Annotated in this window: 104 protein-coding genes, 4 tRNA genes, 1 pseudogene and 1 riboswitch (2 of these 110 cut by a window edge); of the genes and pseudogenes, 52 read left to right on the top strand and 57 right to left on the bottom strand. The window is 61.3% G+C overall.

The window, feature by feature from the left end:
- The 4 genes from FHT75_RS22830 to FHT75_RS22815 all read left to right on the top strand — a co-directional run.
- A protein-coding gene (locus tag FHT75_RS22830; RefSeq protein WP_246712958.1) for a hypothetical protein crosses the window boundary here: on the top strand, positions 1-171 show its 3' end. The gene continues 1,278 nt to the left of window position 1, outside the view; only the last 171 of its 1,449 coding nucleotides appear in the window; the start codon falls outside the window, past its left edge; the stop codon is at positions 169-171.
- A 114-nt stretch (positions 172-285) separates the two neighbouring features.
- Entirely contained in the window at positions 286-750 is a 465-nt protein-coding gene (locus tag FHT75_RS22825; protein ID WP_183845203.1) for a hypothetical protein, read from the top strand.
- Between the two features lies 1 nt (position 751).
- Positions 752-1,162, top strand: coding sequence for a hypothetical protein (locus FHT75_RS22820; RefSeq protein WP_183845204.1), 411 nt, complete (start codon positions 752-754; stop codon positions 1,160-1,162).
- A gap of 283 nt (positions 1,163-1,445) precedes the next feature.
- Positions 1,446-1,691: a hypothetical protein gene (locus tag FHT75_RS22815; protein ID WP_183845205.1), complete on the top strand. Its 246-nt coding sequence runs from the start codon at positions 1,446-1,448 to the stop codon at positions 1,689-1,691.
- Here the strand turns inward: FHT75_RS22815 and FHT75_RS22810 are convergent.
- Positions 1,688-1,954: a hypothetical protein gene (locus FHT75_RS22810; protein WP_183845206.1), complete on the bottom strand. Its 267-nt coding sequence runs from the start codon at positions 1,952-1,954 to the stop codon at positions 1,688-1,690. The genes FHT75_RS22815 and FHT75_RS22810 overlap by 4 nt on opposite strands.
- Positions 1,955-2,109: 155 nt before the next feature.
- On the opposite strand from FHT75_RS22810, the gene FHT75_RS22805 reads away from it, so the two are divergent.
- Complete coding sequence (locus FHT75_RS22805) at positions 2,110-3,792, top strand: hypothetical protein (protein WP_183845207.1); 1,683 nt, start codon at positions 2,110-2,112, stop codon at positions 3,790-3,792.
- A gap of 105 nt (positions 3,793-3,897) precedes the next feature.
- On the opposite strand, the gene FHT75_RS22800 is transcribed toward FHT75_RS22805, so the two are convergent.
- A tRNA-Thr gene (locus tag FHT75_RS22800) sits at positions 3,898-3,973 on the bottom strand.
- A gap of 157 nt (positions 3,974-4,130) precedes the next feature.
- Here FHT75_RS22800 and FHT75_RS22795 point away from each other — a divergent pair.
- The 3 genes from FHT75_RS22795 to FHT75_RS22785 are packed head-to-tail and all read left to right on the top strand — an operon-like array spanning position 4,131 to position 6,472.
- Positions 4,131-4,904 carry an NAD kinase gene (locus tag FHT75_RS22795; RefSeq protein ID WP_047616590.1) on the top strand — a complete coding sequence of 258 codons (774 nt, stop codon included), beginning with the start codon at positions 4,131-4,133 and terminating at the stop codon, positions 4,902-4,904.
- A gap of 4 nt (positions 4,905-4,908) precedes the next feature.
- Entirely contained in the window at positions 4,909-5,418 is a 510-nt protein-coding gene (locus FHT75_RS22790) for a hypothetical protein (RefSeq protein ID WP_063474327.1), read from the top strand.
- Between the two features lie 34 nt (positions 5,419-5,452).
- Positions 5,453-6,472: an alpha/beta hydrolase family protein gene (locus tag FHT75_RS22785; protein ID WP_063474326.1), complete on the top strand. Its 1,020-nt coding sequence runs from the start codon at positions 5,453-5,455 to the stop codon at positions 6,470-6,472.
- Positions 6,473-6,526: 54 nt separating this feature from the next.
- On the opposite strand, the gene prfB is transcribed toward FHT75_RS22785, so the two are convergent.
- The 3 genes from prfB to FHT75_RS22770 all read right to left on the bottom strand — a co-directional run bounded on the left by prfB (position 6,527) and on the right by FHT75_RS22770 (position 11,895).
- Positions 6,527-7,658, bottom strand: a protein-coding gene (prfB, locus tag FHT75_RS22780; RefSeq protein ID WP_164735935.1) for a peptide chain release factor 2 whose coding sequence is annotated in 2 segments (ribosomal slippage) — positions 6,527-7,588 and positions 7,590-7,658 — 1,131 coding nt in all. Because the reading frame shifts where the segments join, the coding sequence is not laid out codon by codon here.
- A gap of 158 nt (positions 7,659-7,816) precedes the next feature.
- On the bottom strand, positions 7,817-10,276 hold the full coding sequence (locus FHT75_RS22775; RefSeq protein WP_132574752.1) for a penicillin-binding protein 1A: 2,460 nt from the start codon (positions 10,274-10,276) through the stop codon (positions 7,817-7,819).
- 362 nt (positions 10,277-10,638) lie between these two features.
- Complete coding sequence (locus FHT75_RS22770) at positions 10,639-11,895, bottom strand: N-acetylmuramoyl-L-alanine amidase (protein ID WP_097595136.1); 1,257 nt, start codon at positions 11,893-11,895, stop codon at positions 10,639-10,641.
- A 622-nt stretch (positions 11,896-12,517) separates the two neighbouring features.
- On the opposite strand from FHT75_RS22770, the gene FHT75_RS22765 reads away from it, so the two are divergent.
- Positions 12,518-15,394 (top strand): ribonuclease E/G, encoded by a 2,877-nt coding sequence (locus FHT75_RS22765; protein ID WP_132574750.1) that lies wholly within the window; start codon positions 12,518-12,520, stop codon positions 15,392-15,394.
- 191 nt (positions 15,395-15,585) lie between these two features.
- Here the strand turns inward: FHT75_RS22765 and FHT75_RS22760 are convergent, their stop codons facing one another.
- Positions 15,586-17,244, bottom strand: coding sequence for an acyl-CoA dehydrogenase family protein (locus tag FHT75_RS22760; protein WP_048338643.1), 1,659 nt, complete (start codon positions 17,242-17,244; stop codon positions 15,586-15,588).
- A gap of 179 nt (positions 17,245-17,423) precedes the next feature.
- On the opposite strand from FHT75_RS22760, the gene FHT75_RS22755 reads away from it, so the two are divergent.
- The 9 genes from FHT75_RS22755 (at position 17,424) to rpmG (ending at position 29,070) form a co-directional block, all read left to right on the top strand.
- Complete coding sequence (locus tag FHT75_RS22755; RefSeq protein WP_007626148.1) at positions 17,424-18,380, top strand: aspartate carbamoyltransferase catalytic subunit; 957 nt, start codon at positions 17,424-17,426, stop codon at positions 18,378-18,380.
- Positions 18,377-19,666, top strand: a complete 1,290-nt coding sequence (locus FHT75_RS22750; RefSeq protein WP_132574748.1) for a dihydroorotase — start codon at positions 18,377-18,379, stop codon at positions 19,664-19,666. Before FHT75_RS22755 ends, FHT75_RS22750 begins: the two co-directional genes overlap by 4 nt.
- A 45-nt stretch (positions 19,667-19,711) precedes the next feature.
- Positions 19,712-20,332, top strand: a complete 621-nt coding sequence (gene plsY / locus FHT75_RS22745) for a glycerol-3-phosphate 1-O-acyltransferase PlsY (RefSeq protein ID WP_132574746.1) — start codon at positions 19,712-19,714, stop codon at positions 20,330-20,332.
- Positions 20,332-21,474, top strand: coding sequence for a DNA-processing protein DprA (gene dprA, locus FHT75_RS22740; protein ID WP_097543039.1), 1,143 nt, complete (start codon positions 20,332-20,334; stop codon positions 21,472-21,474). The genes plsY and dprA overlap by 1 nt, the downstream gene beginning before the upstream one ends.
- A gap of 236 nt (positions 21,475-21,710) precedes the next feature.
- A complete protein-coding gene (topA, locus tag FHT75_RS22735; RefSeq protein ID WP_047616568.1) occupies positions 21,711-24,365 on the top strand; it encodes a type I DNA topoisomerase in 2,655 nt (884 codons plus the stop codon).
- 1 nt (position 24,366) lies between these two features.
- Positions 24,367-26,739 (top strand): ribonuclease R, encoded by a 2,373-nt coding sequence (rnr, locus tag FHT75_RS22730; protein ID WP_063474319.1) that lies wholly within the window; start codon positions 24,367-24,369, stop codon positions 26,737-26,739.
- 123 nt (positions 26,740-26,862) lie between these two features.
- A complete protein-coding gene (locus FHT75_RS22725) occupies positions 26,863-27,315 on the top strand; it encodes a DUF983 domain-containing protein (protein WP_047616564.1) in 453 nt (150 codons plus the stop codon).
- 310 nt (positions 27,316-27,625) lie between these two features.
- Positions 27,626-28,810, top strand: a complete 1,185-nt coding sequence (locus FHT75_RS22720) for an MFS transporter (RefSeq protein ID WP_063474318.1) — start codon at positions 27,626-27,628, stop codon at positions 28,808-28,810.
- Between the two features lie 92 nt (positions 28,811-28,902).
- On the top strand, positions 28,903-29,070 hold the full coding sequence (rpmG, locus tag FHT75_RS22715; protein WP_003587245.1) for a 50S ribosomal protein L33: 168 nt from the start codon (positions 28,903-28,905) through the stop codon (positions 29,068-29,070).
- A gap of 749 nt (positions 29,071-29,819) precedes the next feature.
- On the opposite strand, the gene FHT75_RS22710 is transcribed toward rpmG, so the two are convergent.
- Both FHT75_RS22710 and FHT75_RS22705 read right to left on the bottom strand, forming a co-directional pair.
- The gene (locus tag FHT75_RS22710) at positions 29,820-31,193 is read right to left on the bottom strand and encodes a PleD family two-component system response regulator (RefSeq protein ID WP_063474317.1); all 1,374 of its coding nucleotides are present in this window, start codon (positions 31,191-31,193) and stop codon (positions 29,820-29,822) included.
- A gap of 18 nt (positions 31,194-31,211) precedes the next feature.
- Positions 31,212-31,583 carry a response regulator gene (locus FHT75_RS22705; RefSeq protein ID WP_003547430.1) on the bottom strand — a complete coding sequence of 124 codons (372 nt, stop codon included), beginning with the start codon at positions 31,581-31,583 and terminating at the stop codon, positions 31,212-31,214.
- 132 nt (positions 31,584-31,715) lie between these two features.
- On the opposite strand from FHT75_RS22705, the gene FHT75_RS22700 reads away from it, so the two are divergent.
- Both FHT75_RS22700 and FHT75_RS22695 read left to right on the top strand, forming a co-directional pair.
- Positions 31,716-32,024, top strand: coding sequence for a DUF3572 domain-containing protein (locus FHT75_RS22700; protein ID WP_047616556.1), 309 nt, complete (start codon positions 31,716-31,718; stop codon positions 32,022-32,024).
- Positions 32,025-32,026: 2 nt separating this feature from the next.
- On the top strand, positions 32,027-32,701 hold the full coding sequence (locus FHT75_RS22695; RefSeq protein ID WP_097543037.1) for a hypothetical protein: 675 nt from the start codon (positions 32,027-32,029) through the stop codon (positions 32,699-32,701).
- On the opposite strand, the gene FHT75_RS22690 is transcribed toward FHT75_RS22695, so the two are convergent.
- Positions 32,676-33,263 (bottom strand): GNAT family N-acetyltransferase, encoded by a 588-nt coding sequence (locus tag FHT75_RS22690; RefSeq protein ID WP_047616552.1) that lies wholly within the window; start codon positions 33,261-33,263, stop codon positions 32,676-32,678. The two genes, FHT75_RS22695 and FHT75_RS22690, sit on opposite strands and share 26 nt — an antisense overlap.
- A 75-nt stretch (positions 33,264-33,338) precedes the next feature.
- On the opposite strand from FHT75_RS22690, the gene FHT75_RS22685 reads away from it, so the two are divergent.
- Both FHT75_RS22685 and FHT75_RS22680 read left to right on the top strand, forming a co-directional pair.
- Positions 33,339-34,631 carry a DNA polymerase IV gene (locus tag FHT75_RS22685; RefSeq protein WP_047616550.1) on the top strand — a complete coding sequence of 431 codons (1,293 nt, stop codon included), beginning with the start codon at positions 33,339-33,341 and terminating at the stop codon, positions 34,629-34,631.
- 91 nt (positions 34,632-34,722) lie between these two features.
- Entirely contained in the window at positions 34,723-35,979 is a 1,257-nt protein-coding gene (locus FHT75_RS22680) for a L,D-transpeptidase family protein (RefSeq protein ID WP_047616549.1), read from the top strand.
- Between the two features lie 11 nt (positions 35,980-35,990).
- Here the strand turns inward: FHT75_RS22680 and dnaE are convergent, their stop codons facing one another.
- The gene (gene dnaE, locus FHT75_RS22675) at positions 35,991-39,488 is read right to left on the bottom strand and encodes a DNA polymerase III subunit alpha (RefSeq protein WP_183845208.1); all 3,498 of its coding nucleotides are present in this window, start codon (positions 39,486-39,488) and stop codon (positions 35,991-35,993) included.
- A 133-nt stretch (positions 39,489-39,621) separates the two neighbouring features.
- Between dnaE and FHT75_RS22670 the strand changes: the two genes are divergently transcribed.
- Both FHT75_RS22670 and FHT75_RS22665 read left to right on the top strand, forming a co-directional pair.
- Positions 39,622-39,906 carry a hypothetical protein gene (locus tag FHT75_RS22670; RefSeq protein WP_183845209.1) on the top strand — a complete coding sequence of 95 codons (285 nt, stop codon included), beginning with the start codon at positions 39,622-39,624 and terminating at the stop codon, positions 39,904-39,906.
- An 83-nt stretch (positions 39,907-39,989) separates the two neighbouring features.
- Entirely contained in the window at positions 39,990-40,454 is a 465-nt protein-coding gene (locus FHT75_RS22665; RefSeq protein ID WP_047616542.1) for a DUF5680 domain-containing protein, read from the top strand.
- Positions 40,455-40,462: 8 nt separating this feature from the next.
- Here FHT75_RS22665 and FHT75_RS22660 read toward each other — a convergent pair whose 3' ends face one another.
- The 3 genes from FHT75_RS22660 to proS are packed head-to-tail and all read right to left on the bottom strand — an operon-like array spanning position 40,463 to position 43,803.
- Positions 40,463-41,146, bottom strand: a complete 684-nt coding sequence (locus FHT75_RS22660; RefSeq protein ID WP_047616540.1) for an ABC transporter ATP-binding protein — start codon at positions 41,144-41,146, stop codon at positions 40,463-40,465.
- Between the two features lie 14 nt (positions 41,147-41,160).
- The gene (locus FHT75_RS22655) at positions 41,161-42,465 is read right to left on the bottom strand and encodes a lipoprotein-releasing ABC transporter permease subunit (RefSeq protein ID WP_047616538.1); all 1,305 of its coding nucleotides are present in this window, start codon (positions 42,463-42,465) and stop codon (positions 41,161-41,163) included.
- A 15-nt stretch (positions 42,466-42,480) separates the two neighbouring features.
- The gene (gene proS, locus FHT75_RS22650) at positions 42,481-43,803 is read right to left on the bottom strand and encodes a proline--tRNA ligase (RefSeq protein WP_047616535.1); all 1,323 of its coding nucleotides are present in this window, start codon (positions 43,801-43,803) and stop codon (positions 42,481-42,483) included.
- On the opposite strand from proS, the gene FHT75_RS22645 reads away from it, so the two are divergent.
- Positions 43,802-43,954, top strand: a complete 153-nt coding sequence (locus FHT75_RS22645; protein WP_164735936.1) for a hypothetical protein — start codon at positions 43,802-43,804, stop codon at positions 43,952-43,954. The genes proS and FHT75_RS22645 overlap by 2 nt on opposite strands.
- A 439-nt stretch (positions 43,955-44,393) precedes the next feature.
- On the opposite strand, the gene FHT75_RS22640 is transcribed toward FHT75_RS22645, so the two are convergent.
- The 22 genes from FHT75_RS22640 to FHT75_RS22535 all read right to left on the bottom strand — a co-directional run bounded on the left by FHT75_RS22640 (position 44,394) and on the right by FHT75_RS22535 (position 64,429).
- A complete protein-coding gene (locus tag FHT75_RS22640; protein ID WP_047616533.1) occupies positions 44,394-44,669 on the bottom strand; it encodes a DUF1467 family protein in 276 nt (91 codons plus the stop codon).
- Positions 44,670-44,782: 113 nt separating this feature from the next.
- Positions 44,783-45,187, bottom strand: coding sequence for a methylmalonyl-CoA epimerase (mce, locus tag FHT75_RS22635; protein WP_183845210.1), 405 nt, complete (start codon positions 45,185-45,187; stop codon positions 44,783-44,785).
- Between the two features lie 2 nt (positions 45,188-45,189).
- Positions 45,190-46,860 carry a ribonuclease J gene (locus FHT75_RS22630; protein ID WP_183845211.1) on the bottom strand — a complete coding sequence of 557 codons (1,671 nt, stop codon included), beginning with the start codon at positions 46,858-46,860 and terminating at the stop codon, positions 45,190-45,192.
- A gap of 17 nt (positions 46,861-46,877) precedes the next feature.
- Entirely contained in the window at positions 46,878-47,642 is a 765-nt protein-coding gene (locus FHT75_RS22625; protein ID WP_183845212.1) for a biotin--[acetyl-CoA-carboxylase] ligase, read from the bottom strand.
- Complete coding sequence (nuoN, locus tag FHT75_RS22620; RefSeq protein ID WP_048338649.1) at positions 47,642-49,087, bottom strand: NADH-quinone oxidoreductase subunit NuoN; 1,446 nt, start codon at positions 49,085-49,087, stop codon at positions 47,642-47,644. The genes FHT75_RS22625 and nuoN overlap by 1 nt, the downstream gene beginning before the upstream one ends.
- Positions 49,088-49,105: 18 nt before the next feature.
- Positions 49,106-50,617 carry an NADH-quinone oxidoreductase subunit M gene (locus FHT75_RS22615; RefSeq protein WP_047616524.1) on the bottom strand — a complete coding sequence of 504 codons (1,512 nt, stop codon included), beginning with the start codon at positions 50,615-50,617 and terminating at the stop codon, positions 49,106-49,108.
- The gene (gene nuoL, locus FHT75_RS22610; protein WP_183845213.1) at positions 50,617-52,617 is read right to left on the bottom strand and encodes an NADH-quinone oxidoreductase subunit L; all 2,001 of its coding nucleotides are present in this window, start codon (positions 52,615-52,617) and stop codon (positions 50,617-50,619) included. The genes FHT75_RS22615 and nuoL overlap by 1 nt, the downstream gene beginning before the upstream one ends.
- A gap of 7 nt (positions 52,618-52,624) precedes the next feature.
- A complete protein-coding gene (gene nuoK / locus FHT75_RS22605; protein ID WP_003547388.1) occupies positions 52,625-52,933 on the bottom strand; it encodes an NADH-quinone oxidoreductase subunit NuoK in 309 nt (102 codons plus the stop codon).
- A 23-nt stretch (positions 52,934-52,956) separates the two neighbouring features.
- Positions 52,957-53,571, bottom strand: coding sequence for an NADH-quinone oxidoreductase subunit J (locus FHT75_RS22600; protein ID WP_047616520.1), 615 nt, complete (start codon positions 53,569-53,571; stop codon positions 52,957-52,959).
- Positions 53,572-53,712: 141 nt separating this feature from the next.
- Positions 53,713-54,204 (bottom strand): NADH-quinone oxidoreductase subunit NuoI, encoded by a 492-nt coding sequence (gene nuoI, locus FHT75_RS22595; protein WP_003547385.1) that lies wholly within the window; start codon positions 54,202-54,204, stop codon positions 53,713-53,715.
- A 40-nt stretch (positions 54,205-54,244) separates the two neighbouring features.
- Entirely contained in the window at positions 54,245-55,288 is a 1,044-nt protein-coding gene (gene nuoH, locus FHT75_RS22590) for an NADH-quinone oxidoreductase subunit NuoH (protein ID WP_063474306.1), read from the bottom strand.
- A 12-nt stretch (positions 55,289-55,300) separates the two neighbouring features.
- Positions 55,301-57,382, bottom strand: a complete 2,082-nt coding sequence (gene nuoG, locus FHT75_RS22585; RefSeq protein ID WP_063474305.1) for an NADH-quinone oxidoreductase subunit NuoG — start codon at positions 57,380-57,382, stop codon at positions 55,301-55,303.
- A gap of 218 nt (positions 57,383-57,600) precedes the next feature.
- Positions 57,601-58,356, bottom strand: coding sequence for a hypothetical protein (locus FHT75_RS22580; protein ID WP_063474304.1), 756 nt, complete (start codon positions 58,354-58,356; stop codon positions 57,601-57,603).
- 2 nt (positions 58,357-58,358) lie between these two features.
- Positions 58,359-59,663 carry an NADH-quinone oxidoreductase subunit NuoF gene (nuoF, locus tag FHT75_RS22575; protein WP_003547378.1) on the bottom strand — a complete coding sequence of 435 codons (1,305 nt, stop codon included), beginning with the start codon at positions 59,661-59,663 and terminating at the stop codon, positions 58,359-58,361.
- Positions 59,664-59,673: 10 nt separating this feature from the next.
- A complete protein-coding gene (locus FHT75_RS22570; protein WP_063474303.1) occupies positions 59,674-60,840 on the bottom strand; it encodes an NADH-quinone oxidoreductase subunit E in 1,167 nt (388 codons plus the stop codon).
- A gap of 16 nt (positions 60,841-60,856) precedes the next feature.
- Positions 60,857-61,129 carry a hypothetical protein gene (locus FHT75_RS22565; protein ID WP_047616508.1) on the bottom strand — a complete coding sequence of 91 codons (273 nt, stop codon included), beginning with the start codon at positions 61,127-61,129 and terminating at the stop codon, positions 60,857-60,859.
- Positions 61,129-62,319: an NADH-quinone oxidoreductase subunit D gene (locus FHT75_RS22560; protein ID WP_047616506.1), complete on the bottom strand. Its 1,191-nt coding sequence runs from the start codon at positions 62,317-62,319 to the stop codon at positions 61,129-61,131. Before FHT75_RS22560 ends, FHT75_RS22565 begins: the two co-directional genes overlap by 1 nt.
- A gap of 63 nt (positions 62,320-62,382) precedes the next feature.
- Complete coding sequence (locus FHT75_RS22555; RefSeq protein ID WP_047616504.1) at positions 62,383-62,985, bottom strand: NADH-quinone oxidoreductase subunit C; 603 nt, start codon at positions 62,983-62,985, stop codon at positions 62,383-62,385.
- Positions 62,986-63,004: 19 nt separating this feature from the next.
- Positions 63,005-63,589 carry a NuoB/complex I 20 kDa subunit family protein gene (locus FHT75_RS22550; protein ID WP_003578567.1) on the bottom strand — a complete coding sequence of 195 codons (585 nt, stop codon included), beginning with the start codon at positions 63,587-63,589 and terminating at the stop codon, positions 63,005-63,007.
- Positions 63,580-63,945 (bottom strand): NADH-quinone oxidoreductase subunit A, encoded by a 366-nt coding sequence (locus FHT75_RS22545; protein ID WP_010055493.1) that lies wholly within the window; start codon positions 63,943-63,945, stop codon positions 63,580-63,582. The genes FHT75_RS22550 and FHT75_RS22545 overlap by 10 nt, the downstream gene beginning before the upstream one ends.
- A gap of 245 nt (positions 63,946-64,190) precedes the next feature.
- Positions 64,191-64,267: transfer RNA gene (locus tag FHT75_RS22540), tRNA-Asp, on the bottom strand.
- Between the two features lie 85 nt (positions 64,268-64,352).
- Positions 64,353-64,429 (bottom strand) — tRNA-Asp (locus FHT75_RS22535).
- A 428-nt stretch (positions 64,430-64,857) separates the two neighbouring features.
- Between FHT75_RS22535 and FHT75_RS22530 the strand changes: the two genes are divergently transcribed.
- The 3 genes from FHT75_RS22530 to FHT75_RS36400 all read left to right on the top strand — a co-directional run bounded on the left by FHT75_RS22530 (position 64,858) and on the right by FHT75_RS36400 (position 66,087).
- Positions 64,858-64,933: transfer RNA gene (locus tag FHT75_RS22530), tRNA-Val, on the top strand.
- 101 nt (positions 64,934-65,034) lie between these two features.
- The gene (locus FHT75_RS22525) at positions 65,035-65,433 is read left to right on the top strand and encodes a hypothetical protein (protein ID WP_047616501.1); all 399 of its coding nucleotides are present in this window, start codon (positions 65,035-65,037) and stop codon (positions 65,431-65,433) included.
- 441 nt (positions 65,434-65,874) lie between these two features.
- Entirely contained in the window at positions 65,875-66,087 is a 213-nt protein-coding gene (locus tag FHT75_RS36400; protein WP_048338652.1) for a hypothetical protein, read from the top strand.
- Positions 66,088-66,142: 55 nt separating this feature from the next.
- On the opposite strand, the gene FHT75_RS22520 is transcribed toward FHT75_RS36400, so the two are convergent.
- Complete coding sequence (locus tag FHT75_RS22520; RefSeq protein ID WP_047616651.1) at positions 66,143-66,691, bottom strand: glutathione peroxidase; 549 nt, start codon at positions 66,689-66,691, stop codon at positions 66,143-66,145.
- Positions 66,692-66,820: 129 nt separating this feature from the next.
- Positions 66,821-67,174: a hypothetical protein gene (locus FHT75_RS22515; RefSeq protein WP_018241586.1), complete on the bottom strand. Its 354-nt coding sequence runs from the start codon at positions 67,172-67,174 to the stop codon at positions 66,821-66,823.
- A gap of 165 nt (positions 67,175-67,339) precedes the next feature.
- Between FHT75_RS22515 and FHT75_RS22510 the strand changes: the two genes are divergently transcribed.
- Complete coding sequence (locus tag FHT75_RS22510) at positions 67,340-67,945, top strand: class I SAM-dependent methyltransferase (RefSeq protein ID WP_063474302.1); 606 nt, start codon at positions 67,340-67,342, stop codon at positions 67,943-67,945.
- 5 nt (positions 67,946-67,950) lie between these two features.
- Here the strand turns inward: FHT75_RS22510 and FHT75_RS22505 are convergent, their stop codons facing one another.
- Positions 67,951-68,352, bottom strand: coding sequence for a cupin domain-containing protein (locus tag FHT75_RS22505; protein WP_245294555.1), 402 nt, complete (start codon positions 68,350-68,352; stop codon positions 67,951-67,953).
- Positions 68,353-68,594: 242 nt separating this feature from the next.
- Here FHT75_RS22505 and FHT75_RS22500 point away from each other — a divergent pair, with 242 nt between their 5' ends.
- The gene (locus FHT75_RS22500) at positions 68,595-69,581 is read left to right on the top strand and encodes an aldo/keto reductase (RefSeq protein ID WP_063474301.1); all 987 of its coding nucleotides are present in this window, start codon (positions 68,595-68,597) and stop codon (positions 69,579-69,581) included.
- 181 nt (positions 69,582-69,762) lie between these two features.
- On the opposite strand, the gene FHT75_RS22495 is transcribed toward FHT75_RS22500, so the two are convergent.
- The 6 genes from FHT75_RS22495 to clpP form a co-directional block, all read right to left on the bottom strand.
- Entirely contained in the window at positions 69,763-71,961 is a 2,199-nt protein-coding gene (locus FHT75_RS22495; RefSeq protein ID WP_246712959.1) for an esterase-like activity of phytase family protein, read from the bottom strand.
- A 95-nt stretch (positions 71,962-72,056) separates the two neighbouring features.
- Positions 72,057-72,956: a DMT family transporter gene (locus tag FHT75_RS22490; RefSeq protein WP_082849682.1), complete on the bottom strand. Its 900-nt coding sequence runs from the start codon at positions 72,954-72,956 to the stop codon at positions 72,057-72,059.
- 93 nt (positions 72,957-73,049) lie between these two features.
- Positions 73,050-73,203: riboswitch (FMN riboswitch) on the bottom strand.
- A gap of 149 nt (positions 73,204-73,352) precedes the next feature.
- Positions 73,353-73,628 (bottom strand): DNA-binding protein HupB, encoded by a 276-nt coding sequence (gene hupB, locus FHT75_RS22485; protein WP_003558438.1) that lies wholly within the window; start codon positions 73,626-73,628, stop codon positions 73,353-73,355.
- A 206-nt stretch (positions 73,629-73,834) separates the two neighbouring features.
- The gene (gene lon / locus FHT75_RS22480; protein WP_047616487.1) at positions 73,835-76,252 is read right to left on the bottom strand and encodes an endopeptidase La; all 2,418 of its coding nucleotides are present in this window, start codon (positions 76,250-76,252) and stop codon (positions 73,835-73,837) included.
- Between the two features lie 404 nt (positions 76,253-76,656).
- Positions 76,657-77,934: an ATP-dependent Clp protease ATP-binding subunit ClpX gene (gene clpX / locus FHT75_RS22475; protein ID WP_003573940.1), complete on the bottom strand. Its 1,278-nt coding sequence runs from the start codon at positions 77,932-77,934 to the stop codon at positions 76,657-76,659.
- A 303-nt stretch (positions 77,935-78,237) separates the two neighbouring features.
- Positions 78,238-78,867 carry an ATP-dependent Clp endopeptidase proteolytic subunit ClpP gene (gene clpP, locus FHT75_RS22470; RefSeq protein ID WP_003573944.1) on the bottom strand — a complete coding sequence of 210 codons (630 nt, stop codon included), beginning with the start codon at positions 78,865-78,867 and terminating at the stop codon, positions 78,238-78,240.
- A 391-nt stretch (positions 78,868-79,258) separates the two neighbouring features.
- Between clpP and FHT75_RS22465 the strand changes: the two genes are divergently transcribed.
- Positions 79,259-80,512 (top strand): GGDEF domain-containing protein, encoded by a 1,254-nt coding sequence (locus FHT75_RS22465; RefSeq protein WP_047616484.1) that lies wholly within the window; start codon positions 79,259-79,261, stop codon positions 80,510-80,512.
- Positions 80,513-80,568: 56 nt separating this feature from the next.
- A complete protein-coding gene (locus FHT75_RS22460) occupies positions 80,569-81,813 on the top strand; it encodes a cytochrome P450 (protein WP_063474299.1) in 1,245 nt (414 codons plus the stop codon).
- A 20-nt stretch (positions 81,814-81,833) separates the two neighbouring features.
- Here FHT75_RS22460 and FHT75_RS22455 read toward each other — a convergent pair whose 3' ends face one another.
- From FHT75_RS22455 to FHT75_RS22440, 4 genes are all read right to left on the bottom strand, one after another.
- Positions 81,834-83,963: a bifunctional diguanylate cyclase/phosphodiesterase gene (locus FHT75_RS22455; protein WP_063474298.1), complete on the bottom strand. Its 2,130-nt coding sequence runs from the start codon at positions 83,961-83,963 to the stop codon at positions 81,834-81,836.
- Positions 83,964-84,186: 223 nt separating this feature from the next.
- Complete coding sequence (locus FHT75_RS22450) at positions 84,187-84,537, bottom strand: cupin domain-containing protein (RefSeq protein ID WP_047616480.1); 351 nt, start codon at positions 84,535-84,537, stop codon at positions 84,187-84,189.
- Positions 84,538-84,554: 17 nt separating this feature from the next.
- Positions 84,555-85,838 (bottom strand): O-acetylhomoserine aminocarboxypropyltransferase, encoded by a 1,284-nt coding sequence (locus FHT75_RS22445; RefSeq protein WP_047616478.1) that lies wholly within the window; start codon positions 85,836-85,838, stop codon positions 84,555-84,557.
- A 117-nt stretch (positions 85,839-85,955) separates the two neighbouring features.
- Positions 85,956-86,384 (bottom strand): CoA-binding protein, encoded by a 429-nt coding sequence (locus tag FHT75_RS22440; protein WP_048338657.1) that lies wholly within the window; start codon positions 86,382-86,384, stop codon positions 85,956-85,958.
- A 121-nt stretch (positions 86,385-86,505) separates the two neighbouring features.
- Between FHT75_RS22440 and FHT75_RS22435 the strand changes: the two genes are divergently transcribed.
- A complete protein-coding gene (locus tag FHT75_RS22435; protein ID WP_063474297.1) occupies positions 86,506-86,829 on the top strand; it encodes a hypothetical protein in 324 nt (107 codons plus the stop codon).
- 478 nt (positions 86,830-87,307) lie between these two features.
- Positions 87,308-88,144 carry an EamA family transporter gene (locus FHT75_RS22430; RefSeq protein WP_047616474.1) on the top strand — a complete coding sequence of 279 codons (837 nt, stop codon included), beginning with the start codon at positions 87,308-87,310 and terminating at the stop codon, positions 88,142-88,144.
- A gap of 1 nt (position 88,145) precedes the next feature.
- Here the strand turns inward: FHT75_RS22430 and FHT75_RS22425 are convergent, their stop codons facing one another.
- Positions 88,146-88,976: an enoyl-CoA hydratase gene (locus tag FHT75_RS22425; RefSeq protein WP_063474296.1), complete on the bottom strand. Its 831-nt coding sequence runs from the start codon at positions 88,974-88,976 to the stop codon at positions 88,146-88,148.
- Between the two features lie 99 nt (positions 88,977-89,075).
- A complete protein-coding gene (locus FHT75_RS22420) occupies positions 89,076-89,306 on the bottom strand; it encodes a DUF1127 domain-containing protein (protein WP_063474295.1) in 231 nt (76 codons plus the stop codon).
- Positions 89,307-89,379: 73 nt separating this feature from the next.
- On the opposite strand from FHT75_RS22420, the gene FHT75_RS22415 reads away from it, so the two are divergent.
- The 7 genes from FHT75_RS22415 (at position 89,380) to FHT75_RS22385 (ending at position 96,189) form a co-directional block, all read left to right on the top strand.
- The gene (locus tag FHT75_RS22415) at positions 89,380-90,279 is read left to right on the top strand and encodes a LysR family transcriptional regulator (protein WP_174824456.1); all 900 of its coding nucleotides are present in this window, start codon (positions 89,380-89,382) and stop codon (positions 90,277-90,279) included.
- A 316-nt stretch (positions 90,280-90,595) separates the two neighbouring features.
- Positions 90,596-91,060, top strand: coding sequence for a 50S ribosomal protein L13 (gene rplM, locus FHT75_RS22410; RefSeq protein ID WP_012483399.1), 465 nt, complete (start codon positions 90,596-90,598; stop codon positions 91,058-91,060).
- Positions 91,061-91,062: 2 nt separating this feature from the next.
- Positions 91,063-91,530 (top strand): 30S ribosomal protein S9, encoded by a 468-nt coding sequence (rpsI, locus tag FHT75_RS22405; protein ID WP_047616469.1) that lies wholly within the window; start codon positions 91,063-91,065, stop codon positions 91,528-91,530.
- Positions 91,531-91,849: 319 nt separating this feature from the next.
- A complete protein-coding gene (gene cml / locus FHT75_RS22400) occupies positions 91,850-93,034 on the top strand; it encodes a CmlA/FloR family chloramphenicol efflux MFS transporter (protein ID WP_063474294.1) in 1,185 nt (394 codons plus the stop codon).
- Positions 93,035-93,257: 223 nt separating this feature from the next.
- Entirely contained in the window at positions 93,258-94,220 is a 963-nt protein-coding gene (gene speB, locus FHT75_RS22395; protein WP_063474293.1) for an agmatinase, read from the top strand.
- Positions 94,221-94,281: 61 nt separating this feature from the next.
- Complete coding sequence (argC, locus tag FHT75_RS22390) at positions 94,282-95,214, top strand: N-acetyl-gamma-glutamyl-phosphate reductase (protein WP_063474292.1); 933 nt, start codon at positions 94,282-94,284, stop codon at positions 95,212-95,214.
- A gap of 183 nt (positions 95,215-95,397) precedes the next feature.
- A complete protein-coding gene (locus FHT75_RS22385; RefSeq protein ID WP_063474335.1) occupies positions 95,398-96,189 on the top strand; it encodes a sulfite exporter TauE/SafE family protein in 792 nt (263 codons plus the stop codon).
- 18 nt (positions 96,190-96,207) lie between these two features.
- Here FHT75_RS22385 and FHT75_RS22380 read toward each other — a convergent pair whose 3' ends face one another.
- The gene (locus FHT75_RS22380; RefSeq protein ID WP_063474291.1) at positions 96,208-97,311 is read right to left on the bottom strand and encodes a COX15/CtaA family protein; all 1,104 of its coding nucleotides are present in this window, start codon (positions 97,309-97,311) and stop codon (positions 96,208-96,210) included.
- A 115-nt stretch (positions 97,312-97,426) separates the two neighbouring features.
- On the opposite strand from FHT75_RS22380, the gene FHT75_RS22375 reads away from it, so the two are divergent.
- A complete protein-coding gene (locus FHT75_RS22375; RefSeq protein ID WP_047616460.1) occupies positions 97,427-97,636 on the top strand; it encodes a DUF2842 domain-containing protein in 210 nt (69 codons plus the stop codon).
- A gap of 118 nt (positions 97,637-97,754) precedes the next feature.
- Positions 97,755-98,996, top strand: coding sequence for a GNAT family N-acetyltransferase (locus tag FHT75_RS22370; protein ID WP_047616458.1), 1,242 nt, complete (start codon positions 97,755-97,757; stop codon positions 98,994-98,996).
- 107 nt (positions 98,997-99,103) lie between these two features.
- Here the strand turns inward: FHT75_RS22370 and FHT75_RS22365 are convergent, their stop codons facing one another.
- Positions 99,104-101,269: a GumC family protein gene (locus FHT75_RS22365; protein ID WP_047616456.1), complete on the bottom strand. Its 2,166-nt coding sequence runs from the start codon at positions 101,267-101,269 to the stop codon at positions 99,104-99,106.
- Positions 101,270-101,461: 192 nt separating this feature from the next.
- On the opposite strand from FHT75_RS22365, the gene FHT75_RS22360 reads away from it, so the two are divergent.
- From FHT75_RS22360 to FHT75_RS22345, 4 genes and pseudogenes are all read left to right on the top strand, one after another.
- A complete protein-coding gene (locus tag FHT75_RS22360; protein ID WP_047616454.1) occupies positions 101,462-102,037 on the top strand; it encodes a polysaccharide biosynthesis/export family protein in 576 nt (191 codons plus the stop codon).
- A 3-nt stretch (positions 102,038-102,040) separates the two neighbouring features.
- Positions 102,041-103,211 (top strand): annotated as a pseudogene (locus FHT75_RS22355) (glycosyltransferase family 4 protein).
- A gap of 73 nt (positions 103,212-103,284) precedes the next feature.
- Positions 103,285-104,847: an undecaprenyl-phosphate glucose phosphotransferase gene (locus tag FHT75_RS22350; RefSeq protein WP_047616450.1), complete on the top strand. Its 1,563-nt coding sequence runs from the start codon at positions 103,285-103,287 to the stop codon at positions 104,845-104,847.
- The gene (locus FHT75_RS22345; protein ID WP_063474290.1) at positions 104,844-106,088 is read left to right on the top strand and encodes an O-antigen ligase family protein; all 1,245 of its coding nucleotides are present in this window, start codon (positions 104,844-104,846) and stop codon (positions 106,086-106,088) included. Before FHT75_RS22350 ends, FHT75_RS22345 begins: the two co-directional genes overlap by 4 nt.
- A gap of 52 nt (positions 106,089-106,140) precedes the next feature.
- Here the strand turns inward: FHT75_RS22345 and FHT75_RS22340 are convergent, their stop codons facing one another.
- The 3 genes from FHT75_RS22340 to FHT75_RS22330 form a co-directional block, all read right to left on the bottom strand.
- On the bottom strand, positions 106,141-106,974 hold the full coding sequence (locus FHT75_RS22340) for a carbohydrate ABC transporter permease (RefSeq protein ID WP_063474289.1): 834 nt from the start codon (positions 106,972-106,974) through the stop codon (positions 106,141-106,143).
- Positions 106,974-107,867: a carbohydrate ABC transporter permease gene (locus FHT75_RS22335; RefSeq protein ID WP_047616639.1), complete on the bottom strand. Its 894-nt coding sequence runs from the start codon at positions 107,865-107,867 to the stop codon at positions 106,974-106,976. Before FHT75_RS22335 ends, FHT75_RS22340 begins: the two co-directional genes overlap by 1 nt.
- Positions 107,868-108,000: 133 nt before the next feature.
- Positions 108,001-109,338, bottom strand: coding sequence for an extracellular solute-binding protein (locus FHT75_RS22330; protein ID WP_063474288.1), 1,338 nt, complete (start codon positions 109,336-109,338; stop codon positions 108,001-108,003).
- A 177-nt stretch (positions 109,339-109,515) separates the two neighbouring features.
- On the opposite strand from FHT75_RS22330, the gene FHT75_RS22325 reads away from it, so the two are divergent.
- Positions 109,516-110,130 (top strand): GNAT family N-acetyltransferase, encoded by a 615-nt coding sequence (locus FHT75_RS22325; protein ID WP_025554907.1) that lies wholly within the window; start codon positions 109,516-109,518, stop codon positions 110,128-110,130.
- A gap of 20 nt (positions 110,131-110,150) precedes the next feature.
- Here the strand turns inward: FHT75_RS22325 and FHT75_RS22320 are convergent, their stop codons facing one another.
- Positions 110,151-111,908 (bottom strand): hypothetical protein, encoded by a 1,758-nt coding sequence (locus tag FHT75_RS22320; RefSeq protein ID WP_063474287.1) that lies wholly within the window; start codon positions 111,906-111,908, stop codon positions 110,151-110,153.
- 361 nt (positions 111,909-112,269) lie between these two features.
- On the opposite strand from FHT75_RS22320, the gene FHT75_RS22315 reads away from it, so the two are divergent.
- The 3 genes from FHT75_RS22315 (at position 112,270) to FHT75_RS22305 (ending at position 114,037) form a co-directional block, all read left to right on the top strand.
- Positions 112,270-113,451, top strand: a complete 1,182-nt coding sequence (locus FHT75_RS22315; RefSeq protein ID WP_047616440.1) for an ROK family transcriptional regulator — start codon at positions 112,270-112,272, stop codon at positions 113,449-113,451.
- 82 nt (positions 113,452-113,533) lie between these two features.
- A complete protein-coding gene (locus FHT75_RS22310) occupies positions 113,534-113,827 on the top strand; it encodes a helix-turn-helix domain-containing protein (protein WP_047616439.1) in 294 nt (97 codons plus the stop codon).
- A gap of 60 nt (positions 113,828-113,887) precedes the next feature.
- Entirely contained in the window at positions 113,888-114,037 is a 150-nt protein-coding gene (locus FHT75_RS22305; protein WP_047616637.1) for a hypothetical protein, read from the top strand.
- Positions 114,038-114,040: 3 nt separating this feature from the next.
- Here FHT75_RS22305 and FHT75_RS22300 read toward each other — a convergent pair whose 3' ends face one another.
- The gene (locus tag FHT75_RS22300) at positions 114,041-114,253 is read right to left on the bottom strand and encodes a hypothetical protein (protein ID WP_029872887.1); all 213 of its coding nucleotides are present in this window, start codon (positions 114,251-114,253) and stop codon (positions 114,041-114,043) included.
- A 194-nt stretch (positions 114,254-114,447) separates the two neighbouring features.
- Here FHT75_RS22300 and FHT75_RS22295 point away from each other — a divergent pair, with 194 nt between their 5' ends.
- A protein-coding gene (locus FHT75_RS22295; RefSeq protein ID WP_047616438.1) for a DUF982 domain-containing protein crosses the window boundary here: on the top strand, positions 114,448-114,520 show its start. Its footprint extends 161 nt past the window's final position; the window shows 73 of its 234 coding nt (coding positions 1-73); the start codon lies at positions 114,448-114,450; its stop codon lies off the right edge, out of view.

Genomic DNA, 114,520 nt, shown 5'->3' with positions numbered 1-114,520 from the left:
GAACGCCGTTTGAGCCGTGGCGGACGGGAATTGATCAGCCACGCGCCGAATGCTCACGATGACGTGGCGAACAGCGTTGCGGGCGTCGTTGCGGCGATTTTAAAGCGTGATCATCATGCAAAGCCGATGCTCGCGGCACCGCAGCTAATCCCGCTGGTTGATTACTACTGAAGGCGTGTTGCCGGGTGTCAACTATAGACGGAGTAAATCCGCCGGGTCCACCCGTATGCAATGGGTCATCCGGCGGATATATTCATTGTCAGCGAAACAATGAAGGTAATTTACATGGCGAAAGCCGAAACGTCTACCGTCGACCCCCGCGTTAAGCTTGCAGAGCTTGAACGGTTCGTCGCTTCCGAAAAGGAAAGGCTTCTGCCTGCCGTAGCGGCTCTTGAAACTGCCGAGCGCGCCAAGGCCGAAAAAGCTGAAGCTGAAAAGCTTGAAGTGCTTCGCTCTGAAGCCGTCGAATCCGCCGAATATTTGGTCAAGCTCGCTGCACGAATTGATGCTGCCATGAAGGCGCTTGCCGATCTGCTTCAGGAACGTGACGAAGCCGGCGCAGAGTTTACCCGCCAGTACGATCGAAAGGTCGTTTTTGTGGGACACACCTTCGCGCATCCCGGTTTGGTCGACAGTGCCTTGCACCATGCCGGAATTGGCCGGTTCGCGCACATCCGGAGCCGGGGCGCGCAGTCACTGGAATATGTCGATCGTCAGCGCCTAAACGGTCTGGTGAAGCCCGGTGCCTGATATGAAATCGCCTGAACGCAAGATCATTCGCCATTTGCGTATCAACGAGGTGTCGGCGGTCGATCACCCGGCACAAACCGGTGCAGTTGTCACAATAATGAAATCCGCTGGACCGGGGGCGTCGCCACCGGTGACTTTCATGCCGACCGCTGAAACCGAAACGATCCTTCAGAAAATCCTCGCTGCTATTCACGGCGAGACAATCCAGAAATCCAATGAGGAATACGTACCGATGAGCAATCAAACACACTACGAGCGACTGACGAAGGCCTATGCCGATCGTCACGGTGTCAGCATCACCAAGGCCGCTGCAAAGCTGATGGAAGACGACCGCGAAGCTGTGGCCGAAGCTTATGAAAAGGACGAGGCCGAAGCGGTTGCACGTCGCTTCGCGGAAGCATCCCGTCAGTAACCGGTAGTACGCACTGGTCGAGGACCAAGGGCGTTTCCTTTGCCGTCCTTCGATGTCGACCAGCGTTTTAGCAAGCTGTGAAAGGTCCGCACGGCTTGCTCTTTCTCTTTGATGGCGCGTTCGTTCCTTGGCGCGCCATCAGGCGGCGGGTTTCCCGAACAGTTCCCGCCGCTACCAATCATCGCCGCGATCTGAGCGTTTCGACCGTCGCCGCGATTGATCCGCCCGAAGATGAACCTACAGCGTCTTCGGGCGGTGCCGTTTTCAGCTTATGAGAGTCAGAATGCCGAAAAGACAACGTGCAGAAGATCAGATTTCCCCGGCGCAACGGCGAAAGCTTTTTGAGCTTTGGGACACGGGTTATGAACTGGTCGACCTTTGCCAACGATTTGGTATCGGCGAGGACACCGGGCAATCGATTGTCGCGGAAGAGAATGCGCGACGGCGCGGTGCGGCGAGGGTGCGGCAGACAATTGCGGAATCTTATCGCGCTTGGCTTCGCGACGAAGTGATCAGGCAGATCGGCTAGATCAGCCCCTTGATACCCGTTGCACTCGTGCCCGTCAGATTGATCTGGAGAATCTTGCCCGTGTACTGGCTGCCGGGCATGCAACCCGAATAGATACCCGAAGAACCGTCCGCCATAAGAACCGAGACGTTCCCCGCCACCGTGACCATGAAAGCACGGATCGGTTTGGCAAGCTTGACCGTGTCGGAAGGGGTTACGGAAACGATCCCCTGCGGAACGTGCGCTTCCTTTTGACTCTTAAGCTGTTCGGCAAGAATGCCCATGCTGTTGTGATCCTCAAGTTTCACTGACTTGGGACGATTTTACTGATGATCACGGGTATTGAATATTGCCGTGAGAGGTTGTGGCACTGGCAATTTGCACATGTAGTCATTAGCTTCGTGCCACATCCACAAGTTTTGATCCTGAAAGTTGATCTATGTCCGTCGAGAGTGCGAAGGCAGCAATCAAGGATTTCCTCGCTTCTCCAAAACCCGAAGTTTTGTGCATTCGAGGCCATTGGGGCACGGGAAAAACGCACAATTGGAAAGCGATAGCGCGTGCGCAGCGCGACATCCCAAACGGTGTCGCGCTCAAGGAGTATGCTTACACCTCGTTATTTGGTTTAAATTCCATCGGCGAACTTAAGGCTCAAATTCTTCAGAACACGGTTGTCAGGGCGCGAATCGGCGACATTACGAGCTTTGCGACGATGAATGACGCCATTGGGTCTACCGAGCGAGGCGCTAAGAAAGCGATATTGACCGCGATGCAAGGGCTTTTTGGAAGCCGCACAGAAACAATTGTTTCCGCCCTTGGCCTGCTTACGAGCAGTCAGATCATCTGCATCGACGACCTTGAGCGAAAAGGTTCGAAGCTTAGCAGTGGCGACGTGCTCGGGTTTATCTCTTATTTGAGACAAGAACGAGAATGTAAGATCGCGCTGCTCCTAAATGACGAGGCGCTGGAAGGCCCCGACAAACAACAGTTCACCGCTTATCTGGAGAAGGTCGTGGACCGCAATGTCCTGTTCGCTCCAACGCCACAAGAAAGCGCCAGCATTGCGATCACCGGCGACGATGAGATAAGTCAGTTGGTCCGGGAACGATCCGCTGAGCTTGGCATCGACAATATCCGCGTGATCGAAAAGATTCATCACGCGGTAATGCAGATTGTGCCTCTCCTCGCCGCCTACAAAGCTGACGTATTGAGAAACGTAGTGGCATCGATTGTCCTGTTTGGTTGGATGAATCATCAACCTGAAATCGCTCCGACTCTCGATTTCCTCAAACGGCATTCGCGCCTCGCCGTGAGCGACGCTGAAAATGCATTGTCGCCGGCGGAGATGAAATGGGCTGTTCGTCTGGACGGGTATGGATTCACCCACGTTGATGACTTGGATCTCGCGCTGATGGGCGGAATCGCAGACGGGTACTTCACTCAGGAGCGGATAGACCTACACGCATCCGAACTCAACAACAGGGTTCTTCAACAAGAAGCAACCGCCCGCTTTCAAAGTGCCTGGGGGCGGTTGCATTATTCGTTCAGGTCGGGCGAAGAAGTTGTCGTTGAGATAGCCCGAACTCTTAAAGATGAGGCTGCCTTTTTATCTGCCGAACATCTCCACGGTGTGGTGTCGCTCCTTAGGAGCTTTCAAATGGACGATCTGGTGTCAGGTGTGATCGACGCCTACATATCAGCCAACGACGGAGCCAAGGGTGCCTTTGATACAACCCGTATCTTCCTCCGGGATGAAGCTTTGGATGAGGAAGTCGAAAAACGGCTCGATCAAGCTCGTCTGGCGACGAAGGAGCCTCGGCATATTGATCAGATATTCCTGCAACTTAATGATCAAGGCTTTAGCGACGAGACGTTATCAGCGCTTAGTTCGGCCCCGGTTGAGGAATATGTGCGGATCTTCAAAGCCTATGAAAGCGATGAACTCCGCACAATTTTGATCGGCGTCTTCCAATATTCGCGCGTTGCCAATGCCAGCGAGCCAATGAAGGCGATTCTTGGCAAGGCACGCGACGCGCTTACTATGCTGGCTCAAGAATCTAGGATTAACGAGCATCGAGCCAAGGCGTGGGGAGTCACAATCCCAAAAACCGCTGACTTTTAGGCTTGAAACCCACAAATCGCGCGGACACTGCGCGGACATGAAATCGGCGGCGCGCCATCGCCGCAAAGCGAACGCACAATAAGATATTGAATTTATGAAGAGATGTGGTGCCCCCGCCAGGGTTCGAACCCGGGACCCCCTGATTACAAATCAGGTGCTCTACCAACTGAGCTACAAGGGCAATAATTGCCCAACTAGCAGATTCTATGATTCTGTAAAGGGAAATCCGTGCCTGCGCGAACAGGTCGGCTGCGGCTCAAAACGCTTCGCGGCAGAAAACGTCCTTGTCGTACAAGGCCTTTATCCTTTAGCTAGGACAGCATCATAAAGGGCATTGCATGGGCCGTTCATTTCAGACGCTATCCTTTCTCGCCTCACCAACGACGGAGGCGCTTGCCGCTCGCGAGGAGCTGATTCGCCTCTATGGTGACGTGCCGGCTGACGAAGCCGACGTCATCGTCGCGCTTGGCGGCGACGGTTTCATGCTGCAGACGCTGCACCACACCATGAACTCCGGCAAACTGGTTTACGGCATGAATCGCGGTTCGGTCGGATTCCTGATGAACGATTATCGCACCGAACAGCTTCAGGAACGCATCTGCCTCGCCGTCGAAAACGTCTTCCGGCCATTGCAGATGACGACGGCCAATGCCGACGGCACCAACTCGACGGCGCTGGCCATCAACGAGGTCTATCTTTTTCGCCAGTCCTATCAGGCGGCGAATCTGCGGGTCATGATAGATGGGCGCGTCCGCCTGGAGGAACTCATCTGCGACGGGCTGATGGTGGCGACACCGGCCGGATCGACGGCCTATAATCTTTCCGCCCATGGCCCGATCCTGCCGCTCGAAGCGCCGCTGCTCGCGATGACGCCGGTCAGCGCGTTCAGGCCGCGGCGCTGGAGGGGCGCGCTGCTTCCGAACAAAGTGACCGTCGATATCGACATTCTCGAGCCGGAGAAGCGGCCGGTGAACGCCGTGGCCGACAATACCGAGGTCAAGTCGGTGCTGCATATCCGAATCGCCCAGTCGGAGCATATGACGGCGCGCATCCTCTCCGATCCCGACCGCTCCTGGTCCGACCGTATTCTCGCCGAGCAGTTCAAGGATTGAGACGATGGCCATGCGAGGGATATTGACGACCACCATTTTCCTATTGGGATGGTCGGTCGCAGCCGCCCCGGCGCAGGATGCCATCCTGCCGGCATCGGTGATTTTCGCGACCAGCACCGGCTATTGGGAGGATGACGGCAACGCACCTGATGTCGAGCGGGCGCCGATGGGTGCCGAGAGCGTCGCCAACCCCGAGGGAAAGGCCACCCAGCGCCACGGCTACTACAAGCTCTTTGCCGTCCGCCAGGCCGACAGGACCTCGAAGGTCTACCTGCAGCAGATTGCCCAGACAGAGACCGGCCCGGCGATCGCCTCGACCATCGAACTGCAGGAAATCAGCGACCTGAAGCCTTACGTTACCGATATACGCCCGGAGAATTCGAACGGCATCATCAAGGAGCCGGGGCTGTTTGCCACGATCTATCTGAAGACCGATCCCGCCGCCGAGCCGGATAGCTGGACCGTGCTGATCGACGAATTCGGCGACATCACCGTGGAGAAGTCGACGAATTGAACGGCTGGGAATTGTTCAAAGAAGCATTCAAGCGATGAAACTCGGCTTTCGCGACGGTGTCCTCTACGACGAGAAAAGGCCGAACTGGGACGCAGCCGGCCCCAGGCCCATCAGCTGGTCGCTCTGGTACCCGGCTGCCGATGACGCCGGGGACAGCGATATAACGGAAAGAGGCTGGTTTCAGAAGGCGACTGTTGCCCGCGATGCGCCCATCCGACCGGCGACCGGGCCCTGCCCCCTCGTCCTGCTATCGCATGGCACCGGCGGATCCGCGGCCGGGCTGGAGTGGCTGGCGCGACGCCTGGTCGATCGTGGGTTTGCAGCGCTCGGCGTCAGCCATCACGGCAATACCGGCATCGAGCCTTATCGCGCCGAAGGCTTTGCCTGCCTTTGGGAGCGGGCGCCCGACCTCAGCTACATGCTCGACCATAGCGATGACTGGCTCGGCGATCTCTCGGGCCATATCGAAACGGCCCGCGTGTTTGCGGCCGGATTTTCGGCTGGAGCCTATAGCGTGATGCTGCTGCTTGGTGCTGTCGCCCAGTTCTCGCAGTTTGACCCGTCCCGGACGAAATCCGGTGGTTCGCGCGGACCAAGGGAATTTCCCGACCTGGCCGACCATATCCCGACATTGCTGCGCACCAGCGATGTGTTTCGCGATTCATGGTCGCGCGTGTCGCAGTCCTACCGTGACGAGAGAATCAAGGCCGCGCTCGTCTGCGCGCCGGGCCGGTCCGTTCTCTGTTTCAGCGAGGAAAGCCTGAAGGCCGTCGATGCGCCCACCCTTATCCTGGTCGGCGATGCCGACACGGCGGCACCGGCGGAGGAATGTTCGTCATGGCTGCATGCACGGCTGCGACGCAGTCGTCTTAGAATCTTCGGCGGCGGCCTTGGACATTATGTCTTCGTGCCGGAGGGCACGGCGCTCGGCCTCGCCTTTGCCGCAGAACTCTTTACCGATCCCCCGGGCATCGAACGCGCCGCCATTCATGACCAGATTGCCGATCTGTCGGCCGCGCTGTTTCACGACAGCGACGTCAGCGCCATGGTCTGAACAAAGAAAAGCCCCGTCTCCGGGGCTTTCGTGTCTCGATTCTGGTGTACCCTATCAGTCGACATCCTCGACAACCGCGTCGGCGGCGCCGCTGATGCGGTGGGCAAGGGCCGCTTCCATGAACTCGTTCAGATCGCCGTCGAGCACATCATCCGGGGCGCTGCTGGCGACGCCGGTGCGCAGGTCCTTGACCAACTGGTAGGGCTGCAGCACGTAGGAGCGGATCTGGTGGCCCCAGCCGATATCCGTCTTGGAGGCGGCTTCGGCGTTGGCGGCGTCCTCACGCTTCTTCAGTTCCGCTTCGTACATGCGGGCGCGCAGCATGTCCCAGGCCTTGGCGCGGTTCTTGTGCTGCGAACGCTCCTGCTGGCACTGCACGACGATGCCGGTCGGGATATGCGTGATGCGCACGGCCGAGTCTGTCGTGTTGACGTGCTGGCCGCCGGCGCCCGACGAACGATAGGTATCGATGCGGCAGTCGCTTTCGTTGATCTCGATCTGGATCGAGTCGTCGACAACCGGATAGACCCAGATCGACGAGAATGAGGTGTGGCGGCGCGCATTGCTGTCGTAAGGCGAGATGCGCACCAGCCGGTGCACGCCCGATTCCGTCTTCAGCCAGCCATAGGCATTGTGGCCCTTGACGAGCAGGGTCGCGGATTTGATGCCCGCTTCTTCGCCGTCATGGACTTCGAGAAGCTCGACCTTGAAACGCTGGCGTTCGGCCCAGCGGGTGTACATGCGCAACAGCATGTTGGCCCAGTCCTGGCTTTCGGTACCGCCGGCGCCGGAATGGACTTCGAGATAGGTGTCGTTGCTATCGGCTTCGCCGGAGAGCATCGCCTCCACCTGGCGGCGGGCGGCCTCGGCCTTCAAGGCCTTCAGCGTGTCCTCGGCTTCCTTGACGACGCCCTGGTCGCCCTCTTCCTCGCCAAGCTCGATCAGCTCGATATTGTCGTTCAGCTGCTGTTCGAGCTGCTTGACGCCGTTGATGCCGTCATCGAGCTGCTGGCGCTCGCGCATCAGCTTCTGCGCTTCCTGTGCATCGTTCCAGAGGTTCGGATCCTCTGCCTTGTTGTTCAACCAGTCCAGTCGTCTTATCGCCTGGTCCCAGTCAAAGATGCCTCCTCAGCAGGGTGATAGCCTGCTTGGTTTCATCGACTACGTTTTCGATTTCCGCTCGCATTTTCCGCTTCTCTGCTCGGTCTCTTCAAGTGCTGGTTTACGTCTTTGTTTCACGCAATTCCGGACGCAAAACCGCTGCGCACTTTTGCTGGAAATGCTCTAGAGACGCCCGCCGCGGATGTAAAGGGCCGCGGCAAGCGTTCCAAAATTCGGCGACGGTCAGAACAGGCCGGGCGTTCCGGTCTGGACGGCTTGGTTGGCCTGCGGCGAGGTCTTCAGGATCTCCTCCGGCGCCATGGTGCTGTCCATGCCGATGACGGAGAAGCTGTCGGCCGGGCCGGTGCCGGGCTTGAAAGCCTCGACAATGGTGTTCGGATCGCCGTCCGCGGCCGCCATGCCGGTCTTGCGGTCGATCGGGATCAGGTTCATGCCGGGCGGGATGACGAATTTGGATTCCGGCGTATCCTTGACGGCGGCCTGCATGAATTCGTTGAAGATCGGGGCGGAGAGACCGCCGCCGGTGCCGCCGCGGCCGAGCGGGGCCGGCGTATCGAAGCCCATATAGAGGCCGGCAACCAGATCCGGCGTGAAGCCGACGAACCAGGCATCCTTCTCGTCGTTGGTGGTGCCGGTCTTGCCGGCGACGTCGCGGCCGCCGAGGTCGATCTTGCCGGCGGCGGTGCCGCGCTGGATGACGCCCTGCATCATCGAGGTGATCTGGTAGGCGGTCATCGGGTCGAGAACGGTTTCGCGATTGTCGACGACATTCGGCTCTTCCTGGTTTTGCCAGTCACCGGCATTGCAGCCCTCGCACAGACGCTCCTCATGCTTGAAGATCGTCTTGCCATAGCGGTCCTGAATACGGTCGATCAATGTCGGCTTGATCTGCTTGCCGCCATTGGCGATGACCGAATAGGCCGAGACCATGCGCAGCACCGTCGTGTCGCCGGCGCCGAGCGACATGGAGAGAACCGGCAGCATGTGATCGTAGATGCCGAAGCGCTCTGCATATTCGGCGACGATGTTCATGCCGAGATCGTTGGCGAGGCGCACCGTCATCAGGTTGCGCGAATGCTCGATGCCCGAGCGCAGCGTCGAGGGCCCGCCGACTTCGCCGCCGTAGTTTTCCGGCTTCCAGACCTGGCCGCCCGACACGATCTCGATCGGCGCATCCATGATGACGGAGGCCGGCGTATAACCATTGTCCATCGCCGCCGCATAGACGAAGGGCTTGAACGAGGAGCCCGGCTGGCGCATCGCCTGGGTGGCGCGGTTGAATTCGGACTGCGAGTAGGAGAAGCCGCCGACCATGGCCAGCACGCGGCCGGTCTTCGGGTCCATGGCGACCAGGCCGCCCTGCACCTTCGGCGGCTGCTGCAGGCGGTAGGAGGTCGAGGCGTCGTCGCCGAGCTTTGCGACATAAACGACGTCGCCGGGGGCCAGGACGCCGACCGGCGACTTCGCGGTCTTGCGGGCGCCGTCGGCCGAACGGAAGGCCCACTGCATGTTCTTGGCCTCGATCGTGCCGCGTTGACGCTCAGCCGCGACCTTGCCGCTTCCATCCTTGGCCGGCTGCAGGCCGATGTCGACATTGCTGTCGGACACGGCGAGCACGACGGCAAGCCGCCATTCCGGCACGTCGGACAGTGCGGGGATATCGGCAAGCGCCTTGCCCCAGTCACCGCTCGCATCGATCTGCTTGAGGGGGCCGTGGAAACCTCGGCGCTCGTCATAGGTGACCAGACCGTCCTGCAGCGCCTTGCGGGCAGCGAGCTGCATCTGCGGATCGAGCGACGTGCGCACTGAAAGGCCACCCTCATAGAGAACCTTTTCGCCATATTGGTCGATCAGCTGGCGACGCACGGCTTCGGCGAAATAATCCGATGCAAAGAGCGACGGGCCGGTCGTGCGGGCGGTGACGCCGAGCGGCTGCTTCTTGGCTTCCTCACCGTCGCTCTGGCTGACATAGCCGTTCTCGACCATGCGGTCGATCACCCAGTTGCGGCGCTCGAGCGCAGCTTCCGGGTGGCGGAAAGGATGATAATTGGCGGGCCCCTTCGGCAGCGAGGCCAGGTAGGCTGCCTCGGCGACGGTCAGTTCGGTGACGGATTTGTTGAAATAGGTGAGTGCTGCGCCGGCGATGCCGTAGGAATTCAGGCCGAAGAAAATCTCGTTCAGGTAGAGTTCGAGGATCTTGTCCTTGCTGTAGGCCTGCTCGATGCGGAAGGAGAGGATCGCTTCCTTGATCTTGCGGTCGATCGTCTGGTCCGAGCTCAAAAGGAAGTTCTTGGCGACCTGCTGGGTAATGGTGGAGGCCCCGACCGGACGGCGGCCGGAGCCGAAATTCTGCAGGTTGACGAGGATTGCGCGGCCGAGACCGGTAAGATCGACGCCCGGGTGATTGTAGAAATTCTTATCTTCGGCCGACAGGAAAGCGGCCTTCACGCGGTCGGGAATGGCCTGGATCGGCAGGAAAAGACGCTTTTCCTTGGCGTATTCGGCCATCAGGGCGCCGTTGCCGGCATGAACGCGGGTGGTCACCGGCGGCGCGTAGCTGTTCAGAACGGCATAGTCCGGCAGATCCCTGGCGACATTGGTGATATAGATGGCAACACCCGCCGCCGCGACCAGAAACAGGACGCAGGCCATTCCGAAGAAATATCCAAAAAGTCTAACCATATTTCAGCTACCGGTCTTTTCGATCTTCAATCGGCGCAGACGCAACGATTGCATGGATCAAGGCAATTTGCACGTTGCGCGGCTTACTCCATGAGCGTTACCGCCACAAGCCGATTCCGCGCCTCAGGCCTACGAAACATAAGCCGGAGTAACGGCGCGAATGTGAGCAAAATAGGGCTCTGCCCGCCGCATTCACCGCTGCGGCAGCGTTTCATTAGAACTGTCACATCCAAGCAACGCCGTCGCCGCCGCCAATCTGAGGCATCTTGCTCAGAACTTGATTCATGTGCCGCGCTTTAAGTCTTTGTTTTTTATGCATGTCAGCATGCCGCAACCCGCTACAGATCTTTGCGCGGCATGGATTAGCCGCCATTCGCCATGACGGCGGCGCGGTATCGCTTCACTGCGTCGGTCAAGAGACCGGCGATCTTGTCGCGCCAGGTCTCGTCGAGCAGCAGTTTCTCATCATCGGCATTCGAGAGGAAGCCGAGCTCGAGAAGGATCGACGGCACGTCAGGGGCCTGCAACACGCGAAAGCCGGCGTGACGGTGCGGATTGTTGATGGTGCCGACCTGATCCTTGAAGGAATTCAGCACGCTCTCGGCCAGCGAGATCGAAAAGGCCTGGGTCTCGCGCCGGGTCAGATCGAGCAGGATGTCTGCGACCTCGGGCGGCTCGGCGACCGTCTCCTTGCCGGCGATCTGGTCGGAAAGGTTTTCACGTTCGGCAAGGTCGGCGGCGAGCTTGTCGGATGCCTTGTCGGAGATCGTGTAGACGGTCGCGCCGCGGATATCCTTCTGCTTCAGCGTGTCGGCATGCAGCGAAATGAACAGGCCGGCATGGTTCTGGCGGGCGATCAGCACGCGCTGCGAAAGCGACAGGAACTCGTCATCCTCGCGCGTCAGGAAGGCCTTGATGCCCGGTTCCTTGTTCAGCCGGTCGGTCAGCGCCTTGGCGAAGGCGAGCGTTACCTGCTTTTCCTCGGTCTTGGTGTCCACGCCGATCGCACCGGTATCGATGCCGCCATGGCCGGCGTCGACGGCGATGACGAAATCGCCGGGAGCGGCTTTCTCAGGCGCCGGAATGGCGCTGGTCGTCTGGTCCGCCTCAGTTTGATCATTCCAGGATTGGGTCTTCACCAGCTCGGCAAAGGCCTGCTTGTCGATCATCTCGGCATCGAGCACGAGGCGATGCCCCTTGCCTGCCTCGTCGGCCTGCACTTTGGCGAGCGCCAGCTTCACCGGCCTTGCCGTCGTCAGCACGATGCGGGCGCTTTCCTCATCCATCTTGCCGTAACGGATGTCCTTGAACAGGCCGCGCGCGGCAAGATCCTTCGCCGGAAAGCCGAAGGCGGTGGCCGGCAGGTCGACGACGATGCGTTCCGGATTGGCGATATAGTGGACGGAGAAGCGCGGTTCGCGATCGAAGTCGATGACGATGCGGGTCCTGGCGTCGTCGCCGACGATGCGCGCACCATAAGCAAGCAGCGGATCTCCGGCTTCGACGGAGCCGGCAACGGCCAGGAGGCTGGCGGCCAGAAGCGTTGCCGTCAGAACCCGCCTTGCGAATGTCGATCGCCGCGCTGCGGATTTCGCCGCGATCCGAGCCCTCTTATACAATAAACCGCCACACCCTATTTGAATTGCCATGAACCCGACGCGGCTGCAGCGAACGTCCCTGTGACGAAACACCCGTTAGCCTGCCGAATCGCGATCACTTTATCCCCAGCTTCTATGCGTTACGAAATCCATCAATATTATGGCACATTTGGCTTTTCCCTTGCTATTGTGACACAGAAAACATACAACGAATTTCAGGGTAAAGTGTTGACGGGATAGAGTCGCCGCAAAGGCTGCCAGCCAGATCAGGACCTGGCGCCACATCGGTCATCGTCCGCCGTCTCATGCGCTTCATCCCTAGAACTGGATCCTGATTTTCCGGCTTATTGTCGGAATTCATTGGTGGATCAGCCACCACGCTCTCAGGGAGCAAACTCATCGGACCCGAACGGGTCTTCGTATTTGTCGATCACGCTTGGTTGTTGATGGTTTCGCAGCAGGTTTTATCTGAAGTGTACAGGCCCCGGACCGAAATGGTTCCGGCTGCTGTCTGGCTGCTGCCCTCCCCCTCGCATCAGGCGCGACTTTCATTATCCGGCGCGGCTACAGTGGACCGCATTCTTTCTGTTTCAACAGCAGTCGGGAATGCGCTCTCGCGGCCACGCCGAGGAGCACAGCTTACATGGCAGACAAAATGCTTATCGATGCGTCTCACGAGGAAGAGACGCGCGTCGTTGTCGTTCGCGGGAACCGCATAGAAGAATTTGACTTCGAGTCCCAGCACAAGAAGCAGATCCGCGGCAACATCTATCTTGCAAAGGTAACGAGGGTCGAGCCCTCGCTGCAAGCCGCCTTCGTCGATTACGGCGGCAACCGGCACGGCTTCCTGGCCTTCGCCGAAATCCATCCCGACTATTACCAGATACCGCTTGCCGATCGTCAGGCACTGCTTCGTGCCGAAGCCGAGGAGCATCGCCGCGACGAAGATGTCGAGCATGTCGAAACCGCGCCGATGGTCGATCTTTCCAAGCAGGATCAGCCGGATGTCGGCATCGTTCCGGCAAAGGCGCCGGAAGCGGCTGCCGTAACGGAAGAGACGACAGCGGCAGAGGCCGCGGCATCGCCCGAGGCCGCAGACGAAGCGCCGGCCAAGAAGGCAAGGCCGCGCCGCAGCCGCAAGAAGGTGACCGAACCGGTCGCCGAAACGACCGCGACCGAGGACGCCGTTCCCACAGACGTCGAAGCCGAAGGCGCTTCGACCGTCGACAACGAGGATGACGGCTCGACCGGCGGCGCGATGGCCGCCATGGTGGAAACCGACGAGATTTCCGAGGACGTCGATACCAGCAAGCGTCGCCACGATGATGATGACGACGATGACGATCACGGCGAAGAGGAAGTCATCGAATCCGTCGGCGCCGAAGACGCGATGGAAGAAGTGCCGGACCGCGTGCAGCGCAAGCCGCGCAAGCAGTACCGCATCCAGGAAGTCATCAAGCGCCGCCAGATCCTGCTCGTGCAGGTCGCCAAGGAAGAGCGCGGCAACAAGGGTGCAGCCCTTACCACCTATCTCTCGCTCGCCGGCCGCTATTCCGTCTTGATGCCGAACACGGCGCGCGGCGGCGGCATTTCCCGCAAGATCACCAACCCTGCCGACCGCAAGCGCCTGAAGGAAATCGCGCGCATGCTCGAGGTACCGCAGGGCATGGGCGTCATTCTTCGCACCGCCGGCGCCAACCGCACCAAGGTCGAGGTCAAGCGCGACTTCGAATATCTGATGCGCCTGTGGGAGAACGTACGCACGCTGACGCTGGCGTCCACCGCTCCCTGCCTCGTCTATGAGGAAGGCTCGCTGATCAAGCGCTCGATCCGCGACCTCTACAACAAGGACATCAGCGAGATCATCGTTGCCGGCGAAGAAGGCTATCGTGAAGCGAAAGACTTCATGAAGATGCTGATGCCGAGCCACGCCAAGGTGGTTCAGCCCTATCGCGACATCCACCCGATCTTCTCGCGCTCGGGCATCGAAGCCCAGCTCGACCGCATGCTGCAGCCGCAGGTGACCCTGCGTTCCGGCGGCTACCTGATCATGAACCAGACGGAAGCGCTGGTTTCGATCGACGTCAACTCCGGCCGCTCGACGCGCGAACACTCAATCGAGGATACCGCGCTGCAGACGAACCTCGAAGCCGCGGAAGAAATCGCCCGCCAGCTTCGCCTGCGCGACCTTGCCGGCCTGATCGTCATCGACTTCATCGACATGGAAGAAAAGCGCAACAACCGCGCCGTCGAGAAGAAGCTGAAGGAATGCCTGAAGAACGACCGCGCCCGCATCCAGGTCGGCCGGATCTCGCATTTCGGCCTGCTCGAAATGTCGCGCCAGCGCATCCGCGCTTCGGTTCTCGAATCGACCACGCAGGTGTGCTCGCATTGCGGCGGCACCGGCCATGTGCGTTCGCAGTCCTCCGTCGCGCTGCATGTGCTGCGCGGCATCGAGGAATATCTGCTGAAGAACACCACGCACAACATCACCGTGCGCACCACGCCTGACATCGCGCTCTATTTGCTCAACCACAAGCGCCAGACGATCATCGATTACGAAAGCCGTTTCGGCGTCGCGATCGTCATCGACGCGGACGGTTCGGTCGGTGCGCAGCATTTCGCGATCGATCGCGGCGAAGCCGTGGAAAACCCGGTCAAGATCGAAACACTCTTCAACTTCGCAGCCATTCCCGAGGATGACGACGACGATATCGTCATCGAAGTGGATGAAGAGGAAGACGAAGAACTCGAGGAAAAGCCGGCCGCTGCCGAACGCCCCGCAGCAGCGCGCTCGGAAGGCGAAGGTGACAGTAACCGCAAGCGCAAGCGCCGCAGGCGCCGCCGCGGCCGCAACGGCAATGCCGAGCAGCCGGTATCGGCAGCAGGCGAAGCCGGTGACGAGGATGAGGATGGCGACGACGAGGGCGGCGAAGGTGATGAAAACACCGAAGCCACACCCGAGACGCGCGCTGAAAGCGAGGAATCGCAGCGCCGCAAGCGCCGCCGTCGCGGCAAGCGTGGCGGTCGCCGCAATCGCGCCGAGGATGGCTCCGAGCTGACGGCCGGCGAAGCCGGTGAAGACAATGGCGGCGACGAGGACGAAGGTGACGACGTTTCGAACGACGGCGCTCCTGGTGAAGCCGTAGCTGTCGAGGCGATTGCCGAGCAGGCTGACGAAGCTCAGCCCGCGATGGCAGCCGTCGAGAGCGCAGTGGTCATCACCGAAGATGTGAAGCCCGCCCGCAGCCGCGGCCGCCGCAAACCGGCGGCAGCGCCGGTCGAGGAACCGGTGGCGGAGACCGCACCTGTGGTCGAGGCAGAACCGGAGTTGGTGGAAGCCTCCGCCGATCTCGAAACATCAGTCCAGGAAGAGGCAAAGCCGGTTCGCGCCAACCGCGAATCCAATATCTCCTCCTCCGAGCCGACGGTGAAATCCACCACCCGCGTCGAGAATGGCGACGGCGATGACGGCAAGCCGAAGAAAGCCGGCTGGTGGCAGCGCCGTGGCTTCTTCTGAACGCTGATTTTCGGACGTAAACACTGAAATCCGGCCGCGGCGACGCGGCCGGATTTTCGTTTATGGCGATAGCGTGGGGAGTAGAAATGGGCGGCACTTTGCCACTGTGTACCGCAAGCGAGACGGCATAGAGCGCTTCACTATCGCTCGGCTCGACGCCGGCGAAGAGCGACCATCATCCCCGGTAGCGATCAGGCCGCCGGCGGATAGAGCAAGTCGACGATGTAGCTGGCGTCGAAACGGGAATCGAGCATGCCGTAAGTGGAGCGCCAGCCGCCGGCAAGGCGCGTCTCGATGAAGGCATCGGCAATGCGCCCGGCGCCCAGCCGATAGAGTTCGGCGGCACCGGCAGCCAGCGCCAGTTGCTCGACCAGCAGGCGCGCGGCGCCCTCGTCCTGTTCACACAGCGCGATTGCGGCGCGCAACACGTCGATCGTCTTCTTGCCGGCAGGGCCGAGATCGCGGGCAAGGCCGGCGAAGACGGTTTCGAACAGATCCTTGCCACGGTTGAGCACACGCAGCACGTCGAGCGCCATGACGTTGCCGGAGCCTTCCCAGATGGCGTTGACGGGCGCCTCGCGGTAATGGCGGGCGATCGGGCGATCTTCGATGTAGCCGTTGCCGCCGATGCATTCCATCGCCTCGTAGATCAGCGCCGGCGCGATCTTGCAGCACCAGTATTTGGCGACCGGCGTCATGACGCGGGCATAGGCCGCCTCCTCGGCATTGCCGCGCGCCTTGTCGAAGGCGTCGGCAAGACGGAAGGACAGCGCCGTCGCGGCGGCGACATCGAGCGCCATGTCGGCGAGCACGCGCGTCATGATCGGCTGGTTGACCAGCATCTTACCGAAGACGCTGCGGCCGCGGGTGTGATGCACGGCTTCGGCAAGCGAGGCGCGCATGATGCCCGATGAGGCCAGCGCACAGTCGAGCCTGGTCAGCGTCACCATATCGAGGATGGTGCGGATGCCGGCATCCGGACCGCCGAGCAGGAAACCGAATGTGTCTGTAAACTCGACCTCGGAAGAGGCGTTGGAGCGGTTGCCGACCTTGTCCTTCAACCGCTGGAACTGCAACCCGTTGGCGGAACCATCTTCCAGAAGGCGCGGCACGAGAAAGCAACCCATGCCCTCCTTCGTCTGCGCCAGCATGATGAAGGCATCGCTCATCGGCGCGGACATGAACCATTTGTGGCCGGACAGCCGGTAGATACCCTCGCTGACCTTTTCGGCAGCGCTCCTGTTGGCGCGCACATCCGTGCCGCCCTGCTTTTCCGTCATGCCCATGCCGATGGTCACGGCGGATTTCTGCATGGCGGGCTTGTTCGACGAATCATATTTGCGCGAGAGGATCTTTGGCGCCCAGTCCTTTTGGACAGCGGGCGAAGCCGACAGCGCCGCAACCGAGGCGCTGGTCATTGTCAGCGGGCAGAGATGGCCGGATTCCAGCTGTGACGTCAGATAAAACCGCGCGGCGCGAACCTTATGCGCCTCATCCTTGGCCTCGGTATCGGCCTGCGGGTCCCAGACGGAGGAATGCAGCCCGACCGACATGGAACGGCGCATCAGCGCGTGCCAGGCGGGATGGAACTCGACGACGTCGAGGCGCTCACCGCGCGGACCATGGGTGCGCAGCTGCGGCGCGCCCTGGTTGGCCATGCGCGCCAGTTCCTGCGCCTCCGGCGAGGTGACGTAGCGGCCCATATTTTCCAGGTCTTCGCGGATGCCGCGCGGCAGGGCCGCCGTCAGGTCGACGATCAGCGGATCGGATCGATAGGCGTTGATGCCGGACCACAGGCTCGGCTGGTTGAGTTCTGCGAGTTTGTCGTCAGTCCGGTTGGCGGAGGTCATAATTCGCTTCTAGTGTAAGAACCCGGCAAAGGGAAACCGGAAGTTATGATTCGGTTCATTCTGCTCTATCGGAATTCGGGCGAAAATGCATGGGGACATAAGCCTTTGCCCACAGCGCATGCTTGCCCCGGCGGGCAGCACTCTTTATAGACCCGCCAGAGACAGCAAGAGGCAGGGTCATGGTCTTTTTCCCCCACCGCCACCTCATCGGCATCAAGGGCCTCACCGAGCAGGATATCACCTATCTTCTCGACAAGGCGGATGAGGCCGTCAAGATCAGCCGCCAGAGAGAAAAGAAGACGTCGACGCTGCGCGGGCTGACGCAGATCAATCTCTTCTTCGAGGCATCGACCCGCACGCAGGCCTCCTTCGAGCTTGCCGGTAAGAGGCTCGGGGCCGACGTCATGAACATGTCGGTCGGCAATTCCTCGGTGAAGAAAGGCGAAACGCTGATCGACACGGCGATGACGCTGAATGCCATGCGCCCCGACGTGCTGGTGATCCGCCATTCGAGCGCCGGTGCCGCCGCTCTTCTCGCCCAGAAGGTCTCCTGCTCGGTCGTCAATGCCGGCGACGGGCAGCACGAACATCCGACCCAGGCGCTGCTCGACGCGCTGACGATCCGTCGCGCCAAGGGCAAGCTGTCGCGCATCATCGTGGCAATCTGCGGCGACGTGCTGCATTCGCGGGTGGCGCGCTCCAACATCCTATTGCTCAACGCGATGGGCGCCCGCGTCCGTGTCGTCGCACCTGCAACCCTCCTGCCCGCCGGCATCGCCGAGATGGGCGTCGAGGTCTTCCATTCGATGAAGGAAGGGCTGAAGGACGCCGACGTCGTGATGATGCTGCGGCTGCAGCGCGAGCGCATGTCCGGCGCCTTCGTGCCTTCGGTGCGCGAATATTATCACTTCTACGGGCTCGACGCCGAAACGCTGAAAGCCGCCAAGGAGGATGCGCTGGTCATGCATCCCGGCCCGATGAACCGCGGCGTCGAGATCGCTTCCGAGGTGGCGGACGGGCCGCAGAGTGTGATCGCCGAACAGGTGGAGATGGGGGTGGCGGTGCGCATGGCGGTCATGGAGACGCTGCTCGTCTCGCAGAACCAGGGTCCCCGCAGCGATGGAATGATGGCATGAGCAACCCGATCGTCCTCAAGAACGTCCGCATCGTCGATCCCTCGCGCAACCTCGACGAAGTCGGAACGATCATCGCCGAAAACGGCGTGATCATCGCCGCCGGCCATGCGGCGCAGAATCAGGGCGCGCCTGATGGCGCCGTCATCCGCGACTGCACGGGCCTTGTGGCGACGCCCGGCCTCGTCGATGCGCGCGTCCATATCGGCGAACCCGGCGGCGAGCATCGTGAGACGATCGCTTCGGCGAGCCGGGCGGCGGCCGCCGGGGGCGTCACCTCGATCATCATGATGCCGGACACCGATCCCGTCATCGACGACATCGCGCTCGTCGAATTCGTCAAGAAGACGGCGCGGGATACGGCCGCCGTCAATGTCTATCCGGCAGCCGCCATCACCAAGGGCCTTGCCGGCGAGGAAATGACCGAGATCGGCCTGTTGATGCAGGCCGGCGCCGTCGCCTTCACCGATGCCCATTCCAGCGTCCACGACACGCAGGTGCTGCGCCGGATCATGACCTATGCGCGCGAATTCGGCGCCGTCATTTCCTGCGAGACGCGTGACAAATATCTCGGCGCCAACGGCGTCATGCATGAGGGGCTTTTCGCCAGCTGGCTCGGGCTCTCCGGCATTCCCAGGGAAGCCGAACTCATTCCGCTTGAACGCGATCTCAGGATCGCTGCGCTGACGCGTGGACGTTATCATGCCGCGATGATCTCGGTGCCGGAATCGGTCGAGGCGATTGAACGCGCCCGCAGCCGCGGCGCCAAGGTGACCTCAGGCATCTCGATCAACAATCTGGCGCTCAACGAAAACGACATCGGCGAATACCGCACCTTCTTCAAGCTCTATCCGCCGCTGCGACCGGAAGACGACCGGGTGGCGATGGTCGAGGCCCTTGCCAGCGGCGCGATCGACATCATCGTCTCCTCGCATGACCCGCAGGACGTCGATACGAAGCGCCTGCCCTTCGCCGAGGCGGAGGACGGCGCGATCGGGCTCGAAACCATGCTGGCGGCGGCGCTGAGGCTTTACCATGGCGGCCAGGTGAGCCTGATGCGCCTGATCGACGCCATGTCGACCCGCCCCGCCGAGATTTTCGGCCTCGCCGCCGGCACGCTGAAGCCGGGTGCGGCGGCCGATATCGCGCTGATCGATCTCGATGAGCCTTGGCTTGTCGCCAAAGACATGCTTCTCTCCCGTTCGAAGAATACGCCGTTCGAGGATGCGCGCTTCAGCGGACGGGCGGTCGCGACATACGTCTCGGGAAAGCTTGTCCACGCAATTTAGGAGACGGCTGGACCGAGGATAGGCCACGGAGGGCCGAGGGGGCATATGTTATCCAATCTCTTGTCATGGCAGATCACCCTGCCGATCGCGCTTGCCGCAGCCATCATCGGATATCTCTTCGGCTCCATTCCTTTCGGCCTGATCCTGACGCGTGCGGCCGGCCTCGGCGACGTGCGCAGCATCGGCTCCGGCAATATCGGCGCGACCAATGTGCTCAGAACAGGAAACCGCAAGCTCGCTGCGGCGACGCTGCTGCTCGATGCGCTGAAGGCATCGGCGGCGGCCTGGGTCGTCGGTTATTTCCTCGGTGAGGAGGCGGCGATCATCGCCGGCTTCTTCGCCTTCATTGGTCATCTCTTCCCGGTCTGGATCGGCTTCAAGGGCGGCAAGGGTGTCGCCACCTATATCGGCACCCTGCTCGGCGTCGCGCCGATCATGGTCGTGCTCTTCGCCGCCGTCTGGCTGGCCGTCGCCTTCACCACCCGCTACTCCTCGCTGTCGGCACTGGTCGCCATGCTTGTCATCCCGGTGGCGCTGTGGATCCTGGGCAACGAAAAGGTTGCGGCAGTGATGGCGATCATGACCCTGATTTCCTACTGGAAGCACAAGGCGAATATCTCGCGGCTGATGGGCGGGACGGAAAGCAAGATCGGGGCAAAGGGATAATGGATGCGCTGAGCGCGGGACCAAAAGGCGTCGTGCTGACCGAACGGCAGAGAATTGCCTGGCTGCGCCTCATCCGTTCCGACAATATCGGCCCCGCCACCTTTCGCGACCTCATCAATCATTTCGGTTCGGCCGAGGCAGCGCTTGCCGCATTGCCGGAGCTTTCGGCGCGCGGCGGCGCCACGCGGGCAATCCGCATCGCCAGCGAGGCCGAAGCACATCGGGAACTGGAGGCAGCGCATCGTTTCGGCGCCCGCTTCGTGGGCATCGGTGAGCCGGACTATCCGCAGGCACTGAAACAGATCGACGGCGCACCGCCGCTTCTCGCCGTCAAAGGCGCGCTTGCCGCCGCCAAACGACCGGCCGTCGGCATTGTCGGCTCACGCAACGCCTCGGTCGCAGGCGCGAAATTCGCGGCGATGGTGGCGCGCGACTGCGGCAGGGCGGGTTATACCGTGGTCTCGGGGCTGGCGCGCGGCATCGACACATCAGCCCACCGTGCGAGCCTCGAGACAGGCACCATCGCCGCCCTTGCGGGGGGTCTCGACCAGCCCTACCCGCCGGAGAATATCGGCTTGCTCGAAGAGATCACCGGCGGCAACGGCCTGGCGGTCAGCGAGATGCCCTTCGGCTGGGAGCCCCGCGCCCGCGACTTTCCGCGCCGGAACCGGCTGATCGCCGGCATTGCGCTCGGCCTCGTCGTCATCGAAGCAGCGACACGTTCGGGCTCGCTGATCACGGCGCGGCTTGCCGGCGAGTTCGGTCGCCTGGTGTTTGCCGTGCCCGGCTCCCCCCTCGATCCGCGCTGCCATGGCACCAACGGCCTGCTGAAGGACGGTGCATCGATCGTCACCGCCCCCGTCGATGTCGTCGAGGCTTTGGCGCCGCTTGCGCAATTCGACCTGTTCCCGTCATCGATGGCAGAGGAACCGGCGCGTGAGGGCAAGGCAATTTCGGTGCCACCCGGCGATCCCGACCGAACCCGCGTCATCGATGCGCTCGGGCCGACGCCGGTCGAGATCGACGACGTCATCCGCCATACCGGTCTGTCGGCATCCGCGGTCTATCTCATCCTTCTGGAACTCGATATATCGGGCAGGCTGCAGCGGCATCAGGGCGGGTTCGTCTCGCTTTCCGATTGAACTTTGCACGATATCGCAGAATTGCCGCCCCCTGTGTCGAAAACCTTCGACAACCTATCTAAGATTGCATTTCCCCGATAAACTCCCTTCGGCTGCACCGGATGCAAGAACTAAAATTGTAGCAAACCCCTTGACCGCGGCGATTTCCCTGTCCATGTCGGAGGGCCGGGATCCATCTTTCGGTGTGTGTCGCGCTGGCTTCAACGCTGGCGTCGTTTCCTTTTTAGAGAATCATCATGAATGTTGTAGTGGTGGAATCGCCTGCCAAGGCCAAGACGATCAACAAGTATCTGGGTCCGGGATACAAAGTGCTCGCCTCCTTCGGCCATGTGCGCGATCTGCCTGCCAAGGACGGCTCAGTTCTTCCTGATCAGGATTTCGAAATGCTTTGGGAGGTCGATAGCGCCTCCGCAAAGCGGATGAAGGATATTGCCGATGCGGTGAAATCCTCCGACGGCCTTTTTCTCGCGACCGACCCGGATCGCGAAGGCGAAGCGATTTCCTGGCACGTTCTCGATATGCTGAACAAGAAGCGCGTGCTGAACGGCAAGCCGGTCAAACGCGTCGTCTTCAACGCCATCACCAAGAAGGCGGTGCTCGACGCGATGGCCGATCCGCGCGACATCGACGTGCCGCTCGTCGACGCCTATCTGGCGCGGCGCGCGCTCGACTATCTGGTCGGCTTCAATCTTTCGCCGGTGCTCTGGCGCAAGCTGCCCGGCGCCCGGTCGGCCGGCCGCGTCCAGTCGGTGGCGCTTCGCCTGGTCTGCGACCGTGAATCCGAGATCGAACGCTTCATTTCGGAAGAATACTGGAACATCTCAGCCCTTCTGAAGACACCGCGCGGTGACGAGTTCGAGGCCAGGCTGGTTTCAGCGAACGGCAAACGGCTGCAACCGCGCGCGATCGGCAACGGCGAGGATGCCGGCAAGCTCAAGGCATTGCTCGAAGGCGCAAGCTATATCGTCGACTCGGTCGAAGCGAAACCGGTCAAGCGCAATCCCGGACCGCCGTTTACGACCTCGACCCTGCAGCAGGCCGCCTCCTCCAATCTCGGCTTTTCCGCCTCGCGCACCATGCAGATCGCCCAGAAGCTCTATGAAGGCGTCGATATCGGCGGCGAGACGGTCGGTCTCATCACCTATATGCGTACCGACGGCGTGCAGATGGCGCCCGAGGCGATCGATGCGGCGCGCCGTGCCATCGTCGACCAGTTCGGCGAGCGCTATATGCCCGAGAAGGCGCGCTTCTACTCCACCAAGGCCAAGAACGCCCAGGAGGCGCACGAGGCGATCCGTCCGACCGATTTCTACCGCTCGCCCGACCGCGTGCGCAAATTCCTCGATGCCGATCAGATCCGCCTCTACGACCTGATCTGGAAGCGCGGCATCGCCAGCCAGATGGCGTCGGCCGAAATCGAGCGCACGACGGCTGAAATCACCGCCGACAACAAGGGCGAGAAGGCCGGGCTGCGCGCCGTCGGTTCGGTCATCCGCTTCGACGGTTTCATCGCCGCCTATACCGACCAGAAGGAGGATGGCGAGCAGAGTGACGACGGCGACGAGGATGGCCGCCTGCCGGAGATCAATGCACGCGAGACGCTCGCCAAGCAGAAGATCAACTCGACGCAGCATTTCACCGAGCCGCCGCCGCGCTATTCGGAAGCCTCGCTGATCAAGAAGATGGAAGAACTCGGCATCGGCCGCCCCTCCACCTATGCCGCGACGCTGGCAACCTTGCGCGACCGCGACTATGTGACGATCGACAAGCGCAAGCTGATCCCGCAGGCCAAGGGCCGGCTGGTGACCGCTTTCCTCGAAAGCTTCTTCACCAAATATGTCGAATACGACTTCACCGCCGATCTCGAAGAGAAGCTCGACCGGATTTCCGCCGGCGAGCTGAACTGGAAGCAGGTGCTGCGCGACTTCTGGAAGGATTTCTTCGCCCAGATCGAGGACACCAAGGAACTGCGCGTCACCAACGTGCTCGATTCGCTGAACGAGGCGCTGGCGCCGCTCGTCTTCCCGAAGCGGGAGGATGGCAGCGATCCCCGGATCTGCCAGGTCTGCGGCACCGGCAACCTGTCGCTGAAGCTCGGCAAATACGGCGCCTTCGTCGGCTGCTCGAATTATCCGGATTGCAACTACACCCGCCAGCTCTCCTCCGAAAACGGCGGAGAGGCGGACGGTGCTGCCCTTAACGAGCCGAAGAACCTCGGCACCGATCCGACGACCGGCGAGGAGCTGACGCTGCGGTCCGGCCGCTTCGGCCCCTACATACAGCGCGGCGACGGCAAGGAAGCCAAACGCGCCTCGCTGCCGAAGGGATGGAAGCCCGAGGATATCGACTATGAAAAGGCGATGGCGTTGATCTCGCTGCCGCGCGATATCGGCAAACACCCCGAAACGGGCAAGATGATCTCATCCGGCATCGGTCGCTACGGGCCGTTCCTGCTGCATGACGGTTCCTATGCCAATCTGGAAACCGTCGAGGACGTGTTCTCGGTCGGCCTCAACCGCGCCGTGACTGTTATCGCCGAAAAGGCGAACCAGGCGCCGGGCCGGGGTTCGCGCGGGACACCGGCGGCGCTGAAGACGCTCGGCGATCATCCTGATGGCGGCCCCATCACCGTTCGCGACGGCAAGTACGGACCTTACGTCAATTGGGGCAAGGTCAATGCGACATTGCCGAAGGGCAAGGACCCGCAGGCGATCACCGTCGAGGAAGCGCTCGCGCTGATCACCGAAAAGGCCGGCAAGGCGCCTGCAGGCAAGACGGCAAAGGCGAAGGCCAAGCCGAAGGCGGCGGCCGCCGAAGCCAAGACCACCAAGACGGCGGCCAAGCCGAAGGCAACGAAGGCGAAAGCGCCGGCGAAATCGAAAAAGGGCTGACGTGAGCAGGATACCGCGCGAGAGAACGAACCCCGCGGGCAAGCGCCCGGGCAAGATCGGCCGCTCGGGCAAGGATGCTCCCGCCGTCGAGCCGCTGAACATCGTCCACGGCGCCCTGCCCTCACGCGAGGTGATCCTGCGCTTCATCGCCGATCATCCGCAGAAAGCCTCCAAACGCGAACTCGCCAAGGCTTTCGGCCTGAAGGGCGACAGCCGCGTCGAGCTCAAGCACATGCTGCAGGAACTCGAGCAGGAAGGCATGCTGCAGAAGAACCGCAAGTCGCTGATCCGTCCCGGCGCGCTGCCGCCCGTCACCGTTCTCGATATCACCACACGCGACAAGGATGGCGATCTGATCGGCCGGCCGGCGGAATGGCCGGAGGACCAGGGCGTCGCACCCGCCGTCGCCATCCGCCAGCAATCGCCCGCAGGCCGCCAGGGCAAGGGCAAGGCGCCCGTCGCCGGCCTCGGCGACCGCATCCTGGCAAAGATCTTCCCGGCCGTCGATCGCGGCGGGCCGGCCTATACGGCGCGGATCATCAAGGTGATCGACAGGCGCCGCGGCGCCTCGATGGGCGTCTTCCGCGCAGCACCCGGCGGCGGTGGCCGGCTGCTGCCGATCGAACGGCGCGGCGAGGAAATGGTGATCGATCCCGACTTCACCGGCGGCGCCGCGGACGGCGACCTGGTCGAAGTGGAAGTCGCCCGTCTCGGCCGCTTCGGCCTGCCGCGCGCCAAGGTGCTTTCCGTCGTCGGTTCCGTCGGTTCGGAAAAGGCAATCTCGATGATCGCCATCCATGCACACGGCATCCCGCATGTCTTCCCGCCTGCGGTCATCGCCGAGGCGGATGACGCCAAGCCTGCCAACATGTCGCATCGCGAGGATTGGCGCGACGTGCCGCTGATCACCATCGATCCGGCCGACGCCAAGGACCATGACGATGCGGTCTATGCCGAGCTCGACCCCTCGCCCGACAATCCCGGCGGCGTCCTCGTCACCGTCGCGATTGCCGACGTTTCCTGGTATGTCCGCCCCAATTCGCCGCTCGACCGCGAGGCGCTGAAGCGCGGCAACTCGGTCTATTTCCCGGATCGCGTCGTGCCGATGCTGCCGGAGCGCATCTCCAACGATCTCTGCTCGCTGAAGCAAGGCGTCGACCGCCCGGCGCTCGCCGTGCGCATGAGCTTTTCCGCGGAAGGCCGCAAGATCGGCCACACCTTCCATCGCATCATGATGAAGAGCGCCGCAAAGCTCTCCTACCAGCAGGCGCAGGCGGCGATCGACGGCAAGCCGGACGATCAGACCGGACCGATGCTCGAGCCGATCCTGAAGCCGCTCTGGCACGCCTATGAGGTGATGAAGCGCGGACGCGACCGGCGCCAGCCGCTGGAACTCGACATGCCGGAGCGCAAGATCCTGCTGAAGCCCGACGGCACGGTCGACCGGGTCTTCGTGCCGCCGCGGCTCGATGCGCATAAGCTGATCGAAGAAATGATGATCCAGGCGAATGTCTGTGCCGCCGAGACCCTGGAAAAGAAACGCCAGCCGCTGATCTATCGCATCCATGACGGCCCGACGCTCGCCAAGCAGGAAATCCTGCGCGAGTTCCTGGCGACACTCGGCATCTCGCTGGCCAAGGGCGGGAATATGCGCGCCAACAGCTTCAACGGCATTCTGGCGAAGGCGGACGGTACGCCGCACCAGACCATGGTCAACGAGATGGTGCTGCGTTCGCAGAGCCAGGCGATCTACGGTCCCGAGAATATCGGTCATTTCGGCCTCAACCTGATGAAATACGCCCACTTCACCTCGCCGATCCGCCGCTACGCCGATCTCATCGTGCATCGCGCCCTCGTCGGTTCGCTGGGCTTCGGCGAAGGCGGCATTACGCCCGACGAAGAGGCGGCACTCGACGATATCGCCGCCGAAATCTCGACCTTCGAGCGCCGCGCCATGGCCGCCGAGCGCGAGACGGTCGACCGGCTGATCGCCCATCATCTGAGCGGCCGCGTCGGCGAGGAATTTGCCGGGCGGGTCTCCGGCGTGACGAAATCGGGGCTTTTTGTCGCCTTGCCGGACTATGGCGCCGACGGCTTCGTCCCTATATCTACGCTCGGCACCGATTATTTCATCTATGACGAGGCGCATCAGGCGCTGTCGGGGGAGCGAACGGGGCTCGGCTATCGCCTGGGCGACAGCGTCACCGTGAAGCTTGCCGAAGCGATCCCGCTTGCCGGCGCGCTGCGTTTCGAGATGATCAGCGAGGGCCGCGAGATGCCGACGGCGGTGCGCTCCTTCCACAAAGCGGGCCGCCGCGACAGGGGCCAGGTCCGCAAGAAACCCGGAACGAGGCCGCCGCGCGGACGGCACTAGCCCACCGGCTCGAAAATCGGAATCGATTTTCGAAAAGCGTGATGCAAGGATTGAAAGAGTTAGAGCGTTCTTTGTGCGTCCGAAAGGACGCACGGGGCTCTATGTCCGAAAGAGGAACAGGCGATGATCACACCGACCGATCCGGCGGTCCGCTACGGAGATGCGCCCGAGGTCGAGCGTCCGGTTGGGCGCTCGGTCATGCGCGGGCTAATGAACCGCTGCCCGGCCTGCGGTAACGGCAAGCTCTTTCGCGCCTTCCTGAAACCGGTCGATCATTGCGCGGCCTGCGGCGAGGCGATGCATCACCAACGCGCCGACGACCTGCCGCCCTATATCGTCATTCTCGTCCTTGGCCACGTCGTGGTCGGCGGCTATATGCTGACCGACCTGACCTTCGTGCTGCCGGTCTGGGTGCACCTTGCCATCTGGGCGCCGATCACCGTCATCACAGCGCTCGCCTCGATCCAGCCTATCAAGGGCGGCGTCATCGGCCTGCAGTGGGCGCTGCGCATGCACGGTTTCGGCGGGGAGAGTGATGGTGCGGACGATTATGACATCCCCGGCCGGCCGGATTAGAGCATGTCGAGCAAAAGCGCGAGCCGCGAATCTGAAAGATCGCGACGCACTTTAGCGCCTTCACCTTCCAGACATATTTAACGTGTAGTGCCAGCGCTCCACCGACCACCACCCGAACGCGGCAGCCGACGATCCTCAACGACTTGACATGGTACGCTTTTCTTGTCTGAACAGGCTTTACATTCCGCAGGTGGTCACTCACATCGGAAATACTGCGAAACGCTGCCCGTCACCTGGGTTTGGCACGCCTGTGTCTTTCTATGCGAGGTGACAGGCCGGTTCGCTCGCGTAGCTTTCTAAGGATGGATAAATGTCTCAGCCGAGAAACGGCACACCGGGCGATGTCGAGGAAATCCATTGGCCTTCTCTGGTGGCAGCCATCTCGTCCATATCAGCCGTCGGCATAGCAATCGGCCTCGGACTCCCGCTTCTCAGCATCATCCTCGAAAAACGCGGCATCTCGTCCACCTTGATCGGGCTCAACACGGCGATGGCCGGGGTTGCGGCGATGGCCGCCGCACCAATCACCACCAAGCTTGCCCATAAATACGGCGTTGCGCCGACGATGCTCTGGGCGGTGCTGATTTCGGCGCTGAGCGCGCTCGGTTTTTATTACGCCGAGGATTTCTGGATGTGGTTTCCGCTGCGTTTCGCCTTCCATGGCGCGACGACGACGCTGTTCATCCTCTCCGAATTCTGGATCAATGCCGCTTCGCCGCCTTCCAAGCGCGGCTTCGTGCTCGGCATCTACGCGACGGTGCTTTCCCTTGGCTTTGCGGCCGGGCCGCTGCTCTTTTCGATCCTCGGCAGCGACGGCATCTTCCCCTTCCTGATCGGCGCCGCCGCCATCCTGCTTGCCGCCATCCCGATCTTCATCGCCCGCGACGAAAGCCCGGTGCTCGAGGAAAAACCGGAGCTGCATTTCATGCGCTACGTCTTCCTGGTGCCGACGGCGACGGCGGCGGTCTTCATCTTCGGCGCGGTCGAAGCGGGCGGGCTGTCGCTTTTCCCGATCTTTGCCGTGCGCGCCCATTTCACCGAATCGCAGGCAGCACTTCTGCTGACCATGATGGGTGTCGGCAACGTCATCTTTCAGATCCCGCTCGGCCTGCTCTCCGACCGCATCGGCGACAAGCGGCCGCTTCTGGCTGCCATGGCGCTGATGGGGTTCATCGGCTCGATGATGCTGCCGCTGCTGGTCGACAACTGGCTGCTGATGGCCGGGCTCCTGCTTTTCTGGGGCGGCTGCGTCTCCGGCCTCTATACGGTCGGACTCAGCCATCTCGGCTCGCGGCTGACGGGTTCCGACCTTGCGGCGGCCAATGCTGCCTTCGTCTTCTGTTATGCGATGGGAACCGTGGCCGGGCCGCAGGCGATCGGCGCGGCGATCGATGTCGCTGGAAATAATGGTTTTGCCTGGGCGATTGCCGCCTTCTTCGGCCTGTACGCCCTACTTTCCGGCATCAGACTGATGTTCATTCGAAAACGGACTTGACTTTTCGGGCTGGATTCGTAGTTTCGCGCCAGAATTTGCCGTGGAGCCCATCCGGCTTCCACGGCTTTCATTTTCTTAAAGGCAGGACGACCATGGCCAAGGCTACAACAATCAAGATCAAGCTGCTGTCGACAGCCGACACCGGTTTCTTCTACGTCACGACGAAGAACAGCCGTACGATGACGGACAAGATGACGAAGACGAAGTACGACCCGATTGCTAAGAAGCATGTCGAGTTCAAGGAAACCAAGATCAAGTAATCGCTTGAGCTGACGGATTTCAAAAAAGCGCGCGCTTTCGGGTTGCGCGTTTTTTATTGTCCGGATGATCGTCTTTGAGAGATGATAGCGCAAACAGACAAAACGCCGCCCTTCCATCTTCGGGAAGTGACGGCGTTTTTGTGAAAGGGGGTCGGCCAGCATGCAAAACGGCACGAGGAACCGCTATAACTTGCCTACTAGCCGACCGACCCCACGACCCAGGAGATGCGGCGGACCTGAGCATCATGGGGTATCGACAACTCCTCAACGGGAGCGCTTCTCTTATGAGCCGATAATTTGCGCAGAAATGAAAGAAAATCAACAAATTCTTAATGGTGAAATTTGTTAGCCTGATTCTATGGTTAAAAGTCCAGATTTGGGACATACAAAGATTTGTCGGCTCTGCTTGGGCTTGAAGCCTAGAGTTGGACCATCCCAAGAAATTCGACAATATAACTTAACAACTTACGCCTCCCCTCCCCTTACGTGAGGTGACGTCGCCGCAGTCTATTTGGCCCTTCCGGCGACAGGCATTTTTTATAGTCTCCATTTCATCTTGAGCCAGCGGCCAGACATCCTCAACACTGTCGCAGGTCGACATATCCTCAGCAACGCCGATGGTCCATTTTTGGGCTATTGAGTTGCAAAATTTTCGCCCCGCATTGCATAAGCGAAGATTAAAAATCGGTAACGATTGGCTTACAGCGGTGGAAAACCCGCAAATGGTGCCTATGGCGGCAACTGATTCGTCAGGCGGCTGCGGCGACCACGCGGTTGCGGCCGGTATTCTTGGCCTCGTAAAGGGCCAGATCCGCCTGTTTCATCAGCTGGTCCGGGGTCAGTACCGCCGCAATCCGCGAGGCGATGCCGAAGGAAGCGGTGACGTTCAGCGCTTGGCCGGCGTGTTTCAGCATGAAGGGAGCGCTTTCGATCGCCGCGCGCAGACGCTCGGCTACAGTGGCGGCAATTTCCGGCGAGGTGTCGGGCATCACGACGACGAATTCCTCGCCACCGTAGCGGCAGGCGAGATCGGCGCCACGGATGGTCGAACGGACGCGATTTGCGAATTCGCGCAGCACTTCGTCGCCGCCGTCATGGCCGTAGGTGTCGTTTACCTGCTTGAAGCGATCGATATCGGTGATCAACACCGAAAGAGGTCGGCCCCGGGCCATCGAACGGTTGAAGAGTACGTTCAGATGGTTGTCGAGATAGCGCCGGTTATAAAGGCCGGTCAGCGGATCGGTGACGGCAAGCTCGATCGTCTGCTTGACGCTGGCGCGCAGGCGGTCGTTGTAGCGCTTGCGGCGGATCTGCGTCAGGCTGCGGGCAACAAGCTCGTTGGGATCGACCGGGCGGATGATGTAATCGTTGACGCCGAGATCGAGCGCGCGCACCACCATGTCGTCCGCGCCCTGCTCGGTGATGATCAAAATCGGCAGGAAGCGCGTGCGCTCCAGCGAGCGCAGCTGCGAGCAGAGGCGAAGCGGATCGTAGTCATCGAAATTGGCATTGACGATGACGAGATCGAAGGCGCTTTCGGCCGCCTCGAAGAGGGCAGCCTGCGGATCGGAAAGGGCAAGCACGTCGGCGACCGGCTTCAGCGCCTTGACGAGGCGCTCCTGCGAATTGGCGCGGCCGTCAACGAGCAACACTTGAGCGGTCTCATCGGCGCGGCCCTCGCCTGCTCGCGCGAGGTCGTCGATGCCCATCGTATGGGCGGTATCGGAGCGGATGCGCAGCTCGTCGCTCAACGTCTTCAGCCGCAGCAGGCTCTTCACCCGAGAGATCAGCTGCAGATCGTTGACCGGCTTGGTGAGGAAATCATCGGCGCCAGCCTTCAGGCCGCGCACGCGATCGGCCGGCTGGTCGAGCGCGGTGACCATGACGACTGGAATATGGGCTGTCTTCTGGCTCGCCTTCAGCCGTTCGCAGACCTCGAAACCGTCTATGCCGGGCATCATGATGTCGAGCAGGATGAGATCGACCTGGTTGCGCTCGCAGATCGCCAGCGCCGTGTAGCCGTCGGCTGCGGTCATCACGTCGAAATACTCCGCGAGCAGCCGCGCCTCAAGCAGCTTCACGTTGGCCGGAATATCGTCAACCACCAGTATTCGCGCAGTCATAAGTGTCTTTCCGATGCGTCAAGCATCGCCCAGATAGGTCTTGATCGTCTCGATGAATTTTGGAACCGAGATCGGCTTGGAAACATAGGCCTCGCAGCCGCCCTGGCGGATCCGCTCCTCGTCGCCCTTCATCGCGAAAGCCGTGACGGCGATGACGGGAATCACATGCAGCTCGTCGTCTTCCTTCAGCCATTTGGTGACTTCGAGGCCTGAGACCTCGGGAAGCTGAATGTCCATGAGGATGAGATCGGGGCGATGCTTGCGCGCCAGATCCAGCGCCTCCATGCCGTTTCGGGTCTGGATCGTGGTATAACCGGACGCCTCGATGAGGTCGCGAAAGAGCTTCATGTTGAGCTCGTTATCTTCTACAATCATCACCTGTTTGGGCATGACAAGCTGTCCCTACGTCCGTTCGCGCAGCGGTTCGTCCCATGAGAAAGGCACATGCGGACAAAAGCTGCGTGAAACCGATAGCGCACGCTACCGGTATTTGGTTGAAGAAAAGGTAACTTACCCCGCGAAATGCAAAGCAACTTCAAGACATCGAAACAACTGGCAGCCGACCCGCACGAGACGGCGATTGCCGTGCTCGGCTGGCTTGCCGGCGATCCCGACATGTTCGGCCGCTTTCTCGCCCTGACGGGTGTGGCGCCCGGCCAGGTGCGCAACGCCGTCAACGATCCGGGATTTCTCGCCGGCATGATGGATTTCCTGATGAACCACGAACCGACGGCCTTGGCCTTCTGCGCGGCAAGCGGCATAAGCCCGGAGACGGTGACCGCCGCCTGGCGGCATTTCTCTTCGCCGGGCCTCGATTCCGGAGAATACTGACCGTGACCTCCGGGGAATTCGACATCTCGCATATTCGCCTCGGCGAACGGCCGCTGATCGTCTGCGACGTCGACGACGTCGTGCTGCAGTTCATCGGTCCCTTCCAGCTTTTCCTCGAGAGCCAGGGGCATGCGTTTCTGCCGCGATCGTTCCGGCTTCACGGCAACATCGTCTCGCAGGCGGATGGCACGGAGATCGAGGATCAGCAGGTCAGTCGGCTGATCGAGGAGTTCTTCGAAGCGCAGGAGCAGTGGCAGACGCCGCTCGATCGCGTCGTCGAAACGCTCGACCGGCTTTCCGAAGAGGCCGATGTGCTTTTCCTGACGGCCATGCAGCCGCGGTTCCAGGACCAGCGCCGTCGCCTGCTCGACAGGATGGGCCTGCTTTTTCCGCTGCTTGCCACCGAACAGCCCAAGGGGCCGATCGTTCACGCCTTGCATGCCAGCCGCTCCCTTCCCGTCGTCTTCATCGATGATATGGCGCGCAATCTGCATTCCGTCAGGGATCACGTCGCCGATTGCCTGCTCATTCATCTGATGCCGAACTCACCTGTCCATCGTTTCGCACCGGCGGCCGCCGATGACATTACCCGCGCTACCGACTGGACGCATGTGGCCGAACTCATCGAGGCGCATTTTCTGTCCGGCGCGGTCACTCGCGCAGTTCCAGCCGCATGAGCGGACGGCCGTCCTTGCGCCGCGCCACCGTTTCGAAACCGGCGGCATCAAAGATCGCCGTCGAACCGATGCAGAGCGTCACGGATTTCGACTGCTTCACATGATCGATCGGGCAGGCTTCGAGCAGCCGCGCTCCCTGGCGCCGGGCATGATCAATCGCGGCGGCGAGCAGGTGATGGCTCATTCCCTTGCCGCGCAGTTTGGGCAGCAGGAAAAAGCAACTGACGGCCCAGATGGACGGATCATGCGCATCGTCTTCCTCCAGCGGCCGCGAGACGGTGCGCGGCGAATTGAACTGTGGCACGTCATGACGCGGCCCGACCTGCACCCAGGCGACCGGCGCGCCGTCGGCATAACAGAGGATGCCCGGCGGCGGGCCTGCCTTGATCCGCTCCCGGATATGCGCCTTGCGCTCGTCGGGCGCCATCTCGGTCCTGATCGCATGCGGCAGGCGCAACGCAACGCACCAGCAGTTATAGAAGGCACCCTGCGGCCCGAACAGGATTTCGAAGTCGTCCCAGCGCTCTGAGGTGACCGGCTCGAAACGAAGGTCGTTATCCAAAGGCAAAGCTCCCGCGTCTCTTGTGACTCGGAAGCTTAAGGCGTAATGTCCCGGCGTTCAATCTTTGTTCTCATCATGACGCCTGCGCCTGACAAGACACCCGGCTTTTGTCGCGACTGCCTTGCCGAGCAGAAGGGCGAGGCGCGCCGTTGCGTTTCCTGCGGCAGCCCCCGTCTCGTACGCCATCGTGAACTCTACGCATTGACGCTTGCGCATATCGATTGCGACGCCTTCTACGCAGCAGTGGAGAAACGCGACAATCCGGAACTTGCCGACAAGCCCGTCATCATCGGCGGCGGCAAACGCGGCGTGGTGTCCACCGCTTGTTATATCGCCCGCATCCACGGCGTGCGGTCGGCCATGCCGATGTTCAAGGCGCTGGAGGCGTGCCCGCAGGCGATCGTCATCCGCCCCGACATGGAAAAATATGTCCGGGTCGGGCGGCAGGTGCGGACCATGATGCAGGATCTGACGCCGCTGGTGCAGCCGCTGTCGATCGACGAGGCCTTTCTGGAGCTTGGCGGCACCGAGAGGCTGCATCACGATCCGCCGGCGCGCACGCTCGCCAAATTCGCCCGCCGCGTCGAAAAGGAAATCGGCATCACCGTTTCGGTCGGGCTTTCCTACTGCAAATTTCTCGCCAAGGTCGCCTCCGACCTGCAGAAGCCGCGCGGCTTTTCCGTCATCGGCCGTGAGGAAGCGGTCGAATTCCTGGCGCCGCGTCCGGTCACCACGATCTGGGGCGTCGGCAAGGCTTTTGCGGCGACGCTGGAAGCGGACGGCATCCGCACCATCGGCCAGTTGCAGCAGATGGAGGAGAACGACCTGATGCGCCGCTATGGCAGCATCGGCCAGCGGCTCGCACGGCTGTCGCGCGGCATCGACGACCGCGAGGTGCATCTCAACGATGCGGCCAAAAGCGTTTCGTCCGAGACGACCTTTTTCGACGACATCTCGCGTCACGAGGAGCTGGTGCCGATCCTGCGCAACCTCTCCGAAAAGGTCTCCTGGCGGCTGAAGAAAAGCGGCATTGCCGGCCAGACCGTGGTGCTGAAGATGAAGAGCGCCGATTTCAAATCGCGCACCCGCAACCGCAAGCTCGAAGACCCGACCCAGCTTGCCGACAAGATCTTCCGCACTGGGCTCGAGCTTCTCGAAAAAGAGACCGACGGCACGAAGTTCCGACTGCTCGGCATCGGCGTCACCGATCTCGGCGACGCCGCCCGCGCAGATCCGCCCGACCTCATCGACCAGCAATCGGGCCGGCGGGCGGCCGCCGAAGCGGCGATGGACAAGCTGCGCGACAAGTTCGGCACGAAGACGGTCGAGACCGGCTACACCTTCGGCAGCGGCAAGCGCGATCACTAGCGCGTGAGGGCAACATCAAGCCCGGCCTATAAAATCTTCCTTAAACTTCGTCCCATAATCTGCCGGGCAGTATTGCGTATGGTTGGGTATCATGTTCTCGCGTCTCGTCTTCGGCCTCGGCTTGCTGTCGGCCACCGCACTCGTGCACCCTGCTCTCGCTGCGGATGCGCGCACGCTGCAGATCATCGTCTCGAAGGACAAGCAGTCGCTTGCGGTCTATGATGGCACCGAGGTCGTCGCGACCTCGAAGGTCTCGACCGGCAAGGACGGTCACACGACGCCGAGCGGCATCTTCTCGGTGCTCGAGAAGCAGAAATACCACGAATCCAATCTCTATTCGGCCGCCCCGATGCCGTTCATGCAACGACTGACCTGGTCCGGCATCGCGCTGCATGAATCGAATTCGGTGCCGCGTTATCCAGCCTCGCATGGCTGCGTGCGTATGCCCGGCGCCTTCGCCAAAATGCTCTATGGCATGACCGACCCCGGTGTTCCCGTCATCATCAGCGACGGCGAAGTCGTGCCGCAGCCGATCGACCACCCGACCCTTTTCCATCCCGACGCACCGGCGGCCATGCCGCTGCTTTCGGATGTGGAGCTGCGGCCCTCCATGCCCGACAGCCCCGGGATACCAGTGCAGGTGGCAATGAACGACACGGCTGCGATGCCGATGCCGGCAATACAGCCGGCCGCAACACCCGAACCCGAACCGCCGTCCGAGCCGATCAGCATGCTGATCACGCGCCGGACGCTGCGCGAGACGGTGATCGACATCCAGACCCTGCTCAACCAGCTCGGCTTTTCCGCCGGCGATCCGGACGGCTTGCTCGGCCCGTCGACCGTGCAGGCGATCAAGGATTTCAGGGCGCTGCGGCCGGCGGAATTTGCCGGCGACAGGAGCCTGGTCTCCGACACGCTCCTCAAGGAAGTCTATGCCGCAACCGGCAAGGGTGCGCCGCCGAATGGTGTCATCATGGTGCGGCAGGCCTTCAAGCCGATCTTCGAAGCGCCGGTGACGATCGCCGATCCGGGCTTGGCGCTCGGCACACATTTCTTCACGCTGCACGCGGTCGATGAAAAGGCCGGTACGGCGGACTGGCTCGGCATCACGCTCGAGAACAATCTCTCCCGCGAGACGATGAAGCGGCTCGGCATCACCAATCAGGAAAGCTCGATCGTCACGGGCAAGCCGATCGCCCGTTCACTCAGCCGCATCACGATCCCCGACGAGACCCGCCGCAGGATCGATGCGCTGATCGCGCCCGGCTCGACACTGACGATCTCCGATACCGGCCTCGGCCGGGAGACCGGCGAAGGCACGGATTTCATCACGATCACCCGCGGGTGACGCGGGGCTGATCAAACCAGTTCGACGTCGACAACGCCGGGGGCGGCGCGAAGGGCGGCGGCGATCTCAGGGGTGATGCGGTATTTCTCCGGCAGCGCCACCTCCACCTCGCGTTTGCCCTCCTCCTTGATGACGATGAAGGAAACGAGGCCGTCGCCCCTGGCGTTCAAGTGGCCGGCGACCATCCTGAGCGGCCCGGAATCCCTGACATAGACGCGCAGCGCCTTCTGCATCTGCAGCGACTTTTCCTCCAGCGACTGAATCGTCTGGATGCGCAGGCCGATGCCCTCCGGCCGCTCCTCGCCGGTGGCCGTCAGCACGAAGGATTTGCCGGATTCGAGCACGTCGCGATACTGGTTCAGCATTTCCGAAAACAGCACCGCTTCGAACTGGCCGGAAGAATCCGAAAAGACGATAATGCCCATCTTGTTGCCGGTGCGGGTCTTGCGCTCCTGCTTGGAGATGACGGTGCCGGCAAGCCGGGCATTGGCCGCGCCCTGTTTGATCGCTTGGGAAAATTCGGCAAAGGTCTGCACCCGCATCTTCTGCAGGATGTTGTTGTAGGAATCGAGCGGGTGGGCCGTGAGATAGAAGCCCAACACCTGGAATTCCTTCAGCAGCCGCTCCGAGGGGAGCCAGGGCGAGAACGGCGGCAGCGAGATTTTCTCCGGTCCCGTGGTCAGCGTGCTGCCGAAAATGTCCGACTGGCCGCTCAGCTTGTTCTCCTGGGCGCGCTGGGCATAACCGAGGATGCGGTCGAGGCCGGCGGCTAGCTGGGCGCGGTCCATATCGAAACAATCGAAGGCGCCGGCATAGATCAGGCTTTCGAGCACGCGGCGATTGACCTGGCGCGGATCGATGCGCAGGCAGAAATCCTCGATGCTGGCGAAGGGCTTATCGCCACGCACCGCGACGATATGGTCGACGGCGGATTCGCCGACGCCTTTGAGGGCGGCGAGCGCGTAGTAGATGCGGTTGTCGCCGGTTTCGAAATGGCGGAAGGAGGTCTGCACCGAGGGTGCGATCACCTCGATGCCAAGGCGCTTGGCATCCTGGCGGAAATCATTGACCTTTTCCGTATTGGACATGTCGAGCGTCATCGAGGCGGCGAGGAATTCGACCGGATAATGCGCCTTCATGTAGGCCGTCTGGTAGGAGACGATGGCGTAGGCGGCGGCATGCGACTTGTTGAAGCCGTAATTGGCGAACTTCGCCAGCAGTTCGAAGATATTGTCGGCCTGCGGCTTCGACACACCGTTCTTGACGGCGCCGACGACGAAGCGCTCGCGCTGCTGGTCCATCTCGGCCTTGATCTTCTTGCCCATGGCGCGGCGCAGAAGGTCGGCTTCACCCAGCGAATAACCGGACAGGACCTGGGCGATCTGCATCACCTGCTCCTGGTAGACGATGACGCCTTGCGTTTCCTTGAGCAGGTGGTCGATCATCGGATGGATCGATTCCAGCTCTTCGTCACCGTGCTTGCGGGCATTGTAGGTCGGGATGTTCTCCATCGGGCCCGGACGATAGAGCGCCACCAGCGCGATGATGTCCTCGATGCAGTCCGGCTTCATGCCGATCAGCGCCTTGCGCATGCCGGCACTTTCCACCTGGAACACGCCGACCGTTTCACCGCGCGACAGCATCTCGTAGGTCTTCTTGTCGTCGAGAGGAATGGCCGCGAGATCGACCTTGATGCCGAGCTTGGCGACGAAATCGACAGCGACCTTCAGCACCGTCAGCGTCTTCAGACCGAGGAAGTCGAACTTGACCAGGCCGGCCTGCTCGACCCATTTCATGTTGAACTGGGTGACCGGCATATCGGAGCGCGGATCGCGATACATCGGCACCAGCTTGGAAAGCGGGCGGTCGCCGATGACGATGCCGGCGGCATGGGTCGAGGCGTGGCGGTAAAGTCCCTCGATCTTCTGGGCGATATCGAGCAGGCGCGCGACAACCGGTTCCTTAGCCGCCTCCTCCTGCAGCTTCGGCTCCTCTTCGATCGCTTTGGACAGCGGGGTCGGATTGGCCGGGTTGTTCGGCACCAGTTTGCAGATCTTGTCGACCTGGCCGTAAGGCATTTCCAGCACGCGGCCGACGTCGCGAAGGGCGGCGCGCGCCTGCAGCGAACCGAAGGTGATGATCTGCGCCACCTGCTCGCGGCCATACTTGGCCTGGACGTAGCGGATCACCTCTTCGCGGCGGTCCTGGCAGAAGTCGATGTCGAAGTCCGGCATCGAGACGCGTTCGGGATTGAGGAAGCGCTCGAAGAGCAGCGAAAAACGCAAGGGATCGACGTCGGTGATCGTCAAGGCATAGGCGACCAGCGAACCGGCGCCCGAGCCGCGGCCGGGACCGACGGGAATGTCATGCTGCTTGGCCCATTTGATGAAGTCGGCAACGATCAGGAAGTAGCCGGGAAACCGCATGCGTTCGATAACGCTGAGCTCGAAATCCAGCCGCTCGCGATAATCCTTCTCCTCGTAACCCGGCGACATGCCGAGCGTTGCAAGCCGCATGTCCAGCCCTTCGACCGCCTGGCGGCGCAGCTCGCTCGCCTCGGCGCGTTCGGCCTCCTCGGCATCGTCGGTCGCACCGGTGAAACGCGGCAGGATCGGCTTTCTGGTCTTCAGCACGAAGGAGCAGCGCCTGGCGATCTCGATGGTATTTTCGAGCGCTTCCGGCAGGTCGGCGAAGAGCTTGGCCATCTCGGCCCGGCTCTTCAGGTAGTGATCGGGCGTCAGGCGAAAGCGGCTGTCGTCGGAGACGATGGCGTTGTGCGCGACCGCCATCAGCGCATCATGGGCATCGTAATCGTCGCGCGTCGGAAAGAAGGCCTCGTTGGTCGCAACCAGCGGCAGGTCGTGGGCATAGGCAAGCCCGACAATCTTCTGCTCGTGCCGCTTGTCGTAGGTGCCGTGGCGCTGCAGCTCGACATAGAGCCTGTCGCCGAAGAGACGCTTCAGCAAGAGCAGCCGGGCCTCCGCCTGGGCGGGATGTCCTTCCCTGATCGCCATGTCGACCGGGCCGGTCGGGGCGCCGGTCAATGCGATCAGCCCTTCCGTGCCGGCCTCTTCCAACCAGGAGGCTTTGATATGAACGGCCTGGTTGCTTTCGCCGCCGAGATAGGCCCGGCTGACGAGATCGACGAGCCGTTCGTAGCCGGCATCGGTCGCGGCGAGAAGAACGATCGACGGCAGCTTGACCAGGGCTTGCTGGCCGCCGCGCTTTTCCGTTTCCAACCCATCTCCCATGTCGATCGAGACCTGACAGCCGATGATCGGCTGCAGGCCCTCGTCCATCGCCTTCTGGGAGAATTCGAGGGCGACGAACAGATTGTTGGTGTCGGTGATCGCAATCGCCGGCTGGCTGTCGCCGGTCGCCTTGTAGAGGATCTTCTTCAGCGGCAGAGCGCCCTCGAGAAGCGAATAGGCGGAATGGACCCTCAGGTGGATGAAACCCGGCGTGCCGCCGGTCGCCTCACCCGTTGAACCCTTTGCCGTGTCCGCCATGACATGCCTTCCCAATCACCCGAATGAATCGGACGCATTGTCGGCATAGAGGGCGATGATGTCCAGAAGAAGTCCCACCTCCGGACCGCATGATTGCCATGCGGTCCCCTGAAAACTTTAGATCGCCATCACGATGAGCGAGAAGCTGGCAACGAACATTGCGATGGAGGTGAATGCTGCGATATCACGGATCATGTCAGTCATCGGGCTCTCCTTTACTCGTTATGTTTTCAATTTGTTCCATGTATGTTCTGTTGTCAACAGGAATCTTTTCCTTCTTTCTTGCGTGTGGAAAATCCCGGATGCGCGCGGCGAACCGCACGAACTGGCACTTGTTGTGATCTGGGGCCGCCATGCCCTTGCCCCGCCCCCACAGACCAGACATCGTGTTCGGGCGGCCGCCTTCCCCTCAAAGTGATGCGCTTATTCCACCAGAAGTTCTCTTTTTGTTCTTTACATGTCGCGACCTATTTGCCAGCATCGGGCCGAAGGGAGAACGACATGCTCGACATTGCGATGCTGAATGAATTCATCGTGGAGGCGAAGGCTGCGACCTATGTCGGGGGCGGCGTGCCGCGCGCGCCGTGCCGGCCGGGTTCCCACGATATCGGTTACGAACGCGGTGACTGGCGCTATCTCGACAGCTATTTCGGCGGCACCGATTTCGCCGGGCAGGAAGTGGTGTGGTTTGCCGGAGAGCCCGCCTGGGCGATGAATTATTTCGGCTGCGTCATTGCGCCTGAGCTCATCGACGGCACAGCAGCCGGAGCGGTGATCAAGGCTGCACTTTCGGCGATGTATCGAGAGGGCCGGTTTCTGGACGGCATGGAATTCGATCATCCGTTCGGCCGCTATATCGATAGCAGCGAAGGCGGCTGTGCGCGGTTCACCGGCCATGAACGCATCATGGTCGACGGCCAGAAGGCCTATGCGCTCGATTATCGCGGCGGGCTGGTCATCCCCTGAGCACAGCCTCAGAAATCAACGATCTTGCCGTCGGAGATCGTGACGCGCCGATCCATGCGGCGGGCAAGCTCGTGATTGTGGGTGGCGATCAGGGCGGCAAGGCCGGACTGGCGCACCAGCGCTTCCAGCGCGTCGAAGACGTAGCTTGCCGTTTCCGGGTCGAGATTGCCGGTCGGCTCATCGGCAAGAAGCAGGGTCGGCGCATTGGCGACGGCGCGGGCGATCGCAACGCGCTGCTGCTCGCCTCCGGAAAGCTCGCCCGGGCGGTGCGAACCACGATGGCCGATGCGCATATAATCGAGAAGCTGGCCGGCCCGCTCTCCGGCTTCCTTCCAGGAAAGCCCGGCGATCAGCTGCGGCATCATGATGTTTTCGAGCGCCGAGAATTCCGGCAGCAGGTGGTGGAACTGGTAGACGAACCCGATTTCGCTGCGGCGGATCGCGGTACGTTTATCGTCGCTCAGGCCGTCACAGGCATGGCCATTGATGTTGACTTCACCGCCGTCCGGATGCTCCAGGAGGCCGGCGACATGCAGCAGCGTCGATTTGCCGGTGCCGGAAGGGGCGACGAGAGCGACGATTTCGCCTTTCGATATCGAAAAATCTGCGCCCTTCAGGATCGGGAGTAGCGTATCGCCCTGCCCGTAATGGCGCTCGACGCCGGTAAGCTTGAGAACGACGTTGCGTTTCATGAAGGCGGCATTCCTTATTCGTAGCGCAGGGCCTGCACCGGATCGAGCTTTGAGGCACGCCAGGCGGGGAAAATGGTCGCAATGAAGGACAGCGTCAGCGCCATGACGACGATCGAGATCGTTTCGCTGAGATCCATTTCGGCCGGCAGCTGGCTGAGGAAATAGACCTGCGGATTGAAGAGTACGGTGCCTGATATCCAGGAGAAGAACTGGCGGACAGATTCGATGTTGACGCAGACGAGAACGCCGAGCAGAACGCCGGCAATAGTGCCGACGATGCCGATCGCTGCCCCGGTCATGAAGAAGATGCGCATGATCGCACCGGCGGTGGCGCCCATGGTGCGCAGAATGGCGATATCGCTGCCCTTGTCCTTCACCAGCATGATGAGGCCGGAAATGATATTCAGCGCCGCGACAAGCACGATCAGCGTCAAGATCATGAACATGACGTTGCGCTCGACCTGGAGTGCGGAGAAGAAGGTCTGGTTGCGCTGGCGCCAGTCGGTAATGGCGATCTGGCGGCCGGCCGCCTCCTCCACCTTGGGCCTGAGATCGTCGATATCGTCCGGATTGTCGACGAAGAGCTCGATCGACTGCACCAGCCCCTCGGCGTTGAAATAGAGCTGCGCTTCCTCGAGCGGCATGAAGATGATCGAGGAGTCATATTCCGACATGCCGATCTCGAAGAGGCCTGAGATCTTGTAGGACTTGATGCGCGGGCTGACGCCCATCGGCGTGATGTCACCATCTGGCGACGTCAGCGTAATGAGATCGCCGACGCGCAGACCGAGCTGGTCGGCCATGCGGGTGCCGATCAGCACACCGTCGCCGGAGGCATAGCCGACCATATCGCCGGATTTGATGTTGTCGGAGATCGTCTTGAGCTTGGTCAGGTCGTCGGCGCGGGCGCCGCGCACCAGCGCGCCGGTGCTGCCACCGGCCTGGGCGGAAGCGAGCACCTGGCCCTCCACCAAGGGCAGCGCCATCTTGACGCCGGGTACGGCGGCGAGCTTGCCGCTGAGAGCGGGATAATCGGTGAAGGGGCCGTCGACCGGCTGGACGATCATGTGGCCGTTAATGCCGAGAATGCGCGAAACGAGCTCGGTGCGGAAGCCGTTCATAACGGCCATGACGATGATCAACGTCGCAACGCCCAGCATGATGCCGACGAAGGAGAAGCCGGCGATTACCGAGATGAAGGCCTCCTTGCGGCGGGCGCGCAGATAACGCCACGCCACGAGGCGTTCGAAGGTGGAAAATGGCTTGCCAGCCGGACCCAAGCCGGATTTTGAACTCCGGTCCACTGCTGCCTCTGCCATTTCGCCTCCGTTTCCTTAAGCCACGAACCGGTTGATCGCCGCTTCGATGGTCATCGTTTCGCGGGCGCCGGTCTTGCGGTCCTTCACTTCAACTTCGCCGTTGGCGACCGCGCGCGGGCCGGCGATGATCTGGACGGGCACGCCGATCAGGTCGGCGGTCGCGAATTTCGTACCGGCCCGATCGTCGGTATCGTCGTAGAGCACATCCTTGCCGGCCTTGCTCAGCGCGGCATAGATCAGCTCGCAGGTATCGTCGCAGGCCTGATCGCCCGCCTTCATGTTGATCACCACGACATCGAAGGGCGCGACCGATGCCGGCCAGATGATTCCGTTGTCGTCATGCGATGCTTCGATGATGGCGGGAACAAGGCGTGTCGGCCCGATACCATAGGAACCCATGTGGACGAAGTGTTCCTTGCCGTCCGGTCCCTGCACTTTTGCGCCCATCGGCTCGGAATATTTGGTGCCGAAATAGAAGATGTGGCCGACCTCGATACCACGCGCCGAAAGCCGGTCGCCTTCGGGAACGGCGTTGAAAGCCGCCTCATCGTGCATTTCCGAGGTCGCCGCATAGAGCGAGGTCCACTTGTCGAAGATCGCCTGCAGGCCCTCGACGCTGTCGAAATCGGTGTGTTCGCCGGGAATATCGAAACCGACGAAATCCTTGTGGCAGAAGACTTCGGATTCGCCGGTGTCGGCGAGGATGATGAACTCATGGCTGAGATTGCCGCCGATCGGGCCGGTGTCGGCGCGCATCGGAATGGCGCGCAGGCCCAACCGATCGAAGGTTCTGAGATAGGCGGCGAACATCTTATTGTAGGAATGCTCCGCCCCTTCGCGCGTCAGATCGAAGGAATAGGCGTCCTTCATCATGAATTCGCGCGAGCGCATGGTGCCGAAGCGCGGACGGATCTCGTCGCGGAATTTCAGCTGGATGTGATAGAGATTGAGCGGCAGGTCCTTGTAGGATTTGACGGAAGAGCGGAAAATATCCGTTACCATCTCCTCGTTGGTGGGGCCGTAAAGCATCGGCCGATCCTGGCGGTCCTTGATGCGCAGCATCTCCTTGCCGTAGGCGTCATAGCGGCCGCTTTCCTGCCAGAGTTCGGCCGATTGCAGCGTCGGCATCGACAGCTCGATGGCGCCCGCGCGGTTCTGCTCGTCGCGGATAATGGCGTTGACCTTGTCGAGCACGCGCTTGCCGAGCGGCAGCCAGGAATAGATGCCCTGCGACTGCTGACGGATCATGCCGGCGCGCAGCATCAGCCGGTGGGAGACGATTTCCGCCTCCTTGGGATTTTCCTTGAGGATGGGCATGAAAAAGCGAGACAGACGCATGGCGGATTCCGAAGCAGTTGAGATCCCGCAGCAAGCGGAATCGAAGGCAATTGTTGATGTGGGAGCGTTCATAGCCGCTTCGCGGCAGGAAGGAAACCCGCAACGGATGTTGGCAACCTCCCGGAAGCGCATGTTCGCACCCGCAAAATGAACGGGCCAGAAAAAGCGCGTGTTTATAAGGACTTGAACGAAAATCTTGTCAACAGAAAAATTTTGCTAGAGTGTAGCAAAAATGCAAAAAAAGCTGATGACAAAGCCCAATGTTTGAGCTAGCTTTAGCTCACAAAACAGGCAGGAAGGATAAATTCTTGCCGAATTCGCGGTCAAGTCTTGGGAGGATCAGATCTTAGGCGCGCTCGTCGCAGCCCCGGCAACGGTTACAGATCACGCGATACTTAAAACAAGGCTTCTAGCCTTGTTTTTTTTTGGCTTTTCGGCTCCCCACCTCATCCACGAAACCCGCAGCTTCCGTAGGGGATGATCCTCATTCCGTTACGTCAGCTCTGTGCCGCAACAGCATGACGCCGGTATGACGAAATTCGCTTTTCAATAGATTTGCATATGCTCAAAGTTTGAGCAAAAGCCACACTTCAATAGAAGCTGGGACCGAGTTGCGGCAGGGCGTCGAAGCCCCAACCGAAATAGGTGTCGCAAACGTACCAGAGGCCGTAGATCACAGCCGAAATCAGCGTCGTCAGCGAAAAGACGAAAGCGGCGCGAAACCGGGCGGGCGCACTCGGAACGGTGCCGAGCACCACATCATTGTCTTCCGCCTGGGTGCGCAGACCGATCGGCAGAACGGCGAAAAGCGTCATCCACCAGATGATGAAGTAGACGGCAAATCCCTGAAGAAAGATCTCGAGCATTATCGGTCCCGTTGATGTCGCGCTGATATCGCGTCCTTATACGGCGGAATGGCGACCAACTCAAAGCGAACGAAGCGTTTAGTCGCCTTCGGGTCACTCTGCCGCAGCAGGAGTCAGGCCTGTTCGAGTTCGATCAGCGTGCCAAAGAAATCCTTGGGATGCAGAAATAGCACAGGCTTGCCATGCGCGCCGGTCTTCGGCTTGATATCGCCGAGCACTCTGGCACCCGCCTCGACCAGCCGGTCACGGGCGAGAAGAATATCGTCCACCTCGTAGCAGATGTGGTGCATGCCGCCGGACGGGTTCTTTTCGAGGAAGGCTGCGATCGGCGAAGTTTCACCCAGCGGCTGCAACAATTCGACCTTGGTGTTCGGCAGTTCGACGAAGACGACGGTGACGCCGTGCTCCGGCAGAGCCTGCGGCTGCGATACCGCAGCCCCTAGCGTGTCGCGATAGGCGGCCGTCGCCACTGCCAGATCGGGAACGGCGATGGCGATATGGTTGACCCGGCCGAGCATGATCAGACCTTGGTGACGAAGGCGGTGACGACGGGCTTCTTACCCCAGGCGTGATTGGCGGCCGAGCGGATGGCGCGGCGCACGGCCTCCTGCAGCATGTCGATATCCTTGCGGCGGGCGCGCGGAATGCTTTCGATGGCGCTGACCGCCGCGTCGAACAGCGTATCTTCCATCTCCTCGCCCTCGTCGTCATAGACCGGCAGGCCGATCGACACGAGATCGGGATCGCCGACGATGTCATAGCGGGCGTCGAGCACGACGTTGACGGCGACATGGCCGACATAGGAGAGCTTCTTGCGCTCGCCGATGCCCATCTCGTCGAAATCGCCGATCAGCGTGCCGTCCTTATAGATGCGTCCATGCGGCGCTTCGCCGATCACCTCGACGGGACCGGGCGCCAGTCGCAGGATATCGCCGTTGCGCACCCGCGGAACGATCGCGATCCCGGATTGCTCGGCCAATTCCTTGTGCGCCGTCAGATGCGTCGCCTCGCCATGCACCGGCACGACGATCTTCGGCCGCGTCCACTCATACATCCGCTGCAACTCGTTGCGGCGGGGATGGCCGGACACGTGGACCAGCGCCTCCGTGTCGGTGATGATGTGCACGCCCTGCTCGACGAGGCCGTTCTTGATATCCTGGATCGCCTTCTCGTTGCCGGGAATGGCGCGCGAGGAAAAGACGACGATATCGCCTGCCGCAAAAGCCACATTGCGCATCTCGTCGCGGGAGAGCTTGGCAAGGGCCGCCCGTGCCTCGCCCTGACTGCCGGTCAGGATGACGACGACCTTGTCGCGCGGGATATAGCCGTATTCCTCCTCGGAGATGAAGGGCTTCACGCCTTCCATCAGGCCGATATCCTGGGCGACATCAACGACGCGCTTCAGCGAGCTGCCGAGCAACAGCACTTCGCGGCCGGCCGCTTCGGCGGCCTCGGCAACGGTGCGGATGCGCCCGACATTCGACGAGAAGGTGGTGATCGCCACCCTGCCCTCGGCATTCTCGATGATCTTGCGCAGGCTTTCGGACACATCCTTCTCGGAAGGCGAAACACCGTCGCGCAGTGCATTGGTGGAATCGCACATCAGCGCCAGCACGCCCTCGTCGCCGAGCTGGCGGAAACGTGTCTCGTCGGTCAGCGGCCCGAGCGAAGGCTCGTGGTCGATCTTCCAGTCGCCGGTATGGATGACGTTGCCAACCGGCGTACGGATCATCAGCGACATCGGCTCGGGGATCGAATGGTTGACGGCCACGCCTTCAATGCTGAAGGGGCCGACATTGATCGTATCGCCTGCCTTAAACGGCGTCACCGGCACTTCGCCGATCGTCGCCTTCTCGAAATTGCGCTTGGCTTCGAGCAACCCTGATGTAAAGCCCGAGGCATAGACCGGCACATTGAGGCCGGGCCAGAGATCGGCCAGCGCCCCGTAATGGTCTTCATGCGCGTGGGTGATGATGATCGCCTTGAGGTTCTTGCGCTCGCTGGCGAGGAAGCGGATATCGGGCAGCACGAGGTCGACGCCCGGCAGGTCGGGGCCGGGAAAGGTGACGCCGCAATCGACCATGATCCACTGGCGATGCTCGGGCGGGCCGTAGCCATAAAGAGCGAGATTCATGCCAATCTCGCCAACGCCGCCCAGAGGCAGGAATACCAGTTCGTCCTGTTTCGCCATAATTTTCGTTTGTTCCGCTATCCAAAAAACACATCCCCGGCGGCAATGGGCATTATCCTGCCAGCGCCGGTATCGAGCATCAACAAGCCATTATCATCAATTCCGGCGAATTGTCCGGAAATCGATCGGTCCGGCAAATTCACCGTAATCTTTTCGCCGATGCCGCAGGCGATGGCGCGCCAGCGCGCCGTGATCTCGCCGATACCGCGGCCCTCGTCCCATAGATCAAGCACTTCAGCCATTGCGGCGAAGAGATGGGCAAAGAGCTCCTCCGGAGAGGCCGCACTTCCCTGCTGACGCAGGCAGGTGACGGGGTAGAGCGGATTATCGGGCATCACCGAGACATTGATGCCGATACCGACGATCAGCGCGTAACGACCATCCGGCAGCCCCTCGCCTTCGACGAGGATGCCGCAGGTCTTCTTTCGGCCGACAAGAATATCGTTCGGCCATTTGACCTCGAGTGGCTCGGCGCCCGGAGGCAGCACCATGCGGATCGCCTGGTGTACGGCAACGGCAACGGCCAGCGGCAGGGAGCTCAGGCGCTCCATCGGCGCCGGGTCGATCAGCAGAAGCGAAGCGTAGAGATTGCCGCGTTCGGAAACCCAGAGCCTGCCGCGGCGGCCGCGGCCGCCGGTCTGTCTTTCGGCGGTCACCCAGAGATTGCCGCCGTCGCCCGCCCGAGCCCGGGCGAGGCATTCGCTGTTGGTGGACGACGTCTCCGACAGAGCCTCGTGCCTGAAATCGCCGAGCGATATCCGGCGCCGCCCGTCGGAAGCCATCAAAAGAGCGTCGCGGCGGCAAGCTCTGCCGCGCCACCGATCGGACCGCCGATGAGGACATAGACGGTGACGAACAGGCCGGAGAGACCGAAGACCAGACGCAGCGCACCGGAGACACGGGCGAATTCGCCAGTCGCTTCATCGAACCACATCAGCTTGATGACCCGCAGATAGTAGTACGCGCCGACGACCGAGGCGAGAACGCCGATGATGGCAAGCGCATAGAGCTTGGCTTCGATGGCGGCGACGAAGACGAAGTACTTGGCGAAGAAGCCGGCGAGCGGCGGGATGCCGGCGAGCGAGAACATCAGCGCCGTCAGCACCACGGCCATGAACGGGTTCGTTGTGGAAAGGCCGGCGAGATCGTCGACATTCTCGACGACGGTGCCGTCCTTGCGGCGCATCGACATGATGATCGCGAAGGTGCCGAGCGTCATGACCATGTAGATGACCATGTAAAGCATGACACCGGTGACGCCGGTCTGGTTGCCGGCGGCAAGGCCGACCAGCGCATAACCCATGTGACCGATCGAGGAATAGGCCATCAGTCGCTTGATGTTCTTCTGGCCGATGGCGGCAAACGAGCCGAGCAGCATCGAGGCGATCGAGATGAAGACGACGACCTGCTGCCAGTCCGCCAGAACCGGCTGGAAGGCGGTGATGACGATACGGGTCATCATCGCCATGGCGGCAACCTTGGGGGCTGCGGCAAGGAAGGCGGTCACCGGCGTCGGCGCGCCTTCATACACGTCGGGCGTCCACATGTGGAAGGGAACGGCCGAAATCTTGAAGGCGATGCCGGCGAGGATGAAGACCAGGCCGAAGATGAGGCCGAGCGAACGCGCACCCTCGACCGACAGCGCCTGGGCGATCTCGGAGAAGTGGGTGTGGCCGGTGAAGCCATAGACCAGCGACATGCCGTAGAGCAGCATGCCGGAGGACAGCGCGCCGAGGACGAAATATTTCAGCCCTGCTTCGGTCGACTTCAGGCTGTCACGGTTGATCGCGGCGACGACATAAAGCGCCAGCGACTGCAGTTCCAGCGCCAGATAGAGCGAGATCAGGTCGTTGGCCGAGATCATCAGCAGGATGCCGAGGGTCGCAAGCACCAGCAGGACCGGGAACTCGAACTTGTCGAGCTGGTTCTCGCGGGCGTGACCGATCGTCATGAACAGAGCCACCAGCGAACCGATCAGCGCCACCAGCTTCATGAAGCGGGAGAAGCCGTCGGCCATGTAGACGCCGCCATAAGCAAGGCCTTCTGCGGGCACGAAGAGCAGCCACAGGCCCGAGGCCAGGAGCAGGACGATGGCGAGGCCGGTGACGACAAGGCCCGACCGCTCGCCTGAGAAGACGCCGACCATCAACAGGACAAGGGCGCCGACCGCGAGGATGAGCTCCGGCGCGGAAAGATGCAGACTGAGGAGAATTGTTTCAGCGGTCATGTCCAATAAGTCCCGTCATCATTTCATAGACAGCGCAACATTCTGCGCTGCGTGCACGGCGGCCGTGTAGTTGTTGACCAGCAGATCCACCGAGGCGGCCGTCGCATCGAAGACCGGAGCCGGGTAAACGCCGAAGAAGATGGTCAGCGCGACCAGCGGGTAAAGGATCAGTTGCTCACGCGGCGACAGATCGAGCAGCGCCTTCAGCTTCTCCTTCTCCAGCGCGCCGAAGATCACCCGGCGATAAAGCCAGAGCGCGTAGGCAGCCGAGAGGATGACGCCGGTGGCGGCAAAGAGCGCGACCCAGGTGTTGACCCGGAAGACGCCCATCAGCGTCAGGAATTCGCCGATGAAGCCCGACGTGCCGGGAAGCCCGACATTGGCCATGGTGAAGACCATCATCGCGACGGCATATTTCGGCATGTTGTTGACGAGGCCGCCATAGGCGTTGATCTCGCGGGTATGCGTGCGGTCGTAGACGACGCCGACGCAGAGGAAGAGCGCGCCGGAGACGATGCCGTGCGACAGCATCTGGAAGATGGAGCCCTGAACGCCCTGCATGTTGGCCGCAAAGATGCCCATGGTCACGTAGCCCATATGAGCCACGGAGGAATAGGCGATCAGCTTCTTGATGTCGTCCTGCATCATCGCCACCAGCGAGGTATAGATGATGGCAATCACCGACATGGCGAAGACGAGCGGCGCGAAATAATCGGAGGCGACCGGGAACATGCCGAGCGAGAAGCGGATAAGACCGTAGCCGCCGAGCTTCAGGAGCACGCCGGCCAAGATCACCGAGCCTGCCGTCGGCGCCTGAACGTGGGCATCGGGAAGCCAGGTATGGACCGGCCACATCGGCATCTTCACCGCGAAGGAGGCGAAGAAGGCAAGCCATAACCAGGTCTGCAGCGCCGGCGGGAACTTGTAGGCGAGCAGCGCGGTGATGTCGGTCGTGCCGGCCTGCCAATACATCGCCATGATGGCGAGCAGCATCAGCACCGAGCCGAGCAGCGTATAGAGGAAGAACTTGTAGCTCGCATAGACGCGGTCCTTGCCGCCCCACACGCCGATGATCAGGAACATCGGAATGAGGCCCGCTTCGAAGAAGACGTAGAACAGCACGATATCGAGCGAGACGAAGACGCCGACCATCATCGTTTCCAGGATGAGGAAGGCGATCATATATTCCTTCAGGCGCTTCTCGATCGAGAGCCAGCTCGCCAGCACGCAGAAGGGCATGAGGAAGGTCGACAGGATGACGAACAGCATCGAGATGCCGTCGACGCCGACGTGGTAGCCGATGCCGGTGCCGAGCCAGTTATGCTTCTCGACCATCTGGAAGCCCGGATTCGCATTGTCGAAGCCGGTCCAGATCAAGAGCGAGACGACGAAGGTGAAGACGGTGGTGATCAGCGAGATCCACAGCACGTTCTTCCGGCCGGTTTCGCTCTCGCCGTTCATCAATAGCAGGAGCACCACGCCGACGAGCGGCAGGAAGGTGACCGTTGAAAGAATAGGCCAATCGGTCATCAGAAGGAACTCCCGAGCATCATCCAGGTAACGAGCGCCGCAATGCCGATCAGCATGGCGAAGGCGTAGTGATAGAGGTAACCGGTCTGCAGGCGGACGACGCGGTCGGTGACGGCGACGACGCGGGCGGCGACGCCGTTCGGGCCGTAGGTGTCGATGACGCCGACATCACCCTTCTTCCACAGGAAGCGGCCGAGCGCCTTGGCGGTGCGGACGAAGAGGAAGTCGTAGAGCTCGTCGAAATACCACTTGTTCAACAGGAACTGGTAGAGCACGCGATGCTGCTGCGCCAGGATGCGCGGCGTCTGCGGCGAGCGGATATACATGTACCAGGCCGTGACGAAGCCGAGCACCATGGCGATGAACGGGCTCAAAGCCACGAGCGCCGGCACATGGTGGAACTCTTCGACCAGTTCGTTCTCGGCGCCAGTAAAGAGCGCGCCCTTCCAGAACTCGGCATACTCCTCGCCGTAGAAACGGCCTTCGAAGAAGTAGCCAGCAAGCACCGCGCCAACCGCCAGCAGATAGAGCGGCACCAGCATGACCTGCGGCGACTCGTGGACGTGGTGCATGACCTCGTGCGAGGCGCGCGGCTTTCCATAGAAGGTCATGAAGATCAGGCGCCAGGAATAGAAGCTGGTGAACAGAGCCGCGATGACGAGCAGCGCGAAGGCGAAGCCCGAGACCGGCGAATGCGATGCATAGGTCGCCTCGATGATCACGTCCTTGGAGAAGAAGCCGGCAAGACCGAACGGCGTGAAGGGAATGCCGACGCCGGTGATCGCCAGCGTGCCGATGATCATCATACGGAACGTCCACTTAATGTGCGGCCGCAGGCCGCCCATGTAGCGCATGTCCTGCTCGCCATCGACAGCGTGGATGACCGAGCCGGCGCAGAGGAAGAGCAGCGCCTTGAAGAAGGCATGGGTGAAGAGGTGGAAGATCGCCGCGCCATAGGCCCCTACCCCGAGCGCCACGAACATGTAGCCGAGCTGCGAGCAGGTGGAATAGGCGATGACGCGCTTGATGTCGTTCTGCACGAGGCCGACGGTGGCCGCGAAGAAGGCGGTGATCGCGCCGATCACGGTGACGACGACGAGTGCATCGTGCGACAGTTCGAAGAGCGGCGACATGCGGGCGACGAGGAAGACGCCGGCGGTGACCATGGTGGCGGCATGGATGAGGGCCGAGACCGGGGTCGGGCCTTCCATGGCGTCCGGCAGCCAGGTGTGCAGCAGGAACTGCGCCGACTTGCCCATCGCGCCCATGAACAGCAGCAGGCAGATGCCGGTCAGCGCATGCGCCTTGTCGAGCTGCATGCCGAAGAGGTTGAGGATCACCTCGCCCGCCTCGCCGCCGCCTTCATGCGGGGCGAAGTTCGAGGCATTGGCGAAGATCGTGTCGAAATTGATCGAGCCGAACAGCACGAAGACGCCGGCAATGCCGAGCACGAAGCCGAAGTCGCCGACGCGGTTGACGATGAAGGCCTTCATCGCCGCAGCCGTCGCCGACGGCTTCTTGAACCAGAAACCGATCAGCAGGTAGGAGGCGAGACCGACGCCTTCCCAGCCGAAGAACATCTGGGCAAGGTTGTCGGCGGTCACCAGCATCAGCATGGCGAAGGTGAAGAGCGAGAGATAGGCGAAGAAGCGCGGGCGGTGCGGATCGGTGTGCATGTAACCGATCGAATAGACATGCACCAGCGTCGAGACCGTGTTGACGACGATCAGCATCACCGAGGTCAGCGTATCGACGCGCAACGACCAGGAGACGTCGATGCCGCCGGACTGGATCCAGCGCAGCACCTCGACCTTGATCGGGCCGCCTTCGGCGTGGCCCATGCCGACCGTGAAGAAGACAACCCAGGACAGGATGGCGGCGATGATCATCAGGCCGCTGGAGACATATTCCGAAGCCTTGGCGCCGATGGCGCGGCCGAAGAGGCCGGCGACGATCGCACCGATCAAGGGAAGAAAGACGATAGCCTTATAGAGGAACATGAGCCACTCAGCCCTTCATCATATTGACGTCTTCGACCGCGATCGAGCCGCGGTTGCGGTAGAAGACAACGAGAATTGCAAGACCGATCGCCGCTTCGGCTGCCGCGACCGTCAAGATGAACAGCGCGAAGACCTGGCCGACGATGTCGTTCAGGAAGGAGGAGAAGGCGACCATGTTGATGTTGACGGCAAGCAGGATCAGTTCGATCGACATCAGGATGACGATGACGTTCTTCCGGTTGAGGAAGATGCCGAAGACGCCGAGCGTGAAGAGGATGGCGCTGACCGTCAGGTAGTGGGAAAGTCCGATGACCATGTTCTTTGTTCCTTGACCTGCCTTTAGACGCCCTGCCCGGGCTTGACCGACACCACCTCGACGGCGGTGGCGGGCGTACGGGCAACCTGCCTGGGAATATTCTGCCGCTTGATGTTGGTGCGGTGCCTGAGCGTCAGCACGATCGCGCCGATCATGGCGACCAGCAGCACCAGACCGGCGATCTGGAAGAAATAGACGTAGTTGGTGTAGAGCACGTCGCCGAGGGCGGCCGTATTGGTGCGCTCCGTCAGCGCCGGGATCGGCATGGCGACCGATTTGGCGATCTCAGGCGAGATGACGCTGCCGCCGATGACGACGATCAGCTCGGCCGCCAGGATCACCCCGATCAGCCCGCCGATCGGCGCATATTCGAGAACGCCGGCCCTCAGTTCGGTGAAGTCGATATCGAGCATCATCACCACGAAGAGGAAGAGAACGGCGACGGCGCCGACATAGACGACCAGCAGGATCATCGCCAGGAATTCGGCGCCGAGCAGCAGGAAGAGGCCGGCCGCGTTGAAGAACACCAGGATCAGGAACAGAACCGAGTGAACCGGGTTCTTCGCCCAGATGACCATGAACGCCGACGCCACCGCGACAAAGGCGAAAAGATAGAAAAATAGAGCCTGCAGACCCATGTTGGTGCCTTTTTCATCTTCCCCCGGGCAGCCGGGAGTTTCCCTGCCCGATAGAGCTTTGCGCGGCGCGAACCGGCAAAGCTCCTGTGCATATTGACCGCGATCGGAGCCGTTGCTCCATCCCGGCATTTCAAATCTCAATCAGCGGTACGGCGAGTCGATCGCGATGTTGCGGGCGATTTCACGCTCCCACCGGTCTCCGTTGTCCAAAAGCCGCGCCTTGTCGAAATAGAGCTCTTCGCGGGTTTCCGTCGCAAATTCGAAATTCGGGCCCTCGACGATCGCGTCGACCGGGCAGGCTTCCTGGCAGAAGCCGCAATAGATGCACTTCACCATGTCAATGTCGTAACGCACCGTGCGGCGCGTGCCGTCATTGCGGCGGGGACCCGCCTCGATGGTGATCGCCTGGGCAGGACAGATCGCCTCGCAGAGCTTGCAGGCGATGCAGCGTTCCTCGCCGTTCGGATAACGGCGCAGCGCATGCTCGCCGCGGAAACGCGGGGAGACCGGGCCCTTTTCGAAGGGATAGTTGATCGTCGCCTTCTGGCGGAAGAAATAGCGCATCGACAAGAAGAACGCGCCGACGAATTCCTTGAGAAACAGCGAGCTGATGGAGCCGGACAAGCTTGCCATCTTCAACCTCCAATTTTGCCGGAAACGAGAGCGGACATGATCATGCCCAACCCGTCAGTTTCAGCACGAATGCAACGATGACGACCATGGCGAGCGACAGCGGCAGGAAGACCTTCCAGCCGAGGCGCATGAGCTGGTCGTAGCGGTAACGCGGGACGAAAGCCTTGACCATCGCGAACATGAAGAACACGAAGCAGGCCTTCAGCATGAACCAGATGATGCCCGGCACCCAATTGATGAGCCAGAAATCGACCGGCGGCAGCCAGCCGCCAAGGAAAAGAATGGTCGTCAGCGAGCACATCAGGACGACGGCGGCATATTCGCCGAGCATGAACATCATGTAGGGCGAGGAGCCGTATTCGACCATGAAGCCGGCGACGAGTTCCGATTCGGCTTCCGGAAGGTCGAAAGGCGGACGGTTCGTCTCGGCAAGTGCGGAAATGAAGAAGATGATGAACATCGGGAAGAGCGACAGCCAGTGCCAGTCGAGGAAGGACGACGGCAGGCCGAGCATGGTGCCGAGGCCGGTATGCTGGGCATTGACGATATCGGTCAGGTTCAGCGAGCCGACGCAGAGAAGCACGGTGACGATGACGAAGCCGATCGAGACTTCATAGGACACCATCTGCGCCGCCGAGCGCAGCGCGCCGAGGAACGGATACTTCGAGTTCGAAGCCCAGCCGCCCATGATGATGCCGTAAACCTCGAGCGAGGAAATGGCGAAAATATAGAGGATGCCGACATTGATGTTGGCGATCACCCATCCGTCGGCGAGCGGCACCACCGCCCAGGTGGACAGCGCCAGAAGCACCGTCACCAGCGGGGCCAGCAGGAACACCGCCTTGTTGGCGCCGGCCGGAATGATCGGCTCCTTGAAGACGAACTTCAAAAGGTCGGCGAAGGATTGGAACAGGCCGAAGGGACCGACGACGTTCGGGCCGCGGCGCAGCTGCACGGCCGCCCAGATCTTGCGGTCGGCGAGCAGCACATAGGCGATAAAGACGAGCAGGCAGACCAGAAGCAGCAGCGACTGACCGATCATGATGATCGCCGGCCAGACATAGGTCGAAAAGAAAGATTCCATAGTCCCCTGCCCTTACTCTGCCGCGACTTTGAAGTTGTTGCGGGCCAATGCCGAGCACTCGGCCATGACAGCCGAGGCGCGCGCTATCGGGTTCGTCAAATAGAAGTCTTTGACCGGCGACGCAAACCCTGACTTGTTCATCTTGCCGGCTTTTTTCGCAACTGCGGCAATTTGGGCGCTATCGCTTTCGGCGATCTCGTCGATGGCGGCGAAATGCGGGAAAGCGGCGTAGAGCCGGACGCGCAGTTCGCTCAGCGAATCGAAGGGAAGCTTCTTGCCGAGCACGTCGGACAGGGCGCGGATGATCGCCCAGTCCTCGCGGGCGTCGCCCGGCGCAAAGCCGGCGCGGTTGCCCATCTGGACGCGGCCTTCGGTGTTGACCCAGGTGCCGGACTTTTCGGTATAGGCCGCGGCCGGCAGGATGACGTCGGCATGATGCGCGCCGTTGTCGCCATGCGAGCCGATATAGACGGTGAGCCTGGCCTTCTTGGCGGCGAAGTCGAGTTCGTCGGCGCCGAGCAGGAAGAGCACGTCCATCGCGCTCAGCATTTCGGCGGCATTGACGCCGGCAGCACCCGGCACGAAGCCGAGGTCGAGGCCGCCGACGCGCGAGGCTGCGGTATGGAGGACGGCAAAACCGTTCCAGCCTTCGACGACCGCGCCGACCGAACCGGCAAGCTTGGCGGCACTGGCGAGAACGCCGGCGCCGTCGCTGCGCGACAGCGCGCCCTGGCCGATGATGATCATCGGCTTGGCGGCGTTCTTCAGCACCTCGGCGAAGGCATGGTTGCCGTCGACCAGATCCTTCAGCGTGTCGGGACCGGCGCCGAGGTAATCATAGCTGTAGCGCAGTTCGCCCGCCTCGCCGATCACGCCGATCGGGAACTTGCCGCGGCGCCAGCGCTTGCGGATGCGGGCATTGAGGATCGCCGCCTCGAAGCGCGGATTGGCGCCGATGATCAACAGCGCGTCGGCCTGGTCGATGCCCGAAATGGTCGGGTTGAACAGGTAGCTTGCGCGGCCGAGCGACGGATCGAGTGCCGCCCCATCCTGGCGACAGTCGAGATTGGTCGAGCCCAGCGACTTCACCAGTTCGGAGAGCGCGTACATTTCCTCGACGGAAGCAAGGTCGCCAGCGATCGCGCCGATCTTGTCGCCCGAGGTGGCGCTGACGGCGGCCTTGATGGCGCCGAAGGCTTCGGCCCAGGTGGCGGGCTGCAGGCGGCCGTCGCGGCGCACATAGGGCCGGTCGAGGCGCTGGGTCTTCAGCCCGTCCCAGATGAAGCGGCTTTTGTCTGAGATCCACTCCTCGTTGATCGCCTCGTTGACGCGCGGCAGGATGCGCATGACTTCGCGGCCGCGAGTGTCGACGCGGATCGCCGAACCGACGGCATCCATGACGTCGATCGATTCGGTCTTGTTCAATTCCCAGGGGCGCGCGGTGAAGGCGAAGGGCTTGGAGGTGAGCGCGCCGACCGGGCAAAGGTCGACGACGTTGCCCTGCAGCTCGGAGGTCATCGCCTGTTCGAGATAGGTGGTGATCTCGGCATCCTCGCCGCGGCCGATCAGGCCGAGTTCGGAAATGCCGGCAACCTCCGTCGTGAAGCGGACGCAGCGCGTGCAGTGGATGCAGCGGTTCATCACCGTCTTGACGAGCGGGCCGATATACTTGTCTTCGACGGCGCGCTTGTCTTCCTGATAGCGCGAGGTGTCGATGCCGAAGGCCATCGCCTGGTCCTGCAGGTCGCATTCGCCGCCCTGGTCGCAGATCGGGCAATCCAGCGGATGGTTGATCAGCAGGAATTCCATCACGCCTTCGCGGGCCTTCTTGACCATCGGGGTGTTGGTGAAGACCTCGGGCAGTTCGCCGTTCGGGCCGCCGCGAATGTCGCGCACGCTCATGGCGCAGGAAGCCTGCGGCTTCGGCGGGCCACCCTTCACCTCGACGAGGCACATGCGGCAATTGCCGGCAACCGACAGGCGCTCGTGGAAGCAGAAGCGCGGAACCTCGGCGCCGGCATCCTCACACGCCTGCAATAGCGTGAAATGATCCGGAACTTCGATCTCGTTGCCGTCAATCTTCAGTTTTGCCATCGTCGCTCAGTCCTGTTTCCCGTTTGCCTGATGACGGCAAACAAACCTATTTTTGCAACATTCTCATTGCCAAGCCGGATCTTTCGTCCTGCCGACACCGGATGTCGCCGAAATTCTCTGTCACGCGTTCCAGACCCGGAACCCGCACCGGCATCGAAAGGCCCCCGCCCGTCCGCCGATCTGCCCATTCTTCCGGCCGATTGACACGGCCGGACAGTTCATTTCTTCCTGCGGCCTCGCCCTGCCAGAACTTTTGCCTGACCGGTCCAGTCGTCACGGCCGATGCGGCCGTTGAAGCCGAGTTCGGCGTCGAGCCGGGCGATTTCCGCGTCGGTCCAGGCGGCAATCTCGGCGAAGCTGCGAATACCCTTGGCGTTCAGCACCTGCTCCAGCTTCGGGCCGATGCCGGCGATCAGCTTGAGATCGTCGGCCTTGACAGCCCGCGCAGCCGGTCTTGCCTTCACGGCCGGCTTCAGCTGGCCCGGCTTCGTATCGCTAACCGACTTCGTTTGGCCGACAGACTTCGCTTCAGTGACCGGCTTCGCTTCAGTGACCGGCTTCGTCTGGCTGGCCGGGATCGGTTCGCTGACCGGCCTGACGACAGTCAGTGTCGGCCCTGCCTTCTTCCCGGCCGCCGGCTTGGTGAAAGCCTTGACGGCAGGGCGAATATTCTCCGGCCGGATTTCGACATCGGGCGCCGGCTCGTCCGGCGGCGTGTCATCGAGAGCGGCAGCGACTTTGCTCGTGGTTTCCAGGGCGCTCTGCCAGGCGCCGAAGAAGGCGCCGGCCATCTGCGTCGAGAAACCGAAGCCGATCGCCGTTGCCGCGGCAAAGGCTGCAGCCGGATGCGCCATCAGCGGATGCACCGGCATCGCCTGTGCATTTTCAAGCATCTCGGCGGCAAGGCGGCCGAAACCGGCCGCGAAATCGGCGACTTCTTCCTTCTTCCCAGCCTTGGATGCATTGTCCGCCATGATTATTCAGCCGCCTCCAGAACCGCGCCGTGATCGAGCGCGCTCGCCGTATACTGGTCGATGCGCTTTTCGATCTCGGGACGGAAGTTACGGATCAGACCCTGCACCGGCCATGCGGCTGCGTCGCCCAGCGCACAGATGGTGTGGCCTTCGATCTGCTTGGTCACCTGGAACAGCATGTCGATTTCGCGCTTCTGGGCATTGCCCTTGGCCATGCGTTCCATCACCCGCCACATCCAGCCCGTGCCTTCGCGGCACGGCGTGCACTGACCGCAGCTCTCGTGCTTGAAGAAGGCGGAGATGCGGGCGATCGCCTTGATGACGTCGGTGGACTTGTCCATGACGATCGCCGCCGCCGTGCCGAAGGAGGAGCCGACGCCGCGCAAGCCGTCGAAATCCATCGGGCAGTCGATGATGTCCTTGGCCGGAACGATCGGGCAGGATGCGCCGCCCGGAATGACGGCGAGCAGATTGTCCCAGCCGCCGCGGATGCCGCCGGCGTGGCGATCGACCAGCTCGCGGAAGGTGATGCCCATTTCCTCTTCGACCGTGCACGGCTTGTTGACGTGGCCGGAGAGCATGAACAGCTTGGTGCCGACATTGTTCGGGCGGCCGATGGCGGAGAACCAGCCGGCGCCGCGGCGCAGGATCGTCGGTGCAACAGCGATCGATTCGACGTTGTTGACAGTCGTCGGGCAGCCGTAGAGGCCCATATTGGCCGGGAATGGCGGCTTCAGGCGCGGCTGGCCCTTCTTGCCTTCGAGGCTTTCGAGCAGCGCGGTTTCCTCGCCGCAGATATAGGCGCCGGCGCCATGATGGACGAAGATGTCCATGTCCCAGCCGAGCTTGTTGTTCTTGCCGAGCAGGCCGTAATCATAGCATTCGTCGATCGCCGCCTGCAGCGCCTCGCGCTCTCTTATATATTCGCCGCGCACATAGATGTAGGCCGCATTGGCGCCCATGGCGAAGCTCGCGATGACGCAGCCTTCGATCAGCGTATGCGGATCGTGGCGCATGATGTCGCGGTCCTTGCAGGTACCGGGCTCGGATTCGTCGGCGTTGACGACGAGGTAATGCGGGCGTCCGTCGCTTTCCTTCGGCATGAAGGACCATTTGAGACCCGTGGGGAAGCCAGCGCCGCCGCGACCGCGAAGGCCGGATGCCTTCATCTCGTTGATGATCCAGTCACGGCCCTTTTCGAGGATCTGCTTGGTGCCGTCCCAGTGGCCGCGGCTCATCGCGCCCTTCAGGGACTTGTCCTTGAGGCCGTAGATGTTGGTAAAGATGCGGTCTTTATCTTGTAACATGCTTCACCTCTTACCGCGGCTTCTTGCCGAAGACCTTGATATATTCCGCTTCCCCGCCCTTGGCGAGCGCCTTGGCCTGCTTGACCCAGTCATCGCGCTCGATGCGGCCGCGGAAGTTCAGGTAGCCGTCGACCCATTCGCGTTCGGCCTTCTTCCAGCCCGCGACCTGCGCGAAGGTGAAGATGCCGATTTCGTTCAGCGTCGCCTCGATCTTCGGACCGACGCCCGAGATCATCTTCAGATCATCCGGGGCTGCGGGCTTTTCGATGCCGGACGGACGGTTCTTGTCGGTCAGGGAAGGCTTGGCCGACGGGGCGGCTTCGGCCTTGACGGTAGCTTTCGGCGCCGGTTCGGCAGCCGCCGTGCCCGATATCGGCTGCTCTTCGGCGGCCTTGGCGTTCTTCGCCGCCGCCTTCGGTGCGGTTGCCGGCGTCTTCAGCGCTGCATTGGTCTCGGCATCGGTGCTCTTCGGGCGGGCGGCCTCGGAAGGCGGAACCGGCGCGGCGTCGACCGGGGCCGACACGGTTTCGGCATCGGCCTTCTTGGCGCGCGTCCTGGCCTTCGGCTCTTCCATCGTCAGCGAGGTCGGGCCGCCTTCGGGCGCTGAAAATATCCGGTCGATCTGGGTGCCGGGCTTGATGCTGGCGCCATTGCCGGCGGCAAAGACGTCGATGATCTCTTCGAGACGCTCTGGCGTCAGGTCCTCATAGGTGTCCTTGCCGATCATCACCATCGGCGCGTTGACGCAGGCCCCGAGACATTCGACCTCTTCCCAGGACAGCGTGCCTTCGGCATTGCGCTCGAAGGCATGGGCATGGATCTTGCTCTTGCAGACCGACATCAGCGCTTCCGAGCCGCGCAGCATGCAGGGCGTCGTGCCGCAGACCTGGACATGGGCGCGCGTGCCGACAGGATGCAGCTGGAACTGCGTATAGAAGGTCGCGACCTCGAGCACTCTGATATAGGCCATGTCGAGCATGTCGGCGATCTTTTCGATCGCCGCGCGCGTGACCCAACCGTCCTGCTCCTGCGCCCGCATCAATAGCGGAATGACCGCCGATTGCTGGCGGCCGGCGGGGTATTTCTGGATCGTCTTGTCCGCCCAGACCGCATTCTCATCGCTGAAGGCGAATGCGGCAGGCTGAAATTGATCTTCGGCTAATCGACGAACGGACATTCTTCCTCACGCCTTGTCAGTTTAGGGTTCCACACCGCGAAGCGGTCAAAGACTGCATTTCGCAGGCATAGGCCGACTGGTCTTTCTGCATAAACACTACGAATTTGCCGCCGTTCGGAACGGCAGCCTTGATCTGATAGCCCTTGGACAAAAGCTCGCCCATGGACGATTGCTGCGCCGGCGGCGTCTCTTCCTTATGGCCCAGCGGCGTGCCGAGGCTATCGGCCTCCTGAGCCGAAACTCCGGATGCCGAAAGAAGGAGTGCGACGGCCAGCGGCAGAAGCTGCATCAGCGGTCCACCTCGCCGAAGACGATGTCGAGCGAGCCGAGCACGGCCGCGACGTCGGCAAGCTGATGGCCGCGGCACATGAAGTCCATCGCCTGCAGATGGGCATAACCCGGCGCGCGGATCTTGCAGCGATAAGGCTTGTTGGAGCCGTCGGAGACGAGATAGACGCCGAACTCGCCCTTCGGCGCCTCGACGGCGGCGTACACTTCGCCGGCCGGCACGTGGTAGCCTTCGGTATAGAGCTTGAAGTGGTGGATCAGCGCTTCCATCGAGCGCTTCATCTCGCCGCGCTTCGGCGGTACGACCTTGCCGTCGATCGACGAGAAGGGGCCGGTCTTGGCATCGGACAGCAGGCGATTGACGCATTGCTTCATGATGCGGACCGATTCGCGCATCTCGATCATGCGGATCAGGTAGCGGTCGTAGTTGTCGCCGTTCTTGCCGATCGGAATGTCGAATTCGAGATCGGAATAACATTCATAAGGCTGGGCGCGGCGCAGATCCCAGGCAGCGCCCGAACCGCGCACCATGACGCCGGAAAAGCCCCAGGCCCAGCAGTCTTCCAGCGAGACGACGCCGATATCGACGTTGCGCTGCTTGAAGATGCGGTTGCCGGTGAGCAGGTCGTCGATGTCGTCGAGCGCCTTCAGGAAGGGGTCGCACCAGTCGCCGATATCCTGCACGAGCTGTTCCGGCAGGTCCTGATGGACGCCGCCCGGGCGGACATAAGCAGCGTGCATGCGCGAACCGCTGGCGCGCTCGTAAAACACCATCAGCTTTTCACGCTCTTCGAAGCCCCAGAGCGGCGGCGTCAGCGCCCCGACGTCCATGGCCTGCGTGGTGACGTTCAGAAGATGCGAGAGGATGCGGCCGATTTCCGAATAGAGCACGCGGATCAGCTGGCCGCGGATCGGAATCTCGATGCCGAGCAGCTTTTCGACGGCGAGCGCATAGGCATGCTCCTGGTTCATCGGCGCGACATAGTCGAGGCGATCGAAATAGGGCACGGCCTGAAGATAGGTCTTGGTCTCGATCAGCTTCTCGGTGCCGCGATGCAACAGGCCGATATGCGGATCAACCCGCTCCACAATTTCGCCGTCAAGCTCCAGGACAAGACGAAGAACGCCATGCGCCGCCGGATGCTGCGGTCCGAAGTTGATGTTGAAGTTGCGGACGTTATGTTCTGTCATGGCGATGGCTCGCGTTCTCAGATAACCGATGAGTGGCGGCGAAAGCCGCCAGCCGCCTTTAATTTATTGCTTCGCTTTTTCATCACCGGGCAGCACATAGTCGGTGCCTTCCCATGGCGACATGAAGTCGAAGTTGCGGAATTCCTGCTTCAACTCGACCGGCTCGTACACGACGCGTTTCGCGGCGTCGTCGTAACGGACCTCGACGAAACCTGTCGTCGGGAAGTCCTTGCGCAGCGGGTGGCCTTCGAAACCGTAGTCGGTCAGGATGCGGCGCAGGTCCGGGTGACCGGTGAAGAGCACGCCGTACATATCCCAGGTCTCGCGCTCGAACCAGTCGGCGCCGGGATAGACGGCGCAGGCCGAGGGAACTGGCGTATCTTCGTCGGTCGCGACCTTGACGCGGATGCGCAGGTTCTTCTTCGGCGACAGCAGATGATAGACGACATCGAAACGCAGCTCGCGCTGCGGCCAGTCGACGCCGCAAATATCGATCAGGTTGACGAAACCGCATTTGGCGTCGTCGCGCAAAAAGGTCAACAGCGCGACCAGGTTTTCACCCGTCGTCGTCACCGTCAGCTCGCCATACTTCGTCTGCGATGCGGCGACCAGGTTGCCGCGCGCTTCACCAAGGTAGGACGCAAGCTCAGTCAGGGCTTCACTCATATTGCCTTGTCCTTAACCCTTAGCGTTCGATCGTGCCGGTACGCCGGATCTTCTTCTGCAGCAGAAGCACGCCGTAAAGCAGCGCCTCCGCCGTGGGGGGACAGCCCGGCACGTAGATGTCGATCGGCACGATGCGGTCGCAACCGCGCACCACCGAATAGGAATAGTGATAATAGCCGCCGCCATTGGCGCAGGAGCCCATCGAGATGACGTAGCGCGGCTCGGGCATCTGGTCATAGACCTTGCGCAGCGCCGGCGCCATCTTGTTGGTCAGCGTGCCGGCGACGATCATCACGTCGGACTGGCGCGGCGAGGCGCGTGGCGCAAAGCCGAAGCGCTCGACGTCGTAGCGCGGCATCGACAGCTGCATCATTTCGACGGCGCAGCAGGCCAGACCGAAGGTCATCCACATCAGCGAGCCGGTGCGGGCCCAGTTGATCAGCTCGTCGGTCGAGGTGACAAGGAAACCCTTGTCGGCGAGCTCATTGTTGATCTCGCCGAAGAAGGCGTCGTTGCTGCCGATCGGCTTGCCGGTCGAGGGATCGATGATCCCCTTCGGCTGCTGGGCGACGAGGGGCTGATTGCTCACAGGGGCTACTCCCATTCCAGGGCTCCCTTCTTCCATTCATAGATAAAGCCGATGGTCAGCACGAGAAGGAAGACCATCATGGACCAGAAGCCGAACCAGCCGATGGCGCCGAAGGAAACGGCCCACGGGAAGAGGAAGGCGACTTCGAGGTCGAAGATGATGAAGAGGATCGACACGAGGTAGAAGCGGATGTCGAACTTCATGCGGGCGTCGTCGAACGCGTTGAAGCCGCATTCGTAAGCCGAGAGCTTTTCCGAATCAGGCGCTTTGAAAGCCACGGCGAACGGCGCAATGAGCAGCGCCAGGCCGATAACGAGCGCGATAGCGATGAAGATAGCGATCGGAATATAAGAACTGAGCAGTTCAGTCATCATGTTCATCCCTGCTTGCCGGAGGCGCCAGGCGCGCATTTGGGCAAATGCCCGGCAAGCGAACGTGCGTTGCAACAAGCCGTGGTTAGCGCAGCCGACGCCCCGGCGCAAGAGATTTACAGAGGCAATTCGACGCGTCGCGCGCGGACATTATCAAGCAGATGCAACGATGTCGCGACAAATCCACGCAAGCTGCCTGAAGCTGCATGTCTGACCATTGGAAACTGCATGGCTTTCGGAAGAAATGGCGCGAGTGACGGGGCTCGAACCCGCGACCTCCGGCGTGACAGGCCGGCACTCTAACCGACTGAGCTACACCCGCGCATATGATCGGCCATTGGCGGCCGCGAGGATGAAGAAAACCGGACAAACGACAAATCGCATTTGCGTTTTACAAAGACTTGAAATGGCGCGAGTGACGGGGCTCGAACCCGCGACCTCCGGCGTGACAGGCCGGCACTCTAACCAACTGAGCTACACCCGCAATTCATTTCAAGCAGTCCGGATGCCTTCGCACCCTCACCAAAACGGCTGCCCGTTTCGATGAGCGGCTAACTACGGGGTTCGTCTTTTAGTGTCAAGCAGGTTTGGAGACAAAACCATGACAGTCTGTGAAATGTTTCGACGGGTTGGGTGCCAGATGAACAAAAGCCGGCACTTCCGTGTTCCGCAGCGATGCTCAAGCGCAGACGCAGCGCCTTCGAAACGGAGATGCGCGCCACCCTCCTCTCACTTTTCCACAGCCGAGCCGAACCTAAGCGGCATTGCCAGACACGGGGCAAGACACGGGGCAAGACACGGGAGCACCACCAAAAAAATCAAAAAATCTTCACAAACACTCTTGCGGTTTTGCCGCGTTCCGCATAGATCACGGCCACCAACGCGGCAGGCCGATCCGGCTTCGTTTGCGATGGGCGATTAGCTCAGTTGGTAGAGCGCCTCGTTTACACCGAGGATGTCGGGAGTTCGAGTCTCTCATCGCCCACCATTTCCAAACTTTCCCGCTGCTTGTCCATCCGATTCGGGCTTTCGAATTAGCTCGCTAATCCGGTCACGATCTGCGCAAGGTGTTTCGTCAGGAGACACCTCATGAAAATCGTTGCCATCATCTCTGCGCTGCTTCTCGCCGGCGTGGCTGTGCCGCCGTGCATTGCCAAGGAGCCCGCGCAAGAGGTGTTCCTGTCTGCCGGGGACCAGACGATGACGACCTCGGGAGAAACTCCGGGCCGCGAAGCCAGAACATATCTCCTGAGAATGCAGTCGGATCTGCCGATTGTTTTTTCGGTCGATGCCGACAATTCAGCCTGCAGCCTGGAAATCATGAAAGCCAGCCAGCGCGGCGTCTTCAGCAAAATCAGCCGATTCCCCGCATCTTTTAGAGACAGCGGTCAAAGTGGCGATGAATATAGGTTTTCGTTTTTCCAGAACCGCGTTTCATTTATGAGCGGCGCCCGATGCGCCTTCTCATTTTCTCTGACGCAGAAGTGATTGCGTGATTGGGGTGATGGGTACGCCTTCCGTTTGGCGGGCACTCATCGTTACGCTTCGCCAGTTGTTGATCCACCGCCGAAACCAGCTGCGAATCGTCTTCCGGTGGATCGTCGCAAAGCCCATACGCCGCCTGTCGGTTGTCACGATTCTCCGTGCCCGGTGCAATCGGCTGGCCGATGCCCTGCTCGCCGCATGATCCGAATTGTGGGCGGGTCTACATTCTCGAGGCGGCATTCGGCGAGACGTTCCGGCGCAATAAGGCGTTACGCCCGGCAGCTTCAGATGCGCGCCATCGCGACAGCACTCCACCAAAACGGACTACTCCCGGCCGCCGCGCCACCTCCTATTGGGCGAATGGATGGGGCTCGGCAAAAGTGGGAATATTTGCCGCCCGGAAAGTTTCCGCGCTTAAAGGCTTACGACGCCTGGAGGTGTGCCATGAAGGCCCTGTGCTCCGCCTTGACGCTGTGCATCGCTATTGCCCTTTGTACGCCAAGTGCCATCTATGTCAGCCTGCCCGGATACGCCTTCAAGACGAATCCGAAATGCCAGCGCCACGAACCAAAAACGCGATTCGACAGAAGGTGTGACTGGCCGAGACTGGGCTACAAGGACTTTACGCCCCCGCTTGTGACCGTGCTTGGGATCTGAACACCGGCCGAGCACTCATCGCAGTCCAGACGCCACTGGTGTCGCCCGAGGGCCTTCATCTCTTCGCCAATTCCTTATCCACCGCCGAAACCAGCCGCGAATCATCTGCGGTCACGTCAGGCGCGAAACGGGCGGCGACTCTGCCGTCGCGGCCGATCAGGAATTTTTCGAAGTTCCAGAGGATGTCGTCCTCGTCGCCGCCTGTCATGCCGTGGGATTTCAGGCGCTCGCGCATCGGTCCGTCGCCGGTCGTCGCGACACCCGATTTGGTCAGTTGCCGGTAAAGCGGATGCTGCGCCTCGCCCTTGACCGAGATCTTCGAGAAGATCGGGAAGGTGACGTCATAGGCGCTGGTGCAGAAGTCGAGGATCTCGGCGTCGGTGCCGGGTTCCTGGCCCTTGAAGTCGTTGGCGGGGAAAGCGGCGATGACGAAGCCGCGCTCGCGCTTTTCGCCATAGAGCTTTTCCAGCCCCTCATATTGCGGCGTGAGCCCGCATTTCGAGGCGACATTGACGACCAGGAGCACCCTGCCCTTGTATTCGTTGAGCGTGGTCTCGCGACCATCCACAGTCTTGACCGGGATATCCAGCACGTTGCCTGTCACGGGAACCTCCAATTCGTAAGGATATGGTTCGCCCAAGTTAGCTATATCGCCGCCGTTGTCATCAGCGTCGGGATCAACTTGGCTTCCACAGGACGCCGGTGCGGCTTCCGGCCGCACCGGGCCTCATCCTCAGGCGGGAGACGTTTCCTTCACATCGTCGAGCAGGAAGTGCACGACGAGATAATCCGTCTTGTAATGGCGGCCGCTGTCCGACACGGAATCGACGCTGCCGCCGTCCTTCGGGTGCCAGGCGTGGTAATGGGGATTGGTGGTGATCAGGGTGATGGCCTTGCCATCCCTTTCGCCAAGCCGGAAGCGCATCTCGGCGAGCGGCCAGATCCGCTCATAATCCTGCATGGTGATTCGCGCCTTCAGCGCCTTGCGCTGCAGCGGCGCTTCGCCGGCCTCGGCTGGTGTTTCCAACATCACCTCCTCAGCTCCGCTGATGATGGCGTTGAATTCTTCAGGCCACATGCGTCTCATGAAATCGCTCCTCCCGAGGCTTTTTCGTCAGTTCACAGATGGAACTTAGCGGTTTGTCCGAAAGAAGCAAATTCCCGTCATGCGGTTGTCATCGGCACCAGTCGCTCCTACCTTCCCGTCAAACCGCATCAGGGCCGTCAGTCGCCCGCAATCCCGAGATCAGAGATGAAGACACGTGAAGAAAGGCAGGCGCTCCGGGCGAGCATGCCGCGCACGCCGCTCAGCGCCCATCACATGGAAAACGCCCGGCTGCTGCCGGACCGCGGCGAATTGCTCTATCGCATCCCGAACGGCGGCATCGGCGTCGAAGTGGGCGCAGCCTTCGGCGAATATACGGCAGAGATCCTGGAAAAGAACCGGCCGGCGCAGCTCTACCTCATCGATCCCTGGTCGATGGATCGCTACAGCTCCGGGTTAGACGCGATCCACACGAACTTCGCGGCCGAGATCGCGGCCGGCCGGCTGCACCTGATGCAAGGCACATCGCTGGAGAAGCTTGCCGAATTCGAGGACGATTTCCTCGACTGGGCCTATGTCGATACCGACCATTCCTTCGATCTCACCTGGCAGGAACTGCTGCTCTGCGACAAGAAGGTGAAGCGGACGGGGCGCATTGCCGGGCATGATTTCTGCACCGGCAATACGGTCAAACCGATCGTCTATGGCGTCGTCGAGGCGGTCACCAAGTTCTGCAAGGATTACGGCTGGCAATTCGAGTTCCTGACGGTCGAATCGCACGCGCATTTTTCCTATTGCCTGAAACGGCTCTGATCCGCTCACACTTTGCCGGAATATTGCTCGTCGCTGACCTTTTCCATCCAGTCGACATGGCTGCCGTCCAGCGCCTCGTGCACGGCAATATGCGTCATCGCCGTATCCGGGGCAGCACCGTGCCAATGTTTTTCATCAGGTGCGAACCAGACGGTATCGCCGGGGCGGATTTCGCGGATGTCCCCGCCCCAGCTCTGGGCGAGGCCCTTGCCTGATGTGACGATCAGTGTCTGGCCGAGCGGATGCGTATGCCAGGCCGTGCGGGCGCCGGGTTCGAAGGTGACGGAGACCGCCCTCGCCCGGGCCGGCGCCGGCGCTTCCATCAGCGGATCCTGGCGGACGGCGCCGGTGAAATAGTCGGCCGGTGGCTTCGTCGAGGGGCGAGAGCCGGCGGGTTTGATCTCCATGATCTTTCCTTTTCCATTCATTGCGGTTGAAGCCTTGTGGCGGAACGATATTTCATCGAGGCGGCCAATCAAAGCCGGATCGACAATTGCCGCAAAGTCGCCCGACTGATAATTCCAATGTCTTTCATCACCAAAGCGCATCGCATCGCGCTTGCTTCATGCGACGCGCCTTGGCTCTTTGTTTTTATGCATGTCGTTATCCCTACACAGTTTCAGGCGACATGCAGTAGGGAGGATTTTTCATGAAACACCATGCTTTTGGCCGCATGCCCTTCACCGTCACCAATGTCGGCTTCGGCGCCTGGCAGATCGGCGGCTCCTGGGGCGATATCAGCGAGGCGGACGGACGCGCCGCCCTGAATGCCGCACTCGATGCCGGCATGACATTCATCGATACGGCTGATGTCTACGGCGACGGCCGCTCGGAAAAAATCATCGCCGACGTGCTGAAGACGCGCGGCGGCGCCCGCCCGATGGTCGCCACCAAGGCCGGCCGCCGCCTCAACCCGCATGTCGCCGAAGGCTACACCACGGCCAATCTCGAAGGCTTCATCGATCGCAGCCTCAAGAACCTCGTGGTCGACAGCCTCGACCTCGTGCAACTGCACTGCCCGCCGCGCGAGGTGCTTTACCAACCGGAGGTCTTCGAGAGCCTGGACGCTCTGCAGAAGGCCGGCAAGATCAAGGGTTACGGCGTCAGCGTCGAAAAGGTCGAGGACGGGTTGAAGGCGATCGAATATCCCGGCGTCGTCAGCATCCAGATCATCTACAACATCTTCCGCCAGCGCCCCGACCACCTGTTCTTCCAAGAGGCGCGCCGCAAGAACGTGGCGATCATCGCCCGCGTGCCGCTCGCAAGCGGTCTCCTCTCCGGCAAGATCACCCGAGACACGCACTTTGCCAGCGACGACCACCGTAATTTCAATCGTCACGGCGAGGCCTTCGATGTCGGCGAGACCTTTGCCGGCGTGCCCTTCGAGGTCGGCCTGCAGGCAGTGGAAGAGGTGCGCAAGCTGGTGCCCGCAGGCGCCACCATGGCCGCCTTCGCCCTCCGCTGGATCCTGATGGCTGAAGCCGTCACCGTCGTCATCCCCGGCGCCCGCAATGCCGAGCAGGCCAAGGCCAACGCAGCCGCCGCCGACCTTGCACCGCTTTCGGCCGACGTCATGGCCGCAACCCGCGAAATCTACGAGCGGCTGATCGCGCCGCATGTGCATCAGCGCTGGTAGAGTCGGAGTGCTGATTCTTTGCTGGGGAGGCCAGATGGCCCCTCATCCGGCTTCCGCCACCTTCTCCCCGCTCGCGGGGTGAAGGGACCATGCCGCAACGCCTCCGTTCCCCGTACACCTCTCGCAGGGCACGTCCCCTCTCCCCGTTTTACGGCGAGAGGGCTAGGGCGAGGGGCAGCTTTCAGTTTATCGCATTCAGCTCGACCGGGAAGAACAGTGTCTCGCCGGAGGAGTCGCTGACGCCGTCATTGTCGGTGACCGCGTAGGGTTTGCCCGAGGCGTCGAAGGTAAAGCCTTCGAGCTTGTCGAGCACATAGCCGTTGGTCGCGGTCTTCAGTTCACCGAGGAAGTCGTGTGCTTCGGTCTTCTTGACGACCGGCAGTGCACCGCCAAGCTTGGCGGGCTTCAGCTCCGATATCGCGACCTTGTAGAGCTTCTTCAGCCTGGCGGCATCGCCGACGAGGTTGTCGCGCTCGATGATGTAGACGCTGTCGCCCTGGGCCGAGATTTCCGACAGGCCGACCCAGCCGCTTTCCGTCTTGTCGAGCGGATAGCGCACGGCGCCCCATTCCTTCCTCTTCGGATTGTAGGAGACGAGCTTGACGAAGCCCTTCTCGTCGTCACCCCACTCGCGCTGCACCGCCATCCAGAGTGTCGTGTCGTCACCGGTGCCGACAATGGTCACGCCCTCGAAGCCGTAGCGGATTTCGTTGGCGGCAAGCTCCTTCGGCAAAGCGATCTCGGCCTTGATGTCGCCCTTGGCATTGACGTTGTAGAGGGCGTGCGGAACGAGACGTTCGCTGTAACCCTCCGAGGCGAGCCAGAAGGAGCCGTCGGCGGCAGCCGCGATGCCTTCGATGTCGATCTTCTGGGCCGGGGCGCCGTCCCGCTTGACGACGAGGGCCTCGGTGATGACGGCCGGCTTCTTGCTGGCATCGATCGTGTAGATCGTCGGCTGCGAGCCGAGAACGCTGTCGCTGACGGCATAGAGCATGCCCGGCTTGCCCGGAACGGCAGCAAGACCCGAAAGGGCCGCAAAGCCGATCGGATTGCCGTCCTTGTCGGCGGATACGATCTGCGGATAGGCCTTTTCGCCTTCCGAGCGCTCATAGATCATCACATGCGAGCGCGCGCCGCCGTCCTTGCCGAGATCGAGCTCGTTGGCGGTCGCAAGCAGATTGCGCGCAGGAATGGCGATCGCGCCTTCCGGCGAAATGCCGGACGGGAGCAGCTGGACGAGTTCAGGATCGGCCCCGGTGTCCTTGTAGACGCCGGCAACCGAGGCGCGTTCGGCGAGCAGGAAGAAATATTGCTCGTCGCCGAACTTGGCGGCTTCGAGACCTTCGGGCTCGACGCCCTTCGATCCCGACCGGCTTTCCGGATAGTGGCCGATATGGGCGACAGCGCGTTCGAAGGATGCGCCCGATTCGTAGAGAAGCTTGCCGGTCTTGTCGAAGATGGTGAAACCACGCGAGCCGCCCTGGTAGTCGCCTTCATTGGCGACGACGAGGCGGTTGTCGTCGAGCCACTTCACGGCGTCGGGCTCGCGCAGCACGCCCTTGGATTCGCCTGAAAATTTCAGGGCGCCGTCACGCTTGGTGTCGATGCCGGTCAGATCGACGCTGCCGGCGGAGAAATGCGTCTTCACCGCGGCCGTATTGGCGTCGATGATGACGATCTCGTTGTTTTCCTGCAGCGTCAGCGCGATCTCGTTCAACCCGTTGAAGGCGACGAATTCCGGCTCCGGGTCCTCCGGGGCGACGCCGGCAAGGCCGGTCAGCGCCACATGCTTGATGGTGCCGCAATCGACGGCGCCGTTCCTGAGCTGGAAGACGACGAGGTCGCCGGCCGGCATCTGCGGGATCTTGCCGTCATTGACCTCTTCGTCACGCTCGTTTTCGATGGCGATGGCGCCGAGCGTCTTGTCCTTGTTGAGGGCGATCGAATCCGGCTGGCCGCCGAGATCGCAAGTGCTCTCGATCTTCCTGGTCGCGACATCGACGATCGCGAGACGCCCCGAGGGCTTTGCCTTGCTTTCGGAGGTGTTGACGGCGACGAGCGCCTTGCCGGCGCTCGAGGTGACCGAGGTCGGCTCACCGTCCATCATGACAGCGCCGCCGGCTTTCGGAGCCTTGGCGTCGGTGATGTCGATGAAGCCGATCGCGCCGAGCGGGCTGTCGCTATAGATCAGCGTGTTGCCGTCGTCGGTCGCAGTGATGATTTCGGCGGAGCTGACCGACAGCTTGTCCTTGTCATCAGGCAGGTTCTGGGCGACCGGGAAGGAAGCGATGCGGTTGAAAACTGGTTCGGCCGCGGCCGGAAAGGCGACGGATGCGAGAAGCACGGCAGCAAGCGCTGCCTTGCGCGATGAAATGGTCATGAAATCCCCCATGTGTCGAATATTCGAAACATGAGTTTTCTGCGGGAGCGGCATGACAGAGGCATGACAGAGGCGGCATTTTGTAGCTGATCATCTCAGGCGGGTTTGCGCTCCCTGCGCATCTCGTTTCGCATGATGAAGAGCGATGCGGAGAGGATCAGAGCCGCCCCCAGCCAAAGGTAGCCCGCCGGCGCATAGCCGAAGAACAGCCAACCGGCCAGCACGTTCAGCGGCAGCTTCAGATCGTCGAAAGGCTGGACATAGGCGGCATCGGCCGCGGCATAGGCAAGTGTGAGGAAATACTGGGCTGCCGCGGTCAAAAGCCCCGCCAGCAGGAACAGGGCAAGGGTCGCCCCGGTCGGCACGGCAAAACCCGCCGCGAGCGCCAGCCCGCCATTGATCGGCGTCAGCAGCACGAGCAGCCAGACGGTGATCGTCTCCGGCCGTTCGATGCCCGTCAGGCTCTTGGTGATCAGCGACGAGGCGCCCCACAGCAGCGCCGAGAGCACGGGCAGGAGAGCCGCCCAGCCAAAGCCGTCCGACCATGGCTGCAGGATGATCATCGCTCCGGTGAAACCGGCCGCGGTCGCGGCCCAGCGGGCCGGGCCGACGCGCTCGCCAAGGAAAAGCCGGGCGCCCATAATGATGAAGAAGGGCGAGGTCATCACCAGTGCGATCGCCTGCCAGATCGGCACCGAAGCAAGGCCGGCGACCCAGGCCTCGACGCCGAGCGCGGCAAGTACCACGCGCGCCAGGTGACGCCAGGGATAGCGCGTGCGCATCGCCGCAAGACCGAGCCTGCGCAGGAAGGGCAGCGAAAACAGGAAGGCGAAGCCATATTGCCAGAAGGCGGCCGAGGCCGAGGGGAAGGCAAGCTTCATCGTCAGCCATTGGGTGACGACGTTGAGAAGCGAAAAAGCAATGCCGGCAAGGACCATCCAGAGGGCGCCGATGACGGCGCGAGACGGCTCTGCGGCTAGGGAAGTCTGATTCATGTCTTTCATCCGAAACCAGGGACCAACATAAATCAGGACGCATGAGCCACGACCAAGCGACACGGGCAGACCCCTGCCCTTCGCACAGCCGACACTCATTCTCTTCCATCCGGACTTTAACCGTCGGCTCCGGAATCGCACCGGATCTGCTGACCCCTCCCCGCTTCGACGCGAGAGAAGGCGCTCGCGGGCTTGAGTCGAGACCCTTACCGCCGGTGGGGAGTTTCACCCCGCCCTGAGAACAGAAATGTCGTAAATTAAAGCCCGCGCGACAGCAAGGTCAGCCAAAGCAAAAAGGCAAGAGGGCCTGCCAAAAGCAAAAAGGGTCCGGCAAAGCCGAACCCCTCTCAAATCCTGCACAACCGGTCTCGTTTCCGGTTGGCGGATAATCTCAGATCAGCCGTTGACGGCGTCCTTCAGGCCCTTGCCGGGCGTGAATTTCGGCACGTTGCGAGCCGGAATGTCGACTTCAGCGCCCGTGGACGGGTTACGGCCCTTCGTTGCAGCGCGATGAGAAACGGTGAAGCTGCCGAAACCCGCGAGGCGGATGTCGCCCTTGTTCTTGAGTTCAGCCTGGACAACGTCGAAAACCGCGTCAACAGCGGAAGCCGCGTCAGACTTCGTCAGTCCTGCCTTTTCGGCTACTGCGGACACGAGTTCATTCTTGTTCATGTTTCCACCCCTTTCTAAATGGTATGAAACGACTCAAATGTAAGCTAGGCGCAGAATAGGTTTCATCAGGCCCGCCGGAAACCCAAAAGCCCTGCAAATCAAGGAAAAGCAAGCGTCTACATGACGTTTTCACAAAAAAGGCTGGCGTTTCCGCCAGCCTTTTTGTCTGTTTTGTCCCAATGGGGCATAAATGTGGCACAGGCCACTCAATGCGCTATGGTTGCGCCCGTCTCATCGAGGCCTTCGACCGTTGCGATGACGGGCGTTTCCACCGTGCCGTCCCATTCGATCGGCTCCGGCCGCCGGATCAGCGCATGCTTGATCACCTCGCCCATGCGGGATACCGGGATGATCTCCATGTTGTTCTTCACGTTATCCGGAATCTCCGCCAGGTCCTTGGCGTTTTCCTCCGGAATCAGCACCTTCTTGATGCCGCCGCGAAGCGCTGCGAGCAGCTTTTCCTTGAGACCGCCGATCGGCAGCACACGGCCGCGAAGGGTGATTTCACCGGTCATGGCCACATGCCTGCTCACCGGGATACCGGTCATGATCGAGACGATCGCGGTTGCCATGGCGACGCCGGCCGAGGGGCCGTCCTTCGGTGTCGCGCCTTCCGGCACGTGCACGTGGATGTCGCTCTTGTCGAAGCGCGGCGGCTCGATGCCGAAATCGACGGCGCGCGAGCGGACATAGGAGGCCGCTGCCGAGATCGATTCCTTCATGACGTCCTTCAGATTGCCGGTGACCGTCATGCGGCCCTTGCCCGGCATCATCACACCTTCGATGGTCAGCAGCTCGCCGCCGACCTCCGTCCAGGCAAGACCGGTCACGACGCCGACCTGATCCTCGCCCTCGGCTTCGCCATGGCGGAAGCGCGGGACGCCCAGATAGTCGGAGATGTTGGCGGCCGTCACGTGAACGGACTTCGTCTTGCCCTTGATGATCTCGGTGACCGCCTTGCGGGCGAGCTTCATCAATTCGCGTTCGAAGCTGCGGACACCGGCTTCGCGGGTGTACTGCTGGCTGATCGCCATCAGGGCATCGTCGCTGACCGAGAATTCCTCCGGCTGCAACGCATGTTCCTTGATGGCCTTCGGCAGGAGGTGCCGCTTGGCGATCTCGCGCTTTTCATCCTCGGTGTAGCCGGCGATACGGATGATTTCCATGCGGTCCATCAGGGGTGCCGGAATGTTCAGCGTATTCGCCGTCGTGATGAACATCACGTCCGACAGGTCGTATTCGACTTCCAGGTAGTGGTCCATGAAGGTCGAGTTCTGCGCCGGATCGAGCACTTCGAGCAGAGCCGAGGACGGGTCACCGCGGAAGTCCATGCCCATCTTGTCGATCTCGTCGAGCAGGAAGAGCGGGTTGGACTTCTTCGCCTTCTTCATCGACTGAATGACCTTGCCGGGCATCGAGCCGATATAGGTGCGGCGGTGACCGCGGATTTCGGCTTCGTCGCGAACGCCGCCAAGCGCCATGCGGACATACTCACGGCCGGTCGCCTTGGCGATCGACTGGGCGAGCGAGGTCTTGCCGACGCCCGGAGGGCCGACGAGGCAAAGGATCGGGCCCTTGATCTTGGTGGCGCGAGCCTGCACGGCCAGATATTCGACGATGCGCTCCTTGACCTTGTCGAGACCGAAGTGATCGGCTTCGAGGATCTTCTCGGCATTGTTGAGATCGGCCTTGATCTTCGACTTCTTGCCCCACGGAATGCCGAGCAGCCAGTCCAGATAATTGCGCACGACGGTGGCTTCCGCCGACATCGGGCTCATCTGGCGCAGCTTCTTCAGTTCCGCATCGGCCTTTTCACGGGCTTCCTTGGACAGCTTGGTCTTGGAGATGCGCTCTTCCAGCTCGCTCATCTCGTCGCGGCCTTCCTCGCCGTCGCCGAGTTCCTTCTGGATCGCCTTCATCTGCTCGTTAAGATAATATTCGCGCTGGGTCTTCTCCATCTGGCGCTTGACGCGCGAGCGGATACGCTTTTCGACCTGCAGGACCGAGATCTCGCCTTCCATGAAGCCGAGAGCTTTTTCGAGGCGCTGTTTGACGCTGGTCGTCTCCAGCATCTCCTGCTTCTCGGTGATCTTGATCGACAGATGCGAGGCGACCGTATCGGCGAGCTTGGAATAGTCGTCGATCTGGCTGGCGGCGCCGACCACTTCGGGCGAAATCTTCTTGTTGAGCTTCACATAGCTTTCGAATTCGGAGACGACCGAACGCGACAAGGCTTCCAGTTCGACCGGATCGTCATGCGGCTCCTCGAGCACATGGCCGAGCGCCTCATAGAAATCCTCGCGGCTGGTATAGGTGTCGATCTCGGCGCGGGCGCGGCCTTCGACCAGAACCTTGACGGTGCCGTCGGGCAGCTTCAGGAGCTGCAACACGTTCGCCACGGTGCCGACATTGTGAATCGCGGACGGATCCGGATCGTCGTCACTGGCGTTGATCTGCGTCACCAGCATGATCTGCTTGTCGGAACCCATGACCTCTTCGAGCGCACGGATCGACTTTTCCCGTCCGACGAACAGCGGCACGATCATATGCGGGAAAACCACGATGTCGCGCAGGGGCAGAACAGGGTAGGCAGTGCTGCTCGCTACAGACGTTTTCTTCGTCATTTTATGTCCTTTCCATCGTCCCGTTACCGGGCTCTCTGCACGGCCGCTTGGGACCGGCCGGCACTCTCACTTGTTGCTACAAGTGGAGGTTCTGACTACGCTTTTCAAGCCACGCTAACGCCCGCGTTCCCCGGATGTGACGGCTTTGTTACAACGGAACGCCAACACTATGAAGCGCGTGGCTGGACCGGCGCTTACCACTTCCGACCCGGCTAAAATACAAACGCCAACAATAGGCTTACGGAATCACCGCATCATTGCCAAGCACTCCCCTTTGCGCAACATCGGCAAAGGCAATTCCGGTTCCCACCGGCAAAATACTAACAGCGCCTCGCATGGTTTTTCAAATAGAAAGGGGCCTGCCGATGGCAAGCCCCCAAAATAATCATAGGAAAGCAGCAAGATCACGCCGAAGCGTTGGCCTTTTCTTCCTGACGATCGGCATAGATGTAAAGCGGACGGGCCGAACCGCGCACCACTTCCTCCGAGATGACGACCTCGCGCACGCCTTCCAGCGTCGGCAGTTCGAACATCGTGTCGAGCAGGATCTTCTCCATGATCGAGCGAAGGCCGCGGGCGCCGGTCTTGCGCACGATCGCCTTGCGGGCGATTTCGCGCAGGGCATCCTCGTGGAAGGTCAGTTCCACGTCTTCCATCTCGAACAGGCGCTGATACTGCTTGATCAGCGCGTTCTTCGGCTCGGACAGGATCTGGATCAGCGCATCTTCATCGAGATCCTCGAGCGTCGCCAGAACCGGCAGACGGCCGATGAACTCGGGGATGAGGCCAAACTTGACCAGATCTTCCGGCTCCAGTTCGCGCAGGACTTCGCCGACGCGGCGGTCGTCCTGGGCCTTGACGGTGGCGCCGAAGCCGATCGAGGTCTTCTCGCCACGGGCGGAGATGATCTTGTCGAGGCCGGCGAAGGCGCCGCCGCAGATGAACAGGATGTTCGTCGTGTCGACCTGCAGGAATTCCTGCTGCGGGTGCTTGCGGCCGCCCTGCGGCGGTACGGAAGCGACCGTGCCTTCCATGATCTTCAGCAGCGCCTGCTGCACGCCCTCGCCCGAGACGTCGCGGGTGATCGACGGGTTGTCGGATTTGCGCGAAATCTTGTCGACTTCGTCGATGTAGACGATGCCGCGCTGCGCACGCTCGACGTTGTAGTCGGCAGACTGCAGGAGCTTCAGGATGATGTTTTCGACGTCCTCGCCGACATAACCGGCCTCGGTAAGCGTCGTCGCATCGGCCATGGTGAAGGGAACGTCGATGATCCGGGCCAGCGTCTGGGCAAGATAGGTCTTGCCGCAGCCCGTCGGGCCGACGAGCATGATGTTCGACTTCGCCAGCTCGACTTCGCCGTTCTTGGAGGCGTGCGCCAGGCGCTTGTAGTGGTTGTGCACGGCGACCGACAGGATCTTCTTCGCCTGCCGCTGGCCGATGACATATTCGTCGAGGACCTTGATGATGTCCTGGGGCGTCGGAACGCCGTCGCGGGACTTGACCATCGAGGACTTGTTCTCCTCGCGGATGATGTCCATGCACAATTCGACGCATTCATCGCAGATGAAGACGGTCGGTCCGGCAATCAGTTTCCGGACTTCGTGCTGGCTCTTTCCGCAGAACGAACAATAGAGAGTGTTCTTGGAGTCGCCGCCGTTGCTGCCGCTGACCTTGCTCATATCATTTTCCTTCCAGCACGCCGCATTTCAAGGCGAAATCGCGGTCCACTCTATCAGCTCCTGGCGGCACTCCGTTTCCGGAGCCTTTGCCGAGAAGGGCTTCAGGGGGTACGAACCGGTCCCAACCAATCATGTCCGGGTTCCGGCGGCAACGAATTCCCCTTCGAATGCCGAATGCTATGTCATAAAAATTCAACATAGCATTAATAGTTACTATTAGCGTCTTCGTCGCCGGATGAAAGCCCTTGTTCAATCACAAATGGGATAGAACTGTGGCGACAAAAACACCATCCCAATTAATTACTAGGCCTGTTCGCCTTCCATTTCGAGGCGCGACGTCAGAACCTTGTCGATGACGCCCCAGCCCTGGGCTTCGTCCGCATCCATGAAATGGTCACGATCGAGCGTCTTTTCAACTTCTTCATAGGTGCGGCCGGTGTGCTTGACATAGACCTCGTTCAGGCGGCGCTTCATCTTGAGGATGTCGCGGGCGTGGCGCTCGATGTCCGAAGCCTGGCCCTGGAAGCCGCCCGAGGGCTGATGCACCATGATGCGGGAATTCGGCGTGGCGAAGCGCATGTCCTTGTGGCCGGCGGCCAGCAGCAGCGAGCCCATGGACGCGGCCTGGCCGATGCAGAGCGTCGAAACCGCGGGCTTGATGAACTGCATCGTATCGTAAATCGCCATGCCGGCGGTGACGACGCCACCGGGCGAATTGATGTAGAGGGCGATTTCCTTCTTCGGGTTTTCGGCCTCGAGGAAGAGAAGCTGGGCGCAGACGAGCGTCGCCATGTGGTCTTCGACGGCGCCCGTCAGGAAGATGATGCGTTCCTTCAACAGGCGGGAATAGATGTCGTAGGAGCGTTCACCGCGGTTGGTCTGTTCCACGACCATCGGCACGAGGGCCATAGCGGTATCGACTGGGTTTCTCATGTGCGTCCTTTGTCAACGTCTCGCCGGCCGGCGCCGGGAATCAAAGAAAAATGTCTTATCCCTACATAGAGTGTCCCTGCCCTCCTCTTCAAGACACGCCTGAGGATAACGTTAAGAAGGCGGGGCCGGGCGGTTCCTGGTAGCCTCTTTCCCCCAAACGCCTGTTAACGGCGAGCCCTCGGCATTGTCTCCCCCGGTTTTTCTCCATGACAGGATGAAGGAAGGCTTACTTCATTCGACCGTGCTTATACACGTTTACCCAACGGAAAGCCTACCGGCAGATATCGGCCCAAAACCATGCCGCAGCGCAGCGACATTAAGGAAGTGGCGAGCTTCCTCGGCAAGGATGCAAGCCAACTGAAAAGGGCCGACAGACGAGGGGTTTGCTGCCGTGTTCAATATTGCTACAGGTCTCGCCATCTGGTGTTCCGAGGCCATGACGCTTGCTTTGGTGCTGTTCGTCGCCTGGCGCCACAACGTCAGGAACGAGGCCTATCTCTATTGGGGTCTCGGCTTCCTTCTGACCGGCATCGGCTTTGCGATGATTGCCTTGCGCAGCGAAATCCCAAGCGTGCTTTCCATCGAGGCGGGCAATGCCATTGCGCTGCTCGGCCAGAGCGCCTGGGTGGCGGGTTTTCTCGCACTCGACCGCAAGAGGATCGAATGGTGGGCGCTGCTGCCGCCGGTCATCTGGCTGGCCGGGGTTTTCCTGCCCTGGGTCAACAGCGATTATTCGAACCGCGTGGTGCTCTACAATCTCGCTTCGGCGACAGGTGCGACGGCACTCGCCATGGCGGTTGCCGCCGGCGACATGCGCCGCGAGCGCACCCGCGTCAAACTGATGGGCGTCTTCGTCATCCAGGGCTGCCTGTGCTTCGGCTCGGCGCTGACGACGGCGCTGACGCTGCCGAGCGACATCGAGGCGACCAATCTCGGCGGCGTCTCCGCCATGGCCAGCGCCTTCCTGCTGACCATCGCCTTCGCGTTCACGTGCCGGCTGATCATGGAGCGCTCCGAACGGCACCTGCGTGCGCTGACCCTGACCGATTCGCTGACCGGCGTGCTCAACCGCCGCGGCCTGCTCGGCTATTTCGACGCCACCCAGGAAAAAGCCCATAACGAGCAGCGCCAGGTCGCAGTGATGCTCTTCGATCTCGACCATTTCAAGCGCGTCAACGATCGTTTCGGCCACCAATCCGGCGATGCCGTACTCACCGCGTTTGCCCGCATGGCCCGCCAGTATATTCCGAACAGCATCTTCGGCCGCATGGGCGGCGAGGAATTCGCAGCCTTCGCCGCGGTTACGGACCAGACGGAAGCCGAGGCGATCGCCGAAGCCATCCGCACCGAATTCTGCCGCCTGCCCGTCAGCACCGGCGAAGCGATCGTCCCGGTCACGGTCAGCATCGGCATCGCGCTCGCCTCCTCGATCGAAGCCAATATCGACAAGCTGATCTCGGCTGCCGACCGGGCGCTCTATGCCGCCAAGGCCGCCGGCCGCAACTGCACGGTCACCTTCGGCGAAGCGGAGGCCGCAGCCCCTGCACCGGCCACACCGAGCAGCACCGCCGGCGAACTCGTGCCGACGGTCGACGATCAGGTCGAGGCCCTGCGGCGCATGGGCACGCTGTCGCGGGCCGGCTAGCCCGCTTCTTCACCCGCATCTTTCCGAGGCACGGCAAATCCGCTAAGCCTCGGGACATGATGATACCGTCCTTTCTCTCGATCGATCCGGCTCGCCGCCACGTCTCGCTGGACGGCCGCAACCCGGCCTTCTACGGCAACCCGAATGCCGCCTATGCAGCACTTCACGCCCATTGCCCGACCTTCTACTGGAGCGAGCAGAAGCAGTGGTTCTTCACAGGCTACGACCATGTGAACGCGCTGCTGCGCGATCGCCGCTTCGGCCGGCAGATCCTGCATATCGCCAGCCGCGAGGAGCTCGGCCTTGCCGAGCCGATGCCGCATCTTGCCAGTTTCGATCTCTCGGAACGGTATTCCCTGCTCGAACTCGAACCGCCCGAGCACACGCGGCTGCGCACGCTCGTCAACCGCGCCTTCGTCTCCCGCCATGTCGAGAAGATGAAACCGGAGCTTGCCGAACTCGCCAACCGGCTGATCGACGGCTTCGCGAAAAAGGGCGAGGTCGAGCTGCTCTCGGCCTTTGCCGACATCATCCCGGTGACGATGATCGCCCGGATGATCGGCATTCCCGAGGAGATGGGGCCGCAGCTGCTTGCCTGGTCGCACGCCTATGTCCGCATGTACATGTTCGGCCGCACGCGCGAGCAGGAGGAAGAGGCCGAACGGGCGGCCAAGGAATTTTCCGACTACGTCAAGACGGTGATCGCAGAACGCCGCGCCGAGCCGCGCGACGACCTGCTTACCCACATGATCCATACCGAGCACAAGGGCCAATATCTGACCGAGGAGGAGCTCGTCTCGACGACGATCGTGCTGCTCAATGCCGGGCATGAGGCGACCGTGCACCAGATCGGCAATTCCGTGCGCATCATCCTCGACAGCGGCTGCGATCCCTCGGAACTCTTCCGGGACGAAGCGACGACGGAGCGCACGGTCGAGGAAACCTTGCGCATCGGCGCGCCGGTGCACATCTTCCAGCGCTGGGCGCTGGAGCCTGCCGAAATCGACGGCGTCTCCTTCAAGCGCGGCGACAAGGTGAGCCTCATCCTCGCCGCCGCCAATCTCGACCCGGCGAAATTCACCGATCCCCTCGCCTTCCGGCCGGATCGCAACGAGGCGGCGAACCTCTCCTTCGGCGCCGGTATCCATTTCTGCATCGGCGCGCCGCTGGCCCGGCTGGAGCTCAATGTCGTGCTGCCGATCCTGTTCGAACGGCTTCCCGGTCTCAAACTGTCAAAGACGCCGGTGGTCAAGGACGTCTACCATTTCCACGGGCTGGACCGGCTGGATCTGCAATGGTGATCACCGCCGCGCCTGGAAAGTCATGCGGCTGACTCTTCTTCCAGCTTGCTGGATATGTCGTGTGCCGACATAGGTCTTCCAAGCAGATATCCCTGCAGCTGATCGCAGCCGGCGTCGCGCAAGATCGCCGCCTGGCGGGTATTCTCGATCCCTTCGGCGGTCACCGGAATCTGCAGGGCGGTCGCCAGGGAAATGGTCGCCCGAAGAACATCGGCGCCATTTGCGCCTTCGTCGAGAGCCGACACGAGCGAGCGGTCGATCTTCATGCGATCAAACCCGAACTGCCGCAATGCGCCAATGCTGGCGTAGCCGCAGCCGAAGTCATCGAGCGCAAACTTGATGCCGACGCGCTTCAGCTGATCTATCGATCGTCGCGCCTGGTCCGGATTTGTCATCAGGACACCTTCGGTGATCTCCAGCGTCAGCCGGCTTGGATTGAAATCGAGTTCCTGCAGCACCGAGATCACTTCGGCGGCAAATTCCGGATTGCAGAGCTGGATCGGCGAAACATTCACCGACAATGCCAGATCGGGCCAGTTCTTGGCATGCTCGATCGATGTTCTGAGCATATGAACGCCAAGCGCATCGATGAGGCCGCATCTCTCGGCAAGCGGGATGAAAATCTCCGGACTGATGTTGCCCGTCGCCGTTCGCCAGCGTGCCAACGCCTCAAGACCAGTGACGGCGCCTGTTGTGGCGGAGACGAGAGGCTGGAAAACGGCTTCGATCGCGCCACTGCTGATGGCGTGCTTCAACAGGCCTTCCAGCTCGGCGACGCGTTGGCGTTCCCGGTCCAGTTCAGGATCGTATTCGATCGCCTGACCCCTGCCATTTGTCTTGGCGCGATAGAGGGCCATATCCGCTCTGCGGAGCAGCTCCAAAGGCGGAATGTCTCCGTTGAGCGCAGCCGCTCCGATGCTTGCGCCGACTTCGATCGTTCGTCCGTCGATTTTGAAGGGCTCGGTAAACAGCGCCAGAATGGTCTTTTCCATGTCTTCGCACGTAGCGGATCCGACGTGCACCAATGCAAATTCGTCGCCCCCCAGCCGGGCCGCGGCAACGACTTCGGGGTGGCAGGCGGTCAGCGCGTTCGAGACCAGCCGGATCAAATCGTCCCCCACCGCATGCCCCCAGGCATCGTTGACGGCCTTGAAGCCATCAAGGTCGACCAGATAGAGCCGGAGTGGCGTAGAGCCCACATCCTCCAGGTCTTCCAGCAGGCTGAGAAGCCCATGCCTGTTCAACAGGCCACTCAGGCTATCATGGCCCGCCTCGAAAAGTGCTGCTTGCGCCAACTGGCGCAGGCGTCGCGCCTCGGACGCGCCAACCATCAGAACGCCGATCAGGAACAGCGCAAGGATGGCGATAGCGGCCGCGACGTAAGGAGCAACCTGATGAAACACGGTGCTTCCGGGCGCCTTGCTCGGCCAGACGAGATAGCCGATGACGGCCCCCTTCATGTCGGTGATCGGCGCGTTCAGGAACGCCGGCTTGGGCGTCGTCTCGAGGTGCAGGCCTTCGAGTTCATGTTCGTTCGAGAGCGTGTCGAGAACCTCAGGCGTGATGTCCTTGTAGAAGCTCAACGTGCTGAGCTTCGGAAGCTCGCCGCTCGCCTCGAACGGCTGGATTGCCTGCGAGGCGATCAGCGCGACGCCGCTCTCGGTCTTGATGAAATTGACCACCGGCGCCCGCCCAGGATCGGCGGCCGCATTGATCTGCTGATCAAAGGTTTCGCCAAAAAACGCGCTCGGCTGGAAGGGCTTGCCTTTGGCATAGGCCGAGACAACCGAAGACCGGTCGGGGCCGATGACGATCGCGCCGTCATAGAGCGCGTAATCCTCGCTGGTTTTTCCCCAATTCTCATAGGCCCAATCGGCGGCGGTCGGCGATGAGGTCGCACGATAGGCATCGTCCCATACGGCATTGTCAGTCGTTGTCGAACCCAGGCGAGCCACAAATGCGCCGATTGCGGCGCGGGCAGCGCGATTGGCCCTGGCATCGTCGATCTCGTTTGCCGACCGGGTCATCTTGACGACGACATGAGCCATAAGGCCGGTCAGGACGAGAGCGACGACGAGGAAGCAGACGGTTGTCGCAATGATGGAAGACGTCTGAGTCCGAACGTGCCTACCTGCAAGATTCGACGACATGCAAATTCCGCAAAGATTAATTGCAAGGCCATGTCTGTGAGACGGCAGGAGACATCATGTCCGCAATGCGCTGCAGATCAGATCTAGCATTTGACGATGTAGGCCCGATTAATGGGATTGGTTAAAAGCGTTCTATCCGGCAAAGAAGCGCTGTCATTGGCGGAAAAACAGGCCATTATCGCCGCAAACCGGGACAGGCCCGGGGTCGCCGGCGTCGGTCTGCTCAAACCTTGATCACATAATCCTTGCGAGTCGTTTCAACGACTTCCCACGTTCCCCTAAAGCCGGGCCTGAGGATCATCCGATCACCCGCCTTCAGATGCACCGGCTCGCCGCCCTCCTCCGTCACGATCGAATGGCCGGAGAGCAGGCTGAAATATTCCCACTCTTCGTAGACAATCCGCCACTTGCCCGGCGTCGCCTCCCAGATACCGGAATAGAGGCCACCTTCGGCCTCCTCCAGGTTCCAGCTACGGAATTGCGGATCGCCCGAGATGATCCGGCCGGGCTCCGGGGCGCCGAACTCCGGTTGGACGCCGTCGATGCTGAAGGTGATGAAATTTGCCGTGGTCATTATGGACCCCTTTGATCTCAGATCTTCGAGAGCGCCTGTTCGAGATCGGCGATGATGTCCTTGACGTCCTCGATGCCGACGGAAAGGCGCACGACGTCAGACCCGGCGCCGGCGGCGATCCTCTGCTCGTCGGTCAATTGCCGGTGCGTCGTCGAGGCCGGATGGATGACGAGCGAACGGGTGTCGCCGATATTGGCGAGGTGGGAGAAGAGCTCCAGTCCCTCGACCAGCGTCTTGCCCGCCTCATAGCCGCCTTTGACGCCGAAGGTGAAGATGGAGCCGGCGCCCTTCGGCGAATAGCGCTGCTGCAGGGCATGGTTCGGGTCGTCGTCGAGGCCGGCATAATTCACCCAGGCGATCTTGCTGTGCGCCTTCAGCCACTTGGCGACGGCGATCGCATTGTCGCTGTGGCGCTGCATGCGAAGCGGCAGCGTCTCGATGCCGGTCAGGATCAGGAAGGCGTTGAAGGGCGAAATCGCCGGCCCGAGATCGCGCAGGCCGAGCACGCGGGCAGCGATCGCAAAGGCGAAATTACCGAACGTCGCGTGCAGGACCATGCCGTTATATTCCGGCCGCGGGCTCGACAGCATCGGGTAATTGCCGGATTTCGACCAGTCGAAGGTGCCGCCGTCGACGATGAGGCCGCCCATGGAATTGCCGTGGCCGCCGAGAAATTTCGTCAGCGAATGTACGACGATGTCGGCGCCATGCTCGATCGGACGGATGAAATAGGGGGTCGCCAACGTGTTGTCGACGATCAGCGGCAGGCCGTTGCGGTGTGCGACGTCGGCGATAGCGGCAATATCGACGAAGGTGCCGCCGGGATTGGCCAGGCTTTCGATGAAGATACCGCGCGTCTTGTCGTCGATCTGGCTTTCGAAGCTTGCCGGATCGTCGGAATCGGCCCAGCGCACCTGCCAGCCGAAATTCTCGAAGGCATGGCCGAACTGGTTGATCGAGCCGCCATAGAGCCTGCGCGCAGCGATGAAGTTCTCGCCGGGGCGCATGATGGTGTGGAAGACGATCATCTGCGCTGCATGGCCGGAGGCGACGGCAAGTGCTGCCGTGCCGCCCTCGAGCGCTGCGACACGCTCCTCGAGCACGGCCTGGGTCGGGTTCATGATGCGGGTGTAGATGTTGCCGAAGGCCTGCAGGCCGAAGAGGGCGGCGGCATGATCGGAATCATTGAAGACGAAAGCGGTCGTCTGGTAGATCGGCGTTACCCGCGCGCCGGTCGCCGGGTCGGGCTGTGCGCCGGCATGGATCGCCAACGTGTTGAATCCCGGATCGTTCTTGGCCATGTCGTCCTCCCGTTATTGCTGACGAGCGGGATCATAACCACTCACGAACGAAAGTTAATCGCGATCCGTTTCAACCCGCGGGCGTTCCGTGGAAAATCCGTCTCCGCCAACAGCAACTCAGGCAATGAGACGAGGATATTCGATCGCCGGGCAACGGTTCATCACCACCTTGACACCGACGGCCTCCGCCTTTGCCGCCGCCGCATCGTCGCGGACACCAAGTTGAGACCAGATGATCTTCGGCAGCGGGCTCAGCGCCAGCGCCTCCTCGATGACCCCGTCCAGATATTCGGAGGCGCGAAATACGTCGACCATGTCGATCGGCACGGGAATGTCGGCGAGCCGGGCATACACGGTACGGCCCTGAATCTGCTTACCCGCCTGCCCCGGATTGACAGGAATGACCTCATAGCCGCACGACAGCAGATAACCCATGACGCCGTTGCTCGGCCGGGCCGGATTGGGCGAAGCGCCGGTCAGAGCGATGGTCTTTACCGAATGCAGGATTCCGGCGAGGTAGTCATCCGTGTAAGCGTCGTGATTCATGTCCGTGTCTCCACTCCCGAAAGCCCTTCAGCACGGCCCCGCATGTTTTTTTGCATTTCCGTGAAACCGGCTGGGCGTCTTTTCCGTATATATGAATTGGATACTCCCTGAGGATGATTCGATGAAAAAAATCGCTCTTGCCCTCATGCTCGTGCTTGCCGCATCGCCGGCGCTGGCGATCTCGCGCTACAATCCGCTCGCCATGAGCTGTGCCAGCGTGCGCGCCGCCATCCACAATCAGGGCGCCGTCATCTTCCGCTACCAGTCTCCCCGCGGCTTGCCGCTCTACGATCGCTATGTCCGCAACAGCAATTATTGCGACGCGACCGATTATGCGGAATGGACGCATATTCCCTCGAAGGACGATCCCCGCTGCCCGGTCCTGAACTGCCAGAACATCGACAACCTTGACGGGATGCTTTTCGTTCCTCATCATCAACTTTGATGGTTTTAACGGTTGTAACGGCCGCGGGAAACTATACGTCTTTCGCGCTTGCGAAAGGTTTGGGGCTCAATCCCGCGCTGCGATTTTTTGAAGATTGCACAATCAAAAGCTTTAATTTTCCCCTATGTCAAAGTTATAGAATAATATCTATATTTCAGCAGCATAGGATAATCTCCTTCCGAGTTCCGACAGCTTGTTTCTCCTTTTGTTCATGATAATGCCGCGCTATGTTCTTATGTCCATTAGAAACATCTCATAGTTGAAAGGAGCGCCTGGATTGAACGCATGTCGCGCGCACGTAAAAATTGCTCCAATGAGCCACCATTGTTCACCTACTGAAAGAATGCTATTCGACACATGACCGCATAAGCGGCGGCCGCCGTGCATTTTCGTGCAAATCTCAGTTGTCTTATCAGGAATTCGAAACGCTGAAGCGAGGCGTGTTCCGCTTCTTCTCATCCTTTCCGGATTTACTCCCTTGCCTCTCGACGTCATCCTGCTCGTTCTCTTCGGCGCACTGCTGCACGCGACATGGAACGCCATCGTCAAGGCGGGGAGCGACAAATCCCTCGATGCGGCACTGATCTCGGCCGGCGGTGCGGTTTCGGCGCTGCCGTTCCTGGCATTCCTGCCGCTGCCGCAAGCCTCAGCCTGGCCGTTCATCGGCGCCTCGGCCATCCTGCAATTCGCCTATTTTCAATTGGTCGCCGCCGCCTACCGCGCCGGCGATATCGGCCTCGTCTATCCATTGATGCGTGGCAGCGCACCGCTGCTGATTGCCGCGACAAGCGGTTTCATCCTCAAGGAAGATCTTTCCTGGGGCGCTCTTGCCGGCACGATGACGATTTCGGCCGGGGTGCTGACGCTGGCTTTGGAGGCGCGGCGCGGCAGCAGCCGCGCCGTCATGTTCGCGCTTGCCAATGCCTGCGTCATCGCCAGCTACACCTATGTCGACGGTATCGGCGCACGCATCTCCGGCAATGCGGTTTCCTACACTTTGTGGATGTCGCTGTTGCCGCCGGTGCTGCTGTTTGCCTGGGCAGCGTCGCAGCGCGGCGCTGCCGCCGTCGCGCGCCACGTCCGTCGCAACTGGTGGCGCGGCCTCATCGGCGGCGCCGGCTCGATCGCTTCCTACGGGCTGGCGCTCTGGGCGATGACGAAAGCCCCGGTCGCGACCGTCGCCGCTCTGCGCGAAACCGCGATCCTCTTTGCGCTGGTGATCTCGATCACCGTCTTCAAGGAAAAGGCCAGCATCTGGCGCTACGTCGCCGGCGTGGTTATCGCAATCGGCGGACTGGTTCTGAAACTGGCGTGAGTCATTCGCCCTTCCATTCCGGCATACGCTTGCCGAGGAAGGCGCCGATCCCTTCCTGCGCGTCCTGCGTCAGCATGTTTTCGACCATCACCTTGGCGGTATAATCATAGGCCGCCTCCACCGGCAGTTCGAGCTGGCGGTTGAAGGCTTCCTTGCCGATCCTCAGCGCCATCGGCGATTTGCTGGCGATCACCGCCGCATATTTGGACACGACCTGCACCAGATACTGTTTTGGCACGATGCGGTTGACGAGGCCGAAATCCTTGGCGGTCGAGGCGTCGATCGTCTCGCCGGTCAGCAGCATTTCCATTGCCTGCTTGCGGTGCGCGGCACGGGAAACGGCAACCATCGGCGTCGAACAGAACAGGCCGATGTTGACGCCCGGCGTGCAGAATGTCGAACTGTCGGTGCAGATCGCCAGATCGCAGGAGGCAACCAGCTGACAGCCGGCAGCCGTTGCAAGCCCGTCGATCTCGGCGATGACAGGCTTCGGCAGATGGGCGATCTTCAGCATCAGATCGGCAGCGAGCCGGAAGGACTTTTCGAAGAAGCCGGCCCCCTGATCTTCATCGGCGCGATGGGTCGTGAGTTCCTTGAGATCATGCCCGGCGGAAAAGACATTGCCGGTCGAAGCGATGACGACGACGCGCACATCCGAATCCGCCCCGGCCGTCTCCAGCTCGTGCATCAGCGCTTCGAGAAGCGCGATCGAAAGCACATTGGCCGGCGGATTGTTGAGCACCACCCGCAGCACGCCGTCGCGCAGCGAGCGGGTCAGCAATCCGCACTCTTCTGCCCTGGCTGCGTCCGGGAAGGATACGATTTCGGCCATGATGCTGCTCCCTGCGCCCGCTCGATTCCAGCAGACGTTTTGCCACAAGGCGCTGGCAATTTCGAGCAGGATCCGCACTCCGCGCGTAAGCCGCTGCCGTCAGGACCAGAACCACGACTTCGATGCCTCGGCACTTGCCTGCGCACGCGTCAGACCGACATCGCGAAGCTCGTCGTCGGTGAGTTCGGACAGCGTGCGGCGGCTACGACGCTTTTCGAGATGATGCTCGATCATCGCCAGCCGCCGCAGGCTCCAACGCGCCAGGCGGCGCAGTTTCGATCGAACGATATCGCGAGGCGCCACAAAGATCCCGCTGGTTTCCAAAGCCATCTGTTCTTCCCTTCTTCAAGGGATGAAAGATGCGCTGGAAGACGCCACGAAAGAAGCTTATAGATATTATGATATGTATAAGGATTTCTTTGGCATGGCGCTCAACCTCGATCAACTCGCGACCTTCGTCAATGTTGCCGATCTCGGAAGCTTTACGGCTGCAGCCGACAAGGAGGGCCTCACTCAACCGGCCGTCAGCCTGCAGGTAAAGGGCCTCGAACAGCGGCTCGGTGTCCGGCTGATCGAGCGCGTCGGGCGACGGGCGCAGCCCACCGCGGCAGGTCTCGATCTTCTCGCGCATGCACGACGCCTGCTGCAGGAATCGGCGGCGGCGGAAGAAGCGATGCTGCCGTACAGAGATGGCGCAAGCGGCCGCGTGCGCATCGGCAGCGGCGGCACGGCGTCGATTCATCTGCTGCCACGCGCCATCGCCGCCGCCAGAAAACGCATGCCCGGCCTCGAAATCACCGTGCGCATCGGTGATGCCGATGACGTTCTGCGCGATCTGGAGGACAATAGCCTCGACATCGCCGTCATCGCCCTGCCGGCATCGGGACGGAACTTCGAGATCGAACCCTTCTACGAGGAGGAACTGCTGGCCGTCGCTCCCGCAGGCAGTCTCATTCCCGAAGGCGGGCCGGACGCCGCCTTCATGCGCGACAGGACGCTGCTGCTTTACGAGGGAGGCAATACGCGGCGGGCAATCGATGGGTGGCTTGCTGCTCCCAATACCAGAATCCGCCCCGCGATGGAGTTCGGCAGCATCGAGGCAATCAAGGAACTGGTGGCGGTGGGGCTCGGCTGGTCGATCCTGCCGGGACTGGCGCTGAAGCGCGAACGCGCCGGTCTGGTGACGACATCATCGCTGAATCCGCGGCTCACGCGCCGCCTCGGCATGGTGCTGCGCCGGGACAAACATCTGACACGCGGCCTTCGCGAAATGATGAAATGCCTGCGCGAGTTCAAAGGTTAGGGCCGCTTTCGACCGCGGGATGCGGTTTCAAAAGCCGGCAGCGACGAGATAAAAAACGTCAGCCTCCCCAGTTCACTACCTAACAAATGTGAGGTATCATAATACCATACATCTAACATATTGTTTTCGCTTGGAATTTTTTACAGGCGTCGGAAGAGTCGATATTGACCCGATGTCACATTCCCTTTATACACCGCGCCAGAACGCAGCCTGTCCGGGCTGCTTTCTTTTTGGCATGCCTCGCGCCTGCCAATCCAAGCAACAAGAAACGCCCTTTAAGCCCTAGGGCCAAGGGTCCCAAAAGAGAGTATTCACTATGGCAACCTTCTCCCAGAAGCCTGCAGAGGTGGAGAAGAAGTGGGTGATCATCGACGCCGAAGGGCTGGTCGTTGGCCGTCTCGCTTCCATCATCGCTATGCGCCTGCGCGGCAAGCACAAGGCAACCTTCACGCCCCACGTTGACGACGGCGACAACGTCATCGTCATCAATGCCGACAAGGTCGTTTTCACCGGCAAGAAGTATTCCGACAAGGTCTACTACTGGCACACCGGTTATGCCGGCGGCATCAAGGAACGCACCGCACGCCAGATCATCGAAGGCCGCTTCCCGGAGCGCGTCCTCGAAAAGGCCGTCGAACGCATGGTTCCGCGTGGCCCGCTCGGCCGTCGCCAGATGAAGAACCTGCGCGTTTACGCCGGCTCCAACCATCCCCATGAAGCCCAGCAGCCGGTCGCCCTCGACGTTGCCGCGCTCAACAAAAAGAACGTAAGGAGCGCCTGATCATGGCTGACCTCTCCTCCCTGAAGGATCTCGGCACGGCTTCCGAAGCTGCTGCTCCGGCCCACGTCCGCAAGGTCGATTCGCTCGGCCGCTCCTACGCGACCGGCAAGCGCAAGAACGCCGTCGCCCGCGTCTGGGTGAAGCCGGGCTCCGGCAAGATCATCATCAACGGCAAGGAATTCGCGGAATATTTCGCCCGTCCGGTGCTGCAGATGATCCTGCGCCAGCCGATCGTTGCGGCTGCCCGTGACGGCCAGTTCGACATCGTCGCAACCGTTGCCGGCGGTGGCCTGTCCGGCCAGGCCGGCGCTGTTCGCCACGGTCTCTCCAAGGCGCTGACCTACTTCGAGCCGGGCCTGCGCTCGGTGCTGAAGAAGGGCGGCTTCCTGACCCGCGACAGCCGCGTCGTCGAACGCAAGAAGTACGGCAAGGCAAAGGCCCGCCGCTCCTTCCAGTTCTCCAAGCGTTAATCGCTTCGGACAGACGGAATTACGAAGGCCGGGGAAACCCGGCCTTTTTATTTGCGCTGTTCAACCCAGGCGGAAGCGTGCCGGCTGCCATTGTCGCATTTCGGTTCTGCTGGTAGAAACTCTGCTGGTAGAAACTGGGCAAGGCGCTTCGCGAATGAGCGAAGCCGCAGTCAGGGTCGCATCATGGGAACAACCAAGTCCGCAGACAAATAGGCCGCAACAACCCTGCCCTGTTGTTGCGGCGTCTGTCCGGCCAATTCCGATACTGATGAAAAGACAGATCGCCGCCGAATGAAATCATTTGAGCGGATGCTTTCCCATGTCTTATCCCAAAATCCAGCGCTGGAGCTATTCCGTGCCGGCAGCCATGCTGCTGATGGCGCCTTTCGACATCTTGACCTCTCTCGCCATGGATATCTATCTGCCGATTGTGCCTGTTATGCCGGAGGCGCTCGGCACCTCACCTGAAGTCATCCAACTGACCCTCAGCCTCTATATGCTCGTGCTCGGCGCCGGGCAGATCGTCTTCGGGCCGATTTCCGATATTGTCGGACGACGGCCCGTCCTGCTCGGAGGCACGGCACTCTTTGCCGCTTCCTCCTTCCTGCTTGCCGGCACTTCGGCGGCACCGCTTTTCGTGGCCTGGAGATTGCTGCAGGCAGTCGGTGCGTCGGCGGCTCTCGTCGCAACCTTCGCAACAGTGCGCGACGTCTACGCCGGGCGTCCCGAAAGCAGCACGATCTATAGCCTGCTCGGCTCCATCCTCTCCTTCGTGCCGGCATTGGGCCCCATCGCCGGAGCCTTGATCGCCGATCGCTTCGGCTGGCGCGCCATCTTCCTCGTCATCGGCCTCCTTTCGGTTGCCGCCCTTTTCAACGCCGGCATGCGGTGGCATGAGACCCGTCCCGCCGCCACCGCGAAGATCGCCCTCCGCCCGATCCTGAAGAGCTTTCCCTTCTGGGTCTATACATTAGGCTTCAGCACGGCGATGGGTGCCTTCTTCGTCTTCTTCTCGACGGCACCCCGTATCCTGATCGATAGGGCCGGCTTCTCCGGCATCGGCTTCAGCGTCGCCTTTGCCACCGTGGCACTGGCGATGATCGTGACGGCGCCTTTCGCCAAAAGCTTCGTCATGCGCTGGGGCATTGCAGGCAGTCTTGCCAGAGGCATGGCGACGCTGCTTCTCGGCGCCGTGCTGCTTGCCTTTGGAGAATTGTTTCTGCAGCCCTCCTTTGTCAGCTTCGTCGTGCCGATGTGGATCATCGCGATCGGCATCGTCCTGGCGACGGCGGTGACTGCCAATGGCGCGCTTGAGGCCTTTGGCGATACGGCAGGAACGGCGGTAGCGTTCTATTTCTGCATCGAGAGCATCTTGGTCGGCTTTGCCGGAACGGTCTTTGTGCTTCTGCTCGGCGGCGACAGCGCCTGGCCGGTCGTTGGCTATATCTCTGTGAGCGCGCTGGCGACGCTCGCCGGGTTGTGGTCCCTGCGGCAGCCGGCCTGACAGCAGATGGTCAAGAACGGCCGCTCGACCGCAATGGGCGGCCGTCATCCGATCGATGGCTTGAAATCTGCCCGCAGCTCGCCTACCCCTTTCTGCGCGCAAGGGATCAGCCAATTCCTTCGCGAGACCGCCACCCGACGCTTTGGCGTCGAACGGTGATCATGCAACGCAGCGTCCGCACCGAACGCGACTATGGTTTTGCCACCGAAAAAAGGAGCATGACTTGGCGAACAGATCGATTGACCACGCCTTCACGGCGACCAGCCTCACTTCTGCCGCCAGCGACCCGACCTTTGCCGGCGCGCTGTCCTTCATGCGTCGCCGCTTCACCAAGGAACTCGCCGGCGTCGACGTCGCCGTCTGGGGGATTCCCTTCGATGCCGCGACATCGAACAGGCCGGGCACGCGCTTCGGGCCGCAGGCGATCCGGCGCGCCTCGGCGATCTTCGACAATGACGCGCAATATCCCTTCCACCGCGATCTCTTCGCCGACATGGCGGTGATCGACTACGGCGACTGCCTGCTCGACTACGGCAATCATCAGGATACGCCTGCCGCCATCGAGCGCCAGGCGAATGTCATCCTCGACAGCGGCGCCTTCCTGCTGACGCTCGGCGGCGATCATTACGTCACCTGGCCGCTGCTGAAAGCCCATGTGGCAAAACATGGGCCGCTGGCGCTCGTGCAGTTCGACGCGCACCAGGACACCTGGTTCGACGAAGAACGGCGCATCGACCATGGCTCCTTCGTGGCGCGGGCGGCTCGCGAAGGCATCATCGATCCCGACCGCTCGATCCAGATCGGCATCCGCACCCATGCGCCGGAGGATTGCGGCGTCAATATTCTCTACGGTCATCAGGTCGAAGAAATGAGCGCCGGCGATATCGCCTCGGCGATCATCTCCCATACGCGCGGGGCGCCAGCCTATCTCACCTTCGATATCGATTGCCTCGATCCGGCCTTTGCGCCGGGTACCGGCACACCGGTTGCCGGCGGGCCGTCGAGCGTCAAGATCCTCTCGGTGCTGCAGCGCCTGCACCAGCTCGATATCCGTGGCGCTGATGTCGTCGAGGTATCGCCGCCCTATGATCATGCCGATATCACCGCCATTGCGGGGGCAACGGTGGCGATGTATATGCTGGGGCTTCACGCCGAGCGACGCGCCATCGCCGTGTCACAAGGCTGACTTATCATCGCTCAAACTGAATCCGGAAACCTTCAGAACCCATTGAAAGCGCAGGTTTAACATGGCACCGAAAATCTTCATCGACGGCGAACACGGCACGACGGGTCTGCAGATCCGCACGCGCATGGCCGGCCGCCGCGATGTCGAGCTTCTGTCCATCCCCGAAGCCGAGCGGCGCAACGCCGCCCTGCGCGAGGACATGCTGAACAGCGCCGATATCGCTATTCTCTGCCTGCCCGACGACGCGTCGAAGGAAGCGGTTCAGATGGTTTCGGCCAACAACAATGTGCGCGTCATCGACACCTCGACCGCCTTCCGCGTCAATCCCGGTTGGGCCTATGGCTTTGCCGAGATGGACGGTGCGCAGGCCGACAGGATCAAGGCCGCCCGTTTCGTCGCCAATCCCGGCTGCTATCCGACGGGAGCGATCGGTCTCATCCGGCCGCTGCGCGCCGCCGGCATTCTGCCGGACGGTTATCCGGTCACGGTCAACGCGGTCTCCGGTTATACCGGCGGCGGCAAGCAGATGATCGCGCAGATGGAAAACCCGGATCACCCGGATGCGATCACCGCACCGCATTTCCTCTATGGCCTGCCGCTCACCCATAAACATGTGCCGGAGATGACCGTGCACGGCCTGCTCGACCGCGCGCCGATCTTCTCGCCATCTGTCGGCAAGTTTGCTCAAGGGATGATCGTGCAGGTGCCGCTGCATCTCGACGATCTCGCCGAGGGCGCGACGATGGAGAGCATCCATGCCGCCCTCGTCGCCCATTATGCCGGCCAGGATATCGTCAGTGTCGTGCCGCTGGCCGAAAGCAAGGGGCTTGCCCGCGTCAACGCCGTCGAGCTCGAAGGCAAGGACACGATGAAGCTCTTCGTCTTCGGCACCCCAGGCGCTTCGCAGGTCAATTTGGTGGCGCTGCTCGACAATCTCGGCAAGGGCGCATCGGGCGCCGCCGTCCAGAACATGGACCTGATGCTCGCCTCGTAAGGGCGTGAATGGCGGCATCGAGATGATGCCGCTCACGCTTCGTGTCGATCTCGTTATACAATGATCTCGTGGCCGCCTGCCTCGGCGGCCGCAGCATCGTTTTCGGCTCGATCATCGGCGACGATTGGGCTATGAGGGCGGACCTTCCTCGCCTGCCGTTCCCGAATCACGGAGCCTGATGTCATGACGCTCGATGCGCTGGTCGATGGCGTGCACGCATGGTTTACCGCCGCCCTGCCCGACCAAGGCATCTATGCGCTGATGGTCTTTGCCTTCATCGCCGGGCTTGCCCGCGGCTTTTCCGGCTTCGGCGCCGCCCTGATCTTCGTTCCGCTCGGCGGCGCGATCGTCGGGCCGAAGCTGATCTCGCCGATCCTGCTCGTCATCGACGGCGTTGCCTCGCTCGGGATGATCCCGCCGGCCTGGCGCGGCGCCAACCGGCGAGAAGTTTTCGTCATGGCGGCAGGTGCTGCGCTCGGCATTCCGGCCGGCACGGCGATACTGGCGTTGCTCGACCCGCTGCTCTTGCGCTGGAGCATCACGATCATCGCCAGCTGCCTGCTTGCGCTGCTGGTATCGGGATGGCGCTACCACGGCGAGGCATCCGCACCGCTCACCAGCGGCGTCGGGCTGATCGCCGGGCTTTTCAGCGGCGCCGCGCAGCTCGGCGGGCCGCCGGTTGTCGCCTATTGGCTCGGCGGCAAGAGCGACTTCACCCGCGTCCGGGCAAATGTCGTGCTCTATTTCTCGATCTCGTCCGTTTTCAGCGCCATCAGCTATTATTTCGGCGGACTGTTCGTGCCTGCCGTCTTCGCGCTCACCGTCGTCATCCTGCCGAGTTATGCGGTCGGGCTCTATGGCGGGTCGAAACTGTTCGGGCTTGCCGGAGAACGGACCTTCCGCATCGCCTGCTACGTCCTGATCGCCGCCGCCGCGATCATCGGCATGCCACTGCTCGATGGGGTGCTGCGGTAGAACCCAACAGCGACGGCTTCAATCGCGTTCGGCGATCATCGTCCCATGCGGATATTCGCCGTAAAAGCCGCGCCAGTTGGCGACGGCGAAACCGAAAACCACCAGCGCACCGGCCTGATGCAACAGGCCCCAGTGGAGTGGCACCTGCATCAGCAGCGTGGCGATGCCGATCGCCGCCTGCAGCGTCACCAGTGCGAAAAGCAGCACGGCGCGGCGTGCATGGGTGGTCCAAGGTGCCGCGCGAAGGGCGATCACCATGTTGATCAGCGTCAACGCGAAGAGCGTGTAGGCGCCGATGCGGTGGATGAACTGCACCGTCTTCGGGTTCTCGAAAACATTGATCCAGAAGGGCTGCTGGATCAGCAGATCGGAGGGGATAACGGCGCCATCCATCAGCGGCCAGGTATTGTAGGAAAAACCGGCATCGAGCCCCGCCACCAGCGCGCCGAGATAGATCTGGAACAGCGAGAAGATGGCGATCGCGGCGGCAAAGGCGCGCGAGCTTCTGGCCGGCGGCGGATAGTCGGAGTGCGGTGAGAGACCGCGCATGATCCACATGCAGCCGGCAAAGATCAGGCAGGCCATGACGAGATGCGTGGCGAGCCGGTACTGGCTGACGTCGGTGCGGACGGAAAGGCCCGAAGACACCATCCACCAGCCGATAAAGCCCTGCAGGCCGCCGAGCGCCAGGATGCCGACGAGCGGCCAGCGCAGGCGCCTTTCGATACGCCCCGTCAGCCAGAAATAGATCAGCGGCAGCGCGAAGATCACGCCGATGCCGCGGGCGATCAGCCGGTGCGCCCATTCCCACCAGAAGATGCCCTTGAACTCGTCGACGGTCATGGAACTGTTCAGCTGCTGAAATTCGGGAATGCGCTGATAGAGGCGGAATTCCTCCTCCCACTCGGCGGCCGACAGCGGCGGGATGACGCCATGGATCGGCTTCCACTCGGTAATCGACAGGCCGGAATTGGTCAGTCGCGTGGCGCCGCCGACGAGCACGAGACAGAAGAGCGCCAAAAGCACGAAGCCGAGCCAGAGGCGCAAGGCGCGGCGGTCGCGATTCTGCTTGCGCATTTCGCTCAGGATCGCCTGTTCCGTGGTCGGGTTTGCGACGGCCATGATGTCTCCTTCTATCCGGCAGTTGATTTGCCCCACCGGCTCATGCAAAACAAGCCCCGAACCTTTGCGGCATGCCGTCGCGCCGGTTCGCCCCCTCCATGCCGAGAGATAACCGATGCCCGTCCGCCTCCGCAAATTCATCGGCACGATCCTCATCATCGTGCTCGTGCTCGTCTATGCGCTGGTGGCGAACACGATCGCGGTGGCAACGCTCGGCAACGCGCCCTGGTGGGGACATCTGCTCTATTTCTTTCTCACCGGCCTGCTCTGGGTATTGCCGGCGATGGTAATCATCAAATGGATGGCCGGGCCGCCGCAGCGGTAGGCCATTAACGGCCGAATAACCGTGATGCGCGGAAAACCTCGCCCACCGCGCGCGGTTAAACCAAATATACGTCTGCCATACCTACCCTCCCGTTCAGCATTCTTGACCGGAGAAAGCCGTGCAGACGCAAAAGCTCGATGTCCATGAACAGCCGTCCGACACGGTGGCGCTGGCCGATACGGCCATGTCGCGCCTGCGTCAGCTGAGCATGAAACTCGCCATGGCTGAAATCGATATCGACGTCTTCGACGCGATGCAGCCGCTGGAAGATGACTGGCGGGCTCTGGAGCGCGACAATCTGCAATCACTCCATCAAAGCTATGACTGGTGCGCCGCCTGGGTGAGCGCCTTCCAGCGGCCGCTTGCAATCCTCAAAGGCACCCATGCCGGCCAGACGGCTTTCATTCTGCCGGTCGAAATCGTCAAGTCCCGAGGGCTCGCGACCGCGAAGTTCATCGGTGCCGATCACAGCAACATCAATACCGGCCTGTTCTCCGAAAATTTTGCAGAAAGCGGCGGGACTATCGATGCCGGCAAGTTCGCCTGCCAGCTTCAGCAGGCGCTCAAGGGTCGGGCCGATCTGCTGCTGCTGCAGAACATTCCGCTGGAATGGCGCGGGCGACAGACCCCGCTGACCGGGCTGCCGATGGTGCAGAACCAGAATCATGCCTACCAGCTGCCGTTCTTCTCGACTTTCGAGGAAACGCTGAAACAGCTCAACGCCAAGAACCGGCGCAAGAAATTCCGTGTTCAGTCGAAGCGCCTCGAGGCAGCCGGCGGCTTCGAATACGTCATTCCCGAGACATCGGAAGAACAGCACCGCGTGCTCGATATCTTCTTCCGCCTGAAGAGCGCCCGCTTCGCCAGCCTCGGCCTGCCCGACGTTTTCGCCGACAGGGAAACGCGGGCCTTTCTGCATGGCTTGCTCGACAGGCTGGATGACAGCAGGCAGTATTTCGGGCTGCAGATGCAGGTGCTCCGGCTCAAGGGCGCGCTTGAGGGCAGGATCGCCGCGATATCAGGCATCTCACGCAAGGGTGACCACATCATCTGCCAGTTCGGCGCGATCGACGAAGAACTCGTGCCGGATACGAGCCCCGGCGAATTCCTCTATTGGCAGACCCTTTCGGGATTGCATGGCAAGGGTGTCGCGTTGTTCGATTTCGGCCTCGGCGACCAGACCTACAAGCGCTCCTGGGCGCCTGTGGAGACCGCCCATTACGACGTCGTGCTGCCGGTCTCGTCGTTCGGCGTTCTCGCCGGCGCCGCCCACCGGGTCGTCACCCGCAGCAAGGCCCATATCAAGGCGCGCCCGAAGCTTTATAGATTCGCCCAGGGCGTCCGGGCACGAATTGGCTAGAGCGGTTCAGCTTTTAACTGAAACGCAGAACCGCTCTATCCTTTTGTTTTTACGCATGTCGTTGCCGCAAAACCGCGGCACACTTTTGCGCGACATGCTTCAACCGTTCAGGCCGCCCGGCCGAACTCCTGCTCGGCCCCTTCGCCGCCCGACATCAGCACGACGCGCTCATAGCCCGCAGCCTGGAATTCCGTCATCAGTGCAACGAAGATGGTCTCTTCGACTTCAGGCAGCGAGAGGATGATCTCGACGTCGCGGCTGCGCGTCAGCCGCGAGACGCCGGCCACATCGGCCGAACCGCATTCGACCACCACGAGGTCGTAGGCGGCGGCAAGCGCATCGAGCAGCAAGGACAGCCGGTCGACACCGCGCATGGCCCGGCGCACGTCGCTCTGGCCCTGGGGGATCAGATGGGCATCGGACAGGCGGTCGCTGTGGATCGTGTCGCCGAAGGCGGCTTCGCCGCAAAGCAAATCGGTGACGCCAAGGGCGGCCTGATCCTCGACCATCAGTTCCGTGGGGTAGCCGGAACCGGTCATATCGATGAGGATGACGCGGCGGCCGGCGTCGGCGAGCGTGCGGGTCAGCGAAACCGTCGCCGCCGAACCATTGTCACCGGTCGGGGATATGGCAATTGCCAGCGGCGCACGGCTGCCGGTCAGATAATCAGCAACTGAGGCGATGGAGAATTCATTGTCGTCCTCCGGCGCCTCGGCAGCCTCCACGGCCGCTACCGGCTCATCCTCGTCCGCGACCACGGCGAGCATGCTCGGCTGCACGGGCTTTCTGACTGCTACGGCGATCGGAGCGGCCTGCGGCACATGCTTCTCCTCGACGGCTGCTTCCGCCTCGATTGCCTCCGGGGACGCATCCACCGGGCGGAGCGCCCGGCCGCTGAAAAGTTCGGCCAGCATGGTGATGATGGCGCTCATAATCAGCGTCGCGACGGCAGCGACGACGACGATCGGCACCACCTTGGGGAAATAGGGATCGACCGGCTCGACGGCCCTGGACACGATGCGGGCATCCGCTGGGCTCGAATTGCTGTCGGCGCGGGAGGCGGCCTCGCGATAGCGCACCAGATAGGTTTCGAGCAGCTGGCGCTGGGCGTTGGCCTCACGCTCCAGCGCATTGAGACCGACCTCATCCTCACCGGCGCGGGCGCTGGTGGCCTGCACCGTGTCCGACTGGCGCTCGAGTTCGCTGGCGCGGAGATCTGCGACCTTGGACTCGTTCTCGATGCTCGTCAGGATCTTCTGCGTCTCCTGGCGGATCTGGGTACGGATATCGGCGAGTTGCGCACGCAGGCTTTTCAGCCGCGGATGGTTGTTGAGAAGACTGGTCTGCAGATCGGAGATCTGCGACTGCAGGCCGGATTCCGTCGCCTTCAGCCGCTGGATCGCCTGCGAGGACATGATGTCGGGCAGCGTATCGGAGGCTTCGCCCGAAGACAGCGCATTGCGCACCGCCTGCGCTCTCGCCTCGGCATTGGCCTTGTCGCCCCTGACGCGGGTCAGTTCGGCGGAGATATCGTTCAATTGCTGCGCCGGAAAAGTGGTCGTGCCGTTCGTCTGCAACAGCCCGTGCGAGGTGCGGTATTCGGCGACCTTCTTCTCGGCTTCGCTGACCTTCCGGCGCAGGCCTTCGATCTCCGGCTCCAGCCAGCGGGTCGCCTCGGAGTTGGAATCGAGCTTGGCGCCGCTCTGGGTCGAAAGGTAGACATTCGCCATGGCGTTCGGAATTGCGGCGGCGAGTTTCGGGTCCTTGGAGGTGAAATTGATGCCGATGACGCGTGAACCCGGTACCTGATAGACCTGCAGGCGCTCGACGAAGGCATCGATGACACGCTCTTCCGGCGGATTCTCCAGCGGGTTCTTTTTCAGGTGCAGCTTTACCAGGATGCTGCTCATCGCCGAGCCGTTGGCGGCATCGTCGAATTCCGGCAGGTTGTAGAGCTTCAGGTCGTTGATCACCTTCTTGAGGAGATCTGCCGATTGCAGGAGCTGCACCTGGCTGGCGATGTTGAGTTCATCCATCAGCGGACCGGCGCTGGCGTCGTTGACCTGCTGGGTGTTGGCAAAGGCCGGCGCACGGGGTTCGATGAGGATGCGCGTTTCGCTGCGATATTGCGGCGACATGATCTTGGCGCCGGCAAAGGCGACGCCCGCCCCCACGAGGGTGATCGTCAAAATCCGCAGACGGCGCGCCCAGACCGCGCGGGCCAACTGGCCGAGGTCGATGTCCACATCCTGATCACGAGCTACGCTGGACATGCTCTTACTCCACAACAAAGGTGCCGCAAGCGTAAACGACCATGGTAACTCAACGGTTAATGGCGACCTTGCCAAGTAGAGGAGGGACGATCGATCAAGGATACCGGGAAATTGCAAGCGTCCTTTACCGGGCATTAACCCTAACGGATCGATAACGACTGCACCGAGTTCATTTTCTGTGAGCACAAACGGATGTCTTTCGTCCAGCCCAAGATCTTTTTGGCCCTGAGCCTTGCAGCCATGACGGCAGCACTGGGCGGCTGCACGACGTATAAGCCGGCTCCGAAGGCCTTCAACGAGGCGACCATCCAGCCCTATACGCTCGACAGCGGCGATCGGTTGCGTGTTACCGTTTTCGACCAGCAGAGCCTGACCAACACCTATACGGTGGATCAGGCCGGCTATATCGCCTTCCCGCTCATCGGCCAGGTCCCTGCCCGCGGCCGGACCCTGCAGCAACTCTCGGGGCAGATCGCCCAGAAACTGCAGCAAGGCTATCTTCGCGATCCCGACGTCACCATCGATGTCGATCGCTACCGTTCGATCTTCATCATGGGTGAAGTCGGCCAGCCCGGCCAGTATGCCTATGTTCCCGGCATGACGGTGCAGAATGCCATCGCGGTTGCCGGCGGCTTCACCAGCCGCGCCAACCAGAGCATGGTCGACGTCACCCGCAAGATCAACGGACAGGTGCTGACCGGCCGCATCAACATATCGGGCCCGATCATTGCAGGCGACACGATCTACGTTCGCGAACGGCTCTTCTGAGCAATGTCAAAACAGAGACCGCTCCGCATCCTCCATTGCTTCAGGTCGCCGGTCGGCGGAATATTCCGCCATGTCCGCGATTTGGTCGAGGAGCACAGCAAGGCCGGTCATCAAATCGGCATCCTCTGCGACAGCTCGACCGGCGGCGAGTACGAGGACAGCCTGTTCGACGATATAAGACCCTATCTCTCGCTCGGCCTGACACGCGTGCCGATCCGGCGTTCGATCAGCCCGTCCGATATTGCGACGATGTGGGATACATACAAGAAAATCAAAAGTTTGCGGCCGGATGTGCTGCACGGACACGGCGCCAAGGGCGGCGTGCTCGCGCGACTTGCCGGCTCAGCGTTGCGGGTGAACAGGTATCGCGTAGCCCGCCTCTATACCGCACATGGCGGAAGCCTGCATTATTCGCGCTCCTCCTTCAGTGGACAGTTCGTCCTGAGGATGGAGCGGCTGCAGGAATATTTCACCGATGCGCTGGTCTTCATCTGCGAATATGAGCGCGACACCTATGCACGCAAGGTGGGTAAGCCGCGGACGAAGACGAAACTGATCTATAACGGTATCAGCGAGCGTGATTTCGAGCCGATCCCGACCCGTTCGGATGCGGTGCATTTCATCTATGTGGGAATGCTCCGGGACCTCAAGGGTCCCGATCTGTTTGTCGATGCCTTCGCCAAGACCGAACGGCTGCTCGGCAGGCCGCTGTCGGCGCTGATGATCGGCGACGGGCCGGATCGCGACCGCTACCGCGAGATGATGGTCGAACGCGGCCTCGGCAAACGTATCGGCATGCTGCCGGCAATGCGGGTGCATGAGGCTTTCTCGATGGCGCAGAACCTCGTCGTTCCCTCGCGCGCCGAAGCCATGCCCTATATCGTGCTCGAGGGGCTCGGCGCCGGCAAGACGATCATCGCAAGCCGAGTCGGCGGCATTCCCGAGGTGCTCGGCGCCGACAGCGCTGCACTGGTGGAGCCCGGCAATTCCGACGATCTCGCCCGCGTCATGGCGGAAACGCTGAGCACGCCCGGCTGGCACGCCAGGACGATGCCGAAGCCCGAGGCGGTGAAGGCGGTGTTTTCCTCCGCCGTCATGGCGCGCGATGTGCTGAAATTGTACCACGAACTCGTCGAGACCGCTGCCGGCCCAAGCAATGCCCGCCGCCTCGTAAATATTTCTTAGGGGCTTTCTGGTATTTCGCTCGGTGACAATGAGCGACAATGCCCCATAGACAAGCTGGCCCCATGAACAAGCTGGAAAAAGGCGATCAATTCGACGTGGAAGCGCTGCGCAAGCAGGTCTCCGACATCGAGGTGCGCGGCGACGCAGGTCAGGAAAAACCTTCCGACCCGACCGAGATCAACCCCTATGCCCGCCAGATCGCCGAGCAGTTCCGCGATGGAACCTATTCGCCGGCCATCATCATCGGGCAATTGCGGCTGTTGGAATTCCTGGCGCTCTTCGCAATCGCCCTGATCGTCCACTATGTCTGGCCCGGCGACGGCCACGATTCCGCGCTGGTGCGGGCTGGCATGGCGGCGATCGCTTCTGCCTTGACCGTCATCGGCCTCCAGCTTACCGACACCTACACCATTCCCGCGCTTCGGGCGAAGCTGCGGCTGATGCCGCGCATTCTGGCGTCGTGGACGATCGCGCTTCTTCTGACCCTCGGCCTGTTTACGCTCATTCGCGGCACCACATGGGCAATGGTCGATGCCTATATTTCTTGGTTCGCAGCCGGCGCGCTCTTCCTTGTGGCCGAACGTTTCCTCGTCGCTTACGGCATCCGCAACTGGGCGCGCAACGGCATCATGGAGCGCCGCGCCGTCATCGTCGGCGGCGGCGAGCCGGCCAAGGATCTGATCCGCGTCCTCGAACAGCAGGACGACAACGACATCCGCATCTGCGGCATCTTCGACGACCGCGGAGAGAAACGCTCGCCGATCATGGTCGCCGGTTATCCGAAGCTCGGCACCGTGGCCGAACTCGTCGAATTCGTACGGCTGACGCGCATCGACATGCTGATCATCGCCCTGCCGCTTTCGGCCGAGGCCCGCATCTACGACCTTTTGAAGAAGCTCTGGGTTCTGCCGGTCGATATCCGCCTTGCCGCGCATGCCAACCGGCTGCGCTTCCGGCCGCGCGCCTACTCGCATGTCGGCACGGTGCCGATGCTCGACATTTTCAAGAAGCCGATCCGCGACTGGGATTCCGTCGCCAAGCGCGGCTTCGACATCTTCTTCACCGTGGTCGCGCTTGCGCTGCTCTGGCCGGTGATGGTCGCGACCGCGATCGCCATCAAGGCGACCTCCGAAGGCCCGGTCTTCTTCATGCAGAAGCGCCACGGCTTCAACAACGAGATCATCAACGTCTTCAAGTTCCGCTCGATGTACACCAACATGGCCGACCCCACAGGCAAGGCTGCGGTGACCAAGGGCGATCCACGTGTTACCCGCGTCGGGCGTATCATCCGCAAGAGCTCGATCGACGAATTGCCGCAGCTTTTCAATGTGCTGAGAGGCGAGCTTTCGCTGGTCGGTCCGCGGCCGCATGCCGTTCTCGCCCAGGCGCGCGATCGCGCCTTCTCCGATGTCGTCGAGGGCTATTTCGCCCGCCACCGCGTCAAGCCCGGCGTCACCGGCTGGGCGCAGATCAACGGCTGGCGCGGCGAAGTCGACAATGACGAGAAGATCAAGTTCCGCACGGCTTACGACCTCTATTACATCGAGAACTGGTCGCTCTGGTTCGATCTCAAGATCCTGTTCCTGACACCGATCCGGCTGCTCAACACGGAAAACGCCTATTGAGCGCGATCGAGGCGACATATCCCCGTGTCGCCCACCCGCAGCGGATGACGCTGCGCCTGATCGGCTCGGCCTTCGTCGCCTTCGGCGTCTTCCTCTCCGGTTTCGTGATCGACGAGCCGGCGCCCTATGAACTCTGGATGGCCGGGCTGATCGGCCTCTGGTTCATCCTGGGCCTCAGGATTTCGCGCGGCGTAGCGCCGCTGCTCGCCTTGCTGCTCACCTTCAATATCGGCGGCATGCTGTCGCTGACGCAGATGAAGGACCTGGCGACGGGGCCGATGTATATCGCGGTGTCGACCTTCCTGGCGCTGACGGCGGTGTTCTATGCAGCAATCATCGAGGACAGCCACAAGCGGCTGCCGTTGATGTTCAACGCCTGGACCTTCGCCGCCGTCGCCACCTCGGCGCTCGGCGTACTCGGCTATTTCCACGCATTTCCGGGCGCGGAGGTCTTCACGCTCTACGACCGCGCCAAAGGCGCCTTCCAGGACCCCAACGTTTTCGGCCCCTTTCTGGTGCCGCCATCGCTCTACCTCATCCACGGCATTCTGGCCGGCGACCTGAAGAAATCGCCGTTGAAGGCCGCCGCCCTGCTCGTGCTTGCACTCGGCATCTTCCTCTCCTTTTCCCGTGCCGCCTGGGGGCTTTTTGCGCTCGGCCTGGTGCTGCTGATCTTCATCATGCTGCTCAAGGAGCGCAGCGGCGCCTTTCGTCTGAGGGTCCTGGTGCTATCGCTGGCGGCGATCATCATGCTGGTCGCCTCGCTGCTGGTGGCGCTGCAGATCCCGAAGGTCGCCGAACTGTTTTCAGCGCGCGCCCAGCTGGTGCAGCAATATGACGGCGAACATCTCGGCCGCTTCGAGCGCCACCGGATCGGCTTCACCATGATGATGGAGCGCCCGCTCGGCATCGGTCCGCTGGTGTTCGGGACGATGTTTCCCGAGGACGAGCATAATATCTGGCTGAAATCGCTGACCACCTATGGCTGGCTCGGCTTCGTCAGCTATGTCGGCATGCTTGTCTGGACGCTCGCCCTCGGCTTTCGATACCTGCTGCTCGACCGGCCGTGGCAACCCTTCCTGATGGTCGCCTGGATCTCCGTCCTCGGCCATGCGGCGATCGGCAACGTCATCGACATCGACCACTGGCGCCATGTCTATCTGCTGCTTGGCACCGTCTGGGGCTGCGCGGCGCTGGAAGTGCGCCACAAGCGCGAGCGAAGGCGCCAGGGACCGGCGTGAGGCCTGACCCTCTGGCGCATCGTGCTTTGCGCGTCTGAAATCGCACAGCTGTCTATTTCGTGGCTCCTGCCGTCAGGCCGGCAATGAACCGCCGCTGGAAAACCAGATAGGTCAGGATGAGCGGGGCAATGACGATCACCGCACCGGCGGTCAAAACCGGCGTATTGACAGTGTAGCGCCCTTGGAAAAACAGCATACCGAGGGGCAGCGTCCGATAGGCGTCGTCGTTGACCAGAATGAAGGGGATCAAAAACTCGTTCCAGGTCCAGATGAACAGGAACAGCGCCAGCGTCGACATTGCCGGCACCATAAGCGGGATAACGATCTTACGGAGGATATAGAAGCGTCCGGCGCCATCGAGAACCGCCGCTTCGAGAACTTCTTCCGGCAATTGCTGCATCGCGCTGGCGAGGAAGATCGTTGAGAACGGTATCGACATCGCGATCTGCGGCAAGATCAGAGCCGCATAGGTGTTGATCAGACCGAGATAACGCATTTCATAATAAAGCGGGATGATGAAGGCCTCCGCCGGCACCATCATGCCGAGCGTCAGGATAGCGAACAGCGTGCGCCGAAACGGAAATGACAGGTAAGCGAAGGCAAAACCGGTCAGCAGGCCCAGAAAGACGCTGGCAGCAACGACGGGTATGACAACTGTAATCGAATTCCAGAAGTAAACGTTGAAATGTCCGGCATTCCAGGCATCGACGTAATTTTCGAAATGGGGATATGCCGGCAAAGCGAACGCACCCTGCAGAACGTCAGCCTTGCTCTTTATCGACGTCAGAAGCAGAAGCAGGAAGGGGATGATGGTGACGAAGGCAAGAAGCCAGAGGACAATGCGGAGGAATAGCGCACCGACGGGAAAGTTGGGCGAACGGCTCATCAAGCCAATCCTTTATTCTGCGATCCCACAAATCGGTGAATTGCATAGTTGATGACGAATGTGAGTACCGCGCCGACAATGGCGATGGCCGCCGCGGCGCCGAAGCGATTGAGCTCGAAGCCGAGCTGATACATGTAGATATTCGGCACGAGGGTGGCGTTGGCGGGTCCCCCTCGGGTCATCGTGAAAATCAGGTCGAAGCTCTTGATCGACGCGATGACCGTCAAAAGCAAAACCACCCTTATCTCAGGCAATAGAAGCGGCAGCGTGATCCAGAAAAAGGTTTTTCGCGCCGAAGCGCCGTCGACCTTGGCGGCGTCGAAAAGAGACGGGTCGATGCGCTGAATTCCTGTGAGGAAGATGACCATGCAAAAACCGAAGAAATACCAAGTGGCAACGATCCCGACCGCGGGGAGCACAAAATTGAAATCGCCGAGCCACGGCAGCGCGAAGGCGCCCAACCCTACTGCTCTCAGAAACTGATTGAACGGGCCAAAGGCAGGATTGTAGAGCCATGCCCAGATGATGCCCAACACGGCCGTCGGCATGATGTAAGGCAGGAACAAGAATGTCCGCAGCGCAAGCTGTTCGCGTTGCTTCAGATTCCAGACGCAGGCGGCAAGGCCTATGCCGAGCACCAGCGGCAGGACACAATAGAAGATCATCAGCGCGGCATTGTTACGCAAGGCGATATAAAAACGATTGTCGGAAAAGAGATCGACGTAATTGCCCAAGCCAACCCAACTGGGCATGCTCAAGCCGTCCCAACTGGTCAGGCTCAAAGCCAAAGCCGCAATGATCGGTCCAAAGACAAAGGCCGCATAGAGCAGCAATCCAGGCAATAAATAGATAAAATTGGTGTGTTTCGAGCCATCAAGTGCGGAGCGTTTCATCCAGTACTCCATGAAGTCAAGGCGCTGGTGATCGCGCTGCAAGCCGCAGCTCGCAGCGCTGAATTTAACGTGGATCGACAAGACGCGGGCCGCGGCGTCCAAGGCGGACGGCCGCGGCCAGCGCCCGCACCTTTTATTTCTTATCCTTCAAATACGCCTGATAATCCTTGTCCATGGCGTCGACGAAGGCTTCGGGGGTGATATTGCCGGACAGAAGAAGCGGCGTGTTGTCGTCTATCGTCTTCAGCATCGTCGGGCTCGACCAGTCGGGGTAATGGCCGAGCGCATCGTTCGCGTTGAGTGTCTTCCACATTTCAATGCCGGAGCTCAGCAGCGGCGTGAGCTTTGGCTTTGCGTCGGCCGCCAGCGACGTTGCCGGAAGATAGCCGGCAGCGGCCCAGGTTTCAGCAGCCTTTTCCGAAACCATATAGTCGATATAATCACCTGCCAGGTCCTGCGTTGCCTTGGTTTTGGCAAGGCTCGTTATCGCCCAAGCAAGGTCCACGCCTCCGACACTCAATGGTTTGGAAATGCCCTTCGGGGCGGGAATGGCCATGAAGCCGATATCCGGATTGTGTTGCATGTCGCCGAAATACCAGGTTCCGGAGATCAGGAAGGCACCCTGCCCTGATATGAAAAGCTGGACGGCGTCATCACCCGAGATGCCCTCGAAACCGGGGAAAAAATAACCGCCCTGTGCCCATTGCTGCACGAGTTTCGCGGATTCGATGTTCCCCTTGGTGTTCCAGGAACCGCCCCTGCCGTAGATCAGATCATCAAGTTCGGCGCGATTGCTCGCGTCGATATGCGCTTGCTCGATGGCGCCGATCATGTGCAGGGCCAGATGCTGCTTTGCCGAGCCCATCATGAAGGGCGCAACGCCTTTTTCCTTCAGCTTATCAAGATCGGCCAGAAACTCCTCGAAGGTTTGCGGCAATGCTACGCCCGCATCGTCGAGGATCTTTTTATTGTAAAAGAGACCAACGATCTCACCGAGGCCTGATATGCCATAGGTCTTGCCGACCCCGAACTTTCCATCCTCCCAGCGGTCTCGAGCAAGCACTGAATCCGACTGCCGCTTGTCCCAGCTGTATTTCTTGATGTAGTCGTCAACCGGAAGGAGCAATCCTTCCTTGACCATCGCGCCCATGTCGCCGGCGCCCTGGTTGACCTTCGTGATGACAGGGCCGTTCCCTGCCGAAACCGCAAGCTTCAGCGTCAACTTCATGTCATCAAAGGTGCGGGCGGTGCGTTTGATCGTGACACCGGGATGCGCAGCTTCGAACTCCTTGTTCAGTTGCTCTATAACAGCGCTCTGACCTTCATAGGTCTGGTCATCCCACACAGCCAGATCGTCAGCGCGCGCGGCTGCCGAAAGGCCCAAACTTATAAGCGCTGCACCAGCAAGCGCGACGGCTGCCTTCCATTGGCATCCCGGCAGTATGTTGATCGATTTCACGCTTCTATTCATCGGTTCCACCTCATTGATTTATTCTCCACTTTCCGTTCAGACCTGCCGCCCAGGCGACGGCCGAACGTTTTCTTCCCCCAGAGCTTTGCCGGGCTGGCGAATCTGAGGTAATCGTCAATGCATGAGCCTCCCTCGCAACCTGAAATGAAAAAACGCCACGCAGGAGGTGGCAAAGTGATGGACAACAACTGCTCCATCCGCCCGGCGACCGAAGCGGATACCGAAGCCCTTTTCGACATCTGCCTGAAAACCGCGAACGGCGGCGACGATGCCAGCGCGCTCTATAGCGACCCGCATCTGCCCGGCTACATCTGGTCGGTGCCCTATCTCAAATTCGCCGAAGACTTTGCCTTTGTGTTGATTCAGGACGGGCGCCCGGTCGGCTATATCGTCGGCGTCCCGGATACCAGCGCGTTCGACAGAGAGTTGCAGGCGAATTGGTGGCCGTTCGTCCGCCAGGAGATCGCTGGCCTGACGCCCGCCCGTCCGCGCGACGCCGACGTGATCGAACGTATTCAAAACCCGCGCAGCGGCACGCCGTGGCTTCAAGACGACTACCCCGCGCATCTTCACATCAACATCCTTCCCGGACTTCAGGCAGCCGGTTGGGGACGCAGGATGATCAGCATTGAGCTTGAGGCGCTGAGAGATCACGGCGTCCGAGCGGTGCATCTCGGTGTCGATCCCAACAACCACCGCGCCAGGGGCTTCTACCATCACCTCGGCTTTTCCGAATTCGAACGGGATGGTTCCGTCGCCTTCGCGATGCGGATCGATGAGGGGTCCCGCTAGAACCGACGGCGCAGTATTGTTCATGACCTTGGCTCCGCATTTGCAGCGTCCAGCCCATATTTCAAGACGACCGCCGCCGGCATGGCACTCCAGCCCTGAAGCAGGGAACCGCGCCCATAAGGCGGCGAGAAATATTCCACCGCACCGATCCAGCCATTGTCGAGGCAGGTTTCCCACCAGCGTGTCAGTGCGTAGCGTGCACCCCCAAGTCCGTGGCGAAGGCGTTCTTCGGCATAGGCGCCATCCCAATACGGCCAGTCCGAGCCATTGTGGTAGCGGTAGGGAAAAGCGGTCTTGGATCGCAGATCGCCTTGCCGCTTGAATGGCGGATAGGCGCACATGACACCCCAGCTGCCATAGGGCTGTTGTTGATTGTTGCGCGTTTCCAGTCTGTTTTCAAAAGCTTTCAACAGGCCGACGGCCCTATGCTTCGAAATTGCGCTGAATCGCGACAAGGTCAGGCTGTCGAGAGCCAGATGATCCTCGATGAAAGCGCCAGGCGTTCCATAATCGATATATCCCGCCGTTGCCGGCACGAAGAGCCTGGCCTCGATTTCTTCACGGGCCAGATTTGCGGTCTTGAGCGCGCGTGCGGCAAGCGTCGGATCGTGGCCCTCGCCAAGCCTTGCCACCGCGTCCATGGCACCGACGAAAAGACCGAGGTCATAGGAGACGAGACCCTCACGATAGACGTTGTCGGCCCAGTCCCGGTCGTTGCGCGGTTTCAGCGGCAGAACGCTGTCGGGCGCGGCCAGGCCGAGATAGCGATCGGTGATTGCTCTGACGATCGGCCAGTGCAGTTGCACCTCTGCCAGGTCTTGCGTCACGCTGAAATAATCGCTCAGAAATAGAATGAAAAAAAGCGGGCTGTCGAAGTGATCGCTCCACCAGTCCTGCGGACGGTTGTGGTATTCCGGCACGGCTCTTTTGTGGTTTTTGGCATTGGCCTTGCTGTCGGCGACGAAGTGCTGCCAGGCCTGTGATTGCGCCGGCCCCGTCAAGATCACGCCGCTCGGGGCCTCCCCATCCGACTGCACTCCCTTGGCGAGAATTCGGATCTCATCGCGCACCGCCTCCGGCGCCAGCATCAAAAGAGGCTGCATCGTCCAGTAGCCGTCGCGGTAATAGGTTCGCGCCGGAGCACTATAGGCCTGCCCGGCGGCAAGGCCAGCGAAGGCCCCGTTTTCGTCGTGCCTGATGCTGGAAAGAGCGGCGTGTATCCCCTGGCTGACCATGCTGCGCATCAACGGATCGGCCTCGGGCATCCTGTCGCAACGCGCCGCATATTCAGCGGCTTCCCCGATAATGGCTTCGCTGGTGAGGCTCAACGCTTTCTCAGCTTCGTCTCCTGAGGCGCCGATGGCGATCCGCAAATCCGAACCCGACGTTTCGACAATGAGGACACCCCAGGCCATTTCGAAAGTCTGCCGATGGTGGTTGCGGGTGACCCTCACCCTGGCACCCTTGCCATCCGGCTCGTGCCACCAAGCGCAACGACGCGCAGGGTACACGCCCCGAAGGCTTGCTTGGCGGATCAGCATTACCGGTCGCGACTGCGCGACAAACACGCCGCCCTGTTTCGACACGACTCGGTTCGGGGCATAGGCATAAGGGCCGGTGAATGGAGAAAATCTCACACGCCCCAGGCTGCCGGCTCCCCACAGGGCAAGATCAGCATATCCACCCGGATGAACATCGGCCTGAAGGCGCGGCGTCATGACAGGCAGTAAAACGGGCTCTTCGGCGAAAAGCTGTCCATCAGTCGAAGGCTTTATCATGGGCAGATCCCCGCACGCCAAGTTCAACAGACAGCAGGACGAGAAAAAGAAATAGAGCCGAATAAGCCCAGGCCGCTCCTCTTCGGACGACCTTGGCGAGCGCATGTCTACCCGGACGAGACGTATGGCGCATACTGCTCCTCGACCCTCTTTATATCACGCGCATTGGATTGCGCGTTGATCTCAGCCTACAGGCCGATCCCTATTTGTCAAGGACATAGACAAATTGCCGATCTTGCTATACTCAAATCCGGGAGGACGGCGGAGCTAAGCTTCCGAATTTCTCTTCTTCTTGATAATTATGATCTAATATCGCCCCAATTAAGTATGCGCTCCGAACTAATTGGATCGATCTGGCTGGATGGCAATGACATCTTCCGTCGTACAGACACCCATCGCACGAAAAATTTCAACCAATGCGGTGATCCGAACCATTTTGGCAAACGGGCCGATCTCCCGCGCCGATATCGCCAAGCTGACCGGTCTGTCAAAGCAGACGATTTCCGAGGTCGTGCGCGACCTCGAGGATGACGGATGGCTGAAACCTGTCGGGCAGACCGACGGTCGTCCAGGCCGGAATGCCATTATCTATGAAATCAATGCGAGGGCCGGACTGGCTGTCTCTATCGATCTCGGAGGCACCAAGATCGCCGCAGCCATCTGCGATCTGTTGGGAAACGTGGTTGCCGAAACCAAAGTGGCCACCGACCCGCGCGGAGGCATGCATCTCGTCAATCAATTCAGCGATCTTCTCGTTGAACTCGCGCTTGCGGCCGGGACCACCGCCGACAAGCTCCGTCTCGCCGTCCTGGGCACACCCGGCGTGCTCGATCCGGTCACCGGACACATCAACGTCGCGCCGAATATCCCCGGCATCGACGCCATAAATCTGCAGCAAGTCTTCAGCGACAGAATGGGGATCACCGTGATCGTGGAAAACGATGTGAACCTTGCGGCGCAAGGGGAGCGGTGGCAGGGGCACGGTGTCGAAACCGGCAATTTTGCTTTCGTTGCCCTTGGAACAGGCGTCGGCATGGGCATCATCGCCAACGGAACTCTGTTGCGCGGCGCGCGTGGCGCGGCCGGCGAAATCGCCTATCTCCCGATCGGCGGGGATGCGTTCGATCCCGGCGGCTTTACGCTTGGAACCTTTGAGAGCGCGGTCGGCAGCGTGGCGATGCTGCGCCGCTACACCGGTTTCGGCGGGCGTGACGCATCCACCGTGGCCGATCTCTTCGCCGCGTTTGATGCAGGAGATACAAGCGCCGTGGCCGCAATCGAAGAGACGGCCAGGCTGGTGGCGGTCGCCATTGCGGCAATCGGAGCAACTCTTGATCCTGAACTGGTGATCACCGGTGGCAGCATCGGCTCGAGACCGGAACTCGTGGACGCCATCCGGCGTTTCCTGCCGCGTTGTACCCCTTATCCGCCGCGCATCGAGATCAGCCGCTTCGGAAACCGGGCCGCCCTTATGGGCGGCGTGGGGATCGCGGTCCAGCGCATGCATGATGATCTGTTTGGCGTAAAACTGAGGGACGTTTGAAGAATGCATGCAGCATTGCTTCGTTCGCCAATCAATCGCCGGGCCACTTGAGAAGCGCTGCAAATGCGCTAGATTTTCCACCATGATAACGGCAACGCAGATACGCGGCGCGCGCGCCATGATCGGAATGAGTATCGAAGAGCTCGCCGCCGCCAGCGGCCTGCCCGTGGAGACCGTGACGGCGCTCGAAAACGGTGAATTTGCGGGCGAGCCGCACGCGCTGTTCGATGTGCGCAGTACGCTCGAAGCGCACGGCATCATCTTCCTTTCCAGCGGCAATCAAGATGAAGGCGGCCCCGGCATCCGGTTGCGCGCACGCAGCTCCAGCGATGACGGCATCCGGCCGGAAAACCTCAACGCCGCCAACGACGACTGACGGAACCAATCGGTGCGCTCAGCGTTTCGCTGTCCCATGAACACATACGGGGGCAGCCTCTTGAACCGAAGCAATGGTCTCTACGTCATCATCGGCGTTCTCGTCGTCGCCGTCGTCGGTCTCGGCGCCTACATCTTCCACGAGGAAAGCAAGCCGCAGGGGATCGAGATGAGCATCGGCAAGAATGGTGTGTCGATCGAGCAGAACTGATCGTCAGAGATAGGTTTTTGCAAGATCGGCGAGTTTGCCGCCGTCTTTCACGCCCTGCCTGTAGAGCTGAATGATGACCGCACCGATCCGCTCGGCCTCCGGTGTCGTCCTGGCCAGGCCGCGTTCGTCGCAGACCTTGTCGAGCACTTGCGACAGCAAATCGAGATCTTCCGAAAATAGCGGTAAATCATGCGGATGAATTGATGATCGTAACATCACGCCGCACATCCTCCGAGGGCAAACGCATTCACGCTTGCATCGCCGGCCGCCCTCCGCAACCGTCATAAAATCATTATGCGCGACGGTCCGAACTTTAGCAACTGCGCAAATTCCCGGGGAATAAAATTATGGAACAAAATTTTGTCCCGCGCGTTTGGTGGCGCTTGTAGCAGGAATCAGTGAGTGCAGACGTGAGCGAAATACGCTTTCCCTCCCCCGTCCGGGTCCTTTCTCCAAATAGCAGCCTGATCGTTTCCACCGTCT

It is taken from the genome of Rhizobium sp. BK112, from assembly GCF_014193215.1.
Taxonomy (GTDB): domain Bacteria; phylum Pseudomonadota; class Alphaproteobacteria; order Rhizobiales; family Rhizobiaceae; genus Rhizobium; species Rhizobium anhuiense.
This window is presented reverse-complemented; position numbering and strand designations above follow the sequence as displayed.

Excerpts from the sequence above, each read along its gene's own strand:
- FHT75_RS22570 (WP_063474303.1), bottom strand. The coding sequence starts at position 60,840 with ATGTCCGTTCGTCGATTAGCCGAAGATCAATTTCAGCCTGCCGCATTC.
- FHT75_RS22685 (WP_047616550.1), top strand. The coding sequence starts at position 33,339 with ATGACGCCTGCGCCTGACAAGACACCCGGCTTTTGTCGCGACTGCCTT.
- nuoG (WP_063474305.1), bottom strand. The coding sequence starts at position 57,382 with ATGGCAAAACTGAAGATTGACGGCAACGAGATCGAAGTTCCGGATCAT.
- FHT75_RS22495 (WP_246712959.1), bottom strand. The coding sequence starts at position 71,961 with ATGACCATTTCATCGCGCAAGGCAGCGCTTGCTGCCGTGCTTCTCGCA.
- FHT75_RS22680 (WP_047616549.1), top strand. The coding sequence starts at position 34,723 with ATGTTCTCGCGTCTCGTCTTCGGCCTCGGCTTGCTGTCGGCCACCGCA.
- dprA (WP_097543039.1), top strand. The coding sequence starts at position 20,332 with ATGGATGCGCTGAGCGCGGGACCAAAAGGCGTCGTGCTGACCGAACGG.
- FHT75_RS22420 (WP_063474295.1), bottom strand. The coding sequence starts at position 89,306 with ATGGCTTTGGAAACCAGCGGGATCTTTGTGGCGCCTCGCGATATCGTT.
- FHT75_RS22805 (WP_183845207.1), top strand. The coding sequence starts at position 2,110 with ATGTCCGTCGAGAGTGCGAAGGCAGCAATCAAGGATTTCCTCGCTTCT.
- FHT75_RS22490 (WP_082849682.1), bottom strand. The coding sequence starts at position 72,956 with ATGAATCAGACTTCCCTAGCCGCAGAGCCGTCTCGCGCCGTCATCGGC.
- FHT75_RS22545 (WP_010055493.1), bottom strand. The coding sequence starts at position 63,945 with ATGACTGAACTGCTCAGTTCTTATATTCCGATCGCTATCTTCATCGCT.
- FHT75_RS22560 (WP_047616506.1), bottom strand. The coding sequence starts at position 62,319 with ATGACAGAACATAACGTCCGCAACTTCAACATCAACTTCGGACCGCAG.
- FHT75_RS22580 (WP_063474304.1), bottom strand. The coding sequence starts at position 58,356 with ATGGCGGACAATGCATCCAAGGCTGGGAAGAAGGAAGAAGTCGCCGAT.
- FHT75_RS22710 (WP_063474317.1), bottom strand. The coding sequence starts at position 31,193 with ATGACTGCGCGAATACTGGTGGTTGACGATATTCCGGCCAACGTGAAG.
- FHT75_RS22335 (WP_047616639.1), bottom strand. The coding sequence starts at position 107,867 with ATGAAACGCTCCGCACTTGATGGCTCGAAACACACCAATTTTATCTAT.
- FHT75_RS22670 (WP_183845209.1), top strand. The coding sequence starts at position 39,622 with ATGAGCGAGAAGCTGGCAACGAACATTGCGATGGAGGTGAATGCTGCG.
- FHT75_RS22755 (WP_007626148.1), top strand. The coding sequence starts at position 17,424 with ATGGTCTTTTTCCCCCACCGCCACCTCATCGGCATCAAGGGCCTCACC.
- nuoL (WP_183845213.1), bottom strand. The coding sequence starts at position 52,617 with ATGTTCCTCTATAAGGCTATCGTCTTTCTTCCCTTGATCGGTGCGATC.
- FHT75_RS22445 (WP_047616478.1), bottom strand. The coding sequence starts at position 85,838 with ATGGCCAAGAACGATCCGGGATTCAACACGTTGGCGATCCATGCCGGC.
- FHT75_RS22655 (WP_047616538.1), bottom strand. The coding sequence starts at position 42,465 with ATGGCAGAGGCAGCAGTGGACCGGAGTTCAAAATCCGGCTTGGGTCCG.
- dnaE (WP_183845208.1), bottom strand. The coding sequence starts at position 39,488 with ATGGCGGACACGGCAAAGGGTTCAACGGGTGAGGCGACCGGCGGCACG.
- FHT75_RS22795 (WP_047616590.1), top strand. The coding sequence starts at position 4,131 with ATGGGCCGTTCATTTCAGACGCTATCCTTTCTCGCCTCACCAACGACG.
- FHT75_RS22700 (WP_047616556.1), top strand. The coding sequence starts at position 31,716 with ATGCAAAGCAACTTCAAGACATCGAAACAACTGGCAGCCGACCCGCAC.
- clpP (WP_003573944.1), bottom strand. The coding sequence starts at position 78,867 with ATGAGAAACCCAGTCGATACCGCTATGGCCCTCGTGCCGATGGTCGTG.
- FHT75_RS22440 (WP_048338657.1), bottom strand. The coding sequence starts at position 86,384 with ATGAATCACGACGCTTACACGGATGACTACCTCGCCGGAATCCTGCAT.
- FHT75_RS22315 (WP_047616440.1), top strand. The coding sequence starts at position 112,270 with ATGGCAATGACATCTTCCGTCGTACAGACACCCATCGCACGAAAAATT.
- FHT75_RS22785 (WP_063474326.1), top strand. The coding sequence starts at position 5,453 with ATGAAACTCGGCTTTCGCGACGGTGTCCTCTACGACGAGAAAAGGCCG.
- FHT75_RS22765 (WP_132574750.1), top strand. The coding sequence starts at position 12,518 with ATGGCAGACAAAATGCTTATCGATGCGTCTCACGAGGAAGAGACGCGC.
- FHT75_RS36400 (WP_048338652.1), top strand. The coding sequence starts at position 65,875 with ATGAAGGCCCTGTGCTCCGCCTTGACGCTGTGCATCGCTATTGCCCTT.
- rplM (WP_012483399.1), top strand. The coding sequence starts at position 90,596 with ATGGCAACCTTCTCCCAGAAGCCTGCAGAGGTGGAGAAGAAGTGGGTG.
- FHT75_RS22450 (WP_047616480.1), bottom strand. The coding sequence starts at position 84,537 with ATGACCACGGCAAATTTCATCACCTTCAGCATCGACGGCGTCCAACCG.
- FHT75_RS22330 (WP_063474288.1), bottom strand. The coding sequence starts at position 109,338 with ATGAATAGAAGCGTGAAATCGATCAACATACTGCCGGGATGCCAATGG.
- FHT75_RS22810 (WP_183845206.1), bottom strand. The coding sequence starts at position 1,954 with ATGGGCATTCTTGCCGAACAGCTTAAGAGTCAAAAGGAAGCGCACGTT.
- mce (WP_183845210.1), bottom strand. The coding sequence starts at position 45,187 with ATGCTCGGCCGGGTCAACCATATCGCCATCGCCGTTCCCGATCTGGCA.
- nuoH (WP_063474306.1), bottom strand. The coding sequence starts at position 55,288 with ATGGAATCTTTCTTTTCGACCTATGTCTGGCCGGCGATCATCATGATC.
- argC (WP_063474292.1), top strand. The coding sequence starts at position 94,282 with ATGGCACCGAAAATCTTCATCGACGGCGAACACGGCACGACGGGTCTG.
- FHT75_RS22375 (WP_047616460.1), top strand. The coding sequence starts at position 97,427 with ATGCCCGTCCGCCTCCGCAAATTCATCGGCACGATCCTCATCATCGTG.
- lon (WP_047616487.1), bottom strand. The coding sequence starts at position 76,252 with ATGACGAAGAAAACGTCTGTAGCGAGCAGCACTGCCTACCCTGTTCTG.
- FHT75_RS22320 (WP_063474287.1), bottom strand. The coding sequence starts at position 111,908 with ATGATAAAGCCTTCGACTGATGGACAGCTTTTCGCCGAAGAGCCCGTT.
- FHT75_RS22705 (WP_003547430.1), bottom strand. The coding sequence starts at position 31,583 with ATGCCCAAACAGGTGATGATTGTAGAAGATAACGAGCTCAACATGAAG.
- FHT75_RS22350 (WP_047616450.1), top strand. The coding sequence starts at position 103,285 with ATGAACAAGCTGGAAAAAGGCGATCAATTCGACGTGGAAGCGCTGCGC.
- FHT75_RS22385 (WP_063474335.1), top strand. The coding sequence starts at position 95,398 with ATGACGCTCGATGCGCTGGTCGATGGCGTGCACGCATGGTTTACCGCC.
- FHT75_RS22665 (WP_047616542.1), top strand. The coding sequence starts at position 39,990 with ATGCTCGACATTGCGATGCTGAATGAATTCATCGTGGAGGCGAAGGCT.
- FHT75_RS22425 (WP_063474296.1), bottom strand. The coding sequence starts at position 88,976 with ATGGCCGAAATCGTATCCTTCCCGGACGCAGCCAGGGCAGAAGAGTGC.
- FHT75_RS22825 (WP_183845203.1), top strand. The coding sequence starts at position 286 with ATGGCGAAAGCCGAAACGTCTACCGTCGACCCCCGCGTTAAGCTTGCA.
- FHT75_RS22510 (WP_063474302.1), top strand. The coding sequence starts at position 67,340 with ATGAAGACACGTGAAGAAAGGCAGGCGCTCCGGGCGAGCATGCCGCGC.
- FHT75_RS22300 (WP_029872887.1), bottom strand. The coding sequence starts at position 114,253 with ATGTTACGATCATCAATTCATCCGCATGATTTACCGCTATTTTCGGAA.
- FHT75_RS22660 (WP_047616540.1), bottom strand. The coding sequence starts at position 41,146 with ATGAAACGCAACGTCGTTCTCAAGCTTACCGGCGTCGAGCGCCATTAC.
- FHT75_RS22760 (WP_048338643.1), bottom strand. The coding sequence starts at position 17,244 with ATGACCTCCGCCAACCGGACTGACGACAAACTCGCAGAACTCAACCAG.
- FHT75_RS22640 (WP_047616533.1), bottom strand. The coding sequence starts at position 44,669 with ATGCTCGAGATCTTTCTTCAGGGATTTGCCGTCTACTTCATCATCTGG.
- FHT75_RS22360 (WP_047616454.1), top strand. The coding sequence starts at position 101,462 with ATGTCTTTCGTCCAGCCCAAGATCTTTTTGGCCCTGAGCCTTGCAGCC.
- rpsI (WP_047616469.1), top strand. The coding sequence starts at position 91,063 with ATGGCTGACCTCTCCTCCCTGAAGGATCTCGGCACGGCTTCCGAAGCT.
- FHT75_RS22525 (WP_047616501.1), top strand. The coding sequence starts at position 65,035 with ATGAAAATCGTTGCCATCATCTCTGCGCTGCTTCTCGCCGGCGTGGCT.
- FHT75_RS22435 (WP_063474297.1), top strand. The coding sequence starts at position 86,506 with ATGAAAAAAATCGCTCTTGCCCTCATGCTCGTGCTTGCCGCATCGCCG.
- plsY (WP_132574746.1), top strand. The coding sequence starts at position 19,712 with ATGTTATCCAATCTCTTGTCATGGCAGATCACCCTGCCGATCGCGCTT.
- hupB (WP_003558438.1), bottom strand. The coding sequence starts at position 73,628 with ATGAACAAGAATGAACTCGTGTCCGCAGTAGCCGAAAAGGCAGGACTG.
- FHT75_RS22325 (WP_025554907.1), top strand. The coding sequence starts at position 109,516 with ATGGACAACAACTGCTCCATCCGCCCGGCGACCGAAGCGGATACCGAA.
- FHT75_RS22550 (WP_003578567.1), bottom strand. The coding sequence starts at position 63,589 with ATGGGAGTAGCCCCTGTGAGCAATCAGCCCCTCGTCGCCCAGCAGCCG.
- nuoI (WP_003547385.1), bottom strand. The coding sequence starts at position 54,204 with ATGGCAAGCTTGTCCGGCTCCATCAGCTCGCTGTTTCTCAAGGAATTC.
- FHT75_RS22820 (WP_183845204.1), top strand. The coding sequence starts at position 752 with ATGAAATCGCCTGAACGCAAGATCATTCGCCATTTGCGTATCAACGAG.
- cml (WP_063474294.1), top strand. The coding sequence starts at position 91,850 with ATGTCTTATCCCAAAATCCAGCGCTGGAGCTATTCCGTGCCGGCAGCC.
- FHT75_RS22790 (WP_063474327.1), top strand. The coding sequence starts at position 4,909 with ATGGCCATGCGAGGGATATTGACGACCACCATTTTCCTATTGGGATGG.
- FHT75_RS22515 (WP_018241586.1), bottom strand. The coding sequence starts at position 67,174 with ATGAGACGCATGTGGCCTGAAGAATTCAACGCCATCATCAGCGGAGCT.
- FHT75_RS22310 (WP_047616439.1), top strand. The coding sequence starts at position 113,534 with ATGATAACGGCAACGCAGATACGCGGCGCGCGCGCCATGATCGGAATG.
- FHT75_RS22750 (WP_132574748.1), top strand. The coding sequence starts at position 18,377 with ATGAGCAACCCGATCGTCCTCAAGAACGTCCGCATCGTCGATCCCTCG.
- FHT75_RS22455 (WP_063474298.1), bottom strand. The coding sequence starts at position 83,963 with ATGTCGTCGAATCTTGCAGGTAGGCACGTTCGGACTCAGACGTCTTCC.
- FHT75_RS22600 (WP_047616520.1), bottom strand. The coding sequence starts at position 53,571 with ATGGGTCTGCAGGCTCTATTTTTCTATCTTTTCGCCTTTGTCGCGGTG.
- FHT75_RS22725 (WP_047616564.1), top strand. The coding sequence starts at position 26,863 with ATGATCACACCGACCGATCCGGCGGTCCGCTACGGAGATGCGCCCGAG.
- FHT75_RS22565 (WP_047616508.1), bottom strand. The coding sequence starts at position 61,129 with ATGCAGCTTCTGCCGCTGGCCGTCGCACTCCTTCTTTCGGCATCCGGA.
- FHT75_RS22815 (WP_183845205.1), top strand. The coding sequence starts at position 1,446 with ATGCCGAAAAGACAACGTGCAGAAGATCAGATTTCCCCGGCGCAACGG.
- FHT75_RS22645 (WP_164735936.1), top strand. The coding sequence starts at position 43,802 with ATGGCGGATTCCGAAGCAGTTGAGATCCCGCAGCAAGCGGAATCGAAG.
- FHT75_RS22615 (WP_047616524.1), bottom strand. The coding sequence starts at position 50,617 with ATGACCGATTGGCCTATTCTTTCAACGGTCACCTTCCTGCCGCTCGTC.
- nuoN (WP_048338649.1), bottom strand. The coding sequence starts at position 49,087 with ATGACCGCTGAAACAATTCTCCTCAGTCTGCATCTTTCCGCGCCGGAG.
- FHT75_RS22460 (WP_063474299.1), top strand. The coding sequence starts at position 80,569 with ATGATGATACCGTCCTTTCTCTCGATCGATCCGGCTCGCCGCCACGTC.
- nuoK (WP_003547388.1), bottom strand. The coding sequence starts at position 52,933 with ATGGTCATCGGACTTTCCCACTACCTGACGGTCAGCGCCATCCTCTTC.
- FHT75_RS22630 (WP_183845211.1), bottom strand. The coding sequence starts at position 46,860 with ATGGCGAAACAGGACGAACTGGTATTCCTGCCTCTGGGCGGCGTTGGC.
- FHT75_RS22625 (WP_183845212.1), bottom strand. The coding sequence starts at position 47,642 with ATGGCTTCCGACGGGCGGCGCCGGATATCGCTCGGCGATTTCAGGCAC.
- proS (WP_047616535.1), bottom strand. The coding sequence starts at position 43,803 with ATGCGTCTGTCTCGCTTTTTCATGCCCATCCTCAAGGAAAATCCCAAG.
- topA (WP_047616568.1), top strand. The coding sequence starts at position 21,711 with ATGAATGTTGTAGTGGTGGAATCGCCTGCCAAGGCCAAGACGATCAAC.
- nuoF (WP_003547378.1), bottom strand. The coding sequence starts at position 59,663 with ATGTTACAAGATAAAGACCGCATCTTTACCAACATCTACGGCCTCAAG.
- FHT75_RS22380 (WP_063474291.1), bottom strand. The coding sequence starts at position 97,311 with ATGGCCGTCGCAAACCCGACCACGGAACAGGCGATCCTGAGCGAAATG.
- FHT75_RS22500 (WP_063474301.1), top strand. The coding sequence starts at position 68,595 with ATGAAACACCATGCTTTTGGCCGCATGCCCTTCACCGTCACCAATGTC.
- FHT75_RS22365 (WP_047616456.1), bottom strand. The coding sequence starts at position 101,269 with ATGTCCAGCGTAGCTCGTGATCAGGATGTGGACATCGACCTCGGCCAG.
- FHT75_RS22775 (WP_132574752.1), bottom strand. The coding sequence starts at position 10,276 with ATGGTTAGACTTTTTGGATATTTCTTCGGAATGGCCTGCGTCCTGTTT.
- FHT75_RS22505 (WP_245294555.1), bottom strand. The coding sequence starts at position 68,352 with ATGGAGATCAAACCCGCCGGCTCTCGCCCCTCGACGAAGCCACCGGCC.
- clpX (WP_003573940.1), bottom strand. The coding sequence starts at position 77,934 with ATGAGCAAGGTCAGCGGCAGCAACGGCGGCGACTCCAAGAACACTCTC.
- FHT75_RS22720 (WP_063474318.1), top strand. The coding sequence starts at position 27,626 with ATGTCTCAGCCGAGAAACGGCACACCGGGCGATGTCGAGGAAATCCAT.
- FHT75_RS22555 (WP_047616504.1), bottom strand. The coding sequence starts at position 62,985 with ATGAGTGAAGCCCTGACTGAGCTTGCGTCCTACCTTGGTGAAGCGCGC.
- FHT75_RS22340 (WP_063474289.1), bottom strand. The coding sequence starts at position 106,974 with ATGAGCCGTTCGCCCAACTTTCCCGTCGGTGCGCTATTCCTCCGCATT.
- rpmG (WP_003587245.1), top strand. The coding sequence starts at position 28,903 with ATGGCCAAGGCTACAACAATCAAGATCAAGCTGCTGTCGACAGCCGAC.
- FHT75_RS22415 (WP_174824456.1), top strand. The coding sequence starts at position 89,380 with ATGTATAAGGATTTCTTTGGCATGGCGCTCAACCTCGATCAACTCGCG.